At 71.1% G+C, this 112,733-nt stretch carries 104 protein-coding genes (2 of these 104 cut by a window edge); 42 read left to right on the top strand and 62 right to left on the bottom strand.

The genetic code is table 11. The features are described 5' to 3' along the window. Positions 1 to 799: the 5' portion of a hypothetical protein gene (locus ACZ6S0_RS12435; RefSeq protein ID WP_465915839.1), read on the bottom strand. 227 nt of this gene lie to the left of the window's left edge; the window shows 799 of its 1,026 coding nt (coding positions 1–799); its start codon is at positions 797 to 799; its stop codon lies beyond the left edge, outside the window. A 129-nt stretch (positions 800 to 928) separates the two neighbouring features. Between ACZ6S0_RS12435 and ACZ6S0_RS12430 the strand changes: the two genes are divergently transcribed. Next, the gene (locus tag ACZ6S0_RS12430; RefSeq protein WP_465915836.1) at positions 929 to 1,855 is read left to right on the top strand and encodes a M23 family metallopeptidase; all 927 of its coding nucleotides are present in this window, start codon (positions 929 to 931) and stop codon (positions 1,853 to 1,855) included. Positions 1,856 to 1,857: 2 nt separating this feature from the next. Here ACZ6S0_RS12430 and ACZ6S0_RS12425 read toward each other — a convergent pair whose 3' ends face one another. The 8 genes from ACZ6S0_RS12425 to ACZ6S0_RS12390 form a co-directional block, all read right to left on the bottom strand. Continuing rightward, the gene (locus tag ACZ6S0_RS12425) at positions 1,858 to 3,123 is read right to left on the bottom strand and encodes a hypothetical protein (protein ID WP_465915835.1); all 1,266 of its coding nucleotides are present in this window, start codon (positions 3,121 to 3,123) and stop codon (positions 1,858 to 1,860) included. A gap of 35 nt (positions 3,124 to 3,158) precedes the next feature. Continuing rightward, positions 3,159 to 3,626, bottom strand: a complete 468-nt coding sequence (locus tag ACZ6S0_RS12420) for a hypothetical protein (RefSeq protein ID WP_465915832.1) — start codon at positions 3,624 to 3,626, stop codon at positions 3,159 to 3,161. Between the two features lie 10 nt (positions 3,627 to 3,636). Next, on the bottom strand, positions 3,637 to 5,037 hold the full coding sequence (locus ACZ6S0_RS12415; RefSeq protein WP_465915831.1) for a hypothetical protein: 1,401 nt from the start codon (positions 5,035 to 5,037) through the stop codon (positions 3,637 to 3,639). Between the two features lie 6 nt (positions 5,038 to 5,043). Further along, positions 5,044 to 5,463: a hypothetical protein gene (locus ACZ6S0_RS12410; protein WP_465915830.1), complete on the bottom strand. Its 420-nt coding sequence runs from the start codon at positions 5,461 to 5,463 to the stop codon at positions 5,044 to 5,046. Between the two features lie 63 nt (positions 5,464 to 5,526). Continuing rightward, the gene (locus tag ACZ6S0_RS12405) at positions 5,527 to 5,841 is read right to left on the bottom strand and encodes a WXG100 family type VII secretion target (RefSeq protein ID WP_465915829.1); all 315 of its coding nucleotides are present in this window, start codon (positions 5,839 to 5,841) and stop codon (positions 5,527 to 5,529) included. 15 nt (positions 5,842 to 5,856) lie between these two features. Beyond that, a complete protein-coding gene (locus ACZ6S0_RS12400) occupies positions 5,857 to 6,216 on the bottom strand; it encodes a WXG100 family type VII secretion target (protein ID WP_465915827.1) in 360 nt (119 codons plus the stop codon). Between the two features lie 130 nt (positions 6,217 to 6,346). After that, entirely contained in the window at positions 6,347 to 6,799 is a 453-nt protein-coding gene (locus tag ACZ6S0_RS12395) for a YbaB/EbfC family nucleoid-associated protein (RefSeq protein WP_465915825.1), read from the bottom strand. 164 nt (positions 6,800 to 6,963) lie between these two features. Then, entirely contained in the window at positions 6,964 to 7,815 is an 852-nt protein-coding gene (locus ACZ6S0_RS12390) for a LysM peptidoglycan-binding domain-containing protein (RefSeq protein ID WP_465915823.1), read from the bottom strand. Between the two features lie 4 nt (positions 7,816 to 7,819). Between ACZ6S0_RS12390 and ACZ6S0_RS12385 the strand changes: the two genes are divergently transcribed. Then, positions 7,820 to 8,128: a hypothetical protein gene (locus ACZ6S0_RS12385; RefSeq protein WP_465915821.1), complete on the top strand. Its 309-nt coding sequence runs from the start codon at positions 7,820 to 7,822 to the stop codon at positions 8,126 to 8,128. 13 nt (positions 8,129 to 8,141) lie between these two features. Here the strand turns inward: ACZ6S0_RS12385 and ACZ6S0_RS12380 are convergent, their stop codons facing one another. Next, entirely contained in the window at positions 8,142 to 8,462 is a 321-nt protein-coding gene (locus ACZ6S0_RS12380) for a hypothetical protein (protein WP_465915819.1), read from the bottom strand. 123 nt (positions 8,463 to 8,585) lie between these two features. On the opposite strand from ACZ6S0_RS12380, the gene ACZ6S0_RS12375 reads away from it, so the two are divergent. Beyond that, positions 8,586 to 9,014, top strand: a complete 429-nt coding sequence (locus ACZ6S0_RS12375) for a YbaB/EbfC family nucleoid-associated protein (RefSeq protein ID WP_465915818.1) — start codon at positions 8,586 to 8,588, stop codon at positions 9,012 to 9,014. A 38-nt stretch (positions 9,015 to 9,052) separates the two neighbouring features. Here the strand turns inward: ACZ6S0_RS12375 and eccD are convergent, their stop codons facing one another. Beyond that, positions 9,053 to 10,489, bottom strand: coding sequence for a type VII secretion integral membrane protein EccD (eccD, locus tag ACZ6S0_RS12370; RefSeq protein WP_465915816.1), 1,437 nt, complete (start codon positions 10,487 to 10,489; stop codon positions 9,053 to 9,055). Between the two features lie 102 nt (positions 10,490 to 10,591). Between eccD and eccCa the strand changes: the two genes are divergently transcribed. The 3 genes from eccCa to ACZ6S0_RS12355 are packed head-to-tail and all read left to right on the top strand — an operon-like array spanning position 10,592 to position 15,981. Next, positions 10,592 to 14,575 carry a type VII secretion protein EccCa gene (gene eccCa, locus ACZ6S0_RS12365; protein ID WP_465915815.1) on the top strand — a complete coding sequence of 1,328 codons (3,984 nt, stop codon included), beginning with the start codon at positions 10,592 to 10,594 and terminating at the stop codon, positions 14,573 to 14,575. Positions 14,576 to 14,626: 51 nt separating this feature from the next. Then, on the top strand, positions 14,627 to 14,911 hold the full coding sequence (locus tag ACZ6S0_RS12360; protein WP_465915814.1) for a hypothetical protein: 285 nt from the start codon (positions 14,627 to 14,629) through the stop codon (positions 14,909 to 14,911). Next, positions 14,908 to 15,981: a transglycosylase SLT domain-containing protein gene (locus tag ACZ6S0_RS12355; protein ID WP_465915813.1), complete on the top strand. Its 1,074-nt coding sequence runs from the start codon at positions 14,908 to 14,910 to the stop codon at positions 15,979 to 15,981. Before ACZ6S0_RS12360 ends, ACZ6S0_RS12355 begins: the two co-directional genes overlap by 4 nt. A gap of 82 nt (positions 15,982 to 16,063) precedes the next feature. Here the strand turns inward: ACZ6S0_RS12355 and ACZ6S0_RS12350 are convergent, their stop codons facing one another. From ACZ6S0_RS12350 to ACZ6S0_RS12340, 3 genes are all read right to left on the bottom strand, one after another. Further along, positions 16,064 to 18,463 (bottom strand): serine/threonine protein kinase, encoded by a 2,400-nt coding sequence (locus ACZ6S0_RS12350; RefSeq protein WP_465915812.1) that lies wholly within the window; start codon positions 18,461 to 18,463, stop codon positions 16,064 to 16,066. Between the two features lie 97 nt (positions 18,464 to 18,560). Next, complete coding sequence (locus ACZ6S0_RS12345; RefSeq protein ID WP_465915810.1) at positions 18,561 to 19,706, bottom strand: S8 family serine peptidase; 1,146 nt, start codon at positions 19,704 to 19,706, stop codon at positions 18,561 to 18,563. A gap of 98 nt (positions 19,707 to 19,804) precedes the next feature. Then, positions 19,805 to 20,077, bottom strand: a complete 273-nt coding sequence (locus tag ACZ6S0_RS12340; protein ID WP_344896845.1) for a WXG100 family type VII secretion target — start codon at positions 20,075 to 20,077, stop codon at positions 19,805 to 19,807. A gap of 120 nt (positions 20,078 to 20,197) precedes the next feature. On the opposite strand from ACZ6S0_RS12340, the gene ACZ6S0_RS12335 reads away from it, so the two are divergent. The 6 genes from ACZ6S0_RS12335 to ACZ6S0_RS12310 all read left to right on the top strand — a co-directional run bounded on the left by ACZ6S0_RS12335 (position 20,198) and on the right by ACZ6S0_RS12310 (position 26,218). Beyond that, entirely contained in the window at positions 20,198 to 20,917 is a 720-nt protein-coding gene (locus tag ACZ6S0_RS12335; protein ID WP_465915808.1) for an SDR family NAD(P)-dependent oxidoreductase, read from the top strand. Positions 20,918 to 20,942: 25 nt separating this feature from the next. Further along, a complete protein-coding gene (locus tag ACZ6S0_RS12330) occupies positions 20,943 to 22,697 on the top strand; it encodes an acetyl/propionyl/methylcrotonyl-CoA carboxylase subunit alpha (RefSeq protein ID WP_465915807.1) in 1,755 nt (584 codons plus the stop codon). A 251-nt stretch (positions 22,698 to 22,948) separates the two neighbouring features. After that, positions 22,949 to 24,319 carry a hypothetical protein gene (locus tag ACZ6S0_RS12325; RefSeq protein ID WP_465915806.1) on the top strand — a complete coding sequence of 457 codons (1,371 nt, stop codon included), beginning with the start codon at positions 22,949 to 22,951 and terminating at the stop codon, positions 24,317 to 24,319. Between the two features lie 181 nt (positions 24,320 to 24,500). Then, the gene (locus ACZ6S0_RS12320; protein WP_465915805.1) at positions 24,501 to 25,046 is read left to right on the top strand and encodes a GNAT family N-acetyltransferase; all 546 of its coding nucleotides are present in this window, start codon (positions 24,501 to 24,503) and stop codon (positions 25,044 to 25,046) included. After that, positions 25,043 to 25,558 (top strand): NUDIX hydrolase, encoded by a 516-nt coding sequence (locus tag ACZ6S0_RS12315; RefSeq protein ID WP_465915804.1) that lies wholly within the window; start codon positions 25,043 to 25,045, stop codon positions 25,556 to 25,558. Before ACZ6S0_RS12320 ends, ACZ6S0_RS12315 begins: the two co-directional genes overlap by 4 nt. A gap of 78 nt (positions 25,559 to 25,636) precedes the next feature. Then, complete coding sequence (locus ACZ6S0_RS12310; protein ID WP_465915802.1) at positions 25,637 to 26,218, top strand: putative glycolipid-binding domain-containing protein; 582 nt, start codon at positions 25,637 to 25,639, stop codon at positions 26,216 to 26,218. Positions 26,219 to 26,342: 124 nt separating this feature from the next. Here the strand turns inward: ACZ6S0_RS12310 and ACZ6S0_RS12305 are convergent, their stop codons facing one another. After that, entirely contained in the window at positions 26,343 to 27,143 is an 801-nt protein-coding gene (locus ACZ6S0_RS12305) for a GvpL/GvpF family gas vesicle protein (protein ID WP_465915800.1), read from the bottom strand. A 152-nt stretch (positions 27,144 to 27,295) separates the two neighbouring features. On the opposite strand from ACZ6S0_RS12305, the gene ACZ6S0_RS12300 reads away from it, so the two are divergent. Next, the gene (locus tag ACZ6S0_RS12300; RefSeq protein WP_465915799.1) at positions 27,296 to 28,828 is read left to right on the top strand and encodes a hypothetical protein; all 1,533 of its coding nucleotides are present in this window, start codon (positions 27,296 to 27,298) and stop codon (positions 28,826 to 28,828) included. A gap of 18 nt (positions 28,829 to 28,846) precedes the next feature. Here the strand turns inward: ACZ6S0_RS12300 and ACZ6S0_RS12295 are convergent, their stop codons facing one another. Continuing rightward, positions 28,847 to 29,314: a MarR family winged helix-turn-helix transcriptional regulator gene (locus ACZ6S0_RS12295; RefSeq protein WP_465915797.1), complete on the bottom strand. Its 468-nt coding sequence runs from the start codon at positions 29,312 to 29,314 to the stop codon at positions 28,847 to 28,849. Positions 29,315 to 29,423: 109 nt separating this feature from the next. On the opposite strand from ACZ6S0_RS12295, the gene ACZ6S0_RS12290 reads away from it, so the two are divergent. Then, the gene (locus ACZ6S0_RS12290; RefSeq protein WP_465915796.1) at positions 29,424 to 29,603 is read left to right on the top strand and encodes a hypothetical protein; all 180 of its coding nucleotides are present in this window, start codon (positions 29,424 to 29,426) and stop codon (positions 29,601 to 29,603) included. On the opposite strand, the gene ACZ6S0_RS12285 is transcribed toward ACZ6S0_RS12290, so the two are convergent. Beyond that, a complete protein-coding gene (locus ACZ6S0_RS12285; RefSeq protein WP_465915795.1) occupies positions 29,584 to 30,054 on the bottom strand; it encodes a DoxX family protein in 471 nt (156 codons plus the stop codon). The two genes, ACZ6S0_RS12290 and ACZ6S0_RS12285, sit on opposite strands and share 20 nt — an antisense overlap. A 138-nt stretch (positions 30,055 to 30,192) precedes the next feature. Further along, complete coding sequence (locus ACZ6S0_RS12280; RefSeq protein WP_465915793.1) at positions 30,193 to 31,581, bottom strand: NAD(P)H-quinone dehydrogenase; 1,389 nt, start codon at positions 31,579 to 31,581, stop codon at positions 30,193 to 30,195. Between the two features lie 70 nt (positions 31,582 to 31,651). On the opposite strand from ACZ6S0_RS12280, the gene ACZ6S0_RS12275 reads away from it, so the two are divergent. Continuing rightward, complete coding sequence (locus ACZ6S0_RS12275) at positions 31,652 to 32,101, top strand: gamma-glutamylcyclotransferase family protein (protein WP_465915792.1); 450 nt, start codon at positions 31,652 to 31,654, stop codon at positions 32,099 to 32,101. Positions 32,102 to 32,124: 23 nt separating this feature from the next. On the opposite strand, the gene ACZ6S0_RS12270 is transcribed toward ACZ6S0_RS12275, so the two are convergent. Next, on the bottom strand, positions 32,125 to 33,429 hold the full coding sequence (locus tag ACZ6S0_RS12270) for an MFS transporter (protein ID WP_465915791.1): 1,305 nt from the start codon (positions 33,427 to 33,429) through the stop codon (positions 32,125 to 32,127). Between the two features lie 110 nt (positions 33,430 to 33,539). Between ACZ6S0_RS12270 and ACZ6S0_RS12265 the strand changes: the two genes are divergently transcribed. Genes ACZ6S0_RS12265 through ACZ6S0_RS12250 form a run of 4 tightly spaced genes read left to right on the top strand, consistent with a single transcriptional unit; the run spans position 33,540 to position 38,277 of the window. Beyond that, positions 33,540 to 34,508: an Lrp/AsnC family transcriptional regulator gene (locus tag ACZ6S0_RS12265; RefSeq protein WP_465915790.1), complete on the top strand. Its 969-nt coding sequence runs from the start codon at positions 33,540 to 33,542 to the stop codon at positions 34,506 to 34,508. Then, positions 34,505 to 35,833: a M20/M25/M40 family metallo-hydrolase gene (locus ACZ6S0_RS12260; RefSeq protein ID WP_465915789.1), complete on the top strand. Its 1,329-nt coding sequence runs from the start codon at positions 34,505 to 34,507 to the stop codon at positions 35,831 to 35,833. Before ACZ6S0_RS12265 ends, ACZ6S0_RS12260 begins: the two co-directional genes overlap by 4 nt. Before the next feature lie 3 nt (positions 35,834 to 35,836). Next, positions 35,837 to 36,652, top strand: coding sequence for a purine-nucleoside phosphorylase (locus tag ACZ6S0_RS12255; RefSeq protein WP_465915788.1), 816 nt, complete (start codon positions 35,837 to 35,839; stop codon positions 36,650 to 36,652). Next, positions 36,649 to 38,277 carry a phospho-sugar mutase gene (locus ACZ6S0_RS12250; RefSeq protein WP_465915787.1) on the top strand — a complete coding sequence of 543 codons (1,629 nt, stop codon included), beginning with the start codon at positions 36,649 to 36,651 and terminating at the stop codon, positions 38,275 to 38,277. Before ACZ6S0_RS12255 ends, ACZ6S0_RS12250 begins: the two co-directional genes overlap by 4 nt. Positions 38,278 to 38,314: 37 nt before the next feature. Here ACZ6S0_RS12250 and ACZ6S0_RS12245 read toward each other — a convergent pair whose 3' ends face one another. The 3 genes from ACZ6S0_RS12245 to ACZ6S0_RS12235 are packed head-to-tail and all read right to left on the bottom strand — an operon-like array spanning position 38,315 to position 40,536. Beyond that, positions 38,315 to 38,800 (bottom strand): GyrI-like domain-containing protein, encoded by a 486-nt coding sequence (locus ACZ6S0_RS12245; RefSeq protein WP_465915786.1) that lies wholly within the window; start codon positions 38,798 to 38,800, stop codon positions 38,315 to 38,317. A 10-nt stretch (positions 38,801 to 38,810) separates the two neighbouring features. Beyond that, the gene (locus ACZ6S0_RS12240) at positions 38,811 to 39,716 is read right to left on the bottom strand and encodes an RNA polymerase subunit sigma-70 (protein WP_465915785.1); all 906 of its coding nucleotides are present in this window, start codon (positions 39,714 to 39,716) and stop codon (positions 38,811 to 38,813) included. A gap of 1 nt (position 39,717) precedes the next feature. Next, complete coding sequence (locus ACZ6S0_RS12235) at positions 39,718 to 40,536, bottom strand: MerR family transcriptional regulator (RefSeq protein WP_465915784.1); 819 nt, start codon at positions 40,534 to 40,536, stop codon at positions 39,718 to 39,720. A gap of 112 nt (positions 40,537 to 40,648) precedes the next feature. On the opposite strand from ACZ6S0_RS12235, the gene ACZ6S0_RS12230 reads away from it, so the two are divergent. The 3 genes from ACZ6S0_RS12230 to ACZ6S0_RS12220 are packed head-to-tail and all read left to right on the top strand — an operon-like array spanning position 40,649 to position 43,504. Then, on the top strand, positions 40,649 to 41,347 hold the full coding sequence (locus tag ACZ6S0_RS12230; protein WP_465915783.1) for a TetR/AcrR family transcriptional regulator: 699 nt from the start codon (positions 40,649 to 40,651) through the stop codon (positions 41,345 to 41,347). Further along, entirely contained in the window at positions 41,295 to 42,779 is a 1,485-nt protein-coding gene (locus ACZ6S0_RS12225) for an AMP-binding protein (RefSeq protein WP_465915782.1), read from the top strand. The genes ACZ6S0_RS12230 and ACZ6S0_RS12225 overlap by 53 nt, the downstream gene beginning before the upstream one ends. Then, entirely contained in the window at positions 42,776 to 43,504 is a 729-nt protein-coding gene (locus ACZ6S0_RS12220) for an enoyl-CoA hydratase/isomerase family protein (RefSeq protein ID WP_465915781.1), read from the top strand. The genes ACZ6S0_RS12225 and ACZ6S0_RS12220 overlap by 4 nt, the downstream gene beginning before the upstream one ends. A 10-nt stretch (positions 43,505 to 43,514) precedes the next feature. On the opposite strand, the gene ACZ6S0_RS12215 is transcribed toward ACZ6S0_RS12220, so the two are convergent. From ACZ6S0_RS12215 to ACZ6S0_RS12195, 5 genes are all read right to left on the bottom strand, one after another. Beyond that, entirely contained in the window at positions 43,515 to 44,126 is a 612-nt protein-coding gene (locus tag ACZ6S0_RS12215) for a PH domain-containing protein (protein ID WP_465915780.1), read from the bottom strand. Continuing rightward, complete coding sequence (locus tag ACZ6S0_RS12210) at positions 44,123 to 45,208, bottom strand: adenosine deaminase (RefSeq protein ID WP_465915779.1); 1,086 nt, start codon at positions 45,206 to 45,208, stop codon at positions 44,123 to 44,125. Before ACZ6S0_RS12210 ends, ACZ6S0_RS12215 begins: the two co-directional genes overlap by 4 nt. A gap of 33 nt (positions 45,209 to 45,241) precedes the next feature. Beyond that, the gene (locus ACZ6S0_RS12205; protein ID WP_465915778.1) at positions 45,242 to 45,592 is read right to left on the bottom strand and encodes a cupin domain-containing protein; all 351 of its coding nucleotides are present in this window, start codon (positions 45,590 to 45,592) and stop codon (positions 45,242 to 45,244) included. A 4-nt stretch (positions 45,593 to 45,596) separates the two neighbouring features. Further along, positions 45,597 to 46,193 carry an AMIN-like domain-containing (lipo)protein gene (locus ACZ6S0_RS12200; protein ID WP_465915777.1) on the bottom strand — a complete coding sequence of 199 codons (597 nt, stop codon included), beginning with the start codon at positions 46,191 to 46,193 and terminating at the stop codon, positions 45,597 to 45,599. A gap of 122 nt (positions 46,194 to 46,315) precedes the next feature. Next, positions 46,316 to 47,725 carry an MFS transporter gene (locus ACZ6S0_RS12195; protein WP_465915776.1) on the bottom strand — a complete coding sequence of 470 codons (1,410 nt, stop codon included), beginning with the start codon at positions 47,723 to 47,725 and terminating at the stop codon, positions 46,316 to 46,318. A gap of 87 nt (positions 47,726 to 47,812) precedes the next feature. On the opposite strand from ACZ6S0_RS12195, the gene ACZ6S0_RS12190 reads away from it, so the two are divergent. Continuing rightward, positions 47,813 to 48,199 carry a MarR family winged helix-turn-helix transcriptional regulator gene (locus ACZ6S0_RS12190; RefSeq protein WP_344896757.1) on the top strand — a complete coding sequence of 129 codons (387 nt, stop codon included), beginning with the start codon at positions 47,813 to 47,815 and terminating at the stop codon, positions 48,197 to 48,199. A gap of 18 nt (positions 48,200 to 48,217) precedes the next feature. Here the strand turns inward: ACZ6S0_RS12190 and ACZ6S0_RS12185 are convergent, their stop codons facing one another. From ACZ6S0_RS12185 to ACZ6S0_RS12160, 6 genes are all read right to left on the bottom strand, one after another. After that, positions 48,218 to 49,498 carry a thymidine phosphorylase gene (locus ACZ6S0_RS12185; protein WP_465915775.1) on the bottom strand — a complete coding sequence of 427 codons (1,281 nt, stop codon included), beginning with the start codon at positions 49,496 to 49,498 and terminating at the stop codon, positions 48,218 to 48,220. Then, on the bottom strand, positions 49,498 to 49,944 hold the full coding sequence (locus ACZ6S0_RS12180) for a cytidine deaminase (protein WP_465915774.1): 447 nt from the start codon (positions 49,942 to 49,944) through the stop codon (positions 49,498 to 49,500). Before ACZ6S0_RS12180 ends, ACZ6S0_RS12185 begins: the two co-directional genes overlap by 1 nt. Next, positions 49,910 to 51,190, bottom strand: coding sequence for an ABC transporter permease (locus ACZ6S0_RS12175; RefSeq protein ID WP_465915773.1), 1,281 nt, complete (start codon positions 51,188 to 51,190; stop codon positions 49,910 to 49,912). The genes ACZ6S0_RS12180 and ACZ6S0_RS12175 overlap by 35 nt, the downstream gene beginning before the upstream one ends. Continuing rightward, a complete protein-coding gene (locus ACZ6S0_RS12170; RefSeq protein ID WP_465915772.1) occupies positions 51,187 to 52,329 on the bottom strand; it encodes an ABC transporter permease in 1,143 nt (380 codons plus the stop codon). The genes ACZ6S0_RS12175 and ACZ6S0_RS12170 overlap by 4 nt, the downstream gene beginning before the upstream one ends. Then, positions 52,329 to 53,936: an ABC transporter ATP-binding protein gene (locus ACZ6S0_RS12165; RefSeq protein WP_465915771.1), complete on the bottom strand. Its 1,608-nt coding sequence runs from the start codon at positions 53,934 to 53,936 to the stop codon at positions 52,329 to 52,331. Before ACZ6S0_RS12165 ends, ACZ6S0_RS12170 begins: the two co-directional genes overlap by 1 nt. Positions 53,937 to 54,019: 83 nt before the next feature. After that, on the bottom strand, positions 54,020 to 55,087 hold the full coding sequence (locus ACZ6S0_RS12160; RefSeq protein ID WP_465915770.1) for a BMP family lipoprotein: 1,068 nt from the start codon (positions 55,085 to 55,087) through the stop codon (positions 54,020 to 54,022). A gap of 291 nt (positions 55,088 to 55,378) precedes the next feature. On the opposite strand from ACZ6S0_RS12160, the gene ACZ6S0_RS12155 reads away from it, so the two are divergent. After that, on the top strand, positions 55,379 to 57,259 hold the full coding sequence (locus ACZ6S0_RS12155) for a Xaa-Pro dipeptidyl-peptidase (RefSeq protein ID WP_465915769.1): 1,881 nt from the start codon (positions 55,379 to 55,381) through the stop codon (positions 57,257 to 57,259). A gap of 63 nt (positions 57,260 to 57,322) precedes the next feature. Here the strand turns inward: ACZ6S0_RS12155 and ACZ6S0_RS12150 are convergent, their stop codons facing one another. Continuing rightward, positions 57,323 to 58,561: an amidohydrolase gene (locus ACZ6S0_RS12150; protein ID WP_465916136.1), complete on the bottom strand. Its 1,239-nt coding sequence runs from the start codon at positions 58,559 to 58,561 to the stop codon at positions 57,323 to 57,325. A gap of 482 nt (positions 58,562 to 59,043) precedes the next feature. On the opposite strand from ACZ6S0_RS12150, the gene ACZ6S0_RS12145 reads away from it, so the two are divergent. Continuing rightward, positions 59,044 to 60,396, top strand: a complete 1,353-nt coding sequence (locus tag ACZ6S0_RS12145) for a peptide ligase PGM1-related protein (protein ID WP_465915768.1) — start codon at positions 59,044 to 59,046, stop codon at positions 60,394 to 60,396. Here the strand turns inward: ACZ6S0_RS12145 and ACZ6S0_RS12140 are convergent. Then, positions 60,368 to 60,592 carry an SCO4848 family membrane protein gene (locus tag ACZ6S0_RS12140; protein WP_465915767.1) on the bottom strand — a complete coding sequence of 75 codons (225 nt, stop codon included), beginning with the start codon at positions 60,590 to 60,592 and terminating at the stop codon, positions 60,368 to 60,370. The two genes, ACZ6S0_RS12145 and ACZ6S0_RS12140, sit on opposite strands and share 29 nt — an antisense overlap. 83 nt (positions 60,593 to 60,675) lie before the next feature. Here ACZ6S0_RS12140 and ACZ6S0_RS12135 point away from each other — a divergent pair, with 83 nt between their 5' ends. Beyond that, entirely contained in the window at positions 60,676 to 61,815 is a 1,140-nt protein-coding gene (locus ACZ6S0_RS12135) for a D-alanyl-D-alanine carboxypeptidase family protein (RefSeq protein ID WP_465915766.1), read from the top strand. Here ACZ6S0_RS12135 and ACZ6S0_RS12130 read toward each other — a convergent pair. Continuing rightward, positions 61,804 to 62,739, bottom strand: a complete 936-nt coding sequence (locus tag ACZ6S0_RS12130) for a YihY/virulence factor BrkB family protein (protein WP_465915765.1) — start codon at positions 62,737 to 62,739, stop codon at positions 61,804 to 61,806. The genes ACZ6S0_RS12135 and ACZ6S0_RS12130 overlap by 12 nt on opposite strands. Before the next feature lie 305 nt (positions 62,740 to 63,044). On the opposite strand from ACZ6S0_RS12130, the gene ACZ6S0_RS12125 reads away from it, so the two are divergent. Together ACZ6S0_RS12125 and ACZ6S0_RS12120 are read left to right on the top strand one after the other, a co-directional pair. After that, positions 63,045 to 64,235 (top strand): helix-turn-helix domain-containing protein, encoded by a 1,191-nt coding sequence (locus ACZ6S0_RS12125; protein ID WP_465915764.1) that lies wholly within the window; start codon positions 63,045 to 63,047, stop codon positions 64,233 to 64,235. 124 nt (positions 64,236 to 64,359) lie between these two features. After that, on the top strand, positions 64,360 to 64,554 hold the full coding sequence (locus ACZ6S0_RS12120) for a hypothetical protein (protein ID WP_465915763.1): 195 nt from the start codon (positions 64,360 to 64,362) through the stop codon (positions 64,552 to 64,554). A 68-nt stretch (positions 64,555 to 64,622) separates the two neighbouring features. On the opposite strand, the gene trpS is transcribed toward ACZ6S0_RS12120, so the two are convergent. After that, complete coding sequence (gene trpS, locus ACZ6S0_RS12115) at positions 64,623 to 65,627, bottom strand: tryptophan--tRNA ligase (RefSeq protein WP_465915762.1); 1,005 nt, start codon at positions 65,625 to 65,627, stop codon at positions 64,623 to 64,625. 14 nt (positions 65,628 to 65,641) lie between these two features. Continuing rightward, the gene (locus tag ACZ6S0_RS12110) at positions 65,642 to 66,955 is read right to left on the bottom strand and encodes a hemolysin family protein (protein WP_465915761.1); all 1,314 of its coding nucleotides are present in this window, start codon (positions 66,953 to 66,955) and stop codon (positions 65,642 to 65,644) included. An 86-nt stretch (positions 66,956 to 67,041) separates the two neighbouring features. On the opposite strand from ACZ6S0_RS12110, the gene galE reads away from it, so the two are divergent. Continuing rightward, positions 67,042 to 67,989: a UDP-glucose 4-epimerase GalE gene (gene galE, locus ACZ6S0_RS12105; protein WP_465915760.1), complete on the top strand. Its 948-nt coding sequence runs from the start codon at positions 67,042 to 67,044 to the stop codon at positions 67,987 to 67,989. A 272-nt stretch (positions 67,990 to 68,261) separates the two neighbouring features. Here galE and ACZ6S0_RS12100 read toward each other — a convergent pair whose 3' ends face one another. Both ACZ6S0_RS12100 and ACZ6S0_RS12095 read right to left on the bottom strand, forming a co-directional pair. After that, the gene (locus ACZ6S0_RS12100; RefSeq protein ID WP_465915759.1) at positions 68,262 to 69,260 is read right to left on the bottom strand and encodes a malate dehydrogenase; all 999 of its coding nucleotides are present in this window, start codon (positions 69,258 to 69,260) and stop codon (positions 68,262 to 68,264) included. A gap of 58 nt (positions 69,261 to 69,318) precedes the next feature. Beyond that, a complete protein-coding gene (locus ACZ6S0_RS12095; protein WP_465915758.1) occupies positions 69,319 to 71,421 on the bottom strand; it encodes a serine/threonine-protein kinase in 2,103 nt (700 codons plus the stop codon). A gap of 159 nt (positions 71,422 to 71,580) precedes the next feature. Between ACZ6S0_RS12095 and ACZ6S0_RS12090 the strand changes: the two genes are divergently transcribed. Further along, complete coding sequence (locus ACZ6S0_RS12090; protein ID WP_465915757.1) at positions 71,581 to 72,720, top strand: saccharopine dehydrogenase family protein; 1,140 nt, start codon at positions 71,581 to 71,583, stop codon at positions 72,718 to 72,720. A 21-nt stretch (positions 72,721 to 72,741) separates the two neighbouring features. Here the strand turns inward: ACZ6S0_RS12090 and ACZ6S0_RS12085 are convergent, their stop codons facing one another. The 5 genes from ACZ6S0_RS12085 to ACZ6S0_RS12065 form a co-directional block, all read right to left on the bottom strand. After that, positions 72,742 to 73,770, bottom strand: a complete 1,029-nt coding sequence (locus tag ACZ6S0_RS12085) for a polysaccharide deacetylase family protein (protein ID WP_465915756.1) — start codon at positions 73,768 to 73,770, stop codon at positions 72,742 to 72,744. A gap of 194 nt (positions 73,771 to 73,964) precedes the next feature. Then, entirely contained in the window at positions 73,965 to 79,439 is a 5,475-nt protein-coding gene (locus ACZ6S0_RS12080) for an ATP-binding protein (RefSeq protein ID WP_465915755.1), read from the bottom strand. 432 nt (positions 79,440 to 79,871) lie between these two features. Next, complete coding sequence (locus tag ACZ6S0_RS12075) at positions 79,872 to 81,089, bottom strand: NADP-dependent isocitrate dehydrogenase (RefSeq protein ID WP_465915754.1); 1,218 nt, start codon at positions 81,087 to 81,089, stop codon at positions 79,872 to 79,874. Between the two features lie 53 nt (positions 81,090 to 81,142). Further along, positions 81,143 to 81,445 carry a DUF3017 domain-containing protein gene (locus ACZ6S0_RS12070; protein WP_344896687.1) on the bottom strand — a complete coding sequence of 101 codons (303 nt, stop codon included), beginning with the start codon at positions 81,443 to 81,445 and terminating at the stop codon, positions 81,143 to 81,145. A gap of 3 nt (positions 81,446 to 81,448) precedes the next feature. Continuing rightward, positions 81,449 to 82,570, bottom strand: coding sequence for a citrate/2-methylcitrate synthase (locus tag ACZ6S0_RS12065; RefSeq protein WP_465915753.1), 1,122 nt, complete (start codon positions 82,568 to 82,570; stop codon positions 81,449 to 81,451). A gap of 181 nt (positions 82,571 to 82,751) precedes the next feature. Here ACZ6S0_RS12065 and ACZ6S0_RS12060 point away from each other — a divergent pair, with 181 nt between their 5' ends. Beyond that, on the top strand, positions 82,752 to 83,399 hold the full coding sequence (locus tag ACZ6S0_RS12060; RefSeq protein ID WP_344896681.1) for an FHA domain-containing protein: 648 nt from the start codon (positions 82,752 to 82,754) through the stop codon (positions 83,397 to 83,399). A 252-nt stretch (positions 83,400 to 83,651) separates the two neighbouring features. Here the strand turns inward: ACZ6S0_RS12060 and ACZ6S0_RS12055 are convergent, their stop codons facing one another. Next, positions 83,652 to 85,181: a glycoside hydrolase family 10-like protein gene (locus ACZ6S0_RS12055; RefSeq protein WP_465915752.1), complete on the bottom strand. Its 1,530-nt coding sequence runs from the start codon at positions 85,179 to 85,181 to the stop codon at positions 83,652 to 83,654. Positions 85,182 to 85,268: 87 nt separating this feature from the next. On the opposite strand from ACZ6S0_RS12055, the gene ACZ6S0_RS12050 reads away from it, so the two are divergent. Continuing rightward, a complete protein-coding gene (locus ACZ6S0_RS12050) occupies positions 85,269 to 86,699 on the top strand; it encodes a glycoside hydrolase family 3 protein (RefSeq protein ID WP_465915751.1) in 1,431 nt (476 codons plus the stop codon). 2 nt (positions 86,700 to 86,701) lie between these two features. Further along, positions 86,702 to 87,562, top strand: coding sequence for a MurR/RpiR family transcriptional regulator (locus ACZ6S0_RS12045; protein ID WP_465916134.1), 861 nt, complete (start codon positions 86,702 to 86,704; stop codon positions 87,560 to 87,562). A 16-nt stretch (positions 87,563 to 87,578) separates the two neighbouring features. Here the strand turns inward: ACZ6S0_RS12045 and ACZ6S0_RS12040 are convergent, their stop codons facing one another. From ACZ6S0_RS12040 to ACZ6S0_RS12015, 6 genes are read right to left on the bottom strand one after another with little or no spacing between them, the layout of a single operon-like run. Continuing rightward, positions 87,579 to 89,039 carry a benzaldehyde dehydrogenase gene (locus tag ACZ6S0_RS12040; protein ID WP_465915750.1) on the bottom strand — a complete coding sequence of 487 codons (1,461 nt, stop codon included), beginning with the start codon at positions 89,037 to 89,039 and terminating at the stop codon, positions 87,579 to 87,581. An 11-nt stretch (positions 89,040 to 89,050) separates the two neighbouring features. Further along, positions 89,051 to 90,682, bottom strand: coding sequence for a thiamine pyrophosphate-dependent enzyme (locus ACZ6S0_RS12035; RefSeq protein WP_465915749.1), 1,632 nt, complete (start codon positions 90,680 to 90,682; stop codon positions 89,051 to 89,053). Next, the gene (locus tag ACZ6S0_RS12030) at positions 90,679 to 91,449 is read right to left on the bottom strand and encodes an ABC transporter ATP-binding protein (RefSeq protein ID WP_465915748.1); all 771 of its coding nucleotides are present in this window, start codon (positions 91,447 to 91,449) and stop codon (positions 90,679 to 90,681) included. Before ACZ6S0_RS12030 ends, ACZ6S0_RS12035 begins: the two co-directional genes overlap by 4 nt. Continuing rightward, positions 91,442 to 92,215, bottom strand: coding sequence for an ABC transporter permease (locus ACZ6S0_RS12025; RefSeq protein WP_465915747.1), 774 nt, complete (start codon positions 92,213 to 92,215; stop codon positions 91,442 to 91,444). Before ACZ6S0_RS12025 ends, ACZ6S0_RS12030 begins: the two co-directional genes overlap by 8 nt. Then, entirely contained in the window at positions 92,212 to 93,000 is a 789-nt protein-coding gene (locus ACZ6S0_RS12020) for an ABC transporter permease (RefSeq protein WP_465915746.1), read from the bottom strand. Before ACZ6S0_RS12020 ends, ACZ6S0_RS12025 begins: the two co-directional genes overlap by 4 nt. Further along, positions 92,997 to 93,938 carry an ABC transporter substrate-binding protein gene (locus tag ACZ6S0_RS12015; RefSeq protein WP_465915745.1) on the bottom strand — a complete coding sequence of 314 codons (942 nt, stop codon included), beginning with the start codon at positions 93,936 to 93,938 and terminating at the stop codon, positions 92,997 to 92,999. Before ACZ6S0_RS12015 ends, ACZ6S0_RS12020 begins: the two co-directional genes overlap by 4 nt. Positions 93,939 to 94,043: 105 nt before the next feature. Between ACZ6S0_RS12015 and ACZ6S0_RS12010 the strand changes: the two genes are divergently transcribed. Next, on the top strand, positions 94,044 to 94,814 hold the full coding sequence (locus tag ACZ6S0_RS12010) for an IclR family transcriptional regulator domain-containing protein (protein ID WP_465915744.1): 771 nt from the start codon (positions 94,044 to 94,046) through the stop codon (positions 94,812 to 94,814). Between the two features lie 111 nt (positions 94,815 to 94,925). Here the strand turns inward: ACZ6S0_RS12010 and ACZ6S0_RS12005 are convergent, their stop codons facing one another. After that, complete coding sequence (locus tag ACZ6S0_RS12005) at positions 94,926 to 95,777, bottom strand: bifunctional methylenetetrahydrofolate dehydrogenase/methenyltetrahydrofolate cyclohydrolase (protein ID WP_465915743.1); 852 nt, start codon at positions 95,775 to 95,777, stop codon at positions 94,926 to 94,928. Positions 95,778 to 96,000: 223 nt separating this feature from the next. On the opposite strand from ACZ6S0_RS12005, the gene ACZ6S0_RS12000 reads away from it, so the two are divergent. The 3 genes from ACZ6S0_RS12000 (at position 96,001) to ACZ6S0_RS11990 (ending at position 99,078) form a co-directional block, all read left to right on the top strand. After that, positions 96,001 to 96,804 (top strand): integrase, encoded by an 804-nt coding sequence (locus ACZ6S0_RS12000; RefSeq protein ID WP_465915742.1) that lies wholly within the window; start codon positions 96,001 to 96,003, stop codon positions 96,802 to 96,804. 115 nt (positions 96,805 to 96,919) lie between these two features. After that, the gene (locus ACZ6S0_RS11995; protein ID WP_465915741.1) at positions 96,920 to 97,804 is read left to right on the top strand and encodes a hypothetical protein; all 885 of its coding nucleotides are present in this window, start codon (positions 96,920 to 96,922) and stop codon (positions 97,802 to 97,804) included. Continuing rightward, entirely contained in the window at positions 97,804 to 99,078 is a 1,275-nt protein-coding gene (locus ACZ6S0_RS11990) for an ROK family protein (RefSeq protein ID WP_465915740.1), read from the top strand. Before ACZ6S0_RS11995 ends, ACZ6S0_RS11990 begins: the two co-directional genes overlap by 1 nt. Before the next feature lie 1,159 nt (positions 99,079 to 100,237). On the opposite strand, the gene ACZ6S0_RS11985 is transcribed toward ACZ6S0_RS11990, so the two are convergent. Next, on the bottom strand, positions 100,238 to 100,681 hold the full coding sequence (locus ACZ6S0_RS11985; RefSeq protein WP_465915739.1) for a MarR family winged helix-turn-helix transcriptional regulator: 444 nt from the start codon (positions 100,679 to 100,681) through the stop codon (positions 100,238 to 100,240). An 87-nt stretch (positions 100,682 to 100,768) separates the two neighbouring features. Here ACZ6S0_RS11985 and ACZ6S0_RS11980 point away from each other — a divergent pair, with 87 nt between their 5' ends. Genes ACZ6S0_RS11980 through ACZ6S0_RS11970 form a run of 3 tightly spaced genes read left to right on the top strand, consistent with a single transcriptional unit; the run spans position 100,769 to position 103,305 of the window. Continuing rightward, a complete protein-coding gene (locus tag ACZ6S0_RS11980) occupies positions 100,769 to 102,139 on the top strand; it encodes an MFS transporter (RefSeq protein ID WP_465915738.1) in 1,371 nt (456 codons plus the stop codon). After that, on the top strand, positions 102,111 to 102,464 hold the full coding sequence (locus ACZ6S0_RS11975) for a PPOX class F420-dependent oxidoreductase (RefSeq protein WP_465915737.1): 354 nt from the start codon (positions 102,111 to 102,113) through the stop codon (positions 102,462 to 102,464). The genes ACZ6S0_RS11980 and ACZ6S0_RS11975 overlap by 29 nt, the downstream gene beginning before the upstream one ends. After that, positions 102,457 to 103,305 (top strand): LLM class flavin-dependent oxidoreductase, encoded by an 849-nt coding sequence (locus tag ACZ6S0_RS11970; RefSeq protein ID WP_465915736.1) that lies wholly within the window; start codon positions 102,457 to 102,459, stop codon positions 103,303 to 103,305. The genes ACZ6S0_RS11975 and ACZ6S0_RS11970 overlap by 8 nt, the downstream gene beginning before the upstream one ends. Positions 103,306 to 103,324: 19 nt before the next feature. Here the strand turns inward: ACZ6S0_RS11970 and ACZ6S0_RS11965 are convergent, their stop codons facing one another. Both ACZ6S0_RS11965 and ACZ6S0_RS11960 read right to left on the bottom strand, forming a co-directional pair. Beyond that, positions 103,325 to 103,504 carry a hypothetical protein gene (locus ACZ6S0_RS11965; protein WP_344896592.1) on the bottom strand — a complete coding sequence of 60 codons (180 nt, stop codon included), beginning with the start codon at positions 103,502 to 103,504 and terminating at the stop codon, positions 103,325 to 103,327. A 128-nt stretch (positions 103,505 to 103,632) separates the two neighbouring features. Next, on the bottom strand, positions 103,633 to 105,474 hold the full coding sequence (locus ACZ6S0_RS11960; protein WP_465916132.1) for an ABC transporter ATP-binding protein: 1,842 nt from the start codon (positions 105,472 to 105,474) through the stop codon (positions 103,633 to 103,635). A 106-nt stretch (positions 105,475 to 105,580) separates the two neighbouring features. Between ACZ6S0_RS11960 and ACZ6S0_RS11955 the strand changes: the two genes are divergently transcribed. Further along, positions 105,581 to 106,150 (top strand): TetR/AcrR family transcriptional regulator, encoded by a 570-nt coding sequence (locus ACZ6S0_RS11955; protein ID WP_465915735.1) that lies wholly within the window; start codon positions 105,581 to 105,583, stop codon positions 106,148 to 106,150. Between the two features lie 49 nt (positions 106,151 to 106,199). On the opposite strand, the gene purH is transcribed toward ACZ6S0_RS11955, so the two are convergent. Both purH and purN read right to left on the bottom strand, forming a co-directional pair. After that, positions 106,200 to 107,750 carry a bifunctional phosphoribosylaminoimidazolecarboxamide formyltransferase/IMP cyclohydrolase gene (gene purH, locus ACZ6S0_RS11950; RefSeq protein WP_465915734.1) on the bottom strand — a complete coding sequence of 517 codons (1,551 nt, stop codon included), beginning with the start codon at positions 107,748 to 107,750 and terminating at the stop codon, positions 106,200 to 106,202. Then, entirely contained in the window at positions 107,747 to 108,376 is a 630-nt protein-coding gene (gene purN, locus ACZ6S0_RS11945) for a phosphoribosylglycinamide formyltransferase (RefSeq protein WP_465915733.1), read from the bottom strand. Before purN ends, purH begins: the two co-directional genes overlap by 4 nt. Before the next feature lie 74 nt (positions 108,377 to 108,450). Between purN and ACZ6S0_RS11940 the strand changes: the two genes are divergently transcribed. Further along, a complete protein-coding gene (locus ACZ6S0_RS11940) occupies positions 108,451 to 108,870 on the top strand; it encodes a hypothetical protein (protein ID WP_465915732.1) in 420 nt (139 codons plus the stop codon). A gap of 74 nt (positions 108,871 to 108,944) precedes the next feature. On the opposite strand, the gene ACZ6S0_RS11935 is transcribed toward ACZ6S0_RS11940, so the two are convergent. The 4 genes from ACZ6S0_RS11935 to ACZ6S0_RS11920 all read right to left on the bottom strand — a co-directional run. Next, the gene (locus tag ACZ6S0_RS11935) at positions 108,945 to 110,579 is read right to left on the bottom strand and encodes a cell division protein PerM (protein ID WP_465915731.1); all 1,635 of its coding nucleotides are present in this window, start codon (positions 110,577 to 110,579) and stop codon (positions 108,945 to 108,947) included. A gap of 205 nt (positions 110,580 to 110,784) precedes the next feature. After that, positions 110,785 to 111,474: a lysostaphin resistance A-like protein gene (locus tag ACZ6S0_RS11930; protein WP_465915730.1), complete on the bottom strand. Its 690-nt coding sequence runs from the start codon at positions 111,472 to 111,474 to the stop codon at positions 110,785 to 110,787. A gap of 392 nt (positions 111,475 to 111,866) precedes the next feature. Then, positions 111,867 to 112,124, bottom strand: a complete 258-nt coding sequence (locus tag ACZ6S0_RS11925; protein ID WP_344896618.1) for a WhiB family transcriptional regulator — start codon at positions 112,122 to 112,124, stop codon at positions 111,867 to 111,869. A gap of 98 nt (positions 112,125 to 112,222) precedes the next feature. Beyond that, positions 112,223 to 112,733: the 3' portion of a neutral zinc metallopeptidase gene (locus ACZ6S0_RS11920; protein WP_465915729.1), read on the bottom strand. 128 nt of this gene lie beyond the right edge of the window; only the last 511 of its 639 coding nucleotides appear in the window; its start codon lies beyond the right edge, outside the window; the stop codon is at positions 112,223 to 112,225.

Here is a 112,733-nt window from a genome sequence, read left to right as displayed (position 1 = left end):
CGCCGCCGCCCATGCCGGGGCCGACGGAGGTGGTGCCGCCGGGGGTGGGGGTGGTGTTCAGGGTGGGTGGGTCGTAGGAGGACAGACCTGATTGGTTGGGGTCGAGCGCGTTCGGGTCCACCGTGGGGACCTCGCGGTTGAGCTGGTCCTCGATCGAGGGCACCGAGGCGTTCGGGTCGGGGACGTTGGTGTCCGGTATCTCCGGCTCCGGGATATTGGGATCAGGTGTCGGCGTGGGCCCGGGTGTCGGCGTGGGCTCGGGTATCGGCGTGGGCTCGGGTATCGGCGTGGGATCAGGTGTCGGCGTGGGCCCGGGCTCGGGGATGGGCTCGGGCTCAGGCATGGGCTCGGGCTCGGGCATGGGCGTGGGCTCAGGCATGGGCGTGGGCGTGGGATCAGGTATGGGGGGAGTCTTTTCGCTACCTCCGGCGCCCTCGGCGGCCGTCTTGATGATGCCGTCGTTGTCGTGGTCGACCTTCTGGTAGTTGGCTTCCAGTTTCCGCATGGCGGTCCGGTAGCTGGTGAGCGCGTCCCGTGCTTGCTTGAGTGCGGTGTGCGCGTCGTCCTTGACCTTGTCGTGCGCGTAGTTGAGGCCGAGGCCCATGATGCCGAAACCGGGGAACTCGACCCGGATGCCCCCGGTGTTCTGGGCCATCGTGTTCAACGTCGGCGCCTGCTCCCCGATGCCCTCGCCGGCATTTTGGATCTTGCCGTCCTTGTACTGGATCTCGCTGCTCGCGGCCGCGCTGCCCAGGCCCTGCGACAGGCCGGCCGCTCCGGTCGTCTCACCAGCGCCCATGCGCGCTCTCCAGTCCGTAAATGGCGTTATGTCCCGACCTGGCTAAGATATCGACAAATATCAACTCATAGCGTGAACAATTGGGCAATGATCTAGACGTCCGAATGATCGGGATGGCAGCCTTTCCCCATGCGGATCAAGACACTCATCGCAGGCGCGTGCGGCCTCGCCGTGCTGCCTCTCACCGCCCCTGGCCTGGCGGAGGCCACAACAGCCGCCACCAAGCTGCAGCTCCCGTTCCCATGTGGCGAGACCTGGGTGGGCAGCAACAAGAGCTCCGCCCACACGGCGGGCTACGAGATCGACTTCAACGGCAGCGCCGGCGACGGCAACGCCGACCGCGGCAGGACGGTCGTCGCGGCCGGTGCCGGGACAGTGATCATGTCGGAGTACCGGACCGCGGACGGCTTCGGCAACGTCATCAAGATCCGCCACTCGGACGGCACCGTCACCCTCTACGCCCACCTGAACGCCCGCTCCGTCGCCAACGGCGCGACCGTGCGGCAGGGCCAGAAGATCGGCACCGTGGGCAACACGTCCGCCAAGCACAAGGGAATGATCTCCCACCTGCACTACGAGCAGCGCACCTCGTCCGGCTCGATCGTGCCCGCCAAGTTCAACGGCTCGACCTACGGCTACCCGGGCGGGAAGATCACCTCGCGCAACTGCGGCGGGGGCGGCACGACGACGCAGTCCAACGGCAACAACGGCGGCGGCGGCAACAGCGGGAGCAACCCGTACTCGGCCACGCAGGTCTGCGGCTCGGGCTTCGCCCAGGTCGACTCGGCCAACCTGGGCTCGCAGGGCAAGGTCGTCCTGCTCTACTCGGCCTCCACCGGCCAGAACTGCGTCACGACCCTGCGCAACAGCTCGTCGGGCAAGGTCGCGATGACGGCGTACCTGGAGGTCAAGGGCAAGGCCCGCAGCACCGACTCGGGCAGCTTCCAGTACTACGCGGGCCCGGTCCGTGCCTCGGCCAAGAAGACCTGCGTCAAGTGGGGCGGCTCGATCGGCTCGGCCAAGTACGACGCACCGGCGTTCGAGCACTGCGACTGAACTCACGCCAGCGTGGACGGGGTGGTGCCGGCTTCCGGCCCGCCCCACACGTCGTCGTCCGCGTAAAGGTTGGACGTGCTCTCCGACGTGCTCTCCTCCTCCTTGCCGTGTCCGCTCGTGGGCATGCCCATCGGGAACCCCATACCGCCGGCTCCCGTCCGAGAGGCGGCGGACGCCGCCGACGACGTTCCCGACGCGTTCCCCGCGGCACCGGAGTAGACCCCGGCGCCGGCCGCCATCCCGGGGCCGGTGCCGCCGCCGTTTCCGGTGGAGGTGGAGGTGGAGTGGGCGGCGTTCGCGGCGCCCGACGCCATCGAGGGGTCGTAGCCCGCCAGGTTCGTCGAGCCGTAGTCGCCGCCGGACGGAGAACTCACGGAAGGGCCCGAAGGGACTGCTCCGGGCGTGTCACCCCCGAGCGTGGAGTCGGTGAGGCCGGACGTGTCGGGCCCGCCGAACGCGTCGCTGCCGCTCACCCCGGTCCCGTTTCCGGAACCTGCGCCGCCGATGCCTGGCACCCCGTTCTCGGGGGCATCGGAGTACTGCCCGGGTGATGAGGAAGAGCCGCCGGGCCCGGGCACGCTGCCGGGCACTTGGCCGGGGCTGAATGGGTCGTTGACGGGGCCGCCCGCGCCAGGCCCACCAGTGCCCGACGGCAGGGGCACGTCACGGCCGAAGTCAGGCGTCTCGGATGAGACCGCGAACGGCAGCGCCTGCTGCAGATCCATCGGCAGCGCCTCGTAGTGTTGCTTGATCCGCTGGTTGACCGCCTCGAGGTGGTCGGTGGCCCGCTGCTGGGAGCGTTGGATCCCGTAGAAGGGGATCTGGTCCGCCCAGTCGATGTCGTTGTCGGAGCGGGAGTCGCGTCCTCTCGACTCGACGACGTTGAGCTGGGCCCACTGGAGCGTGTCGCCGTACCCCCTCAGCGACCTGCCCAGTTGGCCGAGCTTCACGGCCAGTTCGCGCGCACTGCCGTCCAGGCTCCGGAGCTGGAGCTGGGTCTCGTACGCCGCCGGGCCCTTGTAGAACTCGGCCAGTTCGGTGGCCTTCGCGAAGAGGTCGTCGGCGAAGCCTCTGAGCAGCGGCTCGGCCGCCTCGTAGTAGAGACCGGCGAGCCGGACCGAGCCCGGATCCGTGGCGTCGATCTGGTCCCGGATCTGCCCCATCGTGTCCACGAACAGACTCATCGTGAACCCCGGATCCTGGACCGACGGATCGAGTGGCTCGTTGCCGGAGCGGAGTTGGGTGGTCTGGATCTCAGGCTCGGCCATCGTCGTCTTCCTTGGTCTCGGGGCTCGCGGGTGGCTCAGGCTTGCATGCGGTTGACGGCATCCTCGTTCGCGGACTCGGCGTCCTTCGAGGTCCGCGCCATGTCCATCAGGGCGTCGAAAGTCTCGTCCGTCTGCCGGTTCAGCATGGCGTAGGAGCCGTAGGAACCGCCCTGGTCACCGATCAGCGTCGTATAGGCCATGGACACCGTCGTCCCGTACTGGAGGGCCGCCTGCCATTCGCCCATCTGGGTCTGGCTGAGCGCGCAGTAGCGTTGGAGGTCTGGCAGCGAGCCCGCGCCTGCGGGGAGTTCGGGCTCGGGGACGGGATCGCCCGGAGCCCTGGCGAACTCCGTCACGGCGCTGCCGGAGGAGGTGGTGAGCTTCTTGAGCAGATCCTGTAGGTCCCCGACGACGCGCCGCACCTCGGCACGGTCGAAGTGCGGATCGGCGTTCTTGTCCTCGTCCGACGTCCCCGGCCAGTTCTGGTTGAGCTCGATAGGCAAAGCCGCCTCCTTAGGTGTTGCCGATCGTCGGTGAGGTGGCGTCCTCGCCCGACGGCCAGTCGTCGCGGCTTCCCGGGAGATACACCGTGCGCTGGTATTCCTGTTCCTGCTCGGCTCCCCCGCCGCCGCCCATCGGCGGCAGGAACGGGTAGCCCAGACCTCCCGCCGTGCCGCCCTTGGCCGCCGCCGCGGCGGCTCCGGGGGCGCCCGTCTGGGCGTACGCGCCGGATCCGCCGATCACCGCGGGCACGCCGCCCGTCGGCGTCGTGACGGGCTGCTGGGTGGCCGGCAGTTGGGTGACAGGCGACTGCGTCACGTTCGGCTGGGTGCCCGCCGTCTCGGTGGCGCGCGGGTCCGTCGTCTCGGCCCCGGTCCGCGTGGTCTGCCCGGGGTCGGTGGTGTTGCCGTCGATCACGGGGGGCACGGTGGCGTCCGTGCCGTCGCCCTGCTCGGACGGGGGATCCTGCTCGGACGGGGCGTCCTGGCCGGCGGGCGGGTCGGACGAGCCCGGGTCGCCGGTGGAATCCTCCGGTGTCTCGGAGTCCGGCCGGTCGTCCTGGTCCTGGCCCGAGGAGCCGGACGAGCCGTCCGAGCCGGAGGCCCCGTCGGAGCCGGTGGAGCCGCCCCGCCCCGCGGACCCGGTCGATCCGTTGGAACTACCCGAACCTGCGCCTGTTCCGCCTGACCCACCGCCGCCGTCACCGCCGTCACCGCCCTGCCGGTACGGCGTCTGCGTGCCGAGTGGCATCTCGCGCGTCGGCGCGGGGCCGGAGGCAGCGTTGACCTCCGGCAGGTTGACGGTGACGCTGTCGGGGATCGTGAAGTCGTACAGGTCGACGATGTGTCGATTGAGCCTCTCCATGGCCCGCCTGGCGGCCTCGTCGTCCACCTCGGACGCCTGAGGGCTCGCTCCGGCCGTGGGCTCGCCCCACCCGTGGGTGGTCTGCGGCCTGAGCACCGGAGGCGTGGTGGGTCCCGGGCTCTCCGACGCCGTCGGCGCGGGACCGGGCGACGGCTCGGGCGTCGCCGCCGAATCTCCGCTGGACGCCGACCGCACGGCCTCGATGGCCTCGGGCAGGTAGTCGCGCCCGTAGAGCGTGAGGGCCTGGGACATCTTGTCCATCGCGTCGGCCAGTTGGAGACCGCTGGCGTTGAGCATCTGCAACGCCCGCTGGGTCTGCGCGGAGTTGGCGGACTTCCACGCCCCGTTGAGGGTCGTGCCGATGTCGGGGAGCGATTCCGCCACCGACCTGATCGCGCCCGCGACGCGCTCGTAGGTCATGCCACGGTCGTGCACCTCAAGCGGGGAGGTGGCCTCCAGCCACGCGGTGATCTGCTCGTACGACTCTCTGACCGGCTCGGCCTTCGGCGCGTGAGCCTTGTCGCGGATGTCAACGGTCCGCTCTGCCACGGCCTCTCACCTTCCGGGGTCGCCCGGCACCGGGTTCGTCCGCTCGTAGGTGTCGGCGCTGTCCCTGATCACCTGGATGACGGCCTGGCAGTGCTCGACGTACTCCTGGTAGAGCGCTGCGAGCCGCTGCCCGCGCGCCAGGAAGAACGGCCCGTACGTCCCCGGTTCGACGGCCGTGGTGCCGACACTGTGGGCGAACGCCCACGCGGCCGGCCATTCCCCGATGTGCTGTGTGTCCAGGGAGAAGTACCTGGTCAAAGCCTCCACGGCACCTGTGCCGCCCTCGCGGGTCCCGCCTGGGCCCTGCGTGGGGACCAGGGCGATCTCGAGGTCGTCGGCGACGGCGCGCATCTTACCCACGTCGTAGAACAGCTCGTCGTCGGAATCGTCGAGCCCCGGCCACGGCTGCGGATCGAGGTCCGCCAATGTCCCCCCTTACCTGGGCCGGGCCACCGCACGCGGTGGCCGCTACGTGAACCGCGGTCCGACTCAGCCTCGGCCGTCGTGCCACATGGACATGTTGCGCCGCTCGGCTTCCCGGTAGTTCTCGTTGATGATCCTGACCGTCTTCTTCAGCTCGTCCAGATGCAGATGCATCTTCGCGGCCTCCTGGTTCCAGAGCTTCTGGCGATCCAGGAACAGGTTCTTCACCTCGCCCTTCCAGTCCTCTGCGAGGTCCTTCTCCAGCTGAGCCACCAGGTCGTCGGTGGCCCCCACGAACTTCTTGAGGATCTCGTCGAAGCCATCCGCAGCGAGATCCATCTGCGTGAAGTTGACCTTGGTGAAGTCCATCTGATCAGACATCCGGGTTCCCTCCCACTAGCCGTTGGTCCTGGGGCCGACGCCCTGGATGTCGACGTTGATGAGCCCCTCGATCTGCCCCACAGCGGCCTCTGCCGCCTCATTGGTCGCGCTGTAGACGATCGAGTTGACGCCCATGTTGTCGGCGATCCCCTCCAGGTCCACCCGCACCCTCGTCATGGATGCGTCCCACGCCTGCATGGCCGTCCTGAATCTGGTCGCCGCCGACCCCAGCCAGTGGGCGTTGAACAGGGCTATCGAGATGGTCTCGACAGACTCCCGAAGGCCCTCGATGTACTGAGCGGTCTCGACCACGCTGCCGGACGCCGTTCGGAGCCTGCCAGCATTAACGTCGACAAAGGCGCCTTCTACACTCATTTCCACCTCCATGGCCGATGGCCAAATTTCGGATCTTCTTCCCTATATAAGCACCAATGGCCACACTGGTAACAGACAGCCCAATGGGCAACTGTGTAACAACTTCTTTACAATCAGACAAACCGGCTGGTCAAAGGTCCAGGTCGCGGCGGATCCGGTCCAGTTCGCCCATGACGTTCTCGAAGGCGCGGTCATAGCTGGCCTCGGCGCGCCTGACCGGAGCCAGCAGTTCCTCCGCGTTCTGCATCATGCCTACCGGGGAACTGTTCGGGCCCAGAATCTCGGCCATGAGTTCCTGCGTGCGCCGCTGCAGGTCCTCGGTCGCGGCCGCCAGCGTGGCCTTGATCCGCTCCGACAGCTCCGCCGCGCTCAGGCGCATGCCCTTCGGGCGGATGTCCAGCGTGCGCAGGCCCTCCGCGGCGTACTCGACGACGACCAGGCCGTCAGGATCCTCGCCACGGCCGACGAGGAGCGCCATGCGCTTCTGCAACTCCTCGGACTTGGCGATCTGCTTGTCGAACGCGTCCAGCATCCGATCCATGTCGAAGTCGCCGAAATCCCCAAAATCCGCCACAAGGTACATCTTGCCTCATAGGTAACACCTGTGGGGAGCAAAGGGCATGTTTGACGCACAAATTCGGCCCCCTGACACCGGTGGGTAACCAGGCTCCGGGCGACCGGCTCATGTCCTGCCTGCTCCGGGCATCAGAGCCCGCCCGCTCGCCGCGAAGCGTTCGTGTCGGCCGGTCAGTTGTCGGGTTCGGGAATCCGCAGCCTCTGCCCGGGAGCGATCACGTTGGGATCGTCGCCGATGAGGTCGCGGTTGGCCTCGTAGATGTCCCGATACCGGCTGCTGTCGCCGTACACCTGCTGGGCGATGTCGGACAGGGTGGCGTTCCTCGCGACCGTGACCTGCTGAGGTGAGGTCGTGGTCGGCTGCGCGCCCGGCGCCGCGGTCTGTCCGTTCGGCGCGGGGGACTGCGCGTCCGGCGAAGTGGCCTGCGCGTCCGACGAGGTGGTCTGCGTGTTCTGCGCGTTGGGCCCCGATTCCGGCGTGGTGGTCTGCACGTCCGGCGACACCCAGTCGAAGTTCTCGGAGCCGTCGGGGAGCTTCCCGGGGGCAGTCGGCTCGTGGAAGGAGGGGAGATCCGTGATGTCGATCCTCGCCTCGCGGAAGTCGACTGCGGCCGCCCCCGTCGGCGCGACGTAGCCGAACTGGAGCTTCTTCCTGGTAATGGTGCGCAGGGTCTCGACGCTCATGACGAGCACGGCTGCCAGCGCGCCCACGGCGATGGCGGAGATGTTGAGCAGCTTGGCGCCGATCACCTTCTCCATCAATGCTCCCATGACACTGGTGGCCGGCGACGGGAAGTACCGCAACCACACGGCCCTGATGATCGCCAGAGCCGCCACCCCGGCCACGACCTCGACAGTGGTCCAGAAGTTTCGGAAGCTGGCGGCGATCTCGTCGAGCACCCCTCCGATGTCATCGAACATCTTGCGCACCACGCCGATCTCCCGGTGGAAGATCTGCTGCGCGCGGGCGAACGCCATCTGATCAAGCGCGATCCAGCCCGCCTCGGACGTCCTCTGGATCATCGGCATGAGGTTCTTGATGCCGTCGTCGTACCTGCTGGCCATGCCGGCTTTCCAGTTGGTGGCCGCCCGCGCGATCTCCCCCTCGTCCGCCAATGCGGTGGAGACCAGCAAAATGGTGGGAATGACGACCGCAGAGACGCGACCGGCGACCTTCAGCAGGCCCGTCGCCCTCGAGGCCGCGCTCGGTGCGGATGCGGTGGTGGATGCGGTGGACAGCGGCCCTATTTTTCCGGTCTCGGGATTCAAGGGGATCCGGGGCGGTGCCGATCCCTCTGGTGTGAGGCGTGCGGGGTTCGCGATCGGGCGGACGTGAGAGAGGGGGTTGTTCATGCGCGGAACCGGAGCCAGCGGGCGCGCACTACGGCCTCCCAGTTCCGCTCACAGGTTTCCAAGACCCCGTCCCAACTGTCCAGCGTGCCCATCGCCTCGCCCAGTGTCTGGTCACAGTCGTTCTGGACGCCCTTGTACGTGCTTCCGATGATCATATTGCCCAGCGGGCCGAACCCCCCCACCCATCCATCGCTCACGTCGGTCGACGGGATCATGGACCGGACGTGGCCGACCTCTGCCTTCAACTCCTCCCTTACGCGCGTCCGGGTCTTGCGGATGGCGTTCGGGGTGACGTAGATCTCGCGCGTGCTTGCCACAAAGTGGCATTCTTGCGACGTATTGCCCCTCTTTCATCATGCCTAACGGGATTTTCGGATCACTTCAGCATCCGGACACCCGGCACTCCCCATCCGTTCACCGGTGTCCGATGGTGTGATCGCATGGATCCCCTCAACCTCGATCCCGACGACCTCGACCGCGTCCTGCGTGAGAGCGAGCGCTCGCTACATGAGCTGACCAGTGCGATGGACCAGATTGGCAGCGTCACAGGCGAGGGAGAGAGCCGCAGCGGCGTGGTCAGGGCGCGCATGGACCCCAACGGACGCCTCGACCAGCTCAAGCTGGGTGCCAGAGCGAGCCGCATGGAGCTCGACGAGCTGACCGAGGAGATCATCCAGGCGGTCCAGGCGGCTCAGGACGACCAGGCGCGCAAGGCCAGAGCGCTCATTCCGGTGGATCCCTCTCTGGGGATCTCCCTGGAGGCGATCCAGCGCCAGTTCGACGAGCTGCAGAACTCGTTCTCGCGTGACATGCACGAGCGCATGGCCAACCTGGAGGACATCCGCCGCCGCGCCGCCTCCGACGACTGACCGACTGACCGCCCAGCCCGCCTCACCCGGGCTCGCCTCTACCCGGCGAGCCCGCGTACCCAGGCGTAGACGTCCAGCACACCGAGCGCCAGCGGCACCAGGGCCGCGATGAGCAGCCAGTCCACGATGTCGGCGGCCCGTCCCCAGAAGGGCGACAGCCGCCCGTCGGGGAGCCAGACGCCCAGGCCGACGACCACCATCGCGGTCCACAGCAGCCCGAGCAGGACGGCCACCGCGACCAGCCCGCCCACCACGACCCCCAGCTCGACGGCGACCGTGGCCAGTCCGGCGAACCCGGTGAGCATCAGCCACAGCCGCTGCCCGACGCCCTGGAACAGCCGCGCCCGCATGAGCTGCGTCAGCGACAGCACCACGGACATCGCCACGGCGATCCACGTGCCCTCCGTCACGAGCAGCACGTGCGCGCCGAGGCCGACCAGGCAGATCCCGATGATCATGCCGGTCGCGTAGAGCTGGGCCGCGCCGGTGCGCCGCAGCACGGACGCGGCGTCGAGTCGCTGGTTGTCGTTGCGCAGTTCGTCGGCGTTGGTGGGCATGTTCGGCAGCGGGACCTTGGCCAGCCGGAACGACAGCACGGGAATCAGCGGGCTGAGCGCCATGACCACGGACGCGGCCACGGCGGCGGCCCCTCCCCCGGACGTCCCTGTCACCATCACCACGGCCGCGCCCACGGCGCCCACCATGGCGGCGATGGCCGTACCGAGGAAGCCGGGCACACCGTCGGCGATGGCCGTGCCGCCGAGCGTGGCCACGAGCGCCGTGCAGGCCAGCGCCGCGAGCAGTTGTGGCGAGGCCACCGAGGTCAGCACGCCCCCGCCCGCCGGGGCGGACAGCCCGGCCAGGAACGCGTACGGCAGCGCGCTGCAGCCGATCACCGCGCCCGCGCCGGAGTTGCCCACCGCCCTGGACAAGGCCACACCCACCCCGACGAGCAGCAGCGCGAGCGCGCCCGCCACGATCGCGGTGACCAGCGGCGTCAGCCCGCCGAGCGCCAGCGCCGCGGCCCCGGCGACGAGCAGCCCGCAGGCCGCCCCGCTGCCCATGGCCCGCGTGTGCCTGGCCTGCCACTTGCCCTTGCCCTCGCGGATGCCGGTGGCGACCACGTCCGCCACGTCGTCGTACCGGGCGGGCGGCAGGGCCACCTCGCGCGGCCGCAGGTAGAGGATCTCACCGTCGAGCACGCCGAGCTGGCCCAGGCTCTGCCCCAGGTCGAACGGCGGCCCGCCGAGCCGCTGGAGCGTCCAGCCGGGCGCGGCGGCGTTCTCGTCGCCCAGCTCCCCCATGGCCCGCAGCAGGCCGGGCAGCACGTGCGGCAGCGGGATGTCGGCGGGTAGCGCCAGGTCGGCCTTCCTGTGCGGCCCCACCACCGTGACATGGCAGAGCGGCGGGAGCGGCGCGGGCATCTGGTACGGGGCGCCCTGCGGCGAAGGCGGAATCTCGGCCAGCGAAGTCACAGGGCCAACATAGCGAGGAGAAGTTAACTCAGACCTCAACTCGGACGTTAGGCACATCTGGTATGAAGGGTCTTCCAAGCACCAGAAGGGGCCTGTCCAAGGGTGAGCATCGTCGTCGTACGGCGCCCCGAGCGCCGTCCCAGCCCGAAACCTCCGCGCGGCGAGATCCTCCTCGAATCGCCTCCGGAGATTCCGGAAGTGCAGTCACAGGGCATGATGTCGGTGCTCACCTGGCTGCCGATGGTCGCCGGCGCGGCGGCGATGGGCCTGATGTTCACCGCAGGGGGCACCAACACCAGCCCCATCATGTACGTCTCCAGCGGCCTGTTCGCCTTCTCCATGGTCGGCATGACGATCGGCCAGCTCGGCCGCCAGGCCGGCGAGCGCAAGAACCGGCTGAACGGCAACCGTCGCGACTACTTCCGCTACCTGGCCCAGATCCGCAAGCGGGTCCGCAAGGCCGCGATCCAGCAGCGCGAGGCGCTCGAATGGAGCGGCCCCGCGCCCGACACGCTGTGGTGGACCGCGATGGGCCCGCGCCTGTGGGAGCGCCGCGCCCGCGACGAGGACTTCGGCACCGTACGCCTGGGCACCGGCATCCAGAAGCTGGCCATCCAGCTCATCCCACCGGACGCCAAGCCCGTCGAGGACCTGGACGCGCTGTCGGCCGGCGCGCTGCGCCGCTTCATCCGCACGCACTCGACGGTCTCCCAGCTCCCGGTGGCGGTGGCGCTGCACTCGTTCGCCCGGATCAAGCTGGACGGTGACCCGGCCATGGTCCGCGACCTGGTGCGGGCGATGGTGGCGCAGATGGTGACGTTCCACTCGCCGGACGACCTGCGGATCATGGTCTGCGCCGGCAAGGAGCGGATGAGCCACTGGGACTGGGTCAAGTGGCTGCCCCACGCCCTGCACCCTGACGAGAACGACGGCGCCGGCCAGGTCAGGCTCATGGCCGAGAACCTGGGCGAGCTCGACCGGCTGGTGGGCAGCGAGCTGAAGGAACGGGGGCGCTTCAAGCCGGGCGCCTCGACGGACGCGCTGCCGTACCACGTGCTCATCCTGGAGGGCGGCCACGTGCCGCACGACTCGCAGCTCGGCGCGGACGCCATCGAGGGCGTCACCGTGATCGACCTGTCGGACTCGGCCGGGGTGGTCGAGGAGCGCAGCACGCTGCGCCTGCGCATCAACGACAGCGGCTTCCACATGGTCAAGATCGACCACGCGGGCAAGGAGAGCACGAACCGGCTCGGCGACCCCGACGCGCTCGACTACATCAGGGCCGAAGGGCTGGCCCGCCAGCTCGCGCCGCTGCGCGCCTCCACGGCCAAGGGCGGCGAGTCGCAGGACGTGCTGGCCACGAACACCACGCTCACCGACCTGCTCGGCGTCGGCGACCCCACCAGGCTGAACACCGCCCAGACCTGGCGGCCCCGCGCGGGCCGCAACCGGCTGCGCGTCCCGATCGGCCTGGGCTCCGACGGGCGGCTCGTCGAGCTGGACATCAAGGAGTCGGCCCAGGGCGGCATGGGCCCGCACGGCCTGGTCATCGGAGCCACCGGCTCCGGCAAGTCGGAGCTGCTGCGCACGCTCGTGCTGGGCCTGGCCGTCACGCACTCCTCGGAGATACTCAACTTCGTGCTCGTCGACTTCAAGGGCGGCGCCACCTTCCTCGGCCTCGACGGCCTCTCGCACGTCTCCGCGGTCATCACCAACCTGGAGGACGAGCTGCCGCTGGTCGACCGCATGCACGACGCCCTGCACGGCGAGATGGTACGCCGCCAGGAGCTGCTGCGGGCCAGCGGCAACTACGCCTCGCTGCGCGACTACGAGCGCGCCCGCGAGCAGGGCGTGGACCTGCAGCCGCTGCCGACGTTGTTCGTGATCCTCGACGAGTTCAGCGAGCTGCTGACGGCCAAGCCGGAGTTCATCGACCTGTTCGTGATGATCGGGCGGCTGGGCCGGTCGCTGGGCGTGCACCTGCTGCTGGCCTCCCAGCGGCTGGAAGAAGGCCGGCTGCGGGGGCTCGACACGCACCTGTCGTACCGGATCGGCCTGCGGACGTTCTCCGCCATGGAGAGCCGCGTGGTGCTGGGCGTGGCCGACGCGTACGAGCTGCCGTCCGCGCCGGGCAACGGTTACCTCAAGTTCGACACGAGCGGGATGACCCGGTTCAAGGCCGCGTACGTGTCGGGGCCCTTCCTGGCCGACCCCCGGCAGGTGGTCACGTCCGACGGCACGGTGCCGATCAGGGAGGTCGTCGAGTACGGCCCCGAGTTCGTCCCCGTGCCGCTCATCGAGGAGCCGGCGGAGCCGGTCGCGCAGGAGGAGACCACCAGGGCGCAGCAGAGCCTGCTGGACGTCGTCGTGGGCCGTCTGGATGGTCAGGGGCCGCCCGCGCACCGCATCTGGCTGCCGCCGCTGGACGAGCCGCCCACGCTGGCGCACCTCCTGCCGCCGCTGTCGATCACGCCCGAGCTGGGGCTGACGACGCCGGGCTGGCCGGGGCGCGGACGGCTGCAGGCCGTCATCGGCATCATCGACCGGCCGTTCGAGCAGCGGCGGGATCCGTACTGGCTGGACCTGTCGGGCGCGGCCGGGCACATGAGCGTGGCCGGCGGGCCGCAGAGCGGCAAGAGCACGATCCTGCGCACGCTGGTCAGCAGCATGGCGCTCACGCACACCCCGCGCGAGGTGCAGTTCTACTGCCTCGACTTCGGCGGTGGCGCGCTGGCGACGCTGGAGGGGCTGCCGCACGTCGGCGGCGTGGCCAGCAGGCTGGACGCCGAGCGCGTACGCCGTACGGTCGCCGAGATCGCCACGGTGCTCCAGCAGCGCGAGCGGCTGTTCACCGATCACGGCGTGGACTCCATGGCCACCTACCGGCGGCGGACCGCCGACGGCTCGCTCAAGGGCGACGGCTGGGGCGACATCTTCCTCGTGGTGGACGGCTGGCTGACGATCAAGCAGGAGTTCGAAGCCCTGGAGCCGGTCATCACCGACCTGGCCGCGCGCGGCCTGGGCTACGGCATCCACGTGGTGGCGGCGACGAACAAGTGGTCGGAGTTCCGGCCGGGCATCAGGGATCTGTTCGGCACCAGGATCGAGCTCAAGCTGGGCGACGCGTACGAGTCGGAGGTCAACAGGAAGAAGTCCCTGGCCGTGCCGGAGGGCGTGCCTGGACGCGGCCTGACCAGGGACGGCCTGCACTTCCTCGGCGCGCTGCCGCGCATCGACGGCGTGCAGGACGCCGAGGACCTCGCGACCGGCGTGCAGGCGCTGGTGTCGGCCGTACGGGAGTCCTGGCAGGGCCCGCCCGCCAAGGCCGTGCGGCTGCTGCCCTCCGTGCTGCCCGCCGCCTCGCTGCCCGGGGCGGAGGAGACCGGCAGGAGCCGGATCGCGATCGGCGTGGACGAGGCCACCCTGTCGCCCGTGTTCATCGACTTCGAGGCCGACCCGCACTTCGTCGTCGTGGGCGACACCGAGAGCGGCAAGTCCAACATGCTCAAGATCATCGCCGAGAGCATCGCGGCCCGCTACGAGCCGAGCGAGGCCATGATGATCATGATCGACTACCGGCGCTCGCTGCTGGACACGGCCGTCGGGGACAACCGCATCGGCTACGCCGCCTCCGGCGCGGCCGCACTCGAACTGGTCAAGGACGCCCGCAACGCGCTGCTCAAGCGGCTGCCGCCGGCCAACCTCACGCCCGAGCAACTGCGCGCCCGCGACTGGTGGAAGGGCTCCGACCTGTACTTCCTGGTCGACGACTACGATCTGGTCGCCACCTCGAACAACCCGCTGCTGCCGCTGGTCGAGCTGCTGCCGCAGGCCCGCGACATCGGCCTGCACCTGGTGCTGTCGCGGGCCATGGGCGGCGTGGGGCGGGCCATGTTCGAGCCGGTGATCCAGCGGATCAAGGACATGGCCTCCCCTGCGGTGATCCTGTCCGGCAACAGGGACGAGGGCTTCCTGTTCGGCAACGTCCGCGCCATGCCGCAGCCGCCCGGCCGCGGGTTCATCGTGGACAGGAAGCACGGCTCGCGGCTGGCCCAGACCGCGTTCTGGCCGCCTCCCGAGGGCTGACGAGCCCTCGCCAGACCCGACCGGACCTGACGAGCACGGACGAGGACATACATGGCCGGATTCGACATCCATTTCGACGCCCTCGACGACTGCCGCACGTCGACCAAGACGCTCGTGGGCAAGTTCGGCGACCTCGCGGAGAGTTACCCCGCCCAGCGGCCCGACTCCACGATCTTCGGCCGGCTGGAGGGCTCCTCGGGGCTGGCGGATGCCGTCCTCGACGTCGAGACCACGTGCGACAACGAGTTCGGCAAGGCCAAGAGCCTGCTCGACGGCGTCGAACGGGCCCTGTCCCTGGTCGAGGAGACCGTGCGGAGGGTGAACGACCCCAGATGAGCGCTCCCGACGGCATCCGCGCCCTGCCCAACGGCAACGCCCTGGCGGACCTGGCCGACCAGGTCACCGGCAGCCCGGCGACGATCCGCGGCATCGCCGCCCGCTGGCGCGACGCGGCGGGCCTGACGAACGCGCACACCGGCACGCTCGGCAGCGCCGTCACGACCGTGGACCTGGCCTGGGAGGGCGAATCGGCCGACGCGTTCGTCCGCTACATGGGCGGCTACGGCAAGGCCGGGCAGGACCTGCACGACGCGCTGCGCTCCTGCGCCACCGCGCTCGACGACGCGGCCGGAGCCCTGGAGTCGGCCCAGGGCAGGGTGGACGGCATCTGTGACCGGCTGCTCACGCGGGTGAGCACGTACCGGGAGAACAATCCGGACGCCAAGCAGGAGGTGCTCGACCACGAGATCGGCCTCATGGTGAACCAGGAGATCGCCAACGCCCGTACGCCGGTCCGCGAGGCCAAGGAGGCGGTCGGCACCGTCAAGGACGCGATCGCCAGGGCCATGAACGAGCGGAACACCACGTTCGCGCAGATCAAGGTGGCGGGAGACCAGGAGTTCACGCCGGGAGGAGGGCACCGGCTGGACTGGCGGCCCACGGACAGCTACACCGCGCAGACCGCCGCCGGCGGGTCCGGCGGCAGCCCGATCATCGGCGGTTACGGCTCGAGCGGCCCGCCCCCGGCGGGCGGCGGCCACGCGCCCCCCGGGCAGGTCAAGCAGTGGATCGAGGAGGCCACCGCCATCCTGCTGGAGGCGGGTGTCCCGGCCGACAGGATGAACCCGAACGACCTCTGGACGATCATCCAGCACGAGTCGGGCGGCAACCCGAACGCGATCAACCTGTGGGACAGCAACTTCGAAGCCGGGCACCCCTCCAAGGGGCTGATGCAGACCATCGACCCGACGTTCGACGCCTACGCGCTCGCCGAGTACCGGGACATCTACAACCCCGTGCACAACATCATCGCGGGCGTGCGCTACGCCGTCGACGTCTACGGCTCCGTGTCCGCGGTGCCGGGCGTCGTCGGTATGAAGACCGGCGCCGGCTACAGCGGCTACTGATCCCAGCCCCTCACGAACGCCGCCCGGCCGGGCAGGGACACCGGTCGGGCGGCGACGGGAGCGCGGGTGGCGCGGCCCGGGATCAGCCGCAGTTGCCCCAGACCGCGCTCGTGCTCTCCGAGCCCGCGCTGCCGGAGTACCGCACGCACTTGCCCTTGGCCGACAGCTTGACCGGACCCGCGTAGTACTCGAAGCTCCCCGAGTCGGTCTGCGAGCCGCCGTTCTGGACCTCCAGCGTGGCGCTCACCGGCGTGGACTTGCCGACGTCCGCCCCCGACTTCAGGGTGACCACGCAGTTCTGCCCGGTGCTGTTGTTCCAGAGCTGATACGTCGTCCCGCCGGTGAACGAACTCGACCGCTGCACCACGAACCCGCTCCCGCACACCTGGGTGGCGGTGTAGGGGTTCTTCTTGGGCGGGGGCGTGGTCGACTTGGTCGGCGTCGGCGTGGGCTTCGGCTTCGCGGTGGTCTTGCTGGGCTCCGGCTCCGGCTCCGGCTGGGGCTCCTCGGTCGACTTCGTCGGGGTGGGGCTGGGCTTCTTGGTGGGCTCCACCGTCTTCGTGACCGTGGCGGTGGGCTTGGGCTGGGTCGTCTTGGACGGCTTGGCCGTGGGCTGCGCGGCCCTGGTGGGGGGCTGCACGGTGGCGGTCACGACCGGCACCGGCTGCACCGGCTGCGTGGCCAGCGGGGTCGGCACGGTCGTGAGCACCGGGACGCCCGCCGACTTGGTGGGGGCGTCCGAGGGCAGCTCCATGGGGCCGACGCCGCCGTCGTCCGGGGTGGGCGTGTTCACCCACGGCGCGGTCACCTCGGCCTGCGGCTGCGAGGCGGGGCCCGTGCCTGTGCCCGGCCCCTGGCCCTGGCCGGAGGAGACGGCCCCCTGGCTCGGGGCGCTGCCGGCCGCGGCGGACTCGGTGAAGGTGATCGACCCCGAGTACTGGCCCGCGCCCCACAGGCCGAGGCCCGACAGGAGCACGACGGCCGTCACGCCGGCGACCAGGCCGACGGGGAACGGCTTGCGCTCCTGGCCGTCGTCCTGCTTCGGAACGTAGTGCGCCGGGCGGCCCTGGACCTGCGGCGGCGGCTGCTGGTCGGCACCGGGCGGCGGACCCCAGATCTGGGTCGGGGGCTCCTGGTGGATCGGGGCGGGCGGTTCGAGGCGCATCTGGGCGGGCACGTGCGGCGGCCCGCCCATCGGCCCCGCGGGGAAGGCGTCCGGCCCCATCGGGCCCATGGGGCGCTGCTCGATCGGGCCTTGCTGCATGGGGCCCTGTTGCATGGGGCCCTGCCCCATCGGGCCCTGTTCCAGCGAGGGCTGGTCGATCGGGCCAGGTCCCATCGGGCCTGCCGCCATGGCGTCCGGCCCCATCGGGCCTGGGCCCATCGACGGCGGGCCCATCGGCGCCGGGCCGATCGGCGGCGGCCCCATCGGCACGGGTCCCATCGGCACGGGTCCCATCGGGCCGACGGGTGCGGGCCCCATCTGGCCGGGGGGCATGGGCCCCTGAGCGCCCATCGGGCCGGGCGGCATCGGGCCGTTCTCCCCCGAGGGGACGGGGCCGCCGGGAAGGGCTGCGCCGCCGGGCATCTGCGGGATCTGGGCCCCCTCGATGGAGAGCTGGATCGGCAGGATCAGCGGCGCGCCGGAGTCACCGGGGGCCGGTGCGGCACCGCCGGGCGGCGGCACCGGGACGCCCTGGAGCGGCGGCGCGGGGATGGGCGCGTTGTCGTCGCCCAGCAGCCGCAGCAGCGCCATGTACGTCGTCGGCCGCCCACTCGCCTCCTTGGTGAGCGCGGCCAGCACGATCTGCCGCAACGGCTCGGGCAGCTCCCCGACCTCGGGCTCGGCGTTCAGCACCGCCTCGGCCTCGTGCGCGAACGGCGCCGCGCCCGTGGCGGCGAAGACCACGGTGGCGGCCCAGGAGAAGACGTCGGCGTACGGCCCGTACTGGAGCCCGCTGAGCTGCTCCGGCGCGCGGTAGCCGATCTCGCCCACCGGGTCGCCCAGCTCGATGTCGGTGACGCGGAGCCCGTCCGCGGTGAGGATCACGTTCGACGGGGTGAGCCCTCGGTGCGCGAACCCGGCCACGTGGACGGCGGTCAGCGCCGTCAGCATGCCGACCGCGACCCGCTCCAGCGCGTCACCGGTCAGCGGCCCGTCCGCCTCGACGGCCTCGACCAGCGAGCGGCCCTCGACGTGCTCTCTGATCACGTACGCCGCGCCGTCCTCGACTCCGGCGCCGAGCGTGCGCGCCACGTACGAGCTGGACACCCGCGTGACGTTCTCGAGCCGGTCGGCGAAGCCGGGGTCGGCGTCCGGGTCGACGGTCAGCGTCTTGACGACGACCTGGGGCGCGTCCTCGGACTCCCGGCCCAGATGGACGGTGCCACGCGGCCCGTCACCCACACGGCCGACGATCTCGTGCCCACCGATCTCGTCGCGGCCGATCGGTTCGGGCTGCGGGGCGTCATTCTCCGCCATGACCGTCCTTCCGGGTAACGTCATGATCGAGAGATATTTAACCAAATACGCCACATGCGCATCAGTGGTTTAGGACGACCACTCTGACAGTTAACCGTCAGTTCGTGACGGAGCCTCCCGAAGATCCTGGACGCCAGCCGCGCCGCCGTCCCATCGGCACCAGCACCCACGCGGCGATCACCAGCCCGGCCAGCGACAGCCCGACCGCCGCCAGCGTCGTGGCCACGTCGATCGCGTGCTGGTCGGGCGGTACGGCCTTGCGCACCGCCGAGGCCGGGAGCGGCGGCGGCACCGGCGGCGCCACCGCCACCTGCTCCGACGGCAGAACCATGGTGACCGCCAGGAGGGGGTTGACCATGCCCGCGCCCGTACCCTGGCCGTTGGCGCCGTCGGCGGTGAGCGCGATGCGGCGGCGGACCCGGAGCTGGTCGAGATCGGGGTGGCGGGCGCGGACGAGCGCGGCCACGCCCGCCACGTACGGCGCCGCGTAGCTCGTGCCCTCCAACTTGCTCTGGTAGCCCTTGCCCGTCCACGTGGCGCTGAGGTCCTGGCCGGGGCCGAGCACGGCGACGGCGTTGGGGTTGGAGAAGGTCGAGCGCCCGCCGTCCGGCGTCGCGGAGCCCACGGCGAGCACGCCGTCGTAGGCGGCCGGGTAGGCGGGGCTGGAGGTGCCGTCGTCGTTGGTGACGTTGCCGGCGGCGGCCACGATCACGATGTCCCTGCCGATGGCGTAGTCGACGGCGGCCTTCAGCTCAGGCCGGTCGGATGCCTGGATGGAGACGTTGATCACGTCGGCGTTCTCGTCGGCGGCCGTCCTGATGGCCTTGGCCAGCAGGGACACGTCGCCCAGCGAGCCGCTGGTCTGCTTGATCGACAGCAGCCTGACGGCGGGCGCGACGCCGTAGAAGGGGAGGTCGGAGCGGGGTTGCGCGGCGATGATGCCAGCCACCGCCGTGCCGTGGCCGACGCAGTCGCGAAAGCTGGTGTTGGTCAGGTCGGCCTTGCCGGCCAGGCGGATCTGGGGGTGGGTCTCGTCGACGCCGCTGTCGATGACGGCGACGGTGACGCCCTGGCCCATCGTCAGGGGCCACACGCTCTTGACGTTCAGCCGCCGCTGGGCCCAGGTCTCGGCGATCGCGGGGTTGGACTTCTTGGGCTCGCACCGTTCGGGCTCGGCGGCCTGCGCCGGCGCAACCGCGAACTGCAGGGCGAGCAGGCTTGCCACGAGGGCGCGACCCATCATGGCGAAACAGCGTATCCCGCCCATCCGGGACAGCGGACGACAACAGGCGGATCAACGGAAAGAAGCCCCAGCATCCTCGCCAGGGCCCCTCTCGTTGATCATTTCGTGGCGGACTCGATGTTCTGCCGGTAGGTCCCGATGACCCGCGAAGCCTCCTGCAGCTCCTCGGTCATGCGCTGGAACGCCGTGCGGTAGTTCTGCCACGCCTGCTGGAAGCGCTGCGCGCCCGGCCCGGTCCACGCCGTGCCGACCTTGGCGGCCTCGCGGTCGAGTGCGGTCATCGTGGTACGGACCGCCTCCGACTGCTGCGTGAACTGGCTGGACATCTGCTGCATTTCCTGCGGGTCGCCACCGAGCATGCTCTGGCTCATGCACACCTCCTGGAACCTGTGAAAGCGCAATCACCCTAAGGAAAGGCCACCGGCCGTCGCCCGTGTTATGCCGAGCGGCTATGGTCTACCCGAGGATTGTTCGGATTGTGTGGGGGCTTCATGCGCGAGGTCGTGGTGACCGGCGGCGGCACCGGGATCGGCTACGCGATCGCCGCCGCGTTCGCCTCACTCGGCGACCGCGTCACCATCACCGGCCGCCGTGAGCAGGTGCTCAGGGAGGCGGCCGAGCGGCTGGGCGCGGCGCACGTGCCGTTCGACGCCGCCGGTCCCGCCGCCGTGCACGAGGCGCTCGACAGCCTGCCCGCGCGGGTCGACGTGCTGGTCAACAACGCCGGCGGCAACACCGACCTCGACCGCGGGCAGTCCGCCGAGCTGACGGACGTGGCCGAGGCGTGGCAGGCCAACCTCAACGCCAACCTCATGTCCGCGGTGCTCGTCACGACCGCGCTGGCGCCCCGCATGGGCGAGGGCGGGCGGATCGTCACGATCGGCTCGATCGCCGCCAGGGGCACGGGCTCCGGCTCGTACGGCGCTGCCAAGGCCGCCGTCGAGTCCTGGACCGCCGACCTGGCCGCCGAGCTGGGCCCGAGGGGCATCACCGCGAACGTCGTGTCGCCGGGGCTGATCCTCGACACCGAGTTCTTCCGCGGCCGGCTGACCGAAGAGGGCGTCAAGGCCCGGGTGCGGAACACTCGAAACGGCCGCCCCGGCACCCCCTCCGACGTGGCCGACGCCGTCGTGTTCCTGGCCTCCGCGGGAGCCGGGCACGTCACGGGGCAGGTGCTCCATGTCAACGGCGGCGCATACCTGGGCCGCTGAACTCTGGGAGGAGGGACGATAGCCGGTGCGGAAGGTTCTGATCGCCAACCGCGGCGAGATCGCCGTACGTGTGGCCCGCGCCTGCCAGGACGCCGGGATCGGCAGCGTGGCCGTCTACGCCGACCAGGACCTCGACGCCCTGCACGTCAAGCTCGCCGACGAGGCGTACGCGCTGCGCGGTGAATCCCCCGCCGACACCTACCTCGACGTCGGCAAGCTCCTCGACGTCGCCCGCCGCTCCGGCGCCGACGCCGTGCACCCCGGCTACGGCTTCCTGGCCGAGAACGCCGCCTTCGCCCAGGCCGTCATCGACGCCGGCCTGGTCTGGATCGGGCCGCCGCCGGCCGCCATCGCCGCGCTCGGCGACAAGGTGCGGGCCAGGCACATCGCCCAGAAGGTCGGCGCGCCGCTGGTCGCGGGCACCAAAGACCCGGTGAGCGGCGTCGCGGAGGTCGTGGCGTTCGCGGAGGAGCACGGGCTGCCGATCGCGATCAAGGCCGCGTACGGCGGCGGCGGGCGCGGCATCAAGGTCGCCCGCCGCCTGGAGGAGGTCCCCGAGCTGTACGAGTCGGCCGTGCGCGAGGCGGTCGCCGCCTTCGGCCGCGGCGAGTGCTTCGTCGAGCGCTACCTCGACCGGCCCCGCCACGTGGAGACCCAGTGCCTGGCCGACCGGGCGGGCGACGTGGTCGTGGTGAGCACCCGCGACTGCTCGCTCCAGCGCCGTCACCAGAAGCTGGTGGAGGAGGCCCCCGCGCCGTTCCTGACCGACGAGCAGGTCGAGATCCTCTACACCGCCTCCAAGGCCATACTCAAGGAGGCCGGCTACGTCGGGGCGGGCACCTGCGAGTTCCTCGTCGGGCAGGACGGCACGATCTCCTTCCTCGAGGTCAACACCCGCCTGCAGGTCGAGCACCCGGTCAGCGAGGAGGTCTCGGGCATCGACCTCGTACGCGAGATGTTCCGCATCGCCGACGGCGAGCCGCTCGGCTACGGCGACCCCGTGCTGCGCGGTCACTCGATCGAGTTCCGGATCAACGCCGAGGACGCCGGGCGCGGCTTCCTGCCCGCCCCCGGCACGCTGGCCGCCATGCGCCCGCCCGCGGGGCCCGGCGTGCGGCTCGACTCCGGGTACGAAGCGGGCATGACGGTCCCTGGCACGTTCGACTCGCTGGTGGCGAAGCTGATCGTGACCGGGCGGACGCGCCAGGAGGCGCTGGAGCGGTCGCGGCGGGCGCTGGCGGAGTTCGAGATCTCGGGCATGCCGACGGTGCTGCCGTTCCACCGGGCCGTGGTGTCGGATCCGGCGTTCACGTCGTCGCCGTTCACCGTGCACACGCGGTGGATCGAGACGGAGTGGGACAACACGGTGGCCCCGTACGACGGGGACCTGGCCGCCGGTGAGAGCGCCGCCAGGGAGACGGTGACGGTCGAGGTCGGGGGCAAGCGGCTGGAGGTCGTCCTGCCGGCGGGCCTGGGCACGTCCGACGCCTCCGCCGCGCCTTCCGCGCCGGGCAGGGCGTCCAGGCGTACGACGGGCGGGGCCAGGAAGGCCGCGGCCGGCGGCGACGCGCTCATCACGCCCATGCAGGGCACGATCGTCAAGGTCGTGGCCTCCGACGGTGATGTGGTGAACGAGGGCGACACGGTGGTGGTGCTGGAGGCCATGAAGATGGAGCAGCCGCTGACGGCCCACAAGTCCGGCACGGTCACGGGGCTGACGGCGGCGGTCGGGCAGACGGTCACCTCAGGCGCCACGATCTGCGAGATCAAGGACACCTGACGCGCCAGCGCCCCCCCGGCCCCCACTCCCATGACGCGTACGGCGCGGACGGAGGGCACGCGGGCGGTGGGCGCGCGGGCAAAGGTCTCTTGACCGGGAATCGACCGTACCCACGCACAACCGGTGCCGGTTTCTTGGGCGACTTCTTGGGCGACGAAGTGCGTCCAGGCGCGCCAGGACAGGTAGCGTGCGCAGTAAGGAACTTTGCCGATCGCCCGTTCGTCCTCATGGGCGAAGGAGGCTTGCTGCCAATGACCCATTCGCTGCGCCGAGCAGGGGCCGCGATCGCGGCTCTGATCGCCGGTCTGATCGTCGTTCTTGCGCTGTCCCCTGCCGCCAACGCGGCGGCTCCCCCGGACGTCAACACGGTGGTGTCCAACTGGAAGAATGATCCGCTCTATGTGGTGTCCGGCTCGTCACTGACGTCCGATCAGCAGAGTGAGATCCGTGACGCGCTCAAGGGGGCCGACAGCAAGATCTTCACTGTCGCGCTGCCCGACGGCACCGTGACCGACTCCAACGTTGCGTCCTTCATGACCAGCCTCGACGCCGCGATGAAGGCCGCGAGCGCACCGTCGGCCACCTTCGCGGTGCTCGACGGCACGACCCTTTACTCCGCCTCCAACTCGCTGCGCCAGCAGGGCCTCGCGGGCGACCTGGCCAGGCTGGCCACCACCAACAACTCCGGTGACCTGGTCGCGGGCATGAAGGATTTCGTCAACCGCGTGGACATGGCCGCAAAGGGTGACCGTTCGGCCCTCTCCTCCGGCAGCCAGGCCAACCCGGGCGCCGGCGGCACCACCGCGCTGATCGCGCTGGGCGCGCTGGTCGTGGTCGGCGGTGGCGGCTACTTCCTCTACTCCAGCAACAAGAAGAAGAAAAAGGCCATCCAGGACGCCAAGGACCTCGCGGCCGTCAAGCAGACCGTCGACGAAGACGTCACCAAGCTGGGCGAGGAGATCACCGCCCTCGACTCCGACGTCTCGCTGGCCGGTCAGGGCGGCACGCACATCGAGGAGTGGCAGACGGCGCTCGACTCGTACGAGAAGGCCAAGACGCAGCTCGCCACCGTCCAGCGCGCCGACCAGGTGCGCGACGTGACCCAGACCCTCGAAGACGGCCGATACGCGCTGGCCGTGGTGAAGGCCAAGGTCAACAACGAGCCGGTGCCCGAGCGGCGGGCCCCCTGCTTCTTCAACCCGCAGCACGGCCCGTCGGCGCGTGACGTTCGCTGGGCCCCGCCCGGTGGCGCGGTGCGTGACGTGCCCGCCTGCAAGATGGACGCCGAGGCCGTGGAGCGCGGCTTCGACCCGCAGATGCGCGAGGTCATGGTCGACGGCCAGCGCCGGCCCTACTACGACGCGGGCCCCGCCTACCAGCCGTACGCCTACGGCTACTACGGCGGCTTCGGCGACATCATGACCGGCATGTTCATCGGCACCATGATGGGCAGCATGCTCGGCGGCGGCTTCGGCTTCGGCGGCTACGGCGCCGGCTACGCCGAGGGCTACGCGGACGGCGGAGGCGGCGACTTCGGCGGCGGCGGCGACGCGGGCGGCTGGGGCGACTTCGGTGGCGGCGGCGACTTCGGCGGCGGTGACTTCGGCGGAGGCGACTGGTAACCCGTAGGGCCCTGAGCCCAAAACCGGTCAAGCCCCAGATCGTGCTCACGATCTGGGGCTTTTCGCTACCCCGGCCCCCTCACCGAGGCCGGGGGTCGCCGCTGCCGTTCGCGACGCCGTTCCTCGTCGAGCATGACGGCGGCTCGTGGCACTGCCGTACCTGGCCGCCAGAATGTTGGGTGTGATCTATCTTGCCCACGGGCCGCGCGTGGCGCTCCGCTACCTCAGCCTGCAGGACTTCGAGGAGCTGGCGGTCCTGCACGAGGAGAGCGCGGAGCTGCTCGCCCGCTGGATGCCCGGCGCGCCCATCACCACGTACGACGACTTCGAGAGTTACCTGGCCAGGTTCGACGGGCCGCTGCACGAGGGGTTCCTCATCTGCCTGCGTGACACGGGCGCGATCGTCGGCCGGGTCAATGTCAACAACATCATCCGGGGCACCCACCAGAGCGCGACCATCGGCTACTCCGCCTTCGCGTCCACGACCGGGCGCGGCTACCTGACGGAGGGGCTGGGGCTGCTGGTCGCGTACGCGTTCGGTGAGATGGCGCTGCACCGGCTGGAGGCCAACATCCAGCCGTCGAACACCGCCTCACTCAACCTGATCAAGCGCGTCGGCTTCCAGCGCGAGGGCTACTCCCCGAACTTCCAGTTCGTCGACGGCGCCTGGCGCGACCACGAGCGCTGGGCCATCACCGTCGAGATGACCGAACCGGAGGCCGGATGAACGAGGCGATCTCCCGGGAGACGGCCCGCGTGGTGCTGCTCGACCCCGCCGACCGGGTGCTGCTCTACCGAGGGCTGCTGCTGCAGGTGGAGAGCCGGCCGTACGCGTGGTTCACGCCCGGGGGCGGCGTTGATCCGGGAGAGAGCGCGCGGCAGGCCGCGGCCCGGGAGCTGCGGGAGGAGATCGGCCACGTCGTGGCGCCCGAGGCGCTCGGGCCGGTGGTGGCGACCAGCGCGGGCGGGTGGAGCCTGGACGAGCAGCGGTTCCACTCCCACGACTCGTTCTTCGTGCTGCGGGTGGACGACCTGGAGGTGGACACGTCCGGCATGGACGCGGAGGAGCGCGCGTCCACCGACCGCTTCCGCTGGTGGAGCGTGCCTGAGCTGACCGGCGGGCTCGGGGGCGAGCAGGTCGTTCCCATCGGGCTCGGCCTGGTGGTGGCGCGGGTCGTCGCCGGGGACGTCCCCGCCGCGCCGGTCGTCCTGCCGTGGCACCTCACGGACGCCGGCTGACGGGTCGATACGGTCCTAGGCCCCTGATCCGGCGGAGATCACCTGCGCTCCCCGGGTGGGCGTGCGAGAATCCGGGGCGTGGGATTCGTGTCGTTGCCTGAGGGCGCCGCGTGGCGGCATCTCGACGCACGTGTCGGGTTCGAGGTCACGTACTTCCTCGCCCAGGAGGACGGCTACCGCGTCGAGGGCTGCACGACCGCGGTCGAGGACGGGCTGAGCTGGATCGTGGAGTACGCGATCGACGTGGACGCCGCCTGGCGCACCCGTCGTGCGCGCGTCACCAGCCGTTCGGCGTCCGGGAGGCGGCGCACGCTGATCGAGGCCGACGGCGTCGGCCATTGGCGGATCGACGGTACGCCCGCGCCCGACCTCGACGGCTGCCTTGACGTCGATCTGGAGTCGTCGGCGATGACCAACACGTTCCCGGTCCACCGGCTGGGCCTGGCCGTGGGGGCGGACGCGGACGCCCCTGCCGCCTTCGTCCGCGCGCTCGACCTCGGCGTCGAGCGGATCGACCAGCGCTACACCCGTGTCCCCGGCGAGTCCGGCCGCCTGGAGTACGACTACTCGTCCCCGGTCTTCGACTTCCACTGCCGGCTCGTGTTCGACGAGTCGGGGCTGGTCATGGACTACCCGGGGCTGGCGGCACGCGAACGCTGACGCGCCCTGACCTCGGCTGAGGCCCATGCTGAGGCTGAGGCTGAGGCCCCATGCCCGCGCGGCGTGCCCGGCGAGGTCGCCGGGCACGCCGCGCCCGCCTGCACGGTGACGAAGTCGTAAGGCGCTACGCCTGCGCGACGGCGAAGTCGTAGGGGGCCAGCGGGCCGCGGAGGCGCAGCTCGACGCGGCCCTCCCAGCGCTCGCCGAACTCCGTCAGCGCCCGCTCCAGCCCTGCGTGGCCGTCGGCCCCGGCCAGCAGGGCCACGTGCACGGCGTCGCGTTCGTCCGACGGGTCCAGGAGCACGGCCCGGGTGTAGTGCCCGGACAGGCCGTCGAGCAGGAGCAGGGTGTCCAGGTCGCGCTTGGCCTCGATCGAGGCGGTGACGATCTCGTCGAGCCGGGCGCGTTCCGGCCCGGTCGCGTCCTCGGACGTGCCGTGGACGACCGCACGCAGACGTACGGCCTCGGGGCTCTCCGCGAGGATCTCGGCGAGCACGGCCCCCTCGTCGTAGCGGCCCTCGACGACGTACTCGGCGCTGCCCCGCAGTTCGCCCAGCTTGGCGAGGTAGGCGTCGTGGTGCGGCGCGAGCAGTTCCGTCACGACGGACCCGGGGTTGGCCAGCACCGCGCCGAACCGGAACGGCAGCACCGGCCCCTTGGCCGCCATGGCGTCGAGCAGTTCCTCGTGCGTCCTGAGGTCGTCGGCCCGGTCCAACGGCCGGTGCACGTCGACGTCGCTGACGAGGGCCGCGATCCGGCCGTGTTTGACCAGCTTGACCTCTCCGGCCGGCTCGCCCAGACCGCGGCGGCCGGGGGCCACCTTGGTCTCCGCGGGCACGATGCCGTAGACGTACGAGCCCAGGTTCTGGCCGCCAGGGGCCTGCTCGGCCGCGGAGGCGCTGCAAGCCTTCGTCGAACGTCTCATCGTCCTTGCCTGCCCAGACAACCCGACAAAGAACCACATAAAACCCAAAACCCGGCAGACTTGACGTACGTTGAGCTTGCATTCGACCACCTTCCGCGACATTTGCCGAAACTCATTCGAAGACGCCCATAGGCGGATGGAACGATGTCCGCGTGGCACACCGCAGCACGCCCCCGGCCGCCGGGCAGGACCGACCGGCCGGGCAAACGCTCCTGGAGTCGATCCACCGGCTGGCCGAAGAGACCGGGCGCGGCCGGCGCCATGCCGCCGCCGATCTCGCCGCCGCCCTCACCTGCGCCGTCACCGACGCCGTCCTCGCCGACCAGGCCATGGACGTGCTGGCGGCGGCGAACCCCGCGATCTGGCTCGATCTGGACACGGCGCTACGCCGACGGGACGACAGGAACCGGACGGTCGATCGCTCGCCTCTGCCGCTCGCCCTGGTGTTCACCGCCTGCGCCAGGAGGGGGCGGGAGCGGGAGTGGGCCGTCCGGCATCCGGTCATGCGGGACGACCTCCGGCTGCTGCCCGTCCTGCTGGTCAGGAGCACCGACTGGGCCGAGGCGGTGCGGGCCCCGGCGGTGCGGGTCCTGCGCGAGGTGCTCGCGGACGGGAACGTACCGGCCGCGGCGCTCGCGGCCGCCGCGTCGGTGGCCGTGCTGCTGGCGGACCGCGTACGCGGCCGCCCCGCCCTCGACCTGGTCCGCGACGCCCTCGTCCGAGCCGGTGACGACACGCTGGACGGCGTGCGCGCATGCGCCGACCTGCGCGGGCGGCGGTACGCGTTCGACGTGGCGCTGCGCGCGGGCCGCATGGACCACGGCCGCCTGGTCGCCGCGGCGCGGCACGAGCCCGACTCCGTCATCCGCACGCGCTGCGCCACCGAACTGGCCGAACAGGCGGTCGCCCAGGACCGGCCAGAACTGGCCGAGGAGATCCTGGACGGCACCTCGGCCGCCGGGCGCGTCCAGGCCCTGACCGCCCTCGTACGGCTCGGCCACACCCGGCACGCCCCCCGCTTCCTGGACGACACCACAGGCATGGTCCGCCTCACCGCTCAGTGGGGCCTGCGGCGGGCGGGCGACGACCCGGCCGAGCGCTACCGGCGGCGCATCGAGAACGGCGGGGCCACCCGCGGGCTGCTGGCCGGGCTGGGCGACTGCGGCGCGCGGGCGGACGGCGCTCTGATCGAGCCGTACCTGCGGGACCCGAGACCGCGGGTGCGGGCGGAGGCGGTGCGTACGCTGCGCCGCCTGGGCGCGCGGGCCGACGTCGCCGCCCTGCTGGAGGACCCGGCGCCGGCGGTGGTCAGGAACGTCGTGACCACGCTGCTGGCCGACGGCCCCGGCGTGCCGGTCGAGCGGCTGTGGGCGTTGTGCGCCGCCGGGCGGCCCCGCCATGTCCGGCTGGCCGCGTACCGGCTGCTCGCCCGGCGGGACGCGTGGAGCCGGATCCACGCGGGCCTGCTGCTCGTCAGCGACCCGGACGACACGCTGCGCGGGCGGGCCCACGCCGACCTGGCCCGGTGGTGCAGGACAGACGCGGCGACCCAGTACGGGCGGCCCTGCCCCGCGGCGCTGCGCGAGAAGCTGGTCGACCTCGCCCGCGCGGCGGCAGCGGCTCTCGGCGCCGAGAACACCCGCCTGCTGCTCTGGTCGCTGCGCGACGGGTACGACACCGGCTGACGGCCTCTGGGGGGTCGGTCAGTCGCCCTGGCGGCCGGGGGTCGTGCGGGTGGCCTCGATCACGCGGGTCAGCACCCGGTGCAGGTCCTGCAGCTCTTCGAGGCCCATGCCGAGACGCGCCACGATGGCGGGCGGGATCTTCTCGGCCTCCGACCTGAGCCGCCGCCCCTCGGGGGTGAGGGTCACCACGAGGGCGCGCTCGTCGTGGGCGTTGCGCTCGCGGTGGAGGTAGCCCAGCGCCTGGAGCCGCTTGAGCAGGGGCGACAGGGTGCCGGGGTCGAGCTGGAGCAGCTCGCCCAGCTCTTTGACCGACAGCGGCTCGTACTGCCAGAGGGCCAGCATGGCGAGGTACTGCGGGTGGGTCAGGCCCATGGGCTGCAGCAGCGGCCGGTAGAGGCTGATGACGCTGCGGGACGCGACGCTGAGGGCGAAGCACACCTGCCGGTCGAGGGCCAGCAGATCTGTTGCGTCTGTCACAGGCTCCATCCGTATGCACCTCCGGCGGGCTCTGGTAAATTACTTTGTGTACCAAGTATTAGGGCACAAACAGCTCCTACGCAAATCTTCCGCAGGCCGACCTTGAAGGGACGTCGCCGTGTTTCACCGCAAGCCGCTGGAGGAACGCATCGCCGAGCGTCAGGCCAAGCTGCGCCCGCTGAAGGAGGGCAAGCACTTCGAGCACGGCCCGGCCAAGTTCGTGTTCGTGTCGCTGATCGCCCTGGTGGTGCTGGTGCACTTCGGCGGGCTCGCCATCGTCATGCACTTCTACTCCTGACGAATCCCGGGGCCGCCGCCCAGAGCGCGATCCCGACGAAGAGCGCCTGCTCGGGAACGCGCTGCCACAGCGGCGAGGCGAGGCTGGTCCCGGCCACGGCCGCGTACACGTTGGCGGGCAGCAGGGCCAGGAACAGCAGCGCCAGGCAGATCCCGGCGGGCCGGCGAAACCGTTCGAGCACCAGCCCCACGGCCCCGGCCAGCTCCAGCACGCCGGTCAGATACACCATGAAGCCGGGGAACGGCACGATGGGCGGCACCATGGCCACCATGTCCTCGTAGTTCGGCATGAAGGTCACCTCGCCCGGGACGAAGTGGGCACTCGCGGTCATGACGAGCATGACGGCCAGGCCATGGGCCGCGCTCACCCGCCACGTACCGAACCGGCCCACACCCAGCGCACCCAGCAGCCGGAACGCCGACGTGGCGACCAGCAGAACGATCACGGTCATCAAAGACTCCTTTGGATAGCGAAACTATCTACTAAATAGATAGCATCACTATCCAGCAAAGGCAAGTCCTTTGCCCACCGCCGAAGGGCACGAAAAAGGGCGCGTGGTGCGTCGCACCACGCGCCCTCCGGCGGAAACCTAGATGGACACCCCTGGCTGCATGAGCCGCCGGGCGGCCTCGGTGATCGACCCCGACAACGACGGGTAGACCGCGAACGTGTGCGCGATCTGGTCGACGGTCAGCCGCTGCTGCACCGCCACCGACACGGCCAGGATCAGCTCGGACGCGCGCGGCGCCACGACCACGCCGCCCAGCACGATGCCGGTGTGCGGACGGCAGAACAGCTTCACGAACCCGTCGTTGAAGCCCTGCATCTTGGCCCGCGCGTTCGTCGCCAGCGGCAGCTTGACCACGTTCGCCTCGATCTCGCCGGACTCGATCGACTGCTGGGAGACGCCCACCGCCGCGATCTCCGGGTCGGTGAAGATGTTGGAGGCCACCGTGGCCAGCCGCAGCGGCTGCACGGCCTCGCCCAGCGCGTGCCACACCGCGATGCGGCCCTGCATGGCCGCGACCGAGGCCAGCATGAGCACGCCCGTGCAGTCGCCGGCGGCGTAGACCCCGGCGGCGGACGTGCGCGAGACCTTGTCGACCTTGACGAACCCGCCCCGGTCGAGCTGCACCCCGGCCTCCTCCAGCCCGATGCCGGAGGTGTTGGGGACCATGCCGACCGTCATCAGCGCGTGCGAGCCCTCGGCGGTACGGCCGTCTTCGAGCGTCACCACCACGCCGTCGGGCGTGCGCTTGACGGACGCGGCCCGGGAGCGGGCCATGACGTTCATCCCGCGCCGCCGGTAGACCTCTTCGAGCACCTCGGCGCCGTCGGCGTCTTCGTTGGGCATCATCCGGTCGCGGCTGGAGACCAGCGTGACCTCGGCCCCCAGCGACCGGTAGGCCCCCGCGAACTCCGCGCCCGTCACGCCGGAGCCGACCACGATGAGGTGCTCGGGCAGCTCTTCGAGGTCGTAGAGCTGGCGCCAGTTGAGGATGCGCTCGCCGTCGGGCTCGGCCCCCGGCAACACGCGCGGCGTCGCGCCGGTGGCGAGCAGCACCACGTCGGCCCTGATCGTACGGTCGCCGGCCCTGACCACCTGCGGGTCGACCAGCCGCCCGCGCGCCCTGATGATCTCGACGCCCTCGGCCTCGACCCGGGTCGCGATGTCGGCCGACTGGGCCTGGGCCAGCTCTTTGACCCGCTTGTTGACCAGCGGCAGATCGACCCCGACCACCCCCGCGTCGCCGTCGGGCCCGCCGGAGTAGGCCACGCCCAGGGACGAGGCGTCGAGCAGGGCCTGCTTGCGCACGGAGGTCGCGATCAGCGTCTTGGACGGCACGCAGTCGGTCAGCACGCACGCGCCACCCGGGCCGTCCTGCTCGACCATCGTGACTTGCGCGCCCAACTGAGCGGCCACCAACGCCGCCTCGTAGCCGCCTGGCCCGCCACCGATGATCACGATCCTCGTCACGCGTACCATTCTCCCGCATGCCCCGAGTCGCCGACGAACGGGGCAGGGTCTCAACCGCTACTCTTCTGCTGTGCCTGTCTACGCCGCCTACGGCAGCAACATGGACCCTGAGCAGATGGCCATGCGAGCCCCGCATTCCCCGATCAGGGGAGTGGGCTGGCTGCCGGGCTGGCGCCTGACCTTCGGAGGGATGGACCTCTCGTGGGAGGGCGCGGTCGCCACGATCGTCGAAGACCCTGACGAACACGTGTTCGTGGTCCTGTACGACGTGCCCGACTGGGAGGAGAACTCGCTCGACCAGTGGGAGGGCGCGGTACGCGGGGCCTACCACAAGGTGCGGCTGCGGGTGCAGACGCTGGAGGGCGAGGTCGTGGCCTGGTTCTACGTGCTCGACGGCTACGAGGGCGGCCTGCCGTCGGCCCGCTACCTGGGCAGCCTGGCCGAGGCGGCCGAGCGGGCGGGCGCCCCCGACGACTACGTCAAGGAGCTGCGGGAGCGCCCCTGCACCTCGTTCGGCTGACCAGGCGACCGGCACCGGAGCGGCTAACGCAGCGGCTCGTCCTTGGTCTCCTTGAGGACGAAGAGGTAGACCAGCGTGGAGATCAGCGCCAGCGCCGACATGTACCACGGGAAGAGCCCGGGGCTCCCCGCGTCCCGCAGCGCGGTGCCGATCAGCGGCGCGGTGCCGCCGAAGAGCGCCACGGTCAGCGAGTACGGGAACCCGGCCCCCGCCGCCCGCACCCGCGTCGGGAAGAGCTCCGAGTTGACCGCCGCCGAGATCGAGGTGAAGCAGCCCAGGAAGACCATGCCGACGAGCTGCACCACCAGCAGGCTCCAGTAGGCGTCGCTGAGCAGCCCGAGCAGCGGCACGGGCAGCACGAGGAACCCGACCCCGAACGCGATCAGCAGCGGCCTGCGCCCGACCCGGTCCGACAGCATGCCGAGCAGCGGCTGCAGCAGCATGAAGAAGACTAGCGAGATCGTGCCGATCTGCAGCGACTCCGCCTCGTCGAAGTTGACGGTGATCTGCGCGTACGTGGGCAGGAAGCTGGTCCAGGTGTAGTACGCCACGGTGCCGGCGATCGTGATGCCCACGATCGTGGCCGCCGCCCTCGGGTAGTGCCTGAGGAAGTCGAACAGCTTGGGCCGTTCGGCCTCGCCGCGCTGGATCTCCTCCGCCACGGCCGAGGTCTCGTCGGCGCCCTTGCGGATCCACAGGCCCACGAGGCTGAGCACGGCGCCCACGATGAACGGGATGCGCCAGCCGTAGGAGTTCATGTCGGCCTCGACCAGGGCCGTGGCCAGCACCGCCGCCAGGCCCGAAGCCAGGAGCTGGCCGATGGTGGTGCTGACGTACTGGAAGCTGGAGAAGAGGCCGCGGCGGCCGGCGGGGGCCGACTCCACCAGGAACGTGGTCGCGGCGGCGAACTCGCCGCCCACCGACAGGCCCTGGATGAGCCGGGCGAGGGTGAGGATGATCGGCGCGAGCACGCCCACCGCGGCGTAGGTGGGGGTCAGCCCGACGAGCAGCGAACCGGCGCCCATCAGCACGATCGTGAACGTCATGGCGGCCTTGCGGCCGTAGCGGTCGGCGAAGGCGCCGACGAGCAGGCCGCCGAGCGGCCGCATGAAGAAGCCCACCGCGAACACGGCGAACGAGGCCAGCAGGGGGACCAGGCTGTTGCCCGCACTCTCGGGGAAGACCTGCTTGGAGAAGTAGACGGCCAAAAAGGTGTAGGCGTACCAGTCGTACCACTCCACGACGTTGCCGACGCTGGCCGCCATGAGCTGGCGTACGCGGCTCTTGGGGATGCCGAGTGGGGATTGCGCCACTGGGGAGGTCGCCACGTGGGCTCCTTTGCTGACAAGTGCGGTGGTGGCCTACTGTGCAATCAGACGACCGAAACAGTCAAATATTCCGGCAAACATTTACAATCCCGACATAGAAACGGGCGCAGGTGGACGTTCTCGACCGGCGGCTCATAGCCGCGCTGCAAGTGAGCCCACGGGCCTCGTGGGGCGACATCGGCCGGGCCGTGGGCGAGCACGAGCGCACGGTCGCGCGGCGGTTGCAGCGGCTGATCGCCGACGGGGTCGTGCGGGTCACGGCCATCTACGACGACCTGCGCACCGGTCACGGCCGCCCGGTGCACCTGCACGTCCAGGTACGCCCCGGCACGGCGGCGCAGGTCGCCAAGGCGCTGGCCGACCGGCCCGACACGCGCTCGGTCTACTCGCTGACCGGGGCCGCCGACCTCGGCTGCGAGCTGGTCTCGCCCTCCAGGGAAGACCTGCACCGCATCCTCACCGCGCAGATCTCCGACATCGACGGCGTGCTGAAGACGCAGACCCAGGTCGTGCTGCACACGTTCAGGACGGTGGCCGAGTGGCACGCGCCCTTCCTCACCGAGCAGGAGGTCGCCGAGCTGCGACCGCCCCCGCCCCCCGAGTGCCTGCCCGACGAGGACGGGCTCTCGCCCTTGGAGGAGGAGATCGCCGGCCTGCTCGCCGCCGACGGCCGGATCGCGTTCACCGCGGTGGCCGAGCGGCTGGAGCTCTCGGTGCCGACCGCGCGCCGGCGGGTCACCTCGCTGATCGAGCGGCGCCTGCTGCTGCCGCGCGCCGAGGTCGAGCCCGCGCTGCTCGGCCTGGAGGTCGAGGCCATGTTGTGGCTGAAGGTACGCCCCCACGGCCTCGACTCGGTCGGCCGCCGGCTGGCGGCGCACCCCGACGTCCGTTACTGTGCCGCCACCACGGGCACCCACTCCCTCATCGTCCAGGTCGTGGCGGCGCACGAGGCGGCCCTCTACCGTTTCATGACCGGCGTCGTCGGCCGGTACGACGAGATCACCGACGTCGACCTCACCCTGATCACCCGCGCCCACAAGCGCGGCCACCTCCACAAGTCCGGACTGCTCACGCCTTGACCCACCATGAGGAGACATCCATGACCCCAGCCGAGAACGAAGTAGCCGACCTCTGCGTGGAGCTGATCCGCGTCGACAGCAGCAACTACGGCGACGGCAGCGGCCCGGGCGAGCGGGCCGCCGCCGAGGTCGTCATGGCCAGGCTGGCCGAGGTGGGCATCGAGTCCACCTACATCGAGAGCGAGCCGGGCCGCGGCAACGTGATCACCCGGGTCGAAGGCACTGACCCGGCCCTGCCCGCGCTGCTCGTCCACGGCCACCTGGACGTCGTGCCGGCCAACGCCGCCGACTGGACGGTCGACCCGTTTGCGGGCGAGGTGCGCGACGGCTACATCTGGGGCCGCGGCGCCGTGGACATGAAGGACATGGACGCGATGATGCTGGCCGTGCTGCGCCAGCTCAAGCAGGAGGGCCGCAGGCCGCGGCGCGACCTGGTCTTCGCCTGGCTGGCCGACGAGGAGGCCGGCGGCGTCTACGGCGCCAAATACCTCACCGCCCACCACCCCGAGCTGTTCGAGGGGGTCACCGAGTCGATCAGCGAGGTCGGCGGCTACTCGCTGGAGGTGGACCCCTCGCTGCGGCTCTACCTGATCGAGACGGCCCAGAAGGGCCTGGCCTGGATGAAGCTGGTCGCCGACGGCACCGCCGGGCACGGCTCGATGCTCAACTCCGACAACGCGGTCACCGAGATCGCCCAGGCGGTGGCCCGGATCGGCGCGCACGACTGGCCGCTGACCTACACCCCAACGGTCCGCAGGTTCCTCACCGAGGTCGCCGCCGCGTTCGGCATCCCGTTCGACGAGGACGACCCGCGGCCCGTGCTCGACCAGATCGGGCCGCTGGTCAGGTTCGTGGGCGCGACGCTGCGGAACACGGCCAACCCGACCCAGCTCGACGCCGGCTACAAGTCGAACGTCATCCCCGGCCAGGCCACGGCCGTGGTGGACGGGCGGTTCCTGCCGGGGTTCGAGGAGGAGTTCTTCAAGACCGTCGACGGGCTGCTCGGGCCGAAGGTGCGGCGCGAGTTCGTGCACCACGACATCGCGCTGGAGACCTCGTTCGACGGGGCGCTGGTGGAGTCGATGATCGCGGCGCTGCAGGCGGAGGACCCGGCGGCGCGGGCGATTCCGTACTGCATGTCGGGCGGCACCGACAACAAGACGTTCTTCGCGGATCTGGGGGTGCGCGGGTTCGGGTTCGTGCCGCTGCGGCTGCCCGCGGACATGGACTTCGCGTCGATGTTCCACGGCGTGGACGAGCGGGTGCCGGTGGACGCGCTGCAGTTCGGGGTGCGGGTGCTCGACAGGCTCCTCCTAAACTACTGAGATGTGACCAAAGACGCATACACCCTGGCCGGCGAGGCCGCCGCGGAGCTGCGTGGCGCCGCCGGCCTCGGCAACTCCGACGCCCCCTTCGACGTGGCGCTCGTCATGGGGTCGGGGTGGGTGCCCGCCGCCGACGCGATCGGCGAGACGGTGAGCGAGATCCCGTTCACCGCCCTGCCGGGCTTCAGCGCGCCCGCGGTGGCGGGGCACGGGGGCAAGATCCGGGTGGTACGCACCCCAGGCGGGCGGCACGCGCTGGTCCTCCTGGGGCGTACGCACCTGTACGAAGGGCTCGGGGTCGACGCGGTCGTGCACGGCGTGCGCACGGCGGCCGCGGCCGGGGCGCGCACGCTGGTGCTCACCAACGCCGCCGGCGGCCTGCGGCCCGAGACGCAGAACGTCGGCGACCCCGTGCTGATCAGCGACCACATCAACCTGACCGGGGCCAACCCGATCACCGGCACCACGTTCATCGACCTCACCGAGGTCTACTCGCGCCGCCTGCGCGCGCTGGTCCGCGAGGTCGACCCCAGCCTCTCCGAGGGCGTCTACGTGGCCTTCCGCGGCCCCACGTACGAGACGCCGGCCGAGATCCGCATGCTGCGCACGCTGGGCGGCGACCTGGTGGGCATGTCCACCGTCCTGGAGGCCATCGCCGCCCGCGAGGCGGGCCTGGAGGTGCTCGGCGTCTCGCTGGTCACCAACCCGGGGGCGGGCCTGTCCGGCGAGCCGCTGAACCACGAGGAGGTGCTGGAGGTCGGCCGGGCCACCGCAGCCCGGATGGGCGTGCTGCTGGCCAAGGTGGTGGACCGGCTGTGAGCCTGCTGGAGGAGGCCCGCCGGTGGCTCACGCAGGACCCCGACCCCGACACGCGCGCCGAGCTGTCCGGCCTGATCGAGCGCGCGGACCTGGCCGCCCTGGCCGAACGCTTCGGGGCCAAGCTGGAGTTCGGCACGGCGGGCCTGCGCGGCGAGCTGGGCGCGGGCCCCAACCGGATGAACCGCGTCACCGTGATGCGCGCCGCCGCCGGTCTGGCGAAGGTGCTCGGACCGGGCGGACACGTCGTCATCGGCTACGACGCCCGGCACAAGTCCGACGTGTTCGCCCGCGACACCGCGGCCGTGCTGACCGGCGCGGGCCTGCGCGCCTCGCTCCTGCCCGGCCCGCTGCCCACGCCCGTGCTGGCCTTCGCCGTACGCCGCCTGGGCGCGGACGCCGGGGTGATGGTCACCGCCAGCCACAACCCGCCCCGCGACAACGGCTACAAGGTCTACTGGGGCGACGGCTCCCAGATCGTGCCGCCGATCGACGCCGAGATCTCGGCCGCCATCGACGCCGTCGGCCGGGTGGACGAGCTGCCGGTGAACGGCCCCGGCATCCTCGCCGAGCTGGGCGAGGACCTCGTGGCCGCCTACGTCGGCGCGATCACGTCCCTGCCGCTGGGTGAGGCCCGCGACCTGCGGGTGGCGTACACGCCGCTGCACGGCGTCGGGGCAGCCACGCTGACGGACGCCTTCCTGGCCGCCGGCTTCGAGAGCCCGGCGGCGGTCGCGGAGCAGCGCGACCCCGACCCCGGCTTCCCCACGGTCTCCTTCCCCAACCCGGAGGAGCCGGGCGCGATGGACCTGGCCGTGGCCCTGGCCGCCAAGCTGGAGGCCGACCTGGTGCTGGCCAACGACCCCGACGCCGACAGGTGCGCGGTGGGGGTGCCGCTGGCGGGCGGGGGCGTACGCATGCTGACCGGCGACGAGGTCGGCGGCCTGCTGGCCGAGCACGTGATCACGCACACCACCGGCGACCGGATGGTGGCCACCACCATCGTCTCCTCCACGCTGCTCGGCAAGATCGCCCAGGCGCACGGCGTCCGGTACGGCGAGACCCTGACCGGGTTCAAGTGGATCATCAAGGCGGGCCCTGGGCTGGTGTTCGGCTACGAGGAGGCCATCGGCTACAGCGTGGGCTCCGACGCCGGCCTGCCGGTCCGCGACAAGGACGGCATCGGGGCCGCCCTGACCGTGGCGGGCATCGCGGCGGCGGCCAAGCGCGACGGCCGTACGCTGCTGGACCTGCTGGACGACCAGGCCCGCCGCTACGGGCTGCACGCGACGGCGCAGCTCTCGTTCCGGGTCGCCGACCTGGCGCTGATCGCCGGCGCGATGTCCCGGCTGCGTGCCGAGCCGCCCGCCACGCTGGGCGGGCTGCCGGTGGCCGGGGCCGACGACCTGGCGCGCGGCGACGGGGGCCTGCCGCCGACCGACGGCCTGCGCTACCGGCTCTCCGGCGGCGCCCGCGTGGTGGTGCGGCCGTCCGGCACCGAGCCCAAGCTGAAGTGCTACCTGGAGGTCGTGGTCCCGGTGACGGACACCCCGGCGCGGGCGCGGGCCCAAGCCGGGGAACACCTCGACGCGCTCAAGGCCGATCTGACCGCCCGGCTCGGGTTGTAGTCGATGGCCGGCGGATCCGTGATCCGCCGGCCGCCGGTCAGGCGAGCCTGAACTGCAGGTCGGTGTCCCAGTTGTGCGGGTCGGGCTCGACCCGCGGATCGGTGTTGTACAGCTCCAGGCGGCACCCCCAGTGCTCGGTGCCGTCGTGCTCGGTCATGTCCCACTTCAGTCCCTGCTCGCCGGCCCACTTCAGCAGGGACTCGATGGCGCCGACGAGCCGGTCGGGATGACCGTGGTGGGAGAGGGTCGCGTAGCGTCCTGCGGGCAGCACCGCGGCGAACAGGTCGCCCTCGCCCGCCACCGGCGTCGCCACCGGCACCCCCGCCTGCACCACGAGCCGGTCACCCGGCATGTCGATGCTCTCGTACCTCAGGAACGGCGCCCCCGCGAGAGGGACGCCGCGCCCGGCCAGCCGGCCGGCGATCTCGCCGATGCGGTCGGCGATCAGGCCGAACGTGGTCATGGTGATGGTGGCGCGGGCCCCGACGTAATAGCGCTCGGGGACCTCGATGATCTGTGGCATGTTTCCTCCTTCACCTCCCAGTACGAAGCGCGGGCTCGAAACTCATCGGCAGCCCGAAGAACGGGAACAACCCGGGATCCAGATACGTCGTCTCCCCCGTGATCACTCCCCCGGCCACCTCCAGCACGACCAGGGCGAACGGCTCCCCGCGCAGGTACTGGCCGAACGCCGGGCAGCCGTTGGCCCGCGTCGGCAGCAGCCGGGATCCGGCGCACGGCGCGCCGGAGGCGAGCAGCACCGCCCGGACGGCCTCGCGCCCCCGCAGCCACCACGTGAACGGCGGCATGGACGACGTGGCGTCCTCGTGCAGCAGCGACACCAGCGCGTCCACGTCGTAGCGCTCGAAGGCCGACACGTACCGGGCCAGCAGTTCCCCGTCCACCTCGTCGTCGACGGGGGCGGCGGCGGGGAGCCGGGCTCTGGCCCGCTGCAGGACGCTGTTGACCGAGGTGACCGTGGTGGCCAGCAGGGCAGCCGTCTCGGCGGCGCTCCACCCGAGCACGTCGCGCAGGATGAGCACGGCCCGCTGCCGGGGCGGCAGGTGTTGCAGCGCGGCCACGAACGCCAGCCGCACGGATTCCCGCGCCACCGCCAGGTCGGCGGGGTCGAGCACGAGGGCGTCGGGGACCGGCTGGACCCAGCGGCCGGGCGGCAGCGGCTCGCCCAGTTCGGCTCCTGGCACGGCGGCGGGCCCGAGGTCCATGGCGCGGGCACGGCGCTGCGGGCCCCGCAGCATGTCCAGGCAGACGTTCGTGGCCAGGTGGAACAGCCACGCGCGCAGCGGCCCCCGCCCGGGGTCGTACGTCCGCCAGGCCCTGACGAACGCCTCCTGCACCGCGTCCTCGGCCTCGAACCCGGAGCCGAGCATGCGGTAGCAGTAGCCGGTCAGCGCGGCGCGGTGCGCTTCGAGATCCATGTCAGCTCACTTCGATCTGCAACTCGGTGACCCACGCCTCCCGGTCGTCCGGGCAGTGCAGGGAGACCTCTCTGGCCAGGTCGCGGGAGCGGTGGCCGGTCTCCTCGATCCAGTGGGCCAGCGCCTGGAGCGTCGGCCCGACCGCCTCCATCGGCCCGTGGTGGATGATCGTGGCGGCCGTCTCGATGCCGGGCAGGTCGGTCACCTCGAAGTCGTGGCGGCCGGCCTGCCCGGGGGCCACGTTCACCGGCAGGCAGGCGTGCACCATGGCGGAGCCGTCGTCCTCCTCCCGGTAGTGGGCGATGCCGGGGCCGGTGATGCGCAGGCAGGCGTCCTCCACCCGCCGGCACAGCTCGCCGAACAGGGGGCCGATGACCGGCCCGATGTCCGCGCCGTCGTAGCTGGCCGCTCTGGCGGAGAGTCGGGCGACGTGGACGGGGTTCACCCTCTTCAGCACGACCTCCGCCGTGCGCATGCGCCCCTCGGTCTCGATCGTGCGCAGCCGCGCCTCGACGCTGCGCAGCCTGTCCAGGTCGGCGTTGATCCGCTCTTCGAGCTGGGCACGGCGCAGGCGGACCATGCCGTGCAGCTCCTCCGTGCTCACCTTCTCGTCGAGGATGGCCCTGACCTGCTCCAGCGTGAAGCCGAGGTCCTTGATCGCGACGATGCGGTTGAGCCTGGCGAGCTGCTCGGCCTGGTAGGAGCGGTAGCCGGTGACCTGGTCGACGTGCGCCGGGCGCAGCAGGCCGATGGCGTCGTAGTGGCGGAGCATGCGTACGGACACCAGCCCCAGCCTGGCGAACTCTCCGATGCTGAACATGGTCTCTCCAGGTCTAGGGCCTGACACCGTGTCAGGGTCAACCTATGGCGATTTCTCACACCTTGGGGTATTTTTCGTCTCAAAGCGGGCGACCGAACGTTCGGTAGGAGCCATGATTCCCCAACTGTCCGACACCGGCGAGCGCATCAGGACGGCGGCGGTGCTGCTGTTCGCCCGGCAGGGCTACGCCGCCACGAGCATCAGAGACCTCGGCAGGGCGGTCGGCATGACCAACGCCGGGATCTACCACCACGTCGCCAGCAAGGAGGCCCTGCTGGCCGACCTCATGCGGGTGGCCCAGCAGGGGCTGATCGAGGCCACGCGCCGCCTGCTGGCCCCCTGCGCACGTCCCGCCGACCGCCTCGCCCTGCTGATCAGTTCGCTGACCGCCGTCCACGCGCTCAGCCCCATGACCACCCGCGTCATGGACGGCGAACTGCGCTCGCTGACCCCCGGCTCCGCCGCCCACGACGAGATCATCGCGCTGCGCGACGCGTACGAGGCCCACTGGAAGGAGGCACTGGCCGACGGCGTCGCCGAGGGCACGTTCCGCGTCGCCGACCAGAAGCTCACCCGGCTCGCCCTGATGTCCATGTGCACCGGCACCAGCGAGTGGTACCGCCCCGACGGGGACTCCACGCTGGAGCAGGTGTGCGCCGAGTTCGTGGCGATCGGCCTGGCCGCCGTACGCGCCCCGGCCCAGGCCGTCGCCACCGCCGACCTCTCCCTGCTGCCCGACTTCCCGTGGGAGCCGCCGCATGAGCGATACGATCCCCGACCTGATGAGGCGCGCCGCCCGCACGTACGGTGAGCGCGAGTTCCTCCGTTTCCCCGACCCCGCCTCCCCCGTCTCCCTCACCTTCGCCGAGGCCGACGAACGCTCCGACCGGCTGGCCGGGGCCCTGATCGGCCACGGAGTGCGCCCAGGCGACCGGGTGGCGGTCATGCTGGACAACGAGCCCGGCTGGCCGCTGAGCTGGCTGGGGGTGCTCAAGGCCGGAGCGGTCACCGTTCCGGTGAACGTCCGCTACCGGGCCGCCGACCTGGAGCACGTCCTGCGCGACTCGGGCGCCGTGGCCACCGTCACCACGGCCGGGCACGCCGCCCAGGTCCCGGGGGTGGTGCACCTGCTCGACGCGCTGGCCGACGGCGTGCCGCGCCCCGCCCCGCCCGCCCGGCCGCAGGACGTGGCGAACTTCCAGTACACGTCGGGGACCACGGGCTTCCCCAAGGCGTGCATGCTCACCCACGACTACTGGCTCAGGTCCGCCCAGGTCGTCGCCGACCAGATCGGCCTCCGTGACGACGACGTCCTGATGATCGCCCAGGCGTACTCCTACATGGACCCCCAATGGGTCACCCTCCTGAGTCTCATCGCCGGCGTCCCGCTCGTGGTGCTCCCCCGCTTCTCGGCCTCCGGCTTCTGGGCGTCGGCCAGGGAGCACGGCGCGACGCTCACGTACGTGCTGGGCACGATGCCGCTCCTGCTGCACAAGCAGCCGCCGCACCCCCACGACCGCGACCACCGCATCCGCCTGGTGCTCTGCTCGGGCATCCAGCCCGACCTGCACCGTACGTTCGAGGAGCGCTGGGGCGTCCCGTGGCGGGAGCTGTACGGCTCCACCGAGAGCGGCCCCGACCTGCTCATGCCGATCGACGCCGTGGAGACGGTCGGCACCGGCGCCATGGGCCTGGCCCCGCCGGGCAAGGAGGTCGAACTGGACGGCGAGACCGGGGAGATCCTGGTCAGGGGCCGGCCCATGATGACGGGCTACTGGAACCACCCGGAGGCCACCGCCCACGCCTTCAGGGGCGGCTGGTACCACACCGGCGACCTGGGCCTGCGCGACGACCGGGGCCACATCCGGCACGCCGGGCGGATCAAGGACATGGTGCGCAGGGGCGGCGAGAACATCTCCTGCGCCGAGGTGGAGAGCGTGCTCGCCGGGCATCCCGCGGTCATGTCGGCGGCGCTCGTCCCCATCCCCGACGATCTGTGGGGTGAGCTGCCGAAGGCGTTCCTGCAGCTCCGCCCCGGTCACGCCGCCACCCGCGACACGGCCATGAGCGTGATCGAGCACGCCGGGCGGCGGCTGGCCCGCTTCAAGATCCCGGCGTACGTGGAGTTCGTCGAGGAGTTCACGCTGACCCCGTCGGCCCGCATCGAGAAGCGCCACCTCCTCCACCCCGGGCGCGACCAGCGCGCCGCCCCAGCCATCCAGGTCGACAAGGAGCAGAGATGATCAACGTTACGGTACGCGACGAGGTGGCCCTGATCACGCTCGACCGCCCCGGCAAGCTCAACGCCCTCACCGCCGCCATGCGCACGGACCTGGCGGCGGCCGTCCGCGAGCACGGCCGCAGTGCCAGGGGCATCGTGGTCACCGGCACCGGCCGGGCCTTCTCGGCCGGCGAGGACATCAACCAGGCGGTGGGCCGGTCGCTGGTCGACGAGGTCGAACTGTTCCACGACATGACCAGGGCCGTGCTGGAGACGCGGGTGCCGGTGGTGGGGGCGATCAACGGGCTGGCGGTGGGCGGCGCCGCCGAGTGGACGCTCTGCTTCGACGCCCGCATCGGCACCCCTGCGGCCGAGTATTTCCTGCCGGAGAACCACCTCGGCCTGTCGATCTCCAACGCCGCCGGTTATCTGCTGCCCCGCCTGGTGGGCGGCCGGGCGCTGCGGCTCGTGCTCGACTCGACCCGGCTGAGCGCCGACGACGCCCTGGCCCTGGGGCTGCTGGACGAGATCGTGGCCCAGGAGGCGCTGGTGGCGGCGGCGATCGCCCGGGTCGACCGCTGGAGCGCCCCCGGCACGGCCACGGCCGTGCACCTCGCGCTGCTGCGCCCGCCGCTGGCGGAGGTGGAGCGCGCCTTCGCGGCGGAGACGGAGGCGGCCAAGCTGGTGGAGGCGTCGGGCCTCGCCCAGGAGGGCATGGCGCGCTTCCTCAACAGGCCCAGGTCATGAGGAACAGGGCCTACGCGACGACCAGGGCGGCCACCACCAGCGCCGCCGCGACGACCACCAGCACGATCGAGTCGTAGGACCAGGTCACCCGGCCCGGCGCCGCCTCCTCCCCGCGGCGCCGGGCCGACTCGGCCCGGTCGCGGATCTGGTCGCCCACCCAGTCGGCGTGCGTCTTGCCCGCGAACGCCTCCAGCGCCGCCTGCTCGCCCTTCGACAACGTCGGCTCGGTCTTGAGCCGCCCCCGCTGCGCCGGGGCGGTCGCCCGCCGCTGCGCCTTGGCCCGCTCGCGGGCGGTGCTCATCGGCGTCCACAGCCGCAGCACCTGGTCGTCGCCGTAGCGCACGGTGATCGCGTGGGACACCGTGACGTCGTCGATCGAGGCCCACGGCAGGAACGTGGTGCGGAACGGGTTGCGCCCCGCGAGCCCCGCCTCCGTCAGGACGGTGGCGGGCCGCAGCGCGACCGCGTAGACGAGCGCCGTCAGCGCCCCGAGCACGGCCAGCGCGACCAGCGAGGGCTTGCCGGTGTAGCGGGCGATCAGGTCGTAGACGTTGATCGCGACGAAGGCCAGCCACACCCAGGCCAGCACGAAAGCGGTCCTGGACCGGTAGACCTGCTTCACGACTGCCACTTGATCTGCGCGAACCCCGGCTTGATCACGCCGTTGATCAGCGCCAGCCGCTCGTCGAACGGGATGAAGGCCGACTTCATCGCGTTGACCGTGAACCACTGCAGGTCGTCCCAGCCGTAGCCGAACGCCTGGACCAGCTTGTGGAACTCCAGGGCCAGGGTGGTCGAGCTCATCAGCCGGTTGTCGGTGTTGACGGTGACGCGGAAGTGCAGCCGCCGCAGCAGCCCGATCGGGTGCTCGGCGATCGAGGTGGCCGCACCGGTCTGCAGGTTGGAGGTGGGGCACATCTCCAGCGGGATGCGCTTGTCGCGCACGTACGCCGCCAGCCGCCCCAGCTTGGCCGACCCGTCGCCGGCCACGGAGATGTCGTCGATGATGCGTACGCCGTGGCCCAGCCGGTCGGCGCCGCACCACTGGATGGCCTGCCAGATCGACGGCAGCCCGAACGCCTCGCCCGCGTGGATGGTGAAGTGGGCGTTTTCCCGCTGGAGGTATTCGAAGGCGTCGAGGTGCCTGGTGGGCGGGTAGCCGGCCTCGGCCCCCGCGATGTCGAACCCCACGACGCCGCCGTCGCGGTAGCGCACCGCCAGCTCGGCGATCTCCCGGGAGCGCGCCTGGTGCCGCATGGCGGTCAGCAGCGTGCCCACCCGGATGCGCGGCTGCCCGCCAGGCCCGCGCGAGCCCTGCGCGAACCCGTCGAGCACCGCCTCCACGACCTGGTCGAGGCTGAGCCCTCTGGTGGTGTGCTGCTCGGGCGCGAAGCGTACCTCGGCGTAGACCACGCCGTCGTCGGCCAGGTCCTGGGCGCACTCGGCCGCCACGCGGACGAGGGACTCGCGCGTCTGCATGACGGCGACCGTGTGGTCGAAGGTCTCCAGGTAGCGTTCGAGCGAGCCGGAGTCGGACGCCTCCTCGAACCACTCGCGCAGGTTGTCGGGGTCACCGGTGGGCAGCCGGCCGTAGTCGCTCTCCCTGGCCAGCTCGACGATCGTCTCGGCGCGGAGCCCGCCGTCGAGGTGATCGTGCAGCAGCACCTTGGGAACCCGCCGGATGTCGTCAAGCGTGGGACTCATCTGGCCATGATATGAGCACCCGGCGACCGGTTCTCAGTCGCGCCCCGCGCTGTCCGGGGAGAAGGCCGGCAGGCACACCGCGACGTATTCGGCGCCCTCCGGCCCGGTGCTGTAGCGCACCCTCTCCCCCGGCGAGGTCACCAGCGACTGCCCGGCCTCCACCCGCGTCGTGCCCCCGTCGTGCTCCACGAGCACCGCGCCGCGCAGGACCACGGTGTACTCGGTGAACGACGGCGTCTGGGGCGGCTCCTCCCAGCCGGGCGGAGCGGTCATGTGGGCGATGGAGATCGCCTCGTCGCCGCTGTTGACGCGGCCCACATGCTCGTCGATCAGCTTGCCACCGGGTACGGGGACACGGGTCGCCCCCTCGATCTTTCTCACCACGACGTCAGTGTGCCACGTCCAGGATCAGCCGGTGCGGCGACTCCTGCTCGGTGAGCTGGAACGCGGCCCGCCGGGACAGCGCCAGCCCGATGCCGACGCGGCCCTCGAAGTCGCCGGTCCTGACGACGTCGGTGAGGTTGTTCAGGTTGGCCTGGTAGACGGGGCCGCCGTTCCAGGTGGACACGCCCTCCTCGTCGTGGGCGTGCGCGGGGAAGAGCGTGAGCTGGAGGTAGGCGCCCCCGCGCACGTCCATGGGCCGGCCGGAGCCGTCCTGGACGAACTGCTCCACCCACTTCACGTTGTAGCCGGGGACGCCGCCCTTGAGGTCGACCACGAGCCGGTCGTAGGTGTCGTGGGCGGCGTACCGCACGTTCGTGACGATCGCGGGCTCCATGCCGCCGCGGTCGACGTCCACCTCGGCGGTGTTGGTCGGGGCGCCGGGCGTGGTCGGCACCCTGGACGGGCTGCCGGACTGGGCGGCGGGCGTGCTCTGGGGCAGGGTGGCCTGCGGGGCGGGGCCACACGCGGTGACCACGGCGAGGCAGGCGAGCGGTACGGCCACCCGGGCGCGCGACGGCCGGGATGGGGATGACGTGCGCATGCCCGGTAGATGCCCCGGCGTACGGACCCGCAAGCGGTGTCATGCGGATCCGTGCCCCGGTTTCCGCGACCCCACGGGAAGCGCCGCAGGGGCCCGGTGGACCCCTGCGGCGTGCCCCGGGTTCAGACGGTCTCGTACACCTTCACGTCGTCCTGCTCCACGGCCGCCGCCTTGCGCGAGCGCAGGCCGGTCGCCGAGATCGCCAGCCCGGCCAGGGCCAGCACCAGCGAGACCACGATGGCCGCGCGCAGCGAGCCGATGGAGAGCGTCTCGCCGCCGCCCGAGGTGAGCACGGCGGTCACCGCGGCCAGCACGATCGCGCCGCCCACCTGTCCGGAGGTGTTGAGCAGGCCGGAGGCCAGCCCCTGCTCGTCGTCGTGCACGCCGCTGGTGGCCTGGATGTTCAGCGAGGGGAACGACAGCGCGAACGCGATGCCCAGCAGGACCATGCCGGGGATCACCATGCCGCCCAGGCTGGGGGTGCGGTCGATGCCCAGGAAGATCGCGTACCCGCCGGCCAGCGCGGCGGCGCCGATGACGATCAGCTTGCCGGTGCCGAACCGGTCGGCGAAGTCGCCCATCTTGGTCGACGTGAGCGCGACGAGCAGGCCCGCGGGCAGGAACGCCATGGCGGTGCCGAGGGCCGACCAGCCCAGCAGGTTCTGGAAGTACTGCATGGCCACGAACTGGAAGGCCACGTACGAGCCCATGAGGATGAGCAGCCCCAGGTTGGCCCGCACGATGTGGCCGGAGCGCAGGATGCCCAGCCGCACCAGCGGGTGGCGCATCCGCAGTTCGGCGAAGACGAACACGCCGAGCAGCACGGCCACGCCCACGAGCGAGCCGATCGTCTGCACCGAGGCCCACCCGGCCTCGGGCGCCTGCACGACCGTGAACACCAGCAGCAACATCGACGCGGTGATGGTCACGGCGCCGATCAGGTCGTGACCGCCCTCGGCCCGCTCCTCCCGGCCCTTCGGCAACACCTTCAACGCGGCGACCAGCGCGATGATCGCGACGGGCACCGGCATCAGCAACGTCCAGCGCCAGCCGATCTCCGTCAGCAGGCCGGACAGCACGAGGCCGAGCGAGTAGCCGCTGGCGCCGCAGGCGGTGAAGATGCTCAACGCCCGGTTGCGCTCAGGCCCTTCGGGAAACGTGGTGGTGATGATCGACAAGGCGGCGGGCGCGGTGAAGGCGGCGGCCACACCCTTCACGAACCTGGCCGCGATCAGCAGCCCGCCGTCGTCGACGACGCCACCGAGCAACGAGGCCACGGCGAACACGCCCAAGGCGACCAGGAACACCCTGCGCCGCCCGAGCAGGTCGGCGGTCCTGCCCCCGAGCAACAGAAGACCGCCGTAGCCCAGCACGTAGCCGCTGACCACCCACTGCAGGGAAGACGTGCTCAAGCCCAGTTCGTGCTGGATGGCGGGCAGGGCGACGCCCACCATCGAGACGTCCAGGGCGTCAAGGAAGATCACAGCGCAGAGCACGGTGAGCGCGCCCCAACGGGATGAGGTAGAGGACATGGAGCAGAACAATACATGCAGGCACATCTAATGCAAATGCATTTAATGTCATTGCATGAGTTTTAGCGAAGTGGTAACCTCCGCGTCATGGACGAGCGGTTCGTGGTGGACACCTGGCACTATGTCCTGGGCAAACACGCCAAGGCGATGTGCGCCCTCGAGCGTGAGCTGGGCGACCGGCACGGCCTGGGGCCCAGCGAGTTCGAGGTGCTCGACCGGATCGTCCATCACGACAGAAAGCTGCGCATCCAGGAGCTGTGCGACGAGGTGCACCTGAGCCAGAGCGCGCTGTCGCGGGTGGTGGCGCGGCTGGAGAAGGCGTCGCTGGTGTCGCGCGTCGTCTGCGACGACGACCGGCGGGGCGTCGTCGTGTGCATCACCGACGAGGGCCGCACCCGCCACGCCGAGGCGCTGCCCACGCAGCGCGCCGTCCTCTCCCAGATCTTCACCGACACCCCGGCCCTGGCCCCCTGACGGGGCAGGGGGGCGGGGTCAGGGAGCGGTGACGCGGTCGATGACCAGGGGCAGGTGCTCGTCCGCCGCCGGCCCCACCGCGTACGCGCCCTCCAGCGCCTCCAGCGCCCGGTCGAAGCGCGCCGTCTCGTCCGCGTGCAGGGTCAGCAACGGCTGCCCGTCCCGCACCAGGTCCCCCGGCTTGGCGTGCAGCACGATCCCCGCCCCGAACGACACCGGGTCCTCCTTGCGCGCCCGCCCCGCCCCCAGCCGCCAGGCCGCCAGGCCCACCGCGTAGGCGTCGAGCCGGGCCAGCACCCCGGACGAAGGCGCCCGCACGGTCAACGTCTCGGCCGCCCTCGGCAGCACGGCGTCCGGGTCGCCGCCCTGCGCCGAGATCATCCGGCGCCACGCGTCCATGGCGGAGCCGTCCTGCAGCGCCTTGGCCGGGTCCTTGCCCGGCGAGACCCCGGCGGCGGCCAGCATCTCCCGCGCCAGCCGTACGGTCAGCTCCACCACGTCGGCAGGGCCGCCCCCGGACAGCACCTCGACCGACTCCTCGACCTCCAGCGCGTTGCCCACGGCCCGCCCGAGCGGCCGGTCCATGGCCGTCAGCAGCGCGACCGTCCGCACGCCCGCGTCGGTGCCGAGCGCGACCATGGTCTCGGCCAGCTCCCTGGCCGCCGGAACGTTCTTCATGAACGCCCCGGAGCCCACCTTCACGTCGAGGACGAGCGAGCCCGTGCCCTCGGCGATCTTCTTCGACATGATCGACGAGGCGATCAGCGGGATCGACTCGACGGTGCCGGTGACGTCGCGCAGGGCGTACAGCTTCTTGTCGGCAGGGGCCAGCCCCGAACCGGCCGCGCACACGACGGCGCCGGCCGCCCGCAGGACGCCCAGCATCTCGTCGTTCGACAGCGAGGCCCGCCAGCCGGGGATCGACTCCAGCTTGTCGAGCGTGCCGCCCGTGTGGCCGAGCCCGCGCCCGGACAACTGCGGCACGTACGCCCCGCACGCGGCCACCAGCGGCGCCAGCGGCAGGGTGATCTTGTCGCCGACCCCGCCCGTCGAGTGCTTGTCGGCCGTGGGCCGGTCGAGCAGCGACCAGTCCATGCGCTCGCCGGAGCGGATCATGGCCTGGGTCCAGTCGGCGATCTCGCGCCGGTTCATGCCGTTCAGCAGGATCGCCATGGCCAGGGCCGACATCTGCTCGTCGGCCACCGCGCCGCCGGTGTACGCGTCGATCACCCAGTCGATCTGCGCCGTGCTCAGCTCGCCCCGGTCCCGCTTGGCGCGGATGACCTCGATGGCGTCCATCACGCGCTCCTGCTGAGGTCCTGGGGCCCGAACGCGTACGGCAGGACGTCGGCCATGCGCTTCGGCCCGGCCTCGGTCTCGACCAGCAGGTCCTCGCCGCCGAACTCGTACAGGAGCTGGCGGCAGCGCCCGCACGGCATCAGCAGCTCGCCGTGGCCGTCCACGCAGGTGAAGGCCACCAGACGGCCGCCGCCCGAGCGCTGCAACGCCGAGACCAGACCGCACTCGGCGCACAGGCCGAGGCCGTAGGAGGCGTTCTCGACGTTGCAGCCGGTGACGATCCGCCCGTCGTCGACGAGCGCCGCCGCCCCCACAGGAAACTTCGAGTACGGCGCGTACGCGTGCCGCATGGCCTCCGCGGCCTCGTCACGCAGGCCGTCCCAGTCGATGCTCACTGTTGTTCCCCCCGGTTCAATGTTGCTCCCCCCGCCGATAACGCACGCCATCGGCCTTGGGCATCCGCAGGCGCTGCGAGGCGACCAGGAGCACGAGCAGCGTGAGCACGTGTGGCGTGATGTAGACGAACTCGTCCGGCAACTGACCGACGGTCAGCCAGAGCCAGAAGAGGATGACCGCGCCCAAAGCGGCCAGGGCCATCAGGGTGTACTGCCTGGCGCTCGTGGCCGCCAGCTCGGCGGGCCGGTCGGCGGAGATCAGGCGGCGGACCTGCAGGACGAGGTACGCCAGCAGCAGCACCGCACCGAACAGGAAGAACGTGGTGACCGCGCCGGTGCTGCGCAGTTGCAGGCCGTTGGCGTAGCCGAACAGAGAGGCGCCGGCCGTGAGGCCGCCGGGCCGCCAGTTGCCGAAGATCATGGCAGCCAGGCCGATGAAACCGCGCCCCTGCGTCTGGCCCTCGACGTACTTGGTGGAGACGAAGACCAGGAACACGCCGCCGAGCCCGGCGAAGGCCCCCGAGATGACGACGGCCGCGTACTTGATCAGGTAGACGTTGACACCCAGCGACTCGGCGGCCCACGGGTTCTCGCCCGCCGACCGCAGCCGCAGGCCGAAGGCCGTGTGCCAGAGCACGAAGAACGTCAGCGGCAGCATCAGCACGGCCACGATCACCAGCACGTTGACCTCGTGGGTGAGCCCGCGCAGGATGCCGGCCAGGTCGGAGAGCAGGAACCAGTGGGTGCTCTCCAGCCGGCCGAGCAGGTCGGGTCCGTCGGAGAGCACCGGCAGGCTGACCGACGGCGCGGGTGAACTGATCGCGGGCGAGGTGGTGATGCCCGCGCCTGCGTCGGAGGCGGCGGTGCCCTCCTGGTAGAGGACTTCCGACAGGAAACGGGTGACGCCGGGGCCGAGCAGGTTGATGGCGACGCCGCTGATGATGTGGTCGACGCCGAACGTCACGGTCGCGATCGCGTGCAGGAGCCCCCCGAGCGCGCCGCCGAGCAGCCCGGCGACCAGCGCCGCCACGGCGCCCCACTGGTATCCGGCCCAACCGGCGAACCAGGTGCCGAGCACCATCATGCCTTCGAGGCCGATGTTGACCACGCCGGCCCGCTCGGCCCACAGGCCGCCGAGCCCGGCCAGGGCGATCGGCACGGCCAGCAGCAGCGCGGCGGCGAACGTGCCGGAGGAGGTGATGTCCTCCTGCCCCGACACGGTCCGCACCAGCGACATCAGCAGGATGAGCGCGGCGACGCCGATCAGCGCCACGTGGTATTTGCCGACCCTGGTCATGCCGTCACCTCAACGGGAGTGTGCCTGCCGAGCTGCTGAGCGGCCCGTCGTTCTTCGAGCCTGAGCGCGAACCGGTTGGTCATCTCGTTGGCGACGACCACCAGCAGCACGATCGCGCCCTGAATGATCGTTACCACGGACGCAGGGACGTCGGCGAACTGCAACGCGCCCTGGCCCCGATCGAGGAAGGCGAACAGCAGCGCGGCGATCGCGATGCCGCCGGGCCTGTTCCGGCCGAGCAGGGCCACGGCGATGCCGAGGAAGCCCAGACCGGCGGTGAAGTTGGAGTTGAAGGCGCCTCTGTCGCCGAGGATCTCGGGCAGTCCGATGAGCCCGGCGACGGCACCGGACAACACCATCGCCGCGATCACCATGGTTTTCGGGTTGACGCCCGAGGCGAGCGCGGCCGGGCCGTTGAGTCCGCTGGCCTTGACGTTGAAACCGAAGCGGGTGCGTTCGAGCACGAACCAGATCACGATGCCGAGCACCGCGGCCACGACGAGGAAGCCCCACAGGCCGCCGTTGCGGGTGGGCGGCAGCAGCCCGAACCCCTCGAACAGGAAGTTCAGGTCGGGGAACATGCCGGAGGCGGGCAGCGGCGGCGTCGTGGTGGTGAGCTGGCCCTCCGCGCGCTCCCCGGCGAAGGGGCCGCGGACGAGGAAGGTGGACAGGTTGATCGCGATGTAGTTGAGCATGATCGTGGCGATGACCTCGTTCACGCCCCTGGTCACCTTCATGACCGCGGGGATGAGTGCGTACAGGCCGCCGACGATCGCCGCGACCAGGACGATCACCGTGATCTGGATCGGTGCGGGAGCCGTGAACGTGGAGCCCACGAACGCCGCGCAGACGGCGGCGATGCGGTACTGGCCCTCGACGCCGATGTTGAAGAGGTTCATGCGGAAGCCGATGGCCACCGCGAGACCGGCGATGTACAGCGGCACCGCGCGGTTGAGGAAGGCGGCGACGGAGTTCGCCTGTGCCCGCGTGGTCTCCCCGAAGTCGAAGAAGGCGGCCAGCGCGTCCAGGGGGCGCCCGCCCGCGATGACGATGGCCACGCTGCAGATCGCGATCGCCAGGATGATGGCGACGACGGCGCCGACGACGGTGAGCAGCGCCCGGTTGAGCCCGGCGGGCATCACGTCTCCTCGTTGCCGGCGATCGCGCCGGTCATGTAGCCGCCCAGCCGCTCGGGCGTGATGTCGGACGGGTCGAGCGCGGCCACGAGCCGTCCCCGGTAGATCACCCGGATCGAGTCGGACAGGCCGATCAACTCGTCGAGGTCGGCGGAGATGAGCAGCACGGCCAGCCCGGCGGCACGGGCGTCGCGCAGGTGGTCCCAGATCGCGGCCTGCGCGCCGACGTCCACGCCGCGCGTGGGATGGGCGGCGATGAGGAACGCGGGATCGCCGCTCATCTCGCGGCCGACGATCAGCTTCTGCTGGTTGCCGCCGGACAGGGCCAGGGCGAGGGTGTCGACGCTCGGCGTGCGTACGTCGTAGTCCTTGACGATGCGCTCGGTGTCGGCCCTGGACGCGCGCCGGTCGACCCAGATGCCGCGGCGCGCGGGCTTCCTGGTCTGGTGGCCGAGCACGCGGTTCTCCCACAGCGACGCCTCCAGGAGCAGTCCCTGGCGGTGCCGGTCTTCGGGGATGTAACCGATGCCCGCTTCGCGGCGCTTGAGCGTGGACCAGGCGCTGACGTCGTGGGAGCCGAGGTCGATCCGGCCGTGCGCGGGGCGGATGCCCATGAGGGCCTCGATCAGCTCGGACTGGCCGTTGCCCTCGACGCCCGCGATGCCGAGGATCTCACCCTTGTGGATCTCGAAGGACACGTCGTCGAGCAGGAGACGCTTGCCTTCTCCGCGGAGCTTCTCGGCGTACTGGGTGATCGAGGTGCCTTTGGGCAGCGGGTGGTGGCCGTCGGCCTCCATGGTGAGGTGCGCGGCTCTCAGCGCGACCGTGTCGGTCACCGTGGACTCGCGGGTCTCGGGCGTGGGCAGTTCGCTGCCCACCATCAGCTCGGCGAGCTGCCGCGCGGTGACCTCGGACGGGTCCACCTCGGCGACCGTGGTGCCCCGCCGGATCACGGTGATCGCGTCGGCGATGTCGAGCACCTCGTCGAGCTTGTGGGAGATGAAGATGACGGTCAGGCCGTCGGCCCTGAGCTCACGCAGGTTCTGGAAGAGCTCCTCGACCTCCTGCGGCACCAGGACGGCGGTCGGCTCGTCGAGGATGAGGATGCGGGCGCCACGATAGAGGACCTTGAGGATCTCGACGCGCTGGCGGTCGCCGACGCCGAGGTCCTCGACGAGCTTGTCGGGATCCACCCGCAGGCCGTGCGTGCCGGCCAGTTCGGTGATGCGCCTGCGGGCTCCGGCGGTGTCGAGCCTGCCGCCCTTCTTCGGCTCGGCGCCGAGAACGATGTTCTCCAGGACGGTGAAGTTGTCGGCGAGCATGAAGTGCTGGTGCACCATGCCGATCCCGACTCCGATGGCGTCGCTCGGCGTGCGGAAGCTGACCTCAACGCCGTTGACTTTGATGGTCCCCTCGTCCGGCTTCTGCATGCCGTAAAGGATCTTCATCAGGGTGGATTTGCCCGCGCCGTTCTCTCCTACGATGGCGTGGACCGTGCCGGGCTGGACGGTGATGCGGATGTCGTGGTTCGCGACGACACCGGGGAAACGCTTGGTGATGCCCTCAAGCTCTACGGCGGGTTTCACCGTGGCCAAGGTGTCAGCACTCATCTGCCTCTCCTACAGGGGGCGGGATAGACAGAAGGCCCGAAGTTCGCGGACTCCGGGCCCTCGTCTGTCACTTCTACCCCGGCTTACGGCTTGGCGGGAACCGTGATCTTGCCGTCGACGATGTCTTTTCTGGCAACGTCGAGCTTGTCCTTGATGTCGTCGATCTCGCCGCCCGTGGTGGACAGGCCGACGCCGTCGACCTTGAGGTCGTACGTGACGTTGGCGCCACCCTTGGCACCGCCCTGGAACGCCTTGATGAACTCGAAGACACCGACGTCGACGCGCTTGAGCATCGAGGTCATGATCACCGACTGCAGGTCGGTCTCCTTGACCGTCTGGCGCTGGTCGGAGTCGACGCCGATGGCCTTCTTCTGGGCCGCGGCGGCGGCCTGGAACACACCGAGGCCGGAGTCGCCGGAGGCGTGGTAGACGATGTCGGCGCCGTCCTGGTACATCTTCTCGGCCGCGACCTTGCCCTTGTCGGGGGCCTTGAAGCCGGTGAAGTCACCGTCGGGGGACAGGTACTTGATGTCGATCTTGGCGTCCGCCTTGACCGACTTCACGCCGGCCACGAAGCCCGCCTCGAACTTCTTGATCAGGTCGCTCTCGACGCCGCCGACGAAGCCGACGTGGCCCGACTCCGACTTGGTCGCGGCGGCGACACCCGCCAGGTACGAGCCCTGCTCCTCGGCGAACAGCAGGCCGGTCACGTTGGGGGCGTTGGAGGCGGAGTCGACGACCGCGAACTGGATCTCCGGGTATTCCTCGGCCGCCTTCTTGATGTCCTCGGCATAGGCGAAGCCGACACCGATGATCGGGTTGAAGCCCGCATCGGCGAGCTGGCGCAGCAGGTCGCCACGGTTGGAGCCGTCGGCGGAGGGGCTCAGCTCCTTGATCTCCGCGCCCAGCTCCGTCTTGGCCTTCTCCAGGCCCGCGTAGGCGGCGTCGTTGAAGGACTTGTCACCACGCCCGCCGACGTCGAACGCCAGCCCCACCTTGAGCGCGCCGCCCGGTGCCGCGCTGCTCGCGCCGGCCGCCGGCTCCTGTTCGGCGGTGGTGCCCCCACCGTTGCCGCCGCAGGCGGCCGCTGCCATGAGCATGACGCCGGCCACGGAGCCGAGCATGACCCTGTTGAATCGCTTGCCGAGCAACGCGACTCCCTTCCATTTCCCCGCCGCCGAATCTCATCGCAGGCGCGAAGAAACGTACGGCACCTGCACGGAAGATAGTTGCTTGACCAGGGACAACCAAACTCGCGCACAGGGTCGCAACCTGTCCGTTATCGACATCACTCGCGTCCGTGACCTGAAGCGAGATTCAGGCACACCAGACACCTCGTCGGAACTTTTGCCCAACTTTGGGGCGCGATCACCTCTTGCCCAGAGGCCCGATCATGGCGGAGATTCCACAGCGACGGTTGAAATCTCGTATCGGAGTCCCAGATGCATCCCTGGAGAGCCCTCGCCGTGCCGCTGGCCGCGTTACTCGTGGCCGGCCTGTGCGGCGCCCCGCCCGCCGCGGCGGACACCCCCACGATCAGGATCGAGGACAACGCCACCCAACCGGTCTTCTCCCGGGCGGACGCCGTCAGGCAGACGGTGTTCGTCGAGATCGAGGGGACCGACAGCGACCGCGACGGCGCGAACGACCGGGTGGCCGTGGACATCCTGCGGCCCAAGGAGACCGAGCAGGGCCTGAAAGTCCCGGTGATCATGGAGGCGAGCCCCTACTACGCCCCCGGCAACGACGTCGCCAACCACCCGGTCGACGTGGACGAGAACGGCGTCCCGCTGCCCGCGCTGAGCGCCCTGTCGGCCAGGTCGGCGGCCGAGCCGTTCGACAGCTACTACGACAACTACTTCCTGCCCCGCGGCTACGCCATCGCGTTGGTCGAGAACGTCGGCAGCGCCCGCGCCACCGGCTGCCCGACCTCGGGCGACCGCAACGAGACCGCGGGCCCGAAGGCCGCGATCGACTGGCTGAACGGCCGCGCCAAGGGCTTCGACGCCGCGGGCGACCCGATCGAGGCCACCTGGTCAACGGGCAAGGTCGGCATGATCGGCGTCTCGTACAACGGCACGCTGCCGAACGCGGTGGCCGCGACGGGCGTGGAGGGCCTGGAGACGATCGTCCCGATCGCCGCGATCTCGAGCTGGTACGACTACTACCGCGCCAACGGCGGCGTCCTGGCCCCGGGCGGCTACCAGGGCGAGGACCTGGACGTGCTCGCCAAGTACGTACTGACCAGGCAGAACGGCCAGGAGGCGTGCGGCGCGGTGATCGACGAGATCACCCAGACACAAGACCGGATCACCGGCGACTACAGCCGCTTCTGGGACGACCGCAACTACGTCAACGACGTGCGCAAGGTCAAGGCCAGCGTCTTCCTCGTGCACGGGCTCAACGACTGGAACGTCAAGACCAAGCAGTTCGCCCAGTGGTGGTACGCCCTGGCCAAGCAGAACGTGCCCCGCAAGATCTGGCTGCACCAGGGCACCCACATGAGCCCCTTCAACCTGCGCACCGCCGAGTGGCTGCGCCAGTTGCACGGCTGGTTCGACCAGTGGCTGTACGGCATCGACTCGGGCATCATGCGTGAGCCGCAGGCCGACGTGGAGATCGCGGCCGGTCAATGGGCGCAGCACGCCTCGTGGCCGCTGCCCCGCACCGCCACCGTGCCGCTCCACCCGGGCCCCGGCTCGACGCTGGGCCTGCTCCCGCGGCCGCGCACGGCGGCCGAGACGTTCACGGACCAGAAGGTCAGGACGGCCGAGCAGCTCGTGGAGGCGACGGGGGCGGATCCGAACCGGCTGGCGTACACGACGGGCTCGCTGCCCGCCGACGTACGGATCTCGGGCACGCCCACGGTCTCGGTGCGGGCGTCGCTCAAGGACGGCGCCTCGCCGTACCTGACGGCGCTGCTGGTGGACTACGGGACCGACGTGCGCCCGAACGGCACCCTGGTCTCGACCGGCCAGAACTACTGCTACGGCCAGGGTGTCCCGGGTGACACGGGCTGCACGACGCTCAGGACGCTCGGCACCGCCACCACCCCGTACAAGATCGTCACCAGGGGGTGGCTGGACGTCCGCAACCGGCACCGCGCCGACCGCACCGAGCCGCTGCGCGCGGGCAAGGAGTACACCTTCACCTGGGACTTCCAGCCGACCGACTACCTGTTCAAGAAGGGCCACCGGCTGGGCCTGGTGATCATCTCGACCGACTACGACTACACCCTGCGCTACCCGCCGGGCACGAAGATCACGGTGTCGCCGGGGCAGTCGTCCCTGCGGCTGCCCGTGGTGTTCGGCAAGCTGCTCTGACATGACGGAGCCCGCCGCGCGTGCGGCGGGCTCCTCGGCGCACGACGGCGCGCACAACTGGGCTCACAACTGGGCGCCCTCCCACAGCGCGCCGAACGTGGTGGTGGCCAGCGTGCGCACCCCCACGGCGATCGCCCGCTCGTCGATGTCGAAGGCCGGGTGGTGGATGTCGACCGCCGTCTCGCCGGGGACGCCGGTGCCGAGCCGGGCCAGCGCGCCGGGGACGGAGTCGACGTACCAGGAGAAGTCCTCGCCGCCGAGGCTCTGCGGCGTGGGGACCGCGGCGGCGCTGCCGAACGCCTGGGTGATCGCGTTGTTGAGCATCTCGATGCTGCCGGCCTCGTTGACCGTGGGCGGCGTGCCGCGGCGGTAGTCGAGGTCGGTCATGATCCCGTAGGGGGCGGCGACCGCCTCGACCAGGTCCTTGATGAGGCCGGGGGCCTGGTGCCAGGCCGCCTCGTCGAGCGAGCGCACGGTGCCCTGCAGGAAGCCCTCGCCGGGGATGGTGTTGAAGGCCGAGCCCGCGGCGATCTGCCCCCACACCAGGCTCAGGCTGGAGCGCGGGTCGACGCGGCGGGACAGCGCGGCGGGCACCTCGGTGACGATCTTGCTGAGCGCGAAGACGAGGTCGGCGGTGAGGTGCGGGCGGGCGGTGTGGCCGCCGGGCCCGCTCACGTTGATCTGCAGGTGGTCGCAGGAGCCGGTGATCGGGCCCACGCGGAGCCCGACGTGCCCGACCTCGATGCGCGGGTCGCAGTGCAGGGCGAAGATGCGGTCGACGCCGGACAGCCCGCCGTCGCGCATGACCTCCAGCGCGCCGGCCGCGATCTCCTCGGCCGGCTGGAAGATCAGCCGGACCCGGCCCGGCAGCGCGCCGAGCCGCGCCTGCTCGGCCAGGAAGAGGCCGACGCCCAGGACGACGGACGTGTGCGCGTCGTGCCCGCACGCGTGGCAGACCCCGCGGTTGCGCGAGCGGTAGGGAACGTTCTTCTCGTCTTCCATCGGCAGGGCGTCGATGTCGGCGCGCAACGCCACGGTCGGGCCGCCCTCACCCCCGATGTCGGCCCACAGCCCGGTGCCCCGGCTCAGAAAGTGGGGCGTCAGGCCCGCGTCGACCAGGCGTTCGGCGATCTTCTCCGTGGTGCGGTGCTCGCTGAAGGCCACCTCGGGGTGCATGTGCAGGTCACGACGGAAGGCGATCAGCTCCTCCTCCGCCTTGCCGAGGAAGACATCGAGCTGTCCTACGAGATCGCGCCCCGCCGCAGCCCTCGGGGAGGGCTCTTGTGCCGCGACCGACAACATGTCCAATGTCTTCCATCCTCACGCATTCGACTTCGGGCCATACCCCGCCCTGCGAGCCCGGCCATGCGCACGCGTGAGCGCTTTCGACGAATGCACACTCAGGCCCAGGCAAGGGTGTGACTGCAGACGAGCCGAGTGTCGGGCAGAACGCCAAGACCGGTAAGCCCCATGGGCGCCCCGACGGTTACTCGACTCTATCTCTCCGCTGACCCGCAGAACCTCTACTAACCAAAAAGATAGCCGACGGCCTGGCCGTAACCTCGGGTTTCGGTGCTCCGGACCTGCGCGGGTGACCCGGAAATAGTCCGAAGGGATCAGGAGATCGTGACCCGATGCTGCCAGTTCAAACGTGGTCAGCGATTCCGAATCCTGTCACCTTCCGCCATGGTCATCACACTTTGACGATGGCTGCATTTGAGAAGAATGCGTGCTTCACTCGCTATATGATCACTAATATCCCGTTCGGGGAGAAGTATGCTGGGTTGAGCATCTTCGAGCCGGGCGAGGGGACCCTGGTGGTCGTGCCCTCGCTCTCCCTTCCGCAGGATGAGCTCCGCCGGATCACGGGAGCCAGATCGTACGAGGAACGCATGCTGTTCTTGCTGCTCACGCTGCGAGAACCCAGGGTCAAGGTGGTCTACCTCACCTCCGCGCCGATCGACCCCGACATCGTCGACTACTACTTCTCGTTCCTGCCGGATCCGGACGACGCCGCCAAGCGCCTGACGCTGATCAGCCTCGACGACCCCTGGTCTCAGCCGTTGACCAGGGCCCTGCTCGACCGTCCCGACGCCGTCGAGCGGTTACGTTCGGCGATCGACGGCGACGCTTGGCTGGTGCCGTTCGTGCTGAGCGAGTTGGAGGAGGAACTCGCCTCGCTGCTCGGCATTCCCCTCTACGGGCCCGCGACGTCCCTTTCCTATTACGGCTCCAAGAGCGGCTCCCGCGAGGTGGGACACGAGGCCGAGGTGCCGATGCCGCGCGGTTTCGCCGACGTGCACTCGGCGCTGCAGATCGAGGAGGCCATCGAGGCGCTGCCGGGCGAACGGGTGATCGTCAAGCTGAACGACGGATACTCGGGGCTCGGCAACGCGATCGTCACGAAGACCGACAGGTCGCTGACCAGCTTCTCCGCGGCGGGTGAGACCTGGGGCAGCTTCACCGCGAAGATCCGCGAGCGGGGCGCCGTGGTCGAGGAGTTCATCGAGCACCACCCGCTCTACTACCCGAGCGCGCTGGCGCGGATCACGCCCGGCGGGCACGCGCAGGTCATGGCCACGCACGACCAGGTGCTCGGCGGCCCCAACGGGCACGTCTACCAGGGCTGCACGTTCCCGGCCGCCCCCGAGTACCGTGCCGAGGTGGGGGCCTCGGCCGGCCGGATCGCGCAGGTGCTCGCGGAGCGGGGCGTGGTCGGCGTCTTCGGGATGGACTTCTTCGCGCTGAAGGCCGACGCCGGGTACGCGGCCCTGCTCTGCGAGATCAACCTGCGGATCGGCGGCACCACGCACCCGTTGGGCGCGGCCATGCTGACGACCGGGGCCACGTACGATCCGGCCACCGGTCTGCTCATGTCCGGCGACCAGCCGAAGTACTACACCGCGACCGACAACTGCGCCGCCGCCTGCCTGCGCGGGCGGGCCCCCGGCGAGGTGATGCGGACGGCCGAGCGGCTCGGGATCGGGTTCGACTCGGGGACGCGTACCGGCAACGTGTTCCACCTGCTCGGCGCCATCCCTGAGCACGGCAAGCTGGGCTTCACCTCGATCGGCGACTCCCGCGAGGAGGCCGACGAGCTGCACGCTCTTACCCGGCGTCTCCTCTGCGGCCCTTGACCGACGACTCGCGCAGGCCCCGCCAGCCGATGATCGCCAGTACGACGGCGAGGACGATGTTCACCGCGATCAGGATGCCGTGCACCACGTAGAAGCTGGTCGGATGCCCGTCGGCCAAGTTAAACCCGAGGTTCACCCACTCGAAGATCATGAATGCGCCCAGGATGATGAGGAATCCGGCGATCTTTCGTGACACATGTGCCTCTCTAGCATCGAAGGTGGATCATCGGGGGATGTGTCGCCACATGGGCATTAACACGGAGCTACTCTGAGATCGCCATGTGGACGAAACTCGTGCCGGTCACGGCACTCATCGCCTCGGTCACGCTCACCGGCGCGACCGCACACGCCGAACCGACGACGCCGGTCGGCGGCAAGGCGCTGGGCAGCCGCGGCCTGGTCGCCCCCGAAGGCGTCAAAAAGCCGCCCAAGAGCAAGGCTACTTCGTACGTCATCGCGGACGTCGACACGGGTCAGGTGCTCGCCGCGAAGGACGCGCACGGGCGTTACCTGCCCGCCAGCACGCTCAAGACGCTGACCGCGCTCACGCTCATCCAGAAGCTCGACAAGGAGCGCAAGGTCCGGCCCAGCCAGAACGCCTGCAACCAGGAGGGCAGCGCGGTCGGGCTGACGCCCAAGGTGACGTACAAGGTCGAGGACCTGTTCAAGGCGCTGATGATGTCGTCGGGCAACGACGCCGCCATGGCGCTGGCCGAGACGAACGGCGGCGTCCCCAAGACCATGAGTGACATGAACGCCGAGGCCAAGCGGCTGCAGGCGTACGACACCGTGGCCAAGACGCCCAGCGGGCTGGACGAGCCAGGACAGAGCAGCTCCGCGTACGACCTGGCGCTGATCGCCCGCGCCGGCCTGGCCAATCCCGACTTCAAGCGCTACATCAGCACGAAGACCGCCAAGTTCCCGGCGCCCAAGGGCCACTACGAGATCAGCAACCACAACAAGCTGCTCTGGCGCTACGAGGGCATGGTCGGCGTCAAGAACGGCTACACGACCAAGGCCCAGGCCAGCTTCGTCGGCGCGGCCACCCGCGGCGGCCACACGATCGTGGTGAGCATCATGCGGCACGAGGGCTTCTTCTGGGACGAGGTGGCCTCGCTGCTCGACTGGGGCTTCTCGGTACGGGGCAAGGTCACCCCGGTCGGACAGCTCGTGGACCCGCTCCCGGCCGGCGGGTCGGCGGCGTCCCAGCAGCGTCCGGGGGGCACGCCCGCGCCTGGCGCGTCCGGCGGGGCCTCGGTCACGCCCGCCGCGCAGCCGCCGCTGCTCGGCGCCGCCGCCGCCAAGCAGACCGACGACACCAGGATGGTCGGCTCGCTGGTGATCGGCGGGGGGCTGCTGTTCGGGCTGCTCTGGCTCGGGTTCGGCATCCGCCGCAGACGCCGCCGCTCAAGCACCTGACGGCGGTGACGGCGGGAGCGGTGACGGGGACGGTGGCGGGCCGAGACCGGCGGTCGCCGTCCAGGCGGCCACGAAGAGCACGAGCCTGGCCGAGAAGTTGATCCAGACGAGCAGCCCGACGATCACGGCGAACGTGCCGTAGAGCGGGTTGCCCAGCGTGGTCGCCAGCAGCAGCGTCGCCACCTGCTTGAGCACCCCGAACCCGAGCGCGCCCAGCAGCGCCCCCTTGGCGATCACCCGGAACGGCCGGAGCGCCCCGGCCACCCAGCCCAGCAGGATCACGAACAGCACCCAGTCGGCCCCCACGCTCGCCGCGACCCCCAGCGCACGAAGCCCCAGGTTGCCCAGCACGGACCCGCCGCCGAGCACGACGTCCATGACCTTGTCCGTGGCGGTCGTGGCGAACCCGGCGACCAGCACGGAGCTGATCGCCGTCACGCCGAGCAGGATCAGCGAGGCCAGGTCGCGCAGCTTGCCGAGCACGAAGCCGAACGGCGGCGCGGTGGTCATCGACATCTCGCGCAGCGCCCCGCGCAGGACGTCGAGCGCGCCGAGCCCGGCGTAGAGGAGGCCGAGCAGGCCGATGATCCCGGCGGTCTCCTTGGTCCTGGCGATGTTCTCGAGGGGGAGCTGGGCCGCGATGCCCGGCAGTCGTTCCTCGATGGCCGTCTGCAGGGCGTGCCGGGTGGTCTCGCTGGTCGCCACCATGAACCCGAGCACCGCGTACGACAGCGCCACCAGCGGGAAGAACGAGAGGAACGCGAAGTAGGTCACCGCACCCGCCAGCCGGTCACCCGACTGGACCTCGTAGCGCCGGACCGCTCTGAGCAGATGGTCGAGCGACGGCCTGCGGACCCGCCAGCGCTCCAGCCCGGCACGGCCCCAGGCCCTCACCGACGCGACGCGTTCCGTCAAGCTCGCCATCACACCCACTTCCCGGGGACCTCCTACCCTGAGCCAGGAACGACGATCACGACGTCGCCCGGCCGTGGTGGCGCGACCGCCCGCCGCGCCCGGCGCGGCGTCATCTGTCGGCCGGGGTCCGAGGGGACGGGCTGTTCACGCCAATGGTCTGACCGGAAATGCGAGCAACGCTCGGATTGCCTGCTCTGTCAGCAACTCTCCGCTCCCCTCCTCGTACTCTCTGAGCAGGGCGGAAACCAGTACAGGCGGACTTCGAGAGCCCTAGCCTGTGGGGTGTTGCGACCGATCCAGGAGGCGTCAGGCCCATGGCCGAAATCAGCACCGGGCAGATGGTCAGGCTTCAGCGCGAGCGGCGGGGCATGAGCACCACCGCGCTGGCCACACAGTCCGGCTGCACCCCCAGGCACATCGAGCTGATCGAGCACGGCAAGCGAACCCCCTCACTCCCCCTCCTGCGGGAGATCGCCAAAGTGCTCGGCGTGCGTACCGCGGTGCTGTTAGGAGAGACCCCGCGCGACTCCCACGAGCCCAGCAGGCCGCAGATCAGCGACATCGAGCGGGCCCTGTTCACGTGCCGTTCGCTGGTGACCGACATCGAGCCGCCCGACGCCGACCAGCTCGCCGAACGGGTGACGGCCGCGCGCAACGCCTGGTTCACCTCGGCCCGGCGCTACTCGATCCTCATGAGCGCGCTGCCGTCGCTGATCACCGGCGCCGAGAGCCTGGCGCTGGCGCCCACGCCGCGGGCCCTCATCGTGGCGACGGACGCGTACCTGCTGGCCAGGGGGGTGCTGAAGCACCTGCGGCGGGTGGACCTGGCCCACCTCGCGGCCGACCGGGCGATGCGCTTCGCCGAGGAGTCGGCCGACCCGCTGATGATCGCGTGGGCGCACTGGAACCTGGGGCAGTCGATGCTGTCCGACGACATGCACCAGATCGCCTACGATGTCGCGCGGCGCGGCCTCGAATTCCTGGAGCCGCATGTCAGGGACGGCGACGACCGCCACATCAAGGCGCTCGGCGCGCTGCACCTGCTCGCCGCGATCGCCGAGGCCCGCATGGGCGACGACGACCAGGCCAAGGAGCGGGTACGCGGCCCCGCCGCCCGGCTCGCCGAACGCGTCCAGGACGGCTCGGACGTCTACGACCTGGCCTTCTTCGGCCCCACCAACGTCGCCATCCACATGGCCAGCATCGAGAACGACACCGGCCACCCCGAGGCGGTGCTGCACATCGCCGACGACATCGACCTGCGTCGCACGCCGTCCATCGAGCGGCGCACCACGCACCTCGCCCAGGTGGCCCGCGCCTGCGAGGACCTCGGCGACGACGCCGCCAGCCTGCTCCACCTGCTGCGCATCGAGCGGGAGAGCCCTGAGGAGCTGGACCACAAGCTGCTGCTGCGGGAGATGGTCAGGTCGCTGGCGCGGCGGGCACGGCCGTCGTGGGCCCCCGAGGTGCGCCATCTCGCCGAACGGCACGACATCCCCATCTGAGCCCCGCGTGCGAGCACCCCACCGGAGCCGCCCCGTGGGCGAACTCAGAGTTCGGGCGCGGCGAACATGGAGTTCCTGCGCCCGAGTTCGTCACACTCAGGCATCTGGATGCCACTCTGCGTTCATGACCAGAGCGCCCAGTGCTGAGTTCGTCATGGAACGTCTGATGGAGGAGGCCACCCGCGAGTTCCCTGGGTGGTCCTTCGAACGAGACCGTTCCGGCTGGACGGCCGTCCACGACAAGACCCGGCTCACCAGGCCCAGCCTGGCGGCCCTGCGCGCCATCCTGCGCGTGCACCGGGTGACCCGCGGGAGCTGAGCGGGACCACCGAGGCGAGAAGGGCCGGACACGCCCCGAGGCGTGCCCGGCCCACGAACCTCGGGACGTCAGAGCCTGGGCAGGAAGCCCACCCTGTCGCGCACCTGCGCCATGGTCTCCCTGGCCACCGCCGACGCGCGCTCGGCGCCGATCGCCAGCAGGCGGTCGAGCTCGGCCTCGTCGGACAGCAGCTTCTCCGTGCGCTCCCGGATCGGCGAGAACGCCTCGACCACGGCCTCCGCCACGTCCTTCTTGAACGTGCCGTAGCCCTGCCCCTCGTAGCGGGTCACCAGCTCGGGGATGGACGTGCCGGTCAGCGCGGACTGGATGCGCAGCAGGTTGGAGATGCCGGGCTTGTTCTCCTCGTCGAAGAGCACCTCGGAGCCGGTGTCGGTGACCGCCCGCATGACCTTCTTGCGCAGCGGCCCTGGCTGCTCCAGCACGTCGAGGATGCCCGCCGGGCTGGAGGACGACTTCGACATCTTCGCCGTCGGGTCCTGGAGGTCGGTGATCTTCTCGACCTCCTTGAGGATGTACGGCTCCGGCAGCGTGAACGTGTCACCGAACCGGTGGTTGAAGCGCTGGCCCAGGTCGCGCGTGAGCTCGAGGTGCTGCTTCTGGTCGGCCCCGACCGGCACCCGATCGGCCTGGTAGATCAGGATGTCGGCGGCCTGCAGGATCGGGTAGGTGAACAGGCCGACGCTGGCCGCGCTCTCCCCGAACTTGGCCGACTTGTCCTTGAACTGGGTCATCCTGGCCGCCTCGCCCATGCCGGTGAGGCAGATCAGGATCCAGGCCAGCTCGGTGTGCTCGCGTACGTGCGACTGCACGAAGACGGTGGACCGCTCGGGGTCGAGCCCGGCGGCGAAGAGCTGGGCCGCGGCGACACGACTGCGGCGGCGCAGCGCGGCGGGCTCGGTCGGCACCGTGATCGCGTGCAGATCGACCACGCAGTAGAACGCGTCGTGGGTCTCCTGCAGGGTGACCCACTGGCGGACCGCACCCAGGTAGTTGCCCAGGTGGAAGGAGTCTGCCGTGGGCTGGATGCCGGAGAGTACACGAGGTCTGGCCATAGCTGGCAATTGTGTCAGGAATCCAGCTCGGGGGGCGACTCGACGACCGGACGGCGTTTCACCCTGACCCTGGCGATCCGCCGGCCGTCCAGCTCGGTCACGGTCAGCTCGAAGCCGGAGAACTCCACCCGCTCCCCCACCGCGGGCACGTGCCCCAGCATGGCCATGACGAAGCCCGCCAGCGTCTCGTAGGGGCCGTCGGGCAGGCGGATGCCGGTCTCGGTGGCGAAGTCGTTGAGGTTCGTCAGGCCGTCGATCTCGATCTCGCCCGCGGGCAGGACGACGACGTCCTCCTCGACGTCGTACTCGTCCCTGATGTCGCCGATCAGCTCTTCGACGAGGTCCTCCATGGTGACGATGCCGGCCGTGCCGCCGTACTCGTCGACCACGATTGCCAGGTGCTGGCCCTCGTCGCGCATCTCGTTGAGCGTGCTGAGCAGGCGTTTGGAGGCGGGCACGAACTTGGCGGCCCGGATCGGGACGACCGCGCTCATCGGCTCGGTACGCCCGGCCAGCTCCGGCGCCAGCAGGTCGCGTACGTGCACGAAGCCCACCACCTCGTCGTACGACTCGCGGTAGACCGGGAAGCGGGAGTGCGGGAGCGCGGCGGCCAGCCGGGCGGCCTGGTCCAGCGGCGTGTCGGCCTCCATGAACTCCACCTCCGTACGCGGCAGCATCACCTCCCTGAGCTGCCGCTTCCCGGCGGCGAAGACCTCGCCGATGAGCTTGCGCTCGTCGGCGGTCAGGTCGGTGTGCCCGACCACCATGTCGCGCAGCTCCTCGGTGGTGACCTCCTCCCTGTCGGCCGCCGGGTTGCCGCCGAGCAGCCTGACCACGCCGTCGGTGGACTTGGACAACATCCAGATGATCGGCCGCGACAGAGAGGCGATCCGGTCGAGGAACGGGGCCACGAACAGCGAGAGCCCCTCGGCCCGCTGCAACGCCAGCCGCTTGGGCGCCAGTTCCCCGAGCACCAGCGACACGTACGAGATCGCCAGCGTCACGAGCACGAGCGCGAGCACGGGCGCCACGCCCCTCGGCACCCCCCAGTGCTCCAGCGCGGGCGTGAACTGCGCGCCCAGCCGGTCGGCGCCGAAGGCGGCCGACAGCATGGTGGCCACGGTCACGCCGATCTGCACGGCCGACAGGAACCTGTTGGGGTCGCGGGCCAGCTTGGCCACGCGCTCGCCGCGCCGGCCGCGCCGCGAGAGCTTGCGGACCTGGCTCTCCCGCAGGGAGACCATCGCCATCTCGGCGGCGGCGAAGAAGCCCCCGATCAGAATGAACAGCAGGACCAGGGCGATGTTCGCCGCGAGGGTGTCAAACATGGTGGTTGGCAGCGTACTCGTGGGTTTTCCCGCGTATGCTGAACGGCAAGCCGTACAAAATCAAACATATTTACACAGGAGTACACATGAAGCTCTTGGTCACCGGAGGGGCCGGGTACATCGGCAGTGTGGTCGCGGCCCAGCTCATCGAGGCCGGGCACGAAGTGACCGTACTCGACGACCTGTCGACCGGGCATAAGGACGCCGTGCCGGAGGGCGCCAGGTTCGTCCGAGCGGGCATCACCGAGGCGGGGCAGGCGCTCGACGGCGTGCACGCGGTGCTGCACTTCGCGGCCAAGTCGCTGGTGGGCGAGTCGGTGCAGCAGCCGGACCTCTACTGGGCCAACAACCTGGGCGGCACGCTGGCGCTGCTCGACGCGATGCGCGAGCACGGGGTGGACCGGATCGTGTTCTCCTCGACGGCGGCCACGTACGGCGAGCCGGAGCGCTCCCCGATCGAGGAGGGCGACCCGACCCGGCCGACCAACCCGTACGGCGCCACCAAGCTGGCCGTGGACACCGCGCTCAGCGCGTACGCCGGGCAGCGCGGCCTGGGCGCGGTGAGCCTGCGCTACTTCAACGTGGCCGGCGCCTACGGCCGCTACCGCGAGCGGCACACCGTCGAGACCCACCTCATCCCGAACGTGCTCAAGGTCGCGACCGGCGAGCGCGAGTCGGTGAGCGTGTTCGGCACCGACTACCCCACGCCCGACGGCAGCTGCGTCCGCGACTACATCCACGTCGCCGACCTGGCCAGGGCCCATCTGCTGGCCCTGGAGGCCACCACGCCCGGCGAGCACAAGGTCTACAACCTGGGCAACGGCACCGGCTTCTCCGTGCAGGAGGTGATCTCGGTCTGCCGCGAGGTCACCGGGCACGAGATCCCGGCCGTGGTCGGCGACCGGCGTCCCGGCGATCCGGCCGTGCTGGTGGCCTCGTCCGCCAGGATCCAGCGCGACCTGGGGTGGAAGGCCGAGCGGGCGTCGCTGCACGACATCGTTTCCGACGCCTGGGGAGCGCTTTCTGGCAAATGAGCCCTGCGGCGAGGAAATGTGTGCTGGGATACCGAAATGTGAGGAGCTTTTCACCAAGGGTCACGAAGCTGGGCTTCGGCGCGCTGATCGTGGTGGGCAGCCTCCTGGCCGCGGCCGGCGTGATCTTCGCGACCCCCCAGCCCGCGCCCGCCGGGCAACCGACGTCCTGCCCGCACGGGTTCCCAGGAGAGGCGACGCCGCACTGTCCAGAGGTGGCCCCATGAACGCCGACGCGCCCCCGCCTCGACGAGAGGGGGCGCGGAGCGGCGTGCTCAGATGAGGCCGAGGTCGCTGACCGCCTGGCGCTCCTCCTCCAGCTCGCGCACGCTGGCGTCGATGCGCTCGCGGGAGAAGGCGTCGATCTCGAGGCCCTGGATGATCTCGAACGTGCCGTTCGCCGCGCGTACCGGGAAGGACGAGATGAGGCCCTCGGGCACGCCGTAGGAGCCGTCGGAGACCACGGCCGCGGAGGTCCACTCGGTGCCGTTGACCCAGTCGTGGACGTGGTCGATCGCCGCGTTGGCGGCCGAGGCCGCCGAGGAGGCGCCGCGCGCCTCGATGATGGCGGCGCCGCGCTTGGCCACCGTCGGGATGAAGGTCTCACGCAGCCACTCGGCGTCGACCTGCTCGGCCGCGACCTTGCCGCCCACCTCCGCGTGGAACAGGTCGGGGTACTGGGTGGCGGAGTGGTTGCCCCAGATCGTCATCTTCTTGATCTCGGTGACCGGGACCTGGAGCTTGGCGGCGAGCTGGGACAGCGCGCGGTTGTGGTCGAGCCTGGTCATCGCGGTGAAGCGGTCGGCCGGCACGTCGGGCGCGTTCCGCTGGGCGATGAGCGCGTTGGTGTTGGCCGGGTTGCCCACGACCAGGACCTTGATGTCGTCGGCGGCGTGGTCGTTGATCGCCTTGCCCTGCGGGCCGAAGATCCCGCCGTTGGCGCCGAGCAGGTCGCCGCGCTCCATCCCGGCCTTCCGCGGCATCGCGCCGACCAGCAGCGCGACGTTCGCGCCGGCGAAGGCGACGGCGGGGTCGTCGGTGATCTCGATGCCGGACAGCAGCGGGAACGCGCAGTCGTCCAGCTCCATCGCCGTGCCCTCGGCCGCCTTCACCGCGGCGGGGATCTCCAGCAGCCTGAGCTTGACCGGTGTGTCGGCGCCGAGGAGCTGCCCCGACGCGATGCGGAACAGCAACGCGTAGCCGATCTGGCCGGCGGCTCCGGTGACGGTCACATTGACGGGCACCTTGACGGGCGCAGTGGCTGACGACGCCATGGCCTTCCCCTAACTCGCAGCGTGAATCATTGACGTTGGGGATGTTACCCGCATGTCATCAGCAATTTTCCATCGCGGGCACCTTCAGCTCCTCCTCGAAGTCCACGTTCCCGAACTGGCTGGTCAGCAGCTTCTGGACGGCCCCTGTGGCGTAGAGGTCGGCGATCACGCCGGACACCGCCTTGCAGGTCTTCACGTCGCCGTCCTTGATCCCGACCGCGTAGCGCTCGTTGGTGAGCCTGGCCCCGAGGATCTTGTAGCGGGCGTTCTCCCTGGCCGCGAACCCGGCCAGGATGAGGTCGTCGCCCGGCACCGCGTCCACCTCGCCGGACCTGAGCAGGTCCATGCAGGCGGCGTAGTCGCTGGCGGCGTACGGCTCGACCTTCACCCGGTCCTGGACCGCGCCGACCGACGGGCTGTTGGGCGCGCAGATCTTCTTGCCCTTCAGGTCGCCGAGCTTCTCCACGCCGCCGCCCGCCCGCACCAGGACGTCCTGGTGCGCCAGGTAGTAGGGCCCGGCGAACTGGATCTCGCTCTTGTCGATCGAGTAGGTGGCCACCACCAGGTCGACCAGGCCGTCCGCCAGGGAGGTGGCCCGGTCGTCGCGGCCCACCCTGACGAAGGAGACGTCCGTGGCCCCCAGCCCCTCCGCGATGCGTTTGGCGATCTCGACGTCGAAGCCCTGGAAGTCGTCGCCGTTCTGCAGCGCGACGCCCGGCAGGTCGCCCTTGACGCCGATCACGATCTTCCCGGTGCGGGCGACCTTGTCCACCACCGTCGCGAAGCTCGGCTCGGGCTCCACCGGGTCGGTGGTCGGGTCGACCATGCCGCCGAAGGTCACGGGACGCCAGCCGTTCACTAACAGCGTGATCACCGTGACGGCGGTCAGCACCAGCGCGGTCAGCAGCGTCAGCCACACCTTCAGCCGCCTGCGGCGCGCGGGGGCGCCGGACTCGGTCGCCGGGTACGGCACCCCGCCGGGCGGCGCCGTCGCGGCGGGATGGCCGGGGCCGCTCGGCCCCGTAGCGGTGTCCTGACCGGTCACGTGGTGCTCGACGGCCTGGTGCCCGGCCGTGTGGCCCGTCGTGTGCTGGCCGCCCGTCTGGTGGCCCGTCTGGTGGCCCGTCGCGGGCTGCCCGGTCGTACGGTGCTCCTGCGGGGCCCCGCCGCCCTGTCCGGCCGTCGCCCCGCCCGTGCCACCGGTCTGCGACGGCGACGGCGGCACCACGGACGAGCCCCGCCGGCCCGGCTGGTCGGTGATCGACCCGGCCGACACCCTGGTGAACGGCGTGGTGTCGTCACCGGCCAACTGGACGCCCCGGGTGAGCACCGCCGTGGAGGCGTTCACCGTGGACGACTGCCCCAGCAGCCGCAGCAGGATCTGGTCGGCGGAGGGCCGCTCGGCCGGCGACTTGGCCAGCGCGGAGCGCACCACGCTGCGCAGCGGCTCGTGCATCATGCCGACGTCGACCTCGTGGTTGAGGATCCGGTTGAGCACGACCGCGATCGACTTGCCCTCGAAGGCGACCGTCCCCGTGGCCGCGAAGGTGATGGTGGCGCCCCACGAGAACACGTCGGTGTAGGGGCCGATGTCGTCGCCGGCGATCTGCTCGGGCGCCATGTAGGCGGGGGTGCCGATCGCCCGGCTGGTGATCGTGCCGGTGGAGTCGATGATGCGGGCGATCCCGAAGTCGACCACGCGCGGCCCGTCGGCGGCGATCAGCACGTTGTCGGGCTTGAAGTCGCGATGCACGATCGAGGCGTGGTGGATCGCGGTGAGCGCGGTGGCGGTGCCGATGGCCAGCCGGTCGAGCACCGTGCCGGTGAGCGGCCCGTCGGTCTCGATGACCTCCCGCAGCGGCCGGCCGTCGATGTACTCGCTGGCGATGTACGGCGTGTCGCCGTCGAGATCGGCCTCCATGACCCGGGCGGTGCAGAACGACGCGACCCGCTGCGCCGCCTTCAGCTCTCGGGCGAAGCGCGACCTGGCGATCGTGTCACCGCTGAACTTGACGTGCAGGAGCTTGATCGCGGCCCGCTCATCCTGGTCGTTGACCCCCAGATAGACGATCCCCTGGCCGCCCTCCCCGATCCGTCCGGACAGCCGGAAGGACCCCAGCTCGGTGGGATCGCCGGTGACCAGCGGCGAGATCTGCGGCATACGTCATCCCCACGTGTACAGAACCCATCGACGCAAACTTTACGACGCTCAGCAACTTCTCAGGAATCGGTTGAGGCTTAGGCACGTCACGGGTTCGCCTCTTTCGGCGCCGGCACCGGGCACTTGCGCCCCCGGGACGCGAGCCGGGAGGCTCTGATCATGGATCGCCCCCACGACATCGTGCTCTTCGGCGCCACCGGGTTCACCGGCGCGCTCACGGCCGCCTACCTCGCCCGCGCGGCCGGTCCCGGCGCCCGGTGGGCGGTGGCCGGGCGCGACCGGGCCAAGCTCGAACGGCTGGTGGAGCGGCTCGGGCTGGACGTGCCGGTCCTGGTCGCCGACGCCGCCGACCCGGCCTCGCTGGCGGACCTCGCCCGCCGTACGCGGGTGCTGGCTACCACCGTCGGCCCGTACGTCCGGCACGGCGAGCCGCTCGTCGCCGCCTGCGCCGACGCGGGCACCCACTACCTCGACCTCACGGGCGAGCCCGAGTTCGTGGACCGCGTGTACGTCCGCCACCACGACCGGGCGGCGAGGAGCGGGGCCAAGCTCGTGCACGCCTGTGGCTTCGACTCCATCCCGTACGACCTCGGCGTCCTGTACACCGTCACCCGGCTCCCTGAGGGCGTCCCGCTCAAGGTCAGCGGCTTCGTACGGGGGAACGGGCGGCCGTCGGGCGGCACGCTGGCCACCGTGCTGTCCGCGCTCGGCCGTGCCCGGGAGACGGTGGGGCAGGGCACGCAGCGCCGTTCCGCCGAGCCCAGGCCCCGGGGACGCAGGGTCAGCTCCCTGCCCGGCGGCCTGCGTCACGTGGGCGGCTGGGCCCTGCCGATGCCCACCATCGACCCGCTGATCGTCGGCTACTCCGCCCGGCTGCTCGACCGCTACGGCCCCGACTTCACCTACCGGCAGCACTACGCGGTCCGTACCCTTCCCGCGGCGCTGGCGACGGTGGCCGGCGTGGGCCTGCTCGCGGCGCTCGCCCAGGTCCCGCCCGCGCGCCGCTGGGCCGAGGGCCGCCTCGGACCAGGCGAGGGTCCGTCGCAGGAGCGGCGGGCCAGGAACTGGTTCAAGGTCACGTTCCTGGGCGAGGGCGGGGGCGAGCGCGTGGTCACGGAGGTGGCGGGCGGCGACCCCGGCTACGACGAGTCGGCCAAGATGCTCGCCGAGTCGGCCCTCTGCCTGGCCTTCGACGCCGTCCCCGACCTGGCCGGGCAGCTCACGACGGCCTCGGCGATGGGACGGCCGCTGATCGACCGCCTGCACCGGGCGGGCCTGACCTTCGCCGACAAGCCCTGATCCCGCCCGGACGAGGCGCGCTCAGTAGGGCAGGCTCCACGTGGTGAACGCCTTACGCAGGTACGGGGCCTTGAACTTCGGATAGGCCACCGTGCGCACGTCGCCGTCGGACGTGTAACGCATGTCCGGGTTGTTCTTGAGCCAGTCCAGCCAGGCCTCCGAGCAGAACTGGGCGCAGTCGCCCTTCTTCTCCATGACCTTGATCCGCGGGATCCCCGCCGGGTCGAACGCCTTGCTGAACGGCGCCGCCGCGGGCGTGTAACCGGCCAGGAAGGCGCCCAGGTGGTGGTAGTCCTTGCCGCGCAGCGCCCAGTCCTTCTTGCTCGGCTGGTTGCCGTACGGCAGGGCGATGGTGGTGGGCTTGATGTAGGACAGGGCGGCGATCTCCTTGCCGATCGAGCCGATCTGCTCCTCGACCTCCTTCTCCGAGCGGCCGCGCAGGTTGAGGTGGTCGCGGGTGTGGTTGCCGATCTCGAAGCCGTTGTCCTTGAGCCAGAGCAGCGTCTGCGCCTGCTCCTCGCGGACGGTCTTGCCGAACATGTCGCGCGTCACGTAGAACGTGGCCTTCGGCTTCCAGCCCGGGTGCGCGGCGGCCACCTCCTTGAGTATCGCCACCGCGGTGTCCTTCTGCGGGACGCCCATCTCGTTCAGGGTGAGCTGGGACGGGGACGAGTCGTCGAACGTCAGCACCACGGGATGCTTCCCGGCCGGGATGTCGATCTTGCCGGCCACCATCTCGGCGGCGGTGATCGGCACGTAGTCCTCCCGGACCAGCCGCTCCAGGTCGGTCCTGAACTGCTGCGGCGACCGGTCGTCCGTCGTCTGCGGCTTGGCCACGATGCGGTGGAACATGAGCACCGGGATCTGCCCCAGCTCGTTCGCCTTGACGCTCGCGGCGGCCTTCACCTTGGCGGCGTGGGTCGCCTTGAGCCTGGCCGCGGCGTCGACCTTGTTGTCCGTCAGCTTGGCGGTGTCGGACTGAGAGCCGCAGCCCGTCAGGATGGCGGCGGTGGTGAGCGCCCCCAGCCCACTCAAAATTCGCAGTCGCATCCTAACCCCCCGAGACACGTACGACTGTTGCGAGGGGGCTCATACCCAGGTGATCAACTGTGCCACGCCGCGAGATCGTCAAGACATGGGAAAACGCCGCCGCAGCGGCCCTCCACGCCCTGGACGGCGTGCGTCCTGGAGGCGGCCCCGTACGACGAGGGCCGCCCCGGACGTCACGCCGAGGGGATGGCGCCCTACTTCTGGCGCAGGCCGGACTCGATGGCCTCGATGATCCGCGGACGGAGTTCGGCGGCGCGGATGACGGCGTCGACGGAGCCGACCTCGACCGCCCGCCGGATGTCGTGCACCCGGTCGAACTCCGCGGCCACCTCGCCCAGCTTCTCCGCGCGGACCGACGACCGCAGCTCGTCCAGCTCCGCGGTCAACGCCGCCCGGCCGGCGCCCGAGGCCGCCGCGACCCTGGCCTCCAGCTCCTGGACCCGCGGGTCGGCCGCGGTACGGGCGTTGACGTCGCCGGAGAACACCACCGCGGCGGCCGGCGCGCCGCCGAGCACCGAGGCGAACGAGCCCTCCAGCGCGAGCACGGTCATGTTCGGGTTCAGCGCCTTGGAGAACACCACGAACGCGCCGCCGTGGTAGCGCGAGATCACGCAGAACACGATGGGCCCGCGGAAGTTCACGATCGCGCGGCCGATCTCCGCCCCGTACTCCAGTTGGAGCTTGCGCATCGACTCCGGCGAGCCGTCGAAGCCCGACAGGTTCGCCAGCACCACCAGCGGCCGGTTGCCGCTGGCCGCGTTGATCGCCCGCGCGGCCTTCTTCGACGAGCGCGGGAACAGCGTGCCCGCGGTGTAGGTGTCGGGGCCGTCGGTGGGCGGGAAGCCGCGCCGCGGGACCGCACGCGACTCGATGCCGAGCAGGCACACGGGCATGCCGCCGAGGTGCACGTCCTGCACCACCGCGGTCTCCGCGTCGGCCATGCCCGCCCAGCGCTCCAGCACCATGTGGTCCTGGTCGGACAGCGCCCGCATCACCGTGCGGATGTCGAACGGCTTCTTGCGGTCGGGGTTCGACGCGCTGGAGAAGATCTCGCCGACGGTGGTGAAGTCGCTGCCCTCCAGGGCGTGCGGGAAGCCGGTGACGTCGCGGTCGACGGGGTCGGTCGTCATCGCCCGCCGGGGCGCGTCCTCGCCGGGTGCGACGTAGGTGTGGTCGTAGTGCGCCATCAGCACGTCGCGGGCGGCGGTCAGGTTGGGGGCCCAGTAGTGGGCCTGCCCGTTCGGGCCCATCACCCGGTCGTAGCCGCCGATGCCGAAGTTGTCCTCGGCCGACACGCCGCCCGAGAAGTCGAGCGACTGCTTGCCGGTGAGCACCATCGCCGAGTCGGGCGTCATGACCAGGATGCCCTTGGTGTGCATGAGCATGGTCGCCTCGGCGTTCCAGTACGGCTGCGCGCCGACGTTGATGCCCGCGACCACGACGTTGATCTCGCCGCCGTCCTGGGTGAACTCCACGATGCGCTTGAGCGCCGCGGCCACCCAGTCCATGTTCTCGGTGCCCGACTCCATCGAGATGCGGGCGCCGGCGGACAGCGCGTACCACTCCAGCGGCACCCGCATCCGCTCGGCCAGGTCGAGCGCCGCGATCACCCGCCGGCACTCCGGCTCCGACAGCGCGCCGAGCGACTTCGTCGGGTCGCCGAGCAGCACGACCCTGCTGACGCCCGCCGGGTGCCGCGGGGTCGGCGTGGTGACCACGCCCGCGACGAGCGCGGCGGTGTTGCGCCCCTTCGGCCGGTCGACCGGGACCAGCGCGTGGCCGGCGTCGAGGTCGTGCTCGACGAAGTCGCCGAGCAGGCCGGTCAGCTCGTACGGGTAGACCGTGTTGCGGCTCCTCGCGCGCAGCACCTTCTGGCGGTAGTCGTCCAGCGGCTCGATGGGCTCGTTCGACGGCTCGCCGATGGTCAGCTCGGTGCCGCCGGTGGCGTCGAGCGCGATGCGTACGGCGATCTTGGTCAGCTCGCCGGTCTCCCTGTCGCGCTGCCTGGCGATGAACAGGGTCTCCTCCAGCCCGGCGCCCGCGGTCGCGGGCAGCACGCGCCGGGCGATCATCTCGATCTCCGACCGGGTGATGTTGCTGGGCGGCCAGACGTAGACCACGATGCGGTTGGTGTTGAGGCGTCTCGACGGCCGCCGCGCCTGGGCGATGCGGATCGCGTCGACGCAGGCGGCGACGGCGTCCTCCGCCGTGGGCAGCGCGACCAGCCTGCCGTCGTGCTCACGCAGCTCGGTCAGGTCGCGCACCTGGGCGAACGCGACGAGGCGGTCGTCGGACGGGTTCTCCCTGGCCACGCACTGGAAGAGGTAGACCTCCTCGTCCGACGACGGGAGCCGGGTGAGGTCGAACTTGCTCAGCCGCTCCATCTGCATGCGCTGCGCGATGTACGGGTGCAGGCCGCGGATCAGCCGTTCCTCGGCCATCCCGGTCTCCGCCGGGCGGAAGGTGAAGTGGTGGTGCATGACCGCCCCGCCGCGTCCTGCGACGGTGGCGGTGATCCTGCGCACCTGGCCGGGCAGCGGGTGCGCGCTCACGACCTCGTGCAGCGCGGCGGCCATCGCGTCGGAGTCCGCCGGCTGCCCTTCCCAGAGGAGGTAGATGTCGGCGTCGACGGCCTCCTCGCCCGCGGCCAGCTCGGCCAGCCCGCGCAGCGCGCCGCCCAGCGTCTCGATGCTCACGGCGGTGGAGACCACGCACGAGCCCGCCCGCTCGGCGATCACGAACGTGCAGCCCGCGACCTCGCTGGTGCGGACGGCGACCAGCTCCTTGTTGCCGTAGTAGCGCCTGGTCAGCACCTCCAGCATGATCGCGTTGTCCAGGTGGTCGCGGACGAGGCGCTGGCCGAGCAGGCGTACCAGCGGCTCGGTGCTGCGTACCATCTCGGCGACGCGCTCGGCGCGGTCGGGCGAGTCGGGGTGGGCGTCGAGGTGGCGCAGGTGCCTGCGGACGCTGGCGTAGACGCGGGCGCGGTTGCGGCGCAGCAGCGGCTGGCCGAACCAGGCGTACACCACGCCCCTGGCGAGGTCGGAGACGACGGGGAAGCGGACCTGCGTGGCGGCGAGGAGGCGTTCGAGCGCGAGGCCGGCGGGCTCGCGCAGCGCCTCGTCCGGCGGCGGCTCCCGCAGCCAGGCGCGCAGCAACGTCGCGACGATCGCGGCGTCGGCGGACGCGCGCTGCTGGGCCAGGAAGATCCGGAAGACGGCGGACTCCAGCTCGCCCGAGCGCTCCAGCTCGGTGACGCCGTAGTGCGTGAGCACCTTGGCCAGCCTGGCCTGGAACGTCTTCGGCAGCCCGGCCCGCTCGACGTCGAGGCTCTGCAGGTAGGTGTGGAAGTATTCGCGCGGGCTGTGCACGTGCGCGTCGCCGCCGCCGCCGCTGTCGTCGCCCGCCGGCCGGTTGCGGCTCAGCTCGGCGAGGTCGGCGAACACCTCGATGAGCGCGATCTCCTCGGCGAGCGGCCGGTGACCGGTCTCGGTGACCGACTGGCGCGCGGCGAGGTAGTCGTCGAGCACCCGGCGTTCGTCGTGCGGGTCGAGGTCGAAGCCCAGCAGCAGGCCGCGCAGGTCCTCCTGGCCGCGCGTGGCCCGGCGCCACGCGGGAACCGCCGCCTGCGCGACGGGCAGGTCGAGCGGTACGGCCCCGGCGGCCGCGCTCTCCTCCGCCTCGGCGGCGGCGTCGGCCAGCGGCTCCAGCCGCAGCAGCGGCGCACCGGTCTCCACCTGGCTGCCCACGGACACGGCGCATTCCTTCAGCCGTGCCCTGAACGGCGCCCGCAGCACCGTCTCCATCTTCATGCTCTCCAGCACCAGCACCGGAGCGCCCGCCTCGACCTCGGCCCCCACCTCCAGCGGCGTGGCGACGACCAGCGCGGGGGCGGGCGAGCGGACGACGCCGCCCTCGTCGCGGCCGACCCGGTGCGCCACGCCGTCCACCTCGACCAGGAGCACGGGCCCGTGCGCGCCGGTGAGCAGGCGGTATCGGCTGCCGTTGACGGTGATCTGCCCGGTGTGCCGGTCGAAGCGGTCGAGCTCGACGTCGGCGGTGCGCGGGCCGTCTCCCGTCTCGACGCCGACGCGGAACCGGGTCGCGCCGACCCGCGCGACCCGTACGCGGTAGCCGACGCCGCGCAGCTTGAGGTCGAGCGGCCGGCTGCTCTTGTGCTGCACCTGCGGGCGTCCGCCGAACGCCGTCGACAGCAGCCGCTGCCGCTCGGCGCGCTCCTCCTCCTCGTACGCCTCGATGGCGGCGGCGGCCAGCGCGACCCCGGAGTGGCGGTGCGTGACGAGCCTGCCCTCGCCGCGGACGCGGTCGATCCAGCCGGTGTCCGCGCTGGCGTCGATCGCCTCGGGCTGGTCGAGCAGGTCGAGCACGAAGCTCTTGTTGGTCGCGCCGCCCTCGATGACCACGGTCGTCTGCGCCATGGCCCGGCGCAGCCGGCCGAGCGCCTCCTCGCGGTCGCGGCCGTAGGCGATGATCTTCGCGATCATCGAGTCGAAGTCGGCGGGGATGGTGTCGCCCACGCTGACGCCGGTGTCGACGCGGATCCCCGGCCCGGCGGGCAGGTCGAGCCGGACGATGCGGCCAGGGGCGGGCGCGAAGTCCCTGTCGGGGTCCTCGGCGTTCAGCCGGGCCTCGATGGCGTGCCCGCGCTCCTCCGGCGGCACGCCGTCGAGCCGGCCGCCGGAGGCCACCCGGAGCTGTGCCTTGACCAGGTCGAACCCGGTGGTGCACTCGGTGATCGGGTGCTCGACCTGCAGCCGGGTGTTGACCTCCAGGAACGCGAACAGCTTGTCGCCCGGGTGGTAGAGGAACTCGACGGTCGCCGCGCCGCTGTAGCCGACCGCCACGGCCAGCCGTTCGGCCGACGCCTTCAGCTCGGCCGCCTGCGCGGGGCTCAGCACGGGTGAGGCCGACTCCTCGACGACCTTCTGGTTGCGCCGCTGCAACGAGCAGTCGCGTACGCCGAGCGCCCACGCGGTGCCCGCACCGTCGGCGATCACCTGGACCTCGACGTGCCGGGCGCCGGTGACCAGGCGCTCCAGGAACACGACGCCGCTGCCGAACGCCCGCTCGGCCTCCTGCCTGGTGCGCTCGTAGGCGTCGGCCAGCTCGGCCTCGTCGGCGATCACGCGGATGCCGCGCCCGCCGCCGCCCGCGGTCGCCTTCAGCATCAGTGGGTAGCCGATCTCGCCCGCCACCGTCACGGCGGCCTCAAGAGTCTCGACCGCGCCACGGCTCCACGGCGCGACCGGCACGCCGACCTCCTCGGCGATCAGCTTCGAGCCGATCTTGTCGCCGAGCCTGCGCATGGCCTCCGGGCTCGGCCCGACGAAGGTGACGCCGATCCTCTCGCACAGCTCCGCGAAGGCCGGGTCCTCGGCGACGAAGCCCCAGCCGACCCACGCGGCGTCGGCCCCCGTCTCCACCAGCGCGCGCTCCAGCACCTCCAGATCGAGGTACGGGCGCGCCGCGGCCGGACCGAGGCAGTAGGACACGTCCGCTTCCCTGACGAACGTGGCCGTCCGGTCGACGTCGGTGTACAGGGCTACGGTCTCCATCCGCGTCCCGGTCTCCGCGGCGAGGTCCCGTACGGCGTGGATGAGCCGCATGGCGGCCTCACCACGGTTGACGATGGCGACACGACTGAACACCCGAACGAGCCCTCCCGTTGGACCGACCCGATGGACCGGCCCCGTAGACCTACCTCTGCAGACCAACCCTGTGGAGCCGACCTGGCCACGAGACGCACGCGACGCGGCACGGCGGCCCATGGCAATCTTCACTCTGCCCTCTGCCGACCGTCAGCGGCATGTCGCAGACAGCGCACGCTACCCGGCCTCATTTGTGGAAAACGCCCAAAAGACGTCCGCCATACCGAGCGGCCGGGCACCCGCCCCGAGCCCGCTCCGAGCCCGTTCGGACCCGCTCCGAGCCTGCGCGGACCCGCTCGCAAGCCGCTCAAGGCCCGCTCAGGCCCCGCAGGGGACCTGTGACGGCCCACAACCCACAAGAGGTGGGCCCGGCATGCGAGACGGCCCCTACCATACGCGGAAACCGCAGGTAGAGGCCGTATGCGACGACGGCTAGGCCGACATCTTCTTCTTGAGGTTCTCGTCGAGCGCCCCCAGGAAGTCCTGCGTGGTGAGCCACTTGGCGTCGCCGCCGACGAGGAGCGCGAGGTCCTTGGTCATCTGACCGCCCTCGACGGTCTCGACGCAGACCTCCTCCAGCTTGGCGGCGAAGTCGGTCACCGCGGGGGTGTCGTCGAGCTTGCCCCGGTGGGCCAGGCCACGCGTCCACGCGAAGATCGACGCGATGGGGTTGGTGGAGGTGGGCTTGCCCTGCTGGTGCTGGCGGTAGTGACGGGTCACGGTGCCGTGCGCGGCCTCGGCCTCGACGGTGCGGCCGTCGGGGGTCATCAGCACCGAGGTCATCAGGCCGAGCGAGCCGAAGCCCTGGGCGACCGTGTCGGACTGGACGTCGCCGTCGTAGTTCTTCGCGGCCCAGACGTAGCCGCCCTCCCACTTCAGCGCCGCGGCGACCATGTCGTCGATGAGGCGGTGCTCGTAGATCAGGCCGGCCTTCTCGAAGTCGGCCTTGAACTCGCTCTCGTAGACCTCGGCGAAGATGTCCTTGAAGCGGCCGTCGTACGCCTTGAGGATCGTGTTCTTCGTGGAGAGGTAGACGGGGTAGTTGCGGTTCAGGCCGTACCGCATGGAGGCGCGGGCGAAGTCGCGGATCGACTCGTCGAGGTTGTACATCGCCATCGCGACGCCGCTGCCGGGGAAGTCGTACACGTCGAGCTCGATCGGCTCGGAGCCGTCCTTGGGGGTGTACGTCAGGGTCAGCGTGCCCTCGCCGGGGATCTTCAGGTCGGTGGCGCGGTACTGGTCGCCGAAGGCGTGACGGCCGACGACGATCGGCTTGGTCCACCCGGGGACGAGCCGCGGCACGTTGGACATGATGATCGGCTCACGGAAGATCACGCCGCCGAGGATGTTGCGGATGGTCCCGTTGGGGGACTTCCACATCTTCTTGAGGCCGAACTCCTCGACACGCGCCTCGTCAGGGGTGATGGTGGCGCACTTCACACCGACGCCGTACTTTCTGATGGCGTTCGCGGCGTCGATGGTGACCTGGTCGTCCGTGGCGTCTCGGTGCTCGATGCCGAGGTCGTAGTACTTCAGGTCGACGTCGAGGTAGGGAAGGATCAACTGGTCCTTGATGAACTGCCAGATGATCCGGGTCATCTCGTCGCCGTCAAGCTCGACGACGGGGCCCTCCACCTTGATCTTGGGCATGCGAATGGTTCCCCTTCAATGAATGGATGCGTTGAGGCTATCGGACCGGTCGGTCACGGGGCGAAAAGGGACAGGATCAATGCCTTGAGCCCGTTGTTGTAAAGCAGGAGCGAGGTCAGCACCATCACGAACCCGAACGCGGACAGCGTGATGACGTCGCTCTTCTTGCCCCTGAGGGCGAGCTGCCCCCCGTAGCCGGCGAAGCGCAGCGCGGCGGCGATCATGATGACGGCGCCCAGGGCGAACCCGCCCCAGCGCGGGTCCGCGATGAAGATCACGAGCACGCCGACGGCCGCACCCACCAGGATCAGCGGGTACGGCCCCCAGGTCTCGCGGTCAGTCCCTTGTCGGCTCAACACTCAACGCTCTTCTATCGGCTTCCACTTCTGGTCGGTCTCACCGATGTACTCACTGTCGGGGCGGATCAACCGGTTGTCCGCGTGCTGCTCGATGACGTGAGCGGTCCACCCGGACATACGGCTGACGGAGAAGACCGGCGTGAACAGATCGGTCGGGATGCCAAGGTAGTGGTAGACGGAGGCGGCGTAGAAATCGACGTTCGGATAGAGACCTTTTGTCGCGAAGACGACCTCCTCCATCTCCTTCGACATCCGGTAGTACGTGTCGTCGCCGGTGGCCTCGCCGAGTTCGGCCGACATCCTGCGCAGGTGGGTCGCCCGCGGGTCCTCGGTCTTGTAGACGCGGTGCCCGAAGCCCATGATCTTCTCGCCGGCGGCCAGCTTGTCGCGTACGGCCTGGGCCACGCCGCTCGGCGACAACGACTCCAGTGTCTTCATGACCTGCTCGTTCGCCCCGCCGTGCAGCGGGCCCTTCAGGGTGCCGATGGCGGCGACGATGGCGGAGTGCATGTCCGAAAGCGTCGCGGCGCAGACCCGGGCGGCGAAGGTGGAGGCGTTCATGGTGTGGTCGGCGTGCAGCACCAGGCACTCGTCGAAGATCTCGACCTCACGGGGGTCGGGAGTGCGACCGGTGATCTGGAGCAGGAAGTTCGCGGCGATGCTCAGCGACGGATCGGGCTCGGCAGCGGTGCCGCCGGTGCGGGCGGCCTGGTAGCGGGCGACCAGCAGCGGCTGCTGGGCCACCAGGCGGGCCGCCTTGCGCAGATTGGCCTCGGGGGCGGTGGAGTCCTTGTCCGGATCGTCCGCGCCCGACAGCGAGACCAGCGAACGCAGCGCCTCCATGGGCTCCTGCTTCTCGGCGATCTCGGCGATGTTCGCGGACACCAGGGTGCCCAGCTCCCAGCCCCGCGCCAGTTCCTCGCCGTAGGCGTCGAGCTGGGAGCGGGTGGGCAGCTTGCCACGCTGAAGCAGGTGTGCGGTCTCCTCGAACGTCGCTCGACCGGCCAGGTCGTGGATGTCGTATCCACGGTAGAAGAGGCGACCGGCCTTTCCGTCGATGTCGCTCAGCGCGGTGGACGCCGCGACGACATCGGCCAGACCTTTCGTGGGCTTGTCCGCCATGAGTGTTTCCTCCGCTTATCTTCGTCCGAAGTCTACCCGTGAGCAGGCAAAACCGACCGCAAAGGTCCAGACCAATTTCACGTCGGATTCTCCTTTCGGCAAAGGAGATTCCGAATCCCCTCGGTTGGGTAAGCCGGAGCTGTAGTAATAGTTACGGCGGGCTACCTGGGGAGGAACTGCCGTGGAGGGGCCGTTCATACGCATCGAGGACACTGGCGAGGTGGTCCCGTTGCGCCCCGAGATCACGACGGTCGGGCGAGGCCGGGGTGTCGACATCCGGCTCACCGATCCCAGCGTGTCTCGACTCCATGCCGAGTTCATCAGACGAGGACCCTACCTGTACGTCGTAGACCTGGGGTTGTCCAGGAACGGCACGCGGGTGAACGGCAGGCCGATCGCCCGGAGGGTCCTCGACGACGGCGACGTCGTCTCCTTCGGCGCGGCACGGGGTCGCATCGGTGGAGTCCCCCGTGAGGACTTCACCCCCGAGGTCGAGTTGCGCAGGGCGGCCGCGCCCGAGCTGACCAGACGCGAGGTCGACGTGCTGACCTCGCTCTGCCGGCCGGCGCTGTCGGACGAGGCGTTCGTCGCCCCGGCGACCGCACGCGAGATCGCCGACGACCTGGTCGTGACCGAGGCCGCGGTCAAGCAGCATCTGCTGCGGCTCTACCAGAAGTTCAGGATTCCCGAAGGCACCAACAGGCGCACGCGGCTGGCCAACGAGGTCGTCGCGCTGGGCCTGGTGCGGCCGACCCCCGTGGTTCCGCCACAGAGGTCGTCGGGAGCCTCGGCAGAGCAGGCTTCGGCCGCAGGGCGCAGGGCTTCTTAACACAGGATCGCGACCGGGGCTTCGGCGAGGGGTTCCGGCAGCGTCGGAACCTGGGCGTCCGGCCGTGCCCGCGAGCGGGCACGGTGGCGTACGGGCACGGCGGCGAGCGGCGGCAGGCGTCCGAGCGGCGCTACGCCGCGCTCGTCGCGGGCCGGGAGACTCGTCGCGGGCCGGGAGATCGGCCCGCGACGCGGGCAGGCGTAGCGCGCTCTCGGATCACCCCGCGCGGGTGCCGGACACGCGGCAACGTGGTCAGATCACGCGGAAGCCGTTGCTGGGCTTGCTGGTGCGGTTGGCCCGGTCGACGGCGACCACGTAGTAGTGGTGGCCGCGCCTGCCGTCGGGGTCGGTCCAGCGCACCTGCCGGTCGCCCGGCACGACCGCGACCAGGTTGCGGGCGTCGGCGAACTCTCCGGAGCCCGCGTTCCTGTCGAAGCGGAAGACGGCGAAGAGGAAGGGCTCGTCCCTGCCGGTGGCCACCGCCCGCACCTCGACCCCGCCGTCGCGGCGCAGCGCGTACGCCACCACGGGCCGCCTGGGCGGCTCACCGTCGGCCAGGCGCGGCAACACGGGCGCGAGCGCGGGCCGCTGGTAGTGGTCGGCGACCGCGGTGCTGATCGAGCCGATCCTGTCGACCTTGACGTCGTTGGCGTTGTACCAGATGTCGCCGCCGATCTCGGGGTGGTCGCGGTTGAGCGTCAGGTGCCTGGACAGCTCGCCCGGCGCCTGCCACTCGGCGGCCTGGGCGGGGTCGCCCGCCTTGTACGCGGCCTGCCCGATCCACAGCAGCGTCTTCGTGCCGCTCGCGACGTCCGACCACCAGGGCACGAGCTTGGAGTAGTCGGCCGGCGGCTGCCCGATGTACCAGTAGAGCTGCGGCGCGATGTAGTCGAGCCAGCCCTTCTTGACCCAGCCGCGGGTGTCGGCGTGCAGGTTGTCGTACGACTGGCCGCCGTTGGTCTCGGAGCCGAGCGGGTCGGTGCCCTTGTTGCGCCAGATGCCCGAGGGGCTGATGCCCCAGGCGATCTCGGGCTTGGCCGCCAGCACGCGCGCCTGCATCTCCTGGACCATAAGGTCGACGTTGTTGCGCCGCCAGGCGGCCAGGTCGGGGAAGCCGGCGCCGTATTTGGCGAACTCCTCGGCGTCGTCGAAGGCCGTGGTGTTGGTGGGGTAGAAGTAGTCGTCGAAGTGCAGGCCGTCGATGTCGTAGCGGGTGACCGCGTCCATCATGGCGTCCTGGCAGAACGCGCGCACCTCGGGCAGGCCGGGGTTGTAGTAAAGCTTGCCGCCGAACGGCAGGATCCAGTCGGGGTGCTTGCGTCCGGGGTGGTCGGGGTGCAGCTTGGCCGGGTCGGCCTGCATCGAGACGCGGTACGGGTTGAACCAGGCGTGGAAGGCCAGGCCGCGCTTGTGCGTCTCGGCCACGGCGAAGCCCAGGGGGTCGTAGCCGGGGTCCTGGCCCTGGGTGCCCGTCAGATACTGTGACCACGGCTCGAACGGTGACGGCCAGAACGCGTCCGCGGTCGGCCTGATCTGCACGAACACCGAGTTGAGCCCGCGTTGCACGGCCACGTCCAGCCAGGCGAGATACTCCGCCTTCTGCTCCTCGGCGCTCAGTCCGGGCTTGGACGGCCAGTTGATGTTGACCACGGACGCGATCCACATACCGCGCATCTGGCGCAGCGGCGGAACGTACTGGGCCTGCGCTAAGGCGGGCAGCGGGACGGCGGAAGCGGCGGTCGCGAGAGCGAGACCCTTCAGGAGAGTCCTTCTGCTGGGCATGGGGGGTGGCCTCTCGGAAGTGGTTGTATCGAGGGCGACGATGACAGAAAATTACCTTCAGATCAACAACTGTGAAGGAAAATGCCGATGAGCGATGACCTGTACGGACTGGCGATGACGGTGTTGCACCCGGGGTTCGAGGGGACCTCCGCCCCCGACTGGCTGCGCCGGGCGCTGGGCGACGGTCTGGGCGGCGTGGTGTTGTTCGCGCGCAACGCGATCGACGAGCGGCTCGTACGACAGTTCCGCGCGGAGAACCCCGACGTGGTGGTCGCCATCGACGAGGAGGGCGGCACGGTCACCCGGCTGGAGGTCACGGACGGCAGCTCCTTCCCCGGCAACCGGGCGCTGGGCGTGGTGGACGACGTGGAACTCACCGAACAGGTGGGCCGCCAGATCGGAAGGATGCTCGCAGATCTCGACATCACGCTCAACTACGCCCCCACCGCCGACGTGAACGCGAACCCGGCCAACCCCGTGATCGGCGTGCGCTCGTTCGGCCCCACGCCGGAGCTGGTCTCCCGCCACACCGTCGCCTACATCGACGGCGTACAGGGCGCGGGCGTGGCGGCCTGCGCCAAGCACTTCCCCGGGCACGGTGACACCGTCACCGACTCCCACCTGGCGCTGCCGACCGTGCACGCCTCGCGCGAGGTGCTCTTCGAGCGCGACCTGCCGCCGTTCCGCGCCGCGATCGAGGCCGGGGTGCGCGTGGTCATGTCCGGCCACCTGCTCGTCCCCGCCCTCGACCCGGCCGCGCCCGCGACGCTGAGCCGTACGGTGATGACCGAGATCCTGCGCGGCGAGCTGGGCTTCGACGGGATGCTCACCACCGACGCGATCGAGATGCGGGCGGTGGCCGCGCTGGCCGCCCCCGGGGAGATCGTGGTGCGCGCGCTCAACGCGGGCGTGGACGCCATCTGCGCCGGGCTGTGCGACGAGGACGGCCTGCGCGAGATGCGCGACGCGATCGTGGCCGCGGTACGCGCGGGCACGCTCCCCGAGGAGCGGCTGGCCGAGGCCGCCGCCCGGGTGCGCGCGGTGTCCGCCTGGTACGCCGCCCAGGAGCCGCTGCGCCGCCAGGCGCACGACGACGTGGACCAGGACGCGGGCCTGCGGGCCGCCCGCAGGGCGCTGACCACGACGGGCACCGCCGCCCTCGGCCGCGGGCCGCTCGTCATCGAGGTCAACACCCGCTTCAGCAAGGCCGTGGACCCCGCCACCCCGACCGGGATCACCGCGGCGCTGGCCGCGGTGCTGCCGGACACGGCCAGGGTGCAGATGGAGGCGGAGGGTGAGCTGCCGCCGTTCGACGACCGGCCGGTCGTGCTGGTCGTGCACGACGCGGCCCGGCACCCGTGGGTGCGCGAGACCGTGGCCAAGGCCCTGGCGCTCCGGCCCGACGTGATCGTGGTGGACACCGGGGTGCCCGCCCCTCCCGACGGCGCCACCCACGTCGCCACGCACGGCATCTCGCGGGTGTCCGCGCAGGCCGCGGCCGAATGGCTGCTCACGTGAGCATGGAGCCCGCGAACCCGGTCGCGGCCGTACGCGCCGTGCTGCCCTCGCTCACCCCGGCGGCCCAGTCCATCGCCCGCATCATCCTCGACGACCCGGGGCTGGTCGTGCGCAGCACGATCACCGAGTTCAGCGCGGTGTCGGGGACGAGCGAGGCGACGATCGTCCGTACGGCGCGGGCGCTGGGCTTCGCCGGGTACTCGCAGATGCGCTTCGCGCTGGCCGCGGCGGTGGCCGTGGCCAAGGAGCCCGAGCGGCTGGTGCCCGGCGACCTCGGCCCCGACGACCCGCTCACGGACGTGATCGCCAAGGTGGCCAGGGCCGAGTCCGACGCCCTGGCCGACACCGCCGCCCAGCTCGACCCCGACCGGCTCGGGGAGGTGGTGAAGGCGATCTCCGAGGCGCGGCGGATCAACGTGTACGGAGTCGCCGCCTCGGGCCTGGTGGCCGCCGACCTGTCGCAGAAGCTGCTGCGGATCGGGCTGTCCAGCCACCCGTTCAGCGATGCCCACCTGGCGTTGACCAGCGCCGCCCTGCTGCGGGAGGGGGACGTGGCGGTGGCGATCAGTTGCACCGGCGAGACGCCCGACGTGCTGGTGCCCACCCGGACGGCGGCCGAGGCGGGCGCGTCGATCGTGGCGATCACCAACAACCCGCGGTCCTCACTGGCCGACCTGGCCGATCACACGCTGGTGTCGGCGGGGCGCGAGACGGCCTTCCGCCCGGGGGCGCTGGCCAGCCGGATCAGCCAGTTGCTGATCGTCGACTGCATCTTCGTCGGGCTCGCGCAGCGGCGGTACGAGACTGCGGACGCCGCCATCCGCGCCACCCGCCTGGCCATCGACAGCTACCGCAACCGGTGACCCGTCCTCACCGGGGTCAGAAGGGGTAGGCGGCGATGTCGCCCTGCATGGTGACCCACTGGGTCTCCGTGAAGGCGTCGAGGTTGGCCCCCGCGCCGCCGAAGCGGGCGCCCGTCCCCGAGGCGCGCACGCCGCCGAACGGGGCCACTGCCTCGTCGTCCACCGTCTGGTCGTTGATATGCACGATGCCGGTCGGCACCAGGTCGGCCAGGGCCAGGCCCTTCATGACGTCCCGGGTGAGGATGCCCAGCGACAGCCCGTACTCCGAGTCGGCCGCCAGCGCCGCCGCCTCCTCCAGCGTGGCGAACGTGGTCACCGGCGCCACCGGCCCGAACACCTCCTCGGCGTAGGCGGGCGCGCTCACCGGCACCTCCGCCAGCACCGTCGGCCGGTAGAACAGCCCCTCGTACGTCCCGCCCGCCGCCAGCCGCGCCCCCGCCGAGACGCTCTCCGTGACCAGCCGGTGCACCCGGTCGAGCTGCCGTGCGTCGATCAGCGGACCGAGCGCCACCTGTCCCGTGGCCGGGTCGCCCACCGGCAGGGCGGCGGCCTTGGCGGCCAGGCGTTCCACGTACTCCTCCGCGACGTCCTCGTGCACCAGGTGGCGGCCCGAGGTCATGCAGATCTGGCCCTGGTGGAAGAACGACGCCCACGCGCCCGCCGAGACCGCCGGTCCGAGGTCGGCGTCGTCGAAGACGACCAGCGCCGAGTTGCCGCCCAGCTCCAGGTGCGCGCGCTTGAGCGAGCGCGCCGCCGCCTCGCCGACCTCGCGCCCGGCCGTGGTGGAGCCGGTGAAGGAGATCACCGGGATGTTCGGGTCGGCGACCAGGGCCTGACCCGCTTCCTGGCCGCCGGGCAGCACGTGCAGCAGGCCGCTCGGCAGGCCGGCCTCCTCGAAGACGCGGGCGACGGCGTATCCGCCGCAGACGGCCGTACGCTGGTCGGGCTTGAAGACGACCGCGTTGCCCAGCGCGAGGGCCGGGGCGACCGACCTGATGCCGAGGACGAGCGGGAAGTTGAACGGCGCGATCACGCCCACGACGCCGACCGGCACCCGCCGCGCGAAGCTGAGCCGCCTGCGGGCCGTGGGCAGCACCTCACCGAGCGGCTGCGAGGCCAGCGCCGCCGCCTCATAGCACTCCTGGGCGGCCACGTGCGTCTCGAACGCCGCCTTGCCCGGCACGCCTCCCGACTCGCGCACGATCCAGTCCTGGATCTCCTGCGCGTGCTCCTCGAACAGCCGCCCGGCCCGCCGCAGCAGCGCGGCCCGCTCCTCGTACGGGGTCGCGGCCCAGGCCCGCTGCTCCCGCCGCGCCCGTACGGCGGCCGCCGCCACGTCCTGGGCGCCCGCGGTCCCCGCACGGCCCAGCTCGTTCCCGGTCGCGGGCTCGACGACGGGCGCGTCCCCGGCGCGCGAGGCCGTCCAGCCGCCGTCGAAGACCGAACCCGTCCAGATCTTGGGGTCAAGGAATGTCATGGTGTGCCTCCTCAGGGCTGGAAGTCCTGGTCCACGGTCACGGCCACGTCGAGCAGCAGCGGGCTCTCACGGGTGGCGAGCGCGGGCATGACGTCGTCGAGGGCGGCGGTCAGACCATCGTACGAGTCCACCCGGAGGGCGGGGCAGCCGAGCGACCTGGCCAGCGCACCCATGTCCACCTCGGTGAACGGCGGCCACGGGGCCTTGCCGCCGCCGTGTTTGTCGGCCAGCCGATCCATGACCGCGTACCGGCCGTTGGCGAGCACGACGAACAGCGTGCCCACCCGGTAGTGGGCGGCGCTCCAGAGGGCGTGCAGGCCGTAGAGCGCGGAGCCGTCGCCCACGACGGCGACCACCGGCCGGTCGGGGAGCGCCATGCGCAGCCCCACCGCGGCGGGCACGCCGAACCCGAGCCCGCCCATGGCCGCCGACACGAAGCCCAGCGAGGTCCTGGCGGGCACGAGCCGGTGCAGGTCGGGGCGGGAGGAGGGGGTCTCCTCGACGAGCACGGCGTCCCGGGGCAGCCGCCTGGCCAGCTCGCGCAGCACGTCCGCGGGCCGCAGCGGGTGCCCCGCCGAAGGCCCCGCTGGAGATCCCGCCGCGAGCCTCGTCGCCGGGCTCGGCTCCTGTGCCCGCCGGGCGCGCCCGCCCTCGGCGCGGGCGGAGTACGGCAGCAGCGCGGCCAGGCGGGCGCAGACGGCCGCGGGGGAGGCGAGGTAGGCCAGGTCGGCCGGGCTGCGATGCGCCTCCGACGGCTCGTCCGTCACCAGCGCGACCACCGTGCCCGGCCGGGTGAGCGGCCCCGGCGCGTACGCGTACTGCCGGAACACAGGCGCCCCCACCGCCAGCACCACGTCGTACGCCGCCAGCCGCTCCCGCAGCCGCCCCCGGTCGGCGGGCAGCACCCCGGCGTACCGGGGATGGTCCTGCGGGAACCCGGCCCGCCCGCCGAACGACTCCTGGAACACCGGGCACCCCAGCCGTTCGGCCAGCGCCACCAGCGCGTCCCACCCGGGGCCCACGCCCGCGCCCGCCACGATCGCCGGGTGCCGGGCCCCCGCCAGCAGCTCCACCAGCGGCGCGAGGTCGGCGTCGGCCACGGCGGCGGGCCGCAGCAGCCGCCTCGGCGCGGCCGTCGTCTCCCCCTCGTACGGGGCCTCCCAGTCGTCCATGGGCACCACGACCAGGGCGGGCCCCCGGTACGTGAGCGCCTCGTGGCCGGCCCTGGCCAGCGCGCCCGGCACGTCCTGGGCGCGTACCGGCTGGTCCGCCCGTACCGGGTAGTCGCCGGCCAGCCCGCCCAGCCGCCCGGTCAGGAACGGCTCCAGCGCCAGGTGCCGCCGGTCCTGCTGCCCGACGAGGATCACCAGCGGCACCCGGTTCTCCCTGGCGGTGGCGATGGCCCCGACCGCGTTGCCCAGCCCGGCCACGGTGTGCAGGACGGCCAGCGCGGGGGCCCGGCCGCCGATGGCCCAGCCGGTGGCCATGCCCACGACCGAGCCCTCGTGCAGGGCCAGGACGAAGCGCAGGTCGTCCGGCAGCCCGGCGAGCAGCGGCACCTCCGTGGAGCCGGGGTTGCAGAAGAGCGTGGTCATGCCGTGCCGCCGCAGCACGTCGAAGACGACCTCCCTGACGGTGGTCACCGTTCTCCCCTCGCCCGCTGGATCTGCCGGTAGACGTGGCCGCGCAGCTCCCCGAAGCGCGGCAGCGAACGGGTCGTGAGCTGGTCGCGCTCCGGCGGCAGGTCGACCTTCAGGTCCTCCATGACCGTGGTCGGCGAGGAGGAGAGCACGACGACCCGCTGACCGAGGTAGACGGCCTCGTCGATGTCGTGGGTGACGAACAGCGTGGTCACGCCCAGGTCCCGCCACAGCCGCAGGATCAGGTCCTCCAGGTCGGCCCGGGTCTGGGCGTCCACGGCGGCGAACGGCTCGTCCATGAGCAGCACCTGCGGCTCGTACGCCACCGCGCGGGCGATGGCCACCCGCTGCTGCATGCCGCCGGACAACTGCCAGGGGTGGGCGTCGGCGGCGTCGGAGAGGCCGACCGCGCGCAGGGAGTCGGCGACCAGTTCGCGCCGCCGGGCGGGCGGCAGGCGCTTCTCCTTCAGCGGCAGCTCCACGTTCTGGCGTACGGTCATCCAGGGGAACAGGCTGCGGCCGTACTCCTGGAAGACCACGGCCATGTCGGGCGGCGGACCGGTCACGGGCACGCCCGACACCCGCACCTGGCCCTCACTGACCGGCAGCAGCCCGGCGACGCAACGCAGCAGCGTGGTCTTGCCGCACCCCGAGGGGCCGACCACGCAGACCAGCTCGCCCGCTCCGACGTCCAGCGTGACCGAGCGGATCGCCTCGACCCGGCGGCCGGGGCTCTCGTATACCTTGCGCAGCTCGTGGATCTCAAGCACGGGCGGCTCCACTGCCGTAGTACCAGGACAACACCCACCGCTCCAGGCGGCGGAAGAGCAGCGACAGACCGAGGCCGAGCAGCCCGAGCAGCAGGATGCCGCTCCACATCTCGGCGATCTGGAACTGCCGCTGGAACAGCACGATCGTGAACCCCAGACCGCTGGAGCTGGCGAACATCTCGCTGATGACCATGAGGATGATCCCGATGGACAACGCCTGCCGCAGCCCCGTCATGATCTGCGGGCTGGCGCCGCGCAGCACGAAGCGGCGCAGCCGGGAGCCGCCGCGCACGCCGTACATGCGGCAGGTGTCGGCGAGCACCTCGTCCAGGGCCCGTACGCCCTCCACGGTGTTGAGCAGGATCGGCCACACGCAGCCCGAGACGATGACCAGCACCTTCATGGGCGTGTCGATGCCGACCAGCAACATGATCAACGGCACCAGCACCGGAGGCGGGATCGCCCTGAAGAACTCCAGCACCGGCTCCAGCGTGGCGCGCAGCCGCCGCGACGACCCGATCGGCACGCCCAGCCCCACGCCGAGCACCCCGGCCAGCGCGTAGCCCGCGAGCAGCCGCCCGACGCTGGGCAGCACGTCGTCGACCAACCGCGCGGAGAACCAGGTCTCGGCGAACGCGCGCCCCACGGCGGCCGGTCCCGGCAGGTAGAACGAGCCGCCGCCGACCGCCCACCAGAGCAACACCAGCAGAGCGGGCAGTGCCAGCCACCGGACCACCCTCGTGGAGCCCCTCATGACGCCCCTCATGACGCCGCCTCCACCCGTACGGCCGGGTGCCAGGCCAGGACCCTGCGTTCCAGCAGCCGCACGCCCGCGTTCACCGCGATGCCGACCAGCCCGGCCAGCACGATCAGCGCGTACACGGTCGGCACCGCGCCGCTGCTCTGCGCCACCTGGATCTCGGCCCCCAGGCCGGGGCTGCCGATGACCAGCTCGGCCGTCACCGCCAGGATGAACGCCACCGCGGCCGCCAGCCTCAGCCCGGTCATGACGTACGGCAGCGCGGTGGGCCACACCAGGTGCCTGACCCGCGACCAGGCGGACAACCCGTACGACCGGGCGGTGTCGAAGGCCACGGAGTCCACGGCCGCCACGCCGTACAGGACCTGGATGAGCACCTGCCAGAACGAGGCGTAGACCACCAGCATCAGCGTCGAGCCCAGCGACGGCCCGAACAGCAGCGTGGCCAGCGGCACCAGCGCCACCGACGGGATAGGCCGCAGGAACTCCACGGTCGAGTTCGTCAGCGCGCGCAGGCCGGGCACGACGCCGATGACGACGCCGCTCACGACCGCCGCGCAGAAGGCCAGGGCGAGGCCGACGGCCCAGCCGCGCAGGGTCTCGCCCAGCGCGATCCACAGTGCGGGCGTGGCCAGTTCCCCGGCCAGCGTGGCGAGGATCTCGGAGGCGGGCGGCAGGAAACGCGCGTCCACCAGGCCGAGCCGGGGCACCGCCTCCATCAGGAGCAGCAGGCCGCCGAGCCCGGCGGCGCCGTACCCGAGCCTGGCGAGCAGTCCGTTGCCTCGGATCACGGAATCAGCGCCGAGACGTCGATCTTGGTGTTGAGTATCCCGTCGGCCAGCGCCAGGTCGGCGACGGTCTGCACGGAGGCCCTGTTCACCTCGACCGGCCACTTCGGCAGGTAGATCTTGGCGATCACCTCGGGCGCGATCTCGGTGTACGTCTTCAGCACCTCGCGCACCTCGTCCGGGTGGGCGTCGGCGTACTCGAGGGACTTGCGCATCGCCGCCGTGAACCGCCTGGTCAGGTCGGCGTCCGTGGTGCCCGTGGTGAAGTACATGGCCACGGTCAGGTCGGGGGCGGCGTCGGCGAAGTTCCAGGCCACGGGGCGGGCGCCCAGGCTGATCGCCTGGCTGACGAACGGCTCGACCACCCAGACGGCGTCCACCTGGCCGTTCTGCAGCGCGGCGGGCGCGTCGGGGAAGGGCAGCTCGACGAACTCGATGCCGCTCGGGTCGCCCCCCGCCCGGCGTACGGAGGCGCGTACGGTCGTGTCGCCGATGTTCTTGAGCTGGTTGACCGAGATCTTCTTGCCAGCCAGGTCCTTGGCCGTCCTGATCGGGCTGTCCGCCTTGACCAGCACCGCGCTGAAGTCGTTGCCCTGCTCCCCGGTCGAGGAGACGCCGTTGGCGACGACCTTGACGTCCAGCCCCTGCTGCTTGGCGGTCAGCAGCGAGGTCGTGTTGGCGAAGGCGAACTGGAACTGCCCGCTCACCGTTCCTGACACGGCCGCCGCACCACCGGCGACGGGCGTGATGGTGAGATCGATCTGCTGCTCGGTGAAGAAGCCCTTGGCCTTGCCGAGGTGGATCGGAGCGGTGTCGACGATGGCGATCACTCCGGCGTTGACCTTGGACGTTCCCGAGCCCTGGTTGGGTGCCGCGGGCTGCGTGGCACCGCACGCGGCCACGAGCAAGGCGGCGAGGATCAAGAGAGGGCGGCGACGCACGGCTGGCTCCTCTTTTTGTTCGCTATGCGCACATGTATTCTCTGACCGAACAACCCCGTATCGCGGAAGCTACGCCTTTGACGGCCGCTGTCAAGGGGGATCACCATGGTCGATCATGTGCAGTCGCTGGCCCGTGGGCTCGCGGTGATCAGAGCGTTCAGCGCCGCCGAGCCCGAGCTGACGCTCAGCCAGGTGGCCCGCGCGACCGGGCTCAGCAGGGCGGCGGCCAGGCGGTTCCTGATCACGCTGACCGACCTGGGCTACGTGCGCAGCGACGGGCGGCTGTTCGCGCTCACGCCACGGGTGCTGGAGCTGGGCTACGCCTTCCTGTCCAGCCTGTCACTGCCCGAGGTGGCCGACCCGCACCTCGAACGCCTGGCCGCAGAGGTACGCGAGTCGGCCTCGGTCGCGGTCCTCGACGGCGAGGACGTGGTGTACGTGGCCCGCGTGGCCACGGCCCGGATCATGCGGGTGACGATCAACATCGGCACCCGGTTCCCGGCCTACTGCACCTCGATGGGGCGGGTGCTGCTGGCAGCGCTGGCGTCCGAGGAGCTGGAGGCGTACCTGGAGCGGGCCGCGCTGCGACGGCTCACCTCGCACACCATCGTCCTGCCCGCGGCGCTGCGCGCGGAGCTGGACGACGTGCGCGGGCGCGGGTGGGCGATGGTGGACCAGGAGCTGGAAGAGGGGCTGCGCTCGATCGCCGCGCCCGTCCGCGACCGCACGGGGCGGACGGTGGCGGCGGTGAACGTCTCGACGCACGCCACCCGTACGAGCCTGCAGGCCGTCCGGCGCGACCTGCTGCCGCCGCTGCTGGCCACGGCCCGCAAGATCGAGGCCGACCTGGCCTCGCTGAACACCGCCCGCGCCTGACGCCCGGGGCCGCCGCCGGGCGCGAACCGGCCTTTGAGCGGAACGACCCGGAGCGGCCCGGAAGCGGCCCGGAAGCGGCCTGGCCTGAAAGCGGAGCCCGCTAGCCCGCTGTCACCGGAGGCGGCGCTCGGCGGCCTCCACGACGTTGGAGAGGAGCAGAGCCCTGGTCATGGGGCCGACACCGCCCGGGTTGGGCGTCAGGTGTCCGGCGACCTCCGCCACGTCGAGCGCCACGTCGCCCGCGATCTTGCCGTCGACACGGGACACCCCCACGTCGAGCACGGCCGCACCGGGCTTGACCATGTCACGCTTGATCAGCTCGGGCACACCGGCCGCCGCCACCACGATGTCGGCACGGCGTACGTGGGCGGCCAGGTCGTGGGTGCCGGTGTGGCAGAGGGTCACGGTCGCGTTCTCGCTGCGGCGGGTCAGCAGGAGGCCCAGGGAACGCCCCACCGTGATGCCGCGTCCCACCACGACGACGTCGGCGCCCTTGATCGGCACGCCGTACTCCTGCAGGAGCAGCACGATGCCGTGCGGGGTGCAGGGCAGCGGGGCATCCACCATGTGGACCAGCCGCCCGAGGTTGACCGGGTGGAGGCCGTCGGCGTCCTTCGCCGGGTCGATGCGCTCCAGCAGGGCCATGGTGTCGAGCTGCTTGGGGAGCGGGAGCTGGACGATGTAGCCGGTGCAGGCAGGGGAGGCGTTGAGCTCGTCGATGGCCGCTTCGACGTCGGCCTGCGAGGCGCTCGCCGGCAGATCGACCCGGATGGAGGCGATGCCGACCTCGGCGCAGTCGCGGTGCTTGCCGGCGACGTAGATCTGGCTGCCGGGGTCGTCGCCCACGAGCACGGTGCCCAGGCCGGGCGTGACGCCGCGTTCCTTGAGCGCGGCCACCCGCTTCGTGAGGTCTGCCTTGATCTTGGCGGCGGTCGCCTTGCCATCGAGTTTCACTGCGCTCATGCCGCAATCCTTCCATGCGCGAAGAAGCCCCATGACACGGCTGTTCCCCGGGACCAGCGGCTCCCCCGCCCCGCACCACTCTCCCGCCTGCTGCGGACGGAAGGGAATCCGCCCGGCCGACCATGGCGCGCGAAGGTCGGCGTTCGTGTGGTCGCCGCCTGTATGGTCGACGCCTTGATCCGGCGGGAGGCGGCGGCCGTACATGCGGGTGACGATGACGAGCGTGGCGAAACGGGCTGACCGCGCGAACGAGGACTTCACCGCCGCCGGGCCGACGGCGGCGGTGCTGATCGACGGCGCCGGCATCCCCGGCGCCGAATCGATCTGCCGGCACGGCGTGGCCTGGTACGCCCACCGCCTGGGAGGCGCCCTCCTCGGCCTCCTGACACCCGTGAACCTCTCGTCACCCTTGAGCCTCTCGTCACCAGTGCGCGGCCTTACCGAGCTGCTCGCCGAGGCCATCGAGCAGGTGACCGGCGATCACCGTGACACCTGCGACGTCGCCGACCCCATCAGCCCGTCGGCCACCGTGGCCGTCCTGCGCCTGTCCGACGGCCTCCTCGAGTACCTGGCGCTCGGCGACTCGCTCATCGTGCTCGACAGAGCGGACGAGGCGCCGCTAGTCGTCTCCGATCCCCGGGAGGTGGTCGTCAGCCGGTCGTACGAGCCCGCGATCGAGGCCGCCGTCAAGGGAAGCGACGAGTACCACGGGCTCCTGCGGGACCTGCGCGCCCACAGGAACCGGCCGGGCGGCTTCTGGGTGGCCAAGGACGACCCGCGAGCGGCCGACGAGGCGATCACCGGAAGCCGTCCGATCTCCGAGCTGACCGCCGCCGTCCTGCTCAGCAACGGAGCAGGACGCGTCGTGGACCGGTTCCGGCTCACCGACTGGCCAGGGGTCATGGCCGTCCTGGCGTCGAGCGGACCCGCCGAGATCATCCGTCGTGTCCGGCGGGCGGAGGCACGCCATGCGGTGGCGGCGGACGATGCGACGATCACCTACTGCACCCACCTCGGCGAGGTCTGATCCGCCCCCTGGCGGTCAACGCAAGTTATCCACAGGCCATCGGTGACATCGTTGTCATCGATCGGGGAAGGGCTTAGTGTTACCCGCGCCAGCAACAAAGCGCACGGAGGTTCCCTTGCCTTTTCGCCTGCTGTCGGCCGAGTCCACCGACCTGTTCACGGGCTCGCGTGACGAGCCCCGCCAGGTGCCGCGCGTGGCCGAGAACGGCCGCGAATGGCGACGCCCCCCCTCCCCCGAGCGCCCTACCCACCATCACGTACGGCACGGGCTGTTCGACACCCCCAAGGCCGCCCACGCGGCGAGCCTGCCCGATCTGGAACCCCTCGGCCTGATCACGCTCGACTCCCTGCCCTCCGCGATCGCCGACGCCATCCGAGCCCACCCGTACGGCACCCTCGTCGGCCCGATCGAGGACGCCCCGGGCCGGCACGTGGCAACGGCAACCCCGAAGACCGCCCCACCACAGAGCCACACCACACCGCAAACCGCCGAAACCACCCCCGGGACCAAGCCACTCGGACCCACCGCACCCGAAGCCACGAAATCCGGGACCACCGCATTCGGGACCGCCGAAACCACACCCGAGACCAAGCCACTCGGACCAGCCGCACCCGGAGCCACGACATCCGGGACCACCGCCTTCGGGACCACCCCACCCAAGACCACGACACCCAAGACCGCCACGCCCGAGACCGACAGACCCGAGACCGACGGGCCCGAGACCACGACACCCAAGGCCGTCGCGTCCGAGGACACCGGCACCGCCGCCCCACCCCGACCCCACACACTCGTTCTGGAAGACACTGTGCATCCGCCTCACCACACGGCCGTAGCGGGCAGCAGCCCCAGCCTCCACCACCACCCCCTCCTCCTTGAGGCCGCCCGGCGGAAGGCATTCGCGCGGTGGCTCGATGACATGCGTGCCAAGAAGGTAAGACTCGTCCCCGGCCTGGAGCACCCTGGCGACCCCCGCCAGCCCGACAACCACCACAAACACTGATGAACTGCGTACTTGCCATTGATATCGGAGGAACCAAGCTCGCCGCCGCGCTGGTGGACGAGGAGGGTTCCATCCTGCGTTCCGCTACCCGGCCTACACCGCGTACGGAGGTCATGTCGGCCCTCGCCGCCCTGATAGCCGAGGTCGCGGAGGGCGGTCCCGCGCCGGGGGCCGTCGGCATCGGCTGCGCGGGCCCGCTCGACCTCGCCTCGGGGACCGTGAGCCCCGTGAACATGCCCAGTTGGCGCGGATTCCCCCTGCGTGACGAGGTGCAGAAGCTGACCGGGCTCCCGACCGTGCTCGCGGGCGACGCGCAGTGCTTCGCGCTCGGCGAGCACTGGCTCGGGGCCGGACGCGGCTGCGCCTCGCTGCTGGGGATCGTGGTGTCGACCGGGATCGGCGGCGGCCTGGTCATCAACGGCGCCCCGCTCCTGGGCCCCACCGGAAACGCCGGACATGTCGGACACATGAGCATCGACCCGTACGGCGAACGCTGCGAGTGCGGCGGCCGAGGATGCGTCGAACGCTACGCCAGCGGCCCGAACATGGTCCGCTGGGCACTGGAGAACGGCTGGTCCCCCACCGCCGACACGACAGGCCAGGATGCCGCCCCCCACACCGCACCGGCCACTCACGCCGAACCGACCGTTCAGACTGAGCAGCCCGGCCAGCAAGGTGAGGGAGATCACGGGGAGCAGGTTGAGGGCGGTCACGGGCACCAAGGCGGAGGCGATCACAGAGACCAGAGTGGAGGCGATGACGGTGACCAGAGTGGAGACGGTCACGGGAAGCAAGGTGGGGGCGGGCACGGGGACGAAGAGCCCGGTGGTCAAGGCCCTGGTGGCCGGGAAAACGGCGATCGGGAAAGCGGCGATGGTGAGGCGGAAGGCAGCGGAACGGGCCTTCGCTCGGTAGGAAGCGTTCCCGGCTCGGCAACCCTGACCGGCGGGGAGCGAGCGGATGCTCGGGCGCTGGCGCGGGACGCCGCCGCCGGACATCCGATCGCGCTGGCCGCCTTCGACAGAGGCACCAGGGCGCTGGCCGGCATGATCGCCTCCACGGCCGCCGGCGTCGAACTCACGACCGTGGTCATCGGCGGTGGCGTGTCGGCGGCGGGCGAGGTGCTGTTCGGTCCACTGGAACGGGCGCTCGACGACGTGGCCGGGCTCGCGTTCGTCCGGGCGGTTGAGGTCAGACAGAGCACGCTCGGAGTACGCGCCGGGCTGGCGGGGGCGGCGAACTTGGCCTGGCAGGCACTTCGGCCAGCGACTTGATCCCCCGCTGACCGTGACCGCTGCGGCACCCGGAAAATGATCACGGTCCACGCATAACCGTCTCACGCCGGTTGGATGCACCGAACACAACCAATCGGCGTGAAGTGGCACGGCGGCAAAACCAGCCAGGGCGTGCAGGCTGACCGTTCAGGAACGGCAAAAGCTGCAGCGCATCGTACGCCGCAGGAGCACCAGCACGGTAAGTCGTCGGCGTCGTAACTAGAACCGGACCACAGCAAGGCCGGGCCGGGGCCGGGGCCGGGCCGGGCCAATGCCGGGCTGGGCCGGGCCGGGCCGGAGAACGGGCTGGACACGGGCCAGGCTGGACACGCGGTCCAGGAAGAGGCAGGACTGGGCCACAGCGAGGCCAGAGCGGGCCGGGCCGAGGGCAGGGAGGGCAGGTCGAGCCGAGCGAGCCAAGCCGGGGCGGGCGAGCCAAGCCGGGCCAAGTCGGGCCGAGCGAGCCAGGTCGGGGGGCGAGCCAGGTCCGGGGGAGCCAGGTCCGGGGGGCGAGCCAGGTCCGGGGGGCGAGGGCAGGGCGAGGGCAGGGCGGGGCGGATGCGGTCCGGCTATCACCGTGCCTGCGGGATCGCCTGTCCGCGCGGCTGCTACCCGGTCGGCGCCCGCCGCCTTTGGGGCGTCGACCGGCGACCACCGGCAATCATGGCGTGGCCGCCCGGCTGCCACCGCGCCTACGGAATCGCCTGCTCGCGCAACTGCCACCCAGCCGACGACCGCCACCTATGAGGCGTCGACCGGCGACCACCGACAACCGTGGCATGGCCGCCCGGCTGCGCCCGCCCCACGGGATCGCCTGCTCGCGCAACTGCCACCCAACCGACAACCACCACCCATAAGGCGTCGACCGACGACCACCGCCAATCGTGGCACGGCCGCCCAACGACCACCGCCAACCGTGGCATGCCCGCCCAACTACCGCCGCACCCACGGGACCACCCGCCCGCACGACCGCCACCCAACCGACAACCACCGCCCATAAGACATCAACCGACAACCACGCCAACCGCGGCACGGCCGCCCGACTACCACCGCACCCACAGGAACACCCGCCCGCACGACCGCCACCCAACCGACAACCACCACCTATAGGGCGTCGACCGGCGACCGCCGCCAGCCATGGCGTGGACGCTCGGACCGGTCACAGCGCTACATGTGGCAGATCGCGACCGAGGTGCGGGGCGCGGACGATGCCCATCAGTACGGATTCCAGGCGCTCGCGATCCCCCGGGTCGATCTCCCCGATCAGTCCCTCGACCCGTGCGGTGACCTTGCGGTGCGCGTCATGGGCGATCTCCCTGCCCTGCTCGGTCAGCTCGATGCCGCAGGCGCGACGGTCGCGCTGATCACGGACCCGGACCACCACGCCGCGCCGTTCGGCCCTGTCGACGAGCCCGGTCATGCTGGACTTCTCCAGCCCCAGCGCCCGGCTCATCTCCGTCATGCCCGTCGAGCCGCCCAGCAGCATGCACAGGAGCTGGATCTGCTGCGGAGTCAGCTCGAACTCCTTGCTGACCTCGGCGTAGACCCGGGTCACCAGGTGGGCCAGCCGTACCAGCGCGGTGGCCAGCTTGGTGTCTTCCATCCTCGCAGTCTAGTTGACGATAGTTTGCACTACGAACTACAGTCATTCGCGCTACGAACTATCCGTCCAACGAATTAAGGAAGGTCAGTGAAGAGTGCCAACGCGACCTTGTTCGCCCTGGTCGCCTCGGTCTTCAGCTATGCGCTGATGCAGACGATGGTCGTCCCCGCGGTCGGCCTGCTGCAGCGCGAGCTGGCCACCACGCCGGGCTGGGCCTCGTGGATCATCAGCGGGTTCCTGCTGTCCAGCGCCGTGCTCACCCCGCTGCTCGGCCGGATGGGCGACCTGTACGGCAAGCGCCGCGTGCTGCTCGCCGTGCTGATCACGTATCTCGTCGGCATGGCCGGGGCCCTGGCCGCGCAGGACATCGGGCAACTGGTCGCGGCCAGGGTCGTGCAGGGCGCGGCGCTCGCGCTGGTGCCGCTGTCCATGGCCATCCTGCGGGAGACGATGCCGCGCGAGCGCATGGCGTTCGCGTTCGGGCTGATCTCCGGGATCGTCGGCGCGGGCGCCGGCGCCGGTCTGGTGGTCGGCGGGCTGCTCGCCGACCACCTGTCGTGGCGCTGGCTGTTCGGGGTCGGCGCACTGCTCGCCCTGGCCAGCCTGGGACTGGTGGCCCGCTACGTGCCGGCGAGCACGCACACCGCGAAGGGCAGGCTCGACTTCCCCGGCGCCGTCCTGCTCGGCGCCGGGCTGGTCGCCCTGCTGCTGGCGCTCACCCAGGGCCGGGGCTGGACCGCGGTCGTGCTCGGGGCGGCCGCGGTGGCCTTCTTCGTCGTCCTGCTGCTGGTCGAGCGGCGCCGGGACGACGCCCTGATCGACGTGGCCGAGCTGGCCGACCGGCCGATGCTGGCCACGCACGCTCTGGCGTTCCTCTTCGGCGCCGCGTCGTACTTCTTCTACCTGGCCCTGCCCGCGTACGCGCAGCTCGATCCGGGGACCGGCGGGATTGGCTTCGGCGCCACGGTCACCGTGTCCGGTTTGCTGATGCTGCCGGGCGCACTCGTCCTGCTGCCGACGGGCACGGCGGTGGGCAGGCTGGCCGAGCGGTTCGGCCCGCGCTGGCCGGCGGTCCTCGGGTTCGCGGTGGCCGTCGCGGGTTCCGCGCTGCTCGCCCTGGCCCACGCCTCGATGTGGCAGCACCTGGTCTTCTACGCTGTGGTGGGCGCGGGATCCGGCCTGGTCATGGCCTCGCTGCCGAAGCTGATCGGCGACCTGGTCCCGCTCACCAGGACCGGCGTGGCCAACGGCCTCAACAACATCGCTCGCACGGTCGGCGGCGTCGTGGGCAGCGGCCTGGCCGCCGCCGTGCTGAGCACCGGTTACACCGACTCGGCCTTCACCACGCTGTTCTGGCTGGCCACGGCGACCAGCGTGCTCGGCGTCGCGGCGGCCCCCTTCGCGGTACGGCATGCACGGGGGAGGGAACATGAGCGTGTTCAGCAAGCGCGAGCTTGACTACCTGACCGGCGAGCGGCCACTGGCGCGCAAGCTGGGCCGGCTGGCCACGATCGGCCCGGACGGCCTGCCACATGTCGTGCCCGTGGGCTGGTCGTTCGGCCCCGACGCCGAGACCGTCCACGTCAACGGGCGCAACAACGCCACGTCGAAGAAGTTCCGCGACGTGGCCGCGTCCGGGGTCGCGGCGCTGGTGATCGACGACGTGCTGCCACCGTGGCGGCCACGCGGCGTCGAGATCCGCGGCCACGCGACGACCGCGGGCGACACGATCGTCATCCACCCGACCCGGGTGGTGAGCTGGGGGATGGACATCCATGACTGACTATGGACACGACCTGCTGTTCAGCGCCAACCTCATCCCGTCGAGCGAGCACCCGGACACCGTAGTGGCGCTGGCCGGGCTCGCCGAGCAGGCCGGCCTCGACCTGGTCACGTTCCAGGATCACCCCTACCAGCCGGCGTTCCTCGACACCTGGACGCTGCTCAGCTACGTGGCCGCGCGGACGAGCACGATCCGGCTGGCGGGCAACGTGCACCCGCTCCCGCTGCGGCCACCGGCCATGCTGGCGCAGAGCGCGGCCAGCCTCGACCTGCTCAGCGGCGGGCGGTTGGAGCTCGCGCTGGGGGCGGGCGGGTTCTGGGACGCGATCGCGGCCATGGGCGGGCCACGCCGCGCCCCGGGAGCGGCGGTCGCGGCGCTGGAGGAGGCCATCGCGATCATCCGGGCGGTGTGGGACCCGCCGGGTGAGGTGCGCTTCGAGGGCGAGCACTACCGGGTCACCGGCCTGGAACGGGGTCCGCGTCCCGCCCACGACATCGGCGTCTGGGTGGGCGGATACAAGCCGCGGATGCTGGAACTGATCGGCCGTACCGCGGACGGCTGGCTGCCCTCGCTCCCCCGCCTGGGCGGGCCCGACGCGCTCGATCGCGGCAACGCCGTCATCGACGAGGCGGCCGAACGTGCCGGACGCAAGCCCACCGACATCAGGCGGCTGCTCAACCTGGGCGAGGAACTGCCCGCCGAGCGGCTGGCCGAGATCGCGCTGGCCCACGGGACCAGCGCGTTCACGCTGATGACGATGGACGCGGGGCAGATCAGGCGGTTCGGGGAGGAAGTGGCCCCCGCCGTACGCGAGTTCGTGGCGAAGGAGCGGACCCGCTAATGGGAACGGCGTGCCCGGCTCAGTCGCGTTCGGTCGGCTGGGCCTGGCGGCGTTCGATGATGCGGCGGGTGTAGGGGATGAGCTCCACGACCCGGCTCCCGAGGTAGGCGCCGACGAGTGCGAGGACCAGCAGGACGAACGGGTTGCCCGCGAAGCCGTTCATGGTGACGAATGCCTGCAGGATCGCGTCGAGTGCCATAGGAGAACTCCAGGGGACGGGGGTTGGGGAGGAGTTCAGGCTAGCCGCACCCGATGCGCGGTCGCCACTGAATGGGATAAAAGCGACAAGATTGGCGATGTCGCCCACCTGGGGCGCCCGCGACACGTTCAAGGGCTGGTTGCGGGGGCCTGGGAGGAGATGCGGAGGGCGGCGACGAGTTCCCGGTAGAGGGCGTCGGCGGCCAGGAGTTCCTCGTGGTCGCCCTGGGCCCGGATGCGGCCCTGCTCCATGAGGATGATCGTGTCGGCGTCGATCACCGTGGAGAGACGGTGCGCGATCGTGACCACGGCTCCCCCGGCGGCACGGGTGCGGATGCAGTCGTGGATGGCCGCCTCCGTGATGCCGTCCAGTTGGGCCGTGGCCTCGTCCAGCAGCAGGAGGTCGGGCGTGCGCAGGAGCGCGCGGGCCAGGGCGATGCGCTGACGTTCGCCGCCGGAGATCTGGGTGGACGACAGCGGTGTGTCCAGGCCGTCGTCCAGAACGCCGATCTTGTCGGCGAGGCGGACGTCGTGCAGGACGCCGGCCAGCATCTCCTCGGTCGCGTCGGGGTGGGAGAACACCAGGTTGTCCCGGATGGTGCCCGGCACGATGGGGGTGTCCTGCTCGACGTACGCCAGCCGCGCCCTGATCTCGTCCCGGCTGTACTCCGCATACGACCGGCCGTCGAGGAACAGCGCCCCCTGCCGCGGCTCCAGGAAGCCCAGGACGAGCGAGAGCAACGTGGTCTTGCCCGCCCCGGACGGGCCGACGACGGCCACGTGGCCCCGGCGGGGAATCACCAGGTCGATGCCGCGTACGGCGGGCTCGGCGGCCGGTCCGTAGGCGGCCGTGACGTCGCGGAACTCCAGCAGCGGCGCCAGCTCCCGCGTGCGGCCGGGCCCCGGCGCGTCTCCCGTCCCCCGGACGGAACGCGAGGCAGGTCCCGCCTGCGCCGTGCCGCTCACCGTGACGGTGGTCCCGGCTCGGCGCGCCGGCGGGTGAGCGGGCGACGGGTGGTCTGCCGGCCGGTGACCCGTGGGCTCGGTCTCCATGGCGTCGACCTCGCGGATGCGTCCGGCGGCGGCGATGCCGGACTGCAGGGAGGTGAAGTTCTGGCTCAGCTCCGTGATGGGCTCCATGAGCCCGAACGCGTACAGCAGGAACGCGATCAGGCTCGACACCTCCAGGTGCCCGGCGCCCACCCGCCAGGCCCCGACACCGAGGATCAGGATGATCGCGAGCTGGATGCCGGACCAGGCGATGGTCCAGGCGGTCGCCTCCGCGCGGACCGCCCGTACGCCGTGCTCGGCCGAGGTCCTGGCGTGCGCGAGGATCCGATCGGCCTGGCGGTCCTCGGCGCGGCTCACCTTCACGGTCCTGATGGCCCGCAGCGCGCCCTCCAGGACGCCGCCGAGCCGCCCCACCTCCTCCTGCGCCCGCGCCTGCGCCTTGGCGATCGCGGGCATGAGCAGCGCGAACAGGACGATCACCACCAGCACCGCCCCGATGGTCACGGCCAGCAGCACGAGGTCGAGCACGCTCATCAGGACCAGGGTGCCCACCAGCATGACGACCCCGTTGATCAGTCCGATGGCGCTGGACGTGGCGGCCTCGCGCAGCAGCACGGTGTCGGAGGTCACGCGGGTGACGAGTTCACCCGGCGAGCGCCCGGTCACGGCGGGAACGGTGGCCCGCAGGAAGCGGCGCACCATCGACTCGCGGGCGTCCAGCACGACGCGCTCGCCGAGCGCGCCCAGCGTGGTCCACTGCCAGCGCGAGATCACCGCGCCGAACACGAGCAGGCCCAGCAGCGCCAGCACGGGACCTGCCAGCGACCCGCCGGTGCCGAGCGAGTCGAGAACCCACTTGGTGATCATGGGCGAGGCCAGGCCGAGCCCGGAGCCGGCCAGCCCGAGGACCAGCCCGAGGGCCAGGGTGCGGAGGTGCGGCCGGGCGAACGACCACAAGATCTGGAGCCTTGAGTACCTTTCTGGAACAGCCATAACCCTAGTGGAACAGTGATGTTCCGAAAATGTCAAACGTGTTCCGAGATGGAATCCGCGCTACCGTAGCGGCATGGACTCAGTCGCCCCGAACGGCGCGCGGGCGCGGACCAGACGCGCCATCCTCGACGCGGCACTCTCCGCGCTCTCGAAGAACGCCGCCGCGTCCATGGCCGACATCGCGGCCGCCGCGGGGGTCGGGCGCACCACGATCCACCGATATTTCCCCGAACGCTCCGACCTGCTGAGCGCCATCGGCACCCACCTGCTGGAGCGGATCGAGGTGGCGACCGTACGCGCGCGGCTCGACGAGGGGCCCGCCGACGAGGCGCTGGAGCGGGTCTGCCAGGAGTACTTCGAGCTCGAAGAGGTGCTGCTGTTCGCCTTCGAGAACCCGCAGATGACCGACTGGACCGGCTGGGACGACGAAACCGAGAGCGACCGGGCGCTGTTGCGGCTCATCGAGCGCGGCCACGAAGAGGGCACCATCGACGCGGGGCAACCGGCGAAGTGGCTGACGGAGGTGATGTGGTCGCTGCTCTACTCCGCGTGGCAGCACACACGCGGGCAGCGCGCCTCGAAACACGCGGCGCTGGAGCTGTCCCTGCGCACGCTGAGAAAGGTGATCAAGGTCGAGCGGTGACCGCCGCGCCCCGCCCCGCGCAGGTGGCGGGGCGGGGCAGGGCGGGGACTCAGTGGAAGAAGTGGCGGGTGCCGGTGAAGTAGAGGGTGATGCCCGCCTTCTGGGCCGCCTCGATGACCTGTTCGTCCCTGATCGACCCGCCAGGCTCCACGATCGCCCGTACGCCGGCCTCGGCCAGCACCTCGAGCCCGTCGGCGAACGGGAAGAACGCGTCGGAGGCCGCCGCCGACCCGGTCACCCGCTCCCCCGCCCTGGTCACCGCGAGCCGGCAGGAGTCGACCCGGTTGACCTGCCCCATGCCCACGCCCACGGTCGCACCACCACTGGCCAGCAGGATCGCGTTCGACTTGACCGAGCGGCACGCGCGCCAGGCGAACTCCAGGTCCGCCAGCAGCTCCGGCGAGGCGGGCGCACCGGTCTTCAGCTCCCACCGCGCCGCCGCGTCGCCGGGCGCGTCCACGCGGTCCACGGTCTGGACGAGCAGGCCGCCGTCGATCTTGCGGAACTCGGTGGGCGACGAGGGCCCCTCCGGGCAGACGAGCAGGCGCAGGCTCTTCTTCCCGCGCAGCACCTCCAGGGCCTCGGCGTCGTACGCGGGCGCGATCACGACCTCGGTGAACACGTCGGCGATCTGCCGGGCCAGTTCCTCCGTGACCGCGCGGTTGACGGCGATCACACCTCCGTACGCCGACACCGGGTCGCACGCGTTCGCCTTGCGGTGGGCGTCGGCCACGTCGGGGCCGACGGCGATGCCGCACGGGTTCTGGTGCTTGATGATGGCCACGCAGGGCTCGGAGAAGTCCCAGACGGCCCGCCAGGCGGCGTCGGCATCGAGGTAGTTGTTGTACGACATCTCCTTGCCGTGCAACTGCTCGGCGTCGGCCAGGCCGCCGGTCCCGGCCGTGCCGCCCGCGTAGAGTGCCGCGCGCTGGTGCGGGTTCTCGCCGTAACGCAGGGTGGCCCTGCGCTGGTACGCCGACCCGGCGAACTCGGGGAACTCACCCTCCGCTCCGTACGTGCCCGCGAACCAGTTGGCCACGGCCACGTCGTACGAGGCCGTGTGCGCGTACGCGATGCCCGCCAGCCGCCGCCGCTCGGTGAGCGTGAAGCCGTCCTCGGACAGCGCGTTGCGCACGTCGCCGTAGAAGGCGGGGTCGACCACGACCGCGCAGGTGTTGTGGTTCTTGGCGGCGCCCCTGATCATGGCGGGACCGCCGATGTCGATCTGCTCCACGCACTCCTCGTCGGACGCCCCCGAGGCCACCGTCTCCTGGAACGGATAGAGGTTCACCACGACGAGCTGGAACGGGTCGATCTCCAGCTCCTCGAGCTGGGCCAGGTGGTTTGGCTTGGTGACGTCGGCCAGCAGCCCGGCGTGCACGCGCGGGTGCAGCGTCTTGACCCGCCCGTCCAGGCACTCGGGGAACCCGGTGAGCTGCTCCACCTTCGTCACCGGAATGCCGAAGGAGGAGATCGCGGCCGCCGTGCCGCCGGTCGAGACGATCTCCACCCCGGCACCGTCGAGGGCTCTGGCCAGCTCTTCGAGCCCGGACTTGTCGTAAACAGCGATCAGCGCGCGCCGGATGGCGATGCGAGTCACGTGGATTCCCCTCCTGTGTGGTTGCCGATGCGGACCATGCGTCCGCTGACCGTCCAGCCCTCGCGAGCCATCAGGCCGACGATCTCGACGAGCAACCGTCGTTCGACCGTCTTGATGCGCTCGTGCAGGGCAGCCTCGTCGTCGTCCGGAAGCACGGGCACCGCCTCCTGGGCCACGATCGGCCCGGTGTCGACGCCCTCGTCGGCCAGCATCACCGTGCAGCCGGTCACCTTGACCCCGTGGGCGAGCGCGTCGCGCACGCCGTGCGCGCCGGGGAACGACGGCAGCAGCGCCGGATGGGTGTTCAGGACGGGAAAGGCGTCGAGGGTCGGCGTACCCAAAATTTTCATGAAGCCCGCGGACACGACCAGATCAGGTTCGTACGCTGCGATGCGGGCCGCGACAGCGGCATCCCATTCACCTCGCGTCGGGTAATTGCCCAATTTTTCTACAAAAGTCGGGACATCCGCCCTTGCCGCCCTGACCAGCCCTTCGATCCCATCCCTGTCGGCGCCGACCGCGACCACGCGTGCCCCGTACGACGGGTCGGCGGAAGCGTCCAGCAGGGCCTGTAGGTTGGTTCCAGAGCCGGAGACGAGGACGACGAGCCGCCCAGCCTTAGACACGCACACTCCAATGAGGAAACAGGGTGGGGGTCACAGGGTATCTGTTCATCGCCCGGCGACGCAGAGGAGGTCAGGTGTCGACACCGGTGAAGGCGCCGGCAGGCCAGCAGCCCGCAGACTCAGCGGGCCGCCGAGCGATCTGGTTGTCCATCTCAGCGCTGGCCATGACGTTCATGTTGCCGTTGGCCGGCCTGGTCATGGGGCTGTTCGCGCTGGTGGCCGGTTTCCGGGCGCTGCCGCTGCTCAAGAGGGAGGGCAGGCCGACCGGCGTGGCGATGGGCGGCATCACGGTGTCCTCGTTCGCGCTGCTCCTGTCGGCCCTGGCCACGGGGATGCAGCTCTACCTCATGGACGAATACTCGGCCTACCAGGAGTGCATGAAGGGCGCGGGGACGGTGTCGGCGCAGGGCGAGTGCTTCACCCAGTTCCGTGACGCGGCACAGCGCAAGCTCCCGGCCGACGTCCTGGACATGCTCGGCACGATGCAGCCGTAACCCTCACGGCTCCGACAACCCGGCGACGGGCGGCGGGGCGACCGCCGCTCCGCTTCTACCCTGTTCCGAAAGGGTCAGTCGCGGTCCCACGCGTACGGGTCGACGTAGATGACCTTGCCGCCGCGGTCGTCCGACTCGTCCACGATGTCCTTGCGGACCGGCCGGTCCGCGACGTCCGTCTCCGGGAGGCGCGGACGGGCCTGGGCGCGGGTCTCCGCCTCCGCGGAGGCGTGTTCGTCCTGCCAGTCGTCCCTGATGACCGGGATCTCCTGGGTGTCGGCCTCCGTCGCGTCCATCCAGTGTCCGGGCAGCGGGCGCGGGTCGGACTCCGCGAGCCCCACCTTGCTCGCCGCCTTGGCCAGCGCCGCCCCCGCCTTGCGTACGGGGGCCGCCGCCTTGTCCAGCGGCACCCGTGCGCGCTTGTTGAGCAGCAGCAGGTTGGTCACGCCCGCCGAGATGCCCGAGGCCACGCCGACCTCCAGCGCCACCGACAGCGCCACCTCCCACGGCGAGGGCCCGACCGCGGCCAGCCGTCCGCCGCCGATGGGTCCCCCGGACAGCGCCGCCAGCACCCCGGCCACGAGCCCGGTCGTGACCCCGGTGAGGAACCCCCACAGCGGCGCGGCCTCGTACGACGGCGACGGCGAGATGCGGGCGACCATCACGCCCGCCACGGCCCCCGCCGCGAACGGCACCGCGATCACCGCCATCATCCACGCGGGCACCGGCCCGCTCTCCGGCAGCGCCCCCAGCAGCGGCAGGCTCGGCACGGTGCCGAGCTGTACGCCCGTGGGCGCCACGAGGGTGTCGGCGCCGATGGCGAACCCCGGGCCGGCGATGTAGGAGAAGGCCCAGATGACGGCGTTCAGCAGGTAGAGCAGTTGGAGCAGCGCCAGCAGCAGGCCGCCGACGAATCCGGGCGCCAGGACGTCCGACAGGTCCTTGATCTGACCGAAGTTCAGAGCGACCGCGAGCAGCACCAGGACGAGCCCGGACACGAGCAGCACCGCCGTGGCGACCGCGGTGCCGACGGTCATGGCGCGGACGCGTTCGGGCAGGAGCCGCAGCATCACCCGCCAAGGGCCGATCATGCGGGCCGTGGCCAGCGAACCGGCCAGGAAGGCCAGGATGAAGTGGCTGAGCAGCGCCTCGCCGATGAACGGCTGGGTGATCTCGTTGCCGGTCACGAGGGCGATCAGACCGGCCAGCAGCGCGTACGGGGCCGCCAGCGACACCCCCGCCTGCACCACCAGGACGAGCTGCGCCCGCCGCCGGGCCCCGGCCTGCTCCTTCGGGCTGTTCTTCGGCAGCCGGGCGGGCAGCCGCAACCGCAGGTCGGCGTCGCGGGCCATCCACCGGCCCGCGCGGTAGAGCAGCACAGCGGGCAGGATCATCAGCCCGAGCGGCAGCAGCCCGACGCGCCCGCCGGGAATCGCGAACCCGGCGTGGTGGGCGGCCAGCCAGAGCTGCGCCGCCGTACGGAAGACGCCCGGCAGCCCGGAGCCCAGAGTGCCGCGCGGGGCGGCGATCCAGCCGACCAGGGTGAGCGTGGTGAGGGCGGCCAGGCCGACGCCGAGTGTGGCGGCGGCGGCCAGCATTCCCGACACCGGCAGCGGCCGCCGGGCCTCGTCTTCGTCACCGGAGACCCCCGGGAGCTTGCCGAGCACCGACCGGGGGGCAGTACGCAACTGGTCGAGAATCGCCGTCACAGTAGGCGATTTTCTCAAGGTTTCCCGACCAACGCTTGGTTGACGCGCCGCCCTCGGCCCACTTTGTGCTGCTGTCTTCCCCGATCCTGACGCCACCCCGCCCTCCGGCGAGCCGCAGGGCCCCAACTCGGGGCCGGGGCGCCGAACGGCCCGGGGACGTGGGGAGGTCGTCCTCGTCGAGAGTTTCGCACGGTCTGGAGGCTTGTCAGTCGGACTTCTTCCTGGCGGCGAGTCTGGCGAAGAGGTAGCCGAGGGAGTTGGTGGCCAGGTGCAGCATCGCGGGGGTGAGCAGGCCGCGACGGCGGCGTAGCTCGCAGAAGAGCACTCCCGCCGCCGCCGTGGACACGACGCTGCCCGCCACCACCCGGGCGGTGTCGAGGTGCGCGGGCGACTCACCCGCCGTCAGGGCGCCGAGGGCGGGGTTGGCGCGGGCCATGTCGATGGACGGGAGAATGTGCCAGAGGCCGAACAGCGTGGAGGAGACGGCGGTGGCGGCGACCGTGCCGCGACGCTGCCGCACCATGCCGTACAGGGCGCCCCGGAAACCCACCTCCTCCAGCAGCACCGTTCCCAGGGGGACCTGGAGGAGGGCCTCCTCGAAGACGCGGGCACGCGAGAGCGACAGGGCGCGCTCGTCGTGGAAGAGCGGCCTGGTGCGGGGTGAGGCGATGCCGACCGTGTAGACGGCGGCCACGGCCGCCGCCAGGGCGCCACCCGCGATGGCGCCGCGACGGCCGTGCTCGAAACCGATCTCCTGCCACGACAGCCCTGATCTGCGCGCCATCGCGACGAGGGCGGCCGTCGCGATGGTCGAGGTCAGCGGGCCGAGGCGGGGGGCGATCTTGTTGTTCATGACGTTGGCGGCGGTGAGTACGGCGATCGAGCGCAACAGCACCCTTGCAGGCTACGTCCCCCCGGCCCCATCCGCCCGCCCGATCCCCACACTCCCCCACCCCACCACACCCCGGGCACCCACCACACTACGAATGCCCGCCACGATCCCCACGCCCGCACTCCGAATGCCCGCCACGATCCCCACGCCCGCACTACGAATGCCCACCACGATCCCCACGCCCGCACTCCGGCGCCCACCGCACCACGGGCACCCCTCGCACCATGGCACCCCCTGCACTTTGGGCGCCTTTCGCAACACGGGCACCCGCCGCAACACGGGCGCCCGCCGCAACACGGGTGCCTGCCCCGCAGCTCCAGCGCTCGCCGGGCCCCGGTGCCCGTGTCACCTGGGTGGGGCCCTGCCCCGGAGGTCCGCCGCAGGCGTTGGCCGGGTCAGGAGGCGGCGGGGCGGCGCCAGCCCTCCGGGAAGCGGGTGCGGCGGCGTTCCTCCGGGGTGAGGCCGCCCCAGATGCCCTCCGACTCCCCGGCTCGTAAGGCGTAGGCGCGGCACTCCTCCATGACCTGGCAGGTGGCGCAGACCGCCTTGGCGCGGGCCTCCTGCAAGGGGGTGGGGGCGAGGGGGAAGAAGAGGTCAGGGTCGCTGGACCTGCACGCCCCCCTGCGGAGCCAGCCGATCTCCTCCAATGGCATGGTTCAAAGGTAGAGCGTGGACGTGATCGCCTACATCCTCCTCCGGGTTGACCTGTGACTACATCCCGGGGTCCGATCGGTGGCCGGTTCGTACACCCTCAGCAGCCCCCCACCCCGCCCCGGTAACCGGTCACGAACGACGACTGCCGCTGCTCCGCCGTCCCGTGGGCGGCCGGGTTGAGCCAGTCGTCCGTCGGGTCTCCCGCGGCCGCCAGGCTCAGCAACAGCTCGCCCTCGTCTCCCTCGTCGGCCAGCAGCGCGCCCGAGTTCACCAGGGCCGACAGGGTGGCCCCTGCGTAGCAGTCGGCCTGGAGCTCCATCTGGACGTTCAGGTCGAAGCCGGTCTGGAGCTGCGCCTGCACCGCGTGCCCGAATTCATGGGGGACGATGACGTAGACCGAGCCGTCCCCCATCTGGGTCCACAACGACTCCATCCACTCCTGGTCGTAGGCGATGAAGTGGCCGATGGGGCAGTAGAAGGCGTTGTTCGGGACGGCGGGCTGCCCGCCGCAGCTCGGCCCCGCGTTCCCCGAGTAGGGGATGAAGTCCTCGATGGGCCGGTAGACCCGGCCGAGCTGCTGGAACTGCTGCGTCCAGAACGCCTCGGCC

This window comes from Nonomuraea sp. NPDC051298 (genome assembly GCF_055586305.1).
The sequence above is the reverse complement of the archived record's forward strand: the minus strand, read 5'-3'. Positions and strand labels throughout refer to the sequence as shown.

Excerpts from the sequence above, each read along its gene's own strand:
- ACZ6S0_RS12430 (WP_465915836.1), top strand. The coding sequence starts at position 929 with ATGCGGATCAAGACACTCATCGCAGGCGCGTGCGGCCTCGCCGTGCTG.
- ACZ6S0_RS12425 (WP_465915835.1), bottom strand. The coding sequence starts at position 3,123 with ATGGCCGAGCCTGAGATCCAGACCACCCAACTCCGCTCCGGCAACGAG.
- ACZ6S0_RS12405 (WP_465915829.1), bottom strand. The coding sequence starts at position 5,841 with ATGTCTGATCAGATGGACTTCACCAAGGTCAACTTCACGCAGATGGAT.
- ACZ6S0_RS12400 (WP_465915827.1), bottom strand. The coding sequence starts at position 6,216 with ATGAGTGTAGAAGGCGCCTTTGTCGACGTTAATGCTGGCAGGCTCCGA.
- ACZ6S0_RS12395 (WP_465915825.1), bottom strand. The coding sequence starts at position 6,799 with ATGTACCTTGTGGCGGATTTTGGGGATTTCGGCGACTTCGACATGGAT.
- ACZ6S0_RS12390 (WP_465915823.1), bottom strand. The coding sequence starts at position 7,815 with ATGATCCAGAGGACGTCCGAGGCGGGCTGGATCGCGCTTGATCAGATG.
- ACZ6S0_RS12385 (WP_465915821.1), top strand. The coding sequence starts at position 7,820 with ATGAGGTTCTTGATGCCGTCGTCGTACCTGCTGGCCATGCCGGCTTTC.
- ACZ6S0_RS12375 (WP_465915818.1), top strand. The coding sequence starts at position 8,586 with ATGGATCCCCTCAACCTCGATCCCGACGACCTCGACCGCGTCCTGCGT.
- ACZ6S0_RS12360 (WP_465915814.1), top strand. The coding sequence starts at position 14,627 with ATGGCCGGATTCGACATCCATTTCGACGCCCTCGACGACTGCCGCACG.
- ACZ6S0_RS12355 (WP_465915813.1), top strand. The coding sequence starts at position 14,908 with ATGAGCGCTCCCGACGGCATCCGCGCCCTGCCCAACGGCAACGCCCTG.
- ACZ6S0_RS12350 (WP_465915812.1), bottom strand. The coding sequence starts at position 18,463 with ATGGCGGAGAATGACGCCCCGCAGCCCGAACCGATCGGCCGCGACGAG.
- ACZ6S0_RS12345 (WP_465915810.1), bottom strand. The coding sequence starts at position 19,706 with ATGATGGGTCGCGCCCTCGTGGCAAGCCTGCTCGCCCTGCAGTTCGCG.
- ACZ6S0_RS12340 (WP_344896845.1), bottom strand. The coding sequence starts at position 20,077 with ATGAGCCAGAGCATGCTCGGTGGCGACCCGCAGGAAATGCAGCAGATG.
- ACZ6S0_RS12335 (WP_465915808.1), top strand. The coding sequence starts at position 20,198 with ATGCGCGAGGTCGTGGTGACCGGCGGCGGCACCGGGATCGGCTACGCG.
- ACZ6S0_RS12325 (WP_465915806.1), top strand. The coding sequence starts at position 22,949 with ATGACCCATTCGCTGCGCCGAGCAGGGGCCGCGATCGCGGCTCTGATC.
- ACZ6S0_RS12315 (WP_465915804.1), top strand. The coding sequence starts at position 25,043 with ATGAACGAGGCGATCTCCCGGGAGACGGCCCGCGTGGTGCTGCTCGAC.
- ACZ6S0_RS12305 (WP_465915800.1), bottom strand. The coding sequence starts at position 27,143 with ATGAGACGTTCGACGAAGGCTTGCAGCGCCTCCGCGGCCGAGCAGGCC.
- ACZ6S0_RS12295 (WP_465915797.1), bottom strand. The coding sequence starts at position 29,314 with ATGGAGCCTGTGACAGACGCAACAGATCTGCTGGCCCTCGACCGGCAG.
- ACZ6S0_RS12285 (WP_465915795.1), bottom strand. The coding sequence starts at position 30,054 with ATGACCGTGATCGTTCTGCTGGTCGCCACGTCGGCGTTCCGGCTGCTG.
- ACZ6S0_RS12245 (WP_465915786.1), bottom strand. The coding sequence starts at position 38,800 with ATGCCACAGATCATCGAGGTCCCCGAGCGCTATTACGTCGGGGCCCGC.
- ACZ6S0_RS12240 (WP_465915785.1), bottom strand. The coding sequence starts at position 39,716 with ATGGATCTCGAAGCGCACCGCGCCGCGCTGACCGGCTACTGCTACCGC.
- ACZ6S0_RS12235 (WP_465915784.1), bottom strand. The coding sequence starts at position 40,536 with ATGTTCAGCATCGGAGAGTTCGCCAGGCTGGGGCTGGTGTCCGTACGC.
- ACZ6S0_RS12230 (WP_465915783.1), top strand. The coding sequence starts at position 40,649 with ATGATTCCCCAACTGTCCGACACCGGCGAGCGCATCAGGACGGCGGCG.
- ACZ6S0_RS12225 (WP_465915782.1), top strand. The coding sequence starts at position 41,295 with ATGAGCGATACGATCCCCGACCTGATGAGGCGCGCCGCCCGCACGTAC.
- ACZ6S0_RS12220 (WP_465915781.1), top strand. The coding sequence starts at position 42,776 with ATGATCAACGTTACGGTACGCGACGAGGTGGCCCTGATCACGCTCGAC.
- ACZ6S0_RS12210 (WP_465915779.1), bottom strand. The coding sequence starts at position 45,208 with ATGAGTCCCACGCTTGACGACATCCGGCGGGTTCCCAAGGTGCTGCTG.
- ACZ6S0_RS12200 (WP_465915777.1), bottom strand. The coding sequence starts at position 46,193 with ATGCGCACGTCATCCCCATCCCGGCCGTCGCGCGCCCGGGTGGCCGTA.
- ACZ6S0_RS12195 (WP_465915776.1), bottom strand. The coding sequence starts at position 47,725 with ATGTCCTCTACCTCATCCCGTTGGGGCGCGCTCACCGTGCTCTGCGCT.
- ACZ6S0_RS12190 (WP_344896757.1), top strand. The coding sequence starts at position 47,813 with ATGGACGAGCGGTTCGTGGTGGACACCTGGCACTATGTCCTGGGCAAA.
- ACZ6S0_RS12185 (WP_465915775.1), bottom strand. The coding sequence starts at position 49,498 with ATGGACGCCATCGAGGTCATCCGCGCCAAGCGGGACCGGGGCGAGCTG.
- ACZ6S0_RS12180 (WP_465915774.1), bottom strand. The coding sequence starts at position 49,944 with ATGGCGTGCGTTATCGGCGGGGGGAGCAACATTGAACCGGGGGGAACA.
- ACZ6S0_RS12175 (WP_465915773.1), bottom strand. The coding sequence starts at position 51,190 with ATGACCAGGGTCGGCAAATACCACGTGGCGCTGATCGGCGTCGCCGCG.
- ACZ6S0_RS12170 (WP_465915772.1), bottom strand. The coding sequence starts at position 52,329 with ATGCCCGCCGGGCTCAACCGGGCGCTGCTCACCGTCGTCGGCGCCGTC.
- ACZ6S0_RS12165 (WP_465915771.1), bottom strand. The coding sequence starts at position 53,936 with ATGAGTGCTGACACCTTGGCCACGGTGAAACCCGCCGTAGAGCTTGAG.
- ACZ6S0_RS12155 (WP_465915769.1), top strand. The coding sequence starts at position 55,379 with ATGCATCCCTGGAGAGCCCTCGCCGTGCCGCTGGCCGCGTTACTCGTG.
- ACZ6S0_RS12150 (WP_465916136.1), bottom strand. The coding sequence starts at position 58,561 with ATGTTGTCGGTCGCGGCACAAGAGCCCTCCCCGAGGGCTGCGGCGGGG.
- ACZ6S0_RS12135 (WP_465915766.1), top strand. The coding sequence starts at position 60,676 with ATGTGGACGAAACTCGTGCCGGTCACGGCACTCATCGCCTCGGTCACG.
- ACZ6S0_RS12130 (WP_465915765.1), bottom strand. The coding sequence starts at position 62,739 with ATGGCGAGCTTGACGGAACGCGTCGCGTCGGTGAGGGCCTGGGGCCGT.
- ACZ6S0_RS12125 (WP_465915764.1), top strand. The coding sequence starts at position 63,045 with ATGGCCGAAATCAGCACCGGGCAGATGGTCAGGCTTCAGCGCGAGCGG.
- ACZ6S0_RS12120 (WP_465915763.1), top strand. The coding sequence starts at position 64,360 with ATGACCAGAGCGCCCAGTGCTGAGTTCGTCATGGAACGTCTGATGGAG.
- trpS (WP_465915762.1), bottom strand. The coding sequence starts at position 65,627 with ATGGCCAGACCTCGTGTACTCTCCGGCATCCAGCCCACGGCAGACTCC.
- ACZ6S0_RS12110 (WP_465915761.1), bottom strand. The coding sequence starts at position 66,955 with ATGTTTGACACCCTCGCGGCGAACATCGCCCTGGTCCTGCTGTTCATT.
- galE (WP_465915760.1), top strand. The coding sequence starts at position 67,042 with ATGAAGCTCTTGGTCACCGGAGGGGCCGGGTACATCGGCAGTGTGGTC.
- ACZ6S0_RS12100 (WP_465915759.1), bottom strand. The coding sequence starts at position 69,260 with ATGGCGTCGTCAGCCACTGCGCCCGTCAAGGTGCCCGTCAATGTGACC.
- ACZ6S0_RS12095 (WP_465915758.1), bottom strand. The coding sequence starts at position 71,421 with ATGCCGCAGATCTCGCCGCTGGTCACCGGCGATCCCACCGAGCTGGGG.
- ACZ6S0_RS12090 (WP_465915757.1), top strand. The coding sequence starts at position 71,581 with ATGGATCGCCCCCACGACATCGTGCTCTTCGGCGCCACCGGGTTCACC.
- ACZ6S0_RS12085 (WP_465915756.1), bottom strand. The coding sequence starts at position 73,770 with ATGCGACTGCGAATTTTGAGTGGGCTGGGGGCGCTCACCACCGCCGCC.
- ACZ6S0_RS12075 (WP_465915754.1), bottom strand. The coding sequence starts at position 81,089 with ATGCCCAAGATCAAGGTGGAGGGCCCCGTCGTCGAGCTTGACGGCGAC.
- ACZ6S0_RS12065 (WP_465915753.1), bottom strand. The coding sequence starts at position 82,570 with ATGGCGGACAAGCCCACGAAAGGTCTGGCCGATGTCGTCGCGGCGTCC.
- ACZ6S0_RS12055 (WP_465915752.1), bottom strand. The coding sequence starts at position 85,181 with ATGCCCAGCAGAAGGACTCTCCTGAAGGGTCTCGCTCTCGCGACCGCC.
- ACZ6S0_RS12050 (WP_465915751.1), top strand. The coding sequence starts at position 85,269 with ATGAGCGATGACCTGTACGGACTGGCGATGACGGTGTTGCACCCGGGG.
- ACZ6S0_RS12045 (WP_465916134.1), top strand. The coding sequence starts at position 86,702 with ATGGAGCCCGCGAACCCGGTCGCGGCCGTACGCGCCGTGCTGCCCTCG.
- ACZ6S0_RS12040 (WP_465915750.1), bottom strand. The coding sequence starts at position 89,039 with ATGACATTCCTTGACCCCAAGATCTGGACGGGTTCGGTCTTCGACGGC.
- ACZ6S0_RS12025 (WP_465915747.1), bottom strand. The coding sequence starts at position 92,215 with ATGAGGGGCGTCATGAGGGGCTCCACGAGGGTGGTCCGGTGGCTGGCA.
- ACZ6S0_RS12010 (WP_465915744.1), top strand. The coding sequence starts at position 94,044 with ATGGTCGATCATGTGCAGTCGCTGGCCCGTGGGCTCGCGGTGATCAGA.
- ACZ6S0_RS12005 (WP_465915743.1), bottom strand. The coding sequence starts at position 95,777 with ATGAGCGCAGTGAAACTCGATGGCAAGGCGACCGCCGCCAAGATCAAG.
- ACZ6S0_RS11990 (WP_465915740.1), top strand. The coding sequence starts at position 97,804 with ATGAACTGCGTACTTGCCATTGATATCGGAGGAACCAAGCTCGCCGCC.
- ACZ6S0_RS11985 (WP_465915739.1), bottom strand. The coding sequence starts at position 100,681 with ATGGAAGACACCAAGCTGGCCACCGCGCTGGTACGGCTGGCCCACCTG.
- ACZ6S0_RS11975 (WP_465915737.1), top strand. The coding sequence starts at position 102,111 with ATGAGCGTGTTCAGCAAGCGCGAGCTTGACTACCTGACCGGCGAGCGG.
- ACZ6S0_RS11970 (WP_465915736.1), top strand. The coding sequence starts at position 102,457 with ATGACTGACTATGGACACGACCTGCTGTTCAGCGCCAACCTCATCCCG.
- ACZ6S0_RS11965 (WP_344896592.1), bottom strand. The coding sequence starts at position 103,504 with ATGGCACTCGACGCGATCCTGCAGGCATTCGTCACCATGAACGGCTTC.
- ACZ6S0_RS11955 (WP_465915735.1), top strand. The coding sequence starts at position 105,581 with ATGGACTCAGTCGCCCCGAACGGCGCGCGGGCGCGGACCAGACGCGCC.
- ACZ6S0_RS11925 (WP_344896618.1), bottom strand. The coding sequence starts at position 112,124 with ATGCCATTGGAGGAGATCGGCTGGCTCCGCAGGGGGGCGTGCAGGTCC.